We start from the raw sequence: 111714 nt of genomic DNA, 5'->3' as shown, positions 1-111714 counted from the left end.
GGCCGTCGCCGGGCTTACCTTTGCGGGTGCCGACAGCGCGTTTGCCGCGCCGCTGACGGCCAACCCCAGCGCCTATAAGGTGGACGAGAAGCTGACCCCCAAGGAGGCGGTCACCACCTACAACAATTTCTATGAGTTCGGTGTCAACAAGGAAGATCCAGCCGCCAATTCCGGCGACTTCAAGCCGACGCCGTGGTCCGTCAAGGTCGACGGCATGGTCGGCAAGCCGAAGGAATTCGGGCTTGAGGAACTCATGAAGATGAACCTCGAGGACCGCACCTACCGGATGCGCTGCGTCGAGGGCTGGTCGATGGTGATCCCGTGGATCGGTTTCCCGCTTTCGGCGCTTCTCGACCAGGTCGAGCCGCTCGGCAGCGCCAAATACGTCTCGTTCGAGACCGTAGTCCGGCCGGAGCAAATGCCGGGCCAGAAGGGCTTTTTCCAGGCGCTGCCCTGGCCCTATGTCGAAGGCCTGCGGCTCGACGAGGCGCGCCATCCCTTGGCGATCCTCGCAGTCGGCCTTTACGGCGAGACGCTGCCGAACCCCAACGGGGCGCCGATCCGGCTCGTCGTGCCGTGGAAATACGGTTTCAAGAGCATCAAGTCGATCGTCAAGATCTCACTCGTCGAGAAGCAGCCGGAAACCACCTGGAAGAACGCCAACGCCCGCGAATACGGCTTTTATTCCAACGTCAATCCGGCAGTCGATCACCCCCGATGGAGCCAGGCGACGGAACAGCGGATCGGCGAAGGCGGCTTCTTCGGTGCCAACCGCCGTCCGACCCTGCCCTTCAACGGTTATGCGGAGCAGGTAGCAAGCCTTTATGACGGCCTCGACCTGAAGGCGAATTATTGAATGGCGAGCCTCCCTGCCCTGCCCCGCCGGTACCACAAGGCCAGCATCTGGGCGCTCTACGTGATCGGGCTCAGTCCAGCCGTCTGGTATTTCTATCTCGGGCTGACCGGCGGGCTGGGTGTCAATCCGGTCAAGGAGTTCGAGCATCAGCTCGGCATCTGGGCGCTGCGGTTCATCATCGCGACGCTCGCGATCACGCCGCTACGTGATCTCGCCGGCATCAACTGGGTGCGCTACCGCCGAGCGGTCGGGCTGATCGCCTTCTATTACGTGCTAATGCATTTTTCGGTCTATGTGTCGCTCGACCTGCGCTTCGATCTAGGCGCGGTGGGCGGCGATATCGCCAAGCGGCCCTATATCACCATCGGCTTTGCCTGCCTGCTGATGCTGATCCCGCTTGCGGTCACCTCCAACAACTGGTCGATCCGAAAGCTCGCCCAGGGCTGGAACAAGTTGCACAAGCTGATCTACCTGATCGCCGCAGGCGGAGCGCTCCACTATTCGCTGGCGGTCAAATCGGTGACGCTGGTGCCGTTCATCCATATCGGATTGATTGCCCTGCTGCTGGCCTATCGATCCCTCAGACGGCCGATCCTGAATTGGAAAAGGGCCAATAACAAACCGGCAAAACCCGTGGCCTCGCAGAGGGCAAGGCAGAACGGCTGAGGCGAAGAGCGGATCGAGCGCCTCGGCCTTCAACGGGTGCCCCTCAACGCAAGGAGCTGGATCCATCGATCCGGCTCCTTTCATGTTCAAGGTCTTTGAGGCCCACTCAGAATTGCTTGCGGAACAGCAGCCGGTCGAGCGACAGGTAGCCTCCTCCAAAGGCTGCGTAGAGGAAGGCGCCTCCGGTCCAGAACAGCGATGCCAGTTCTGCCTTGCTCTGAACCTGCTCCAGGAAGACGTGACCGCCATCCTTCAGCCGCGCCAATGCCTGCGGCGTGAACAACTGCTGGCCGCCGGCCTTCAGCGCCTCGATGCCGGCCGGGGTCAGGAAAGCGTCGCCATAGGGATGGGTGACGTGGAACCAGAGGGTCATGGCCAGCATCACGCCGTTGGCGAGCGCAATGGGGCGGGTGAACAGGCCGGCCGCGATGAACACGCCGCCGAAGAATTGCAGAGCGGCCAGGAAGGGCGACCAAAACCAGCCCGGATACATGCCGATATTTTCGACGAAGCCTACCTGCGCGAACGGCGCGATGATCTTCGGCCATCCCTCGATTACCAGCATGCCGCCAACCGCCAGCCGGAATATGCTCCAGGCCATGGGCTGCGCCAGCTTTTCATAGACAGGGGCCAAAGCGGGAATGACGAGTTCGTCTTTCGCATTTTCAAAAACTACATGCTCAACCATTTTCGTACCTCACGATCTTGTCTCAATGCCGAGACCCTATCGCTTTGGCGGGGCAAGCTCTTGACGCAGGTCAAGCCATGCGATCGCTCGGTGAGGTCGCCACCATAGTTGGCCGGAAACGCGAAAAAGCCGGGCGTCTCCACCCGGCTTTTTCAATTCCGACGATGCGGAAAATTATGCGGCTTCGGCAGCTTCTGCTTCAGCGGCAACACGAGCCTTGTCGGCTGCGCCCTTGGCATCGACATCGCGTTCAACGAACTCGATGACGGCCATGGCAGCGTTGTCGCCCTGGCGGAAACCAGCCTTCATGATACGCAGGTAACCGCCGTTGCGGGTTGCGTAACGCGAAGCAATGGCGTCGAACAGCTTCTTGACAGCGTCCTGGTCCTGGATCTGCGAGATCGCCTGACGACGAGCGTGCAGGTCGCCGCGCTTGCCGAGGGTGACGAGCTTTTCGACGATCGGACGGATTTCCTTCGCCTTCGGAAGGGTCGTGACGATCTGCTCGTGAGTGATGAGCGAAGCCGCCATGTTGGCGAACATCGCCTTGCGGTGGCTGGCGGTACGGTTGAGCTTGCGGCCGGCTACTCCGTGGCGCATGGCTATTCTCCTTTAATGCAGGTACCCATCTGTTTTCGGGCCTGCCGTTTCCTGGCACATACGGGCACTCATCTCTTTCGATCAGAGGCCCGCTGTTTGACGGGGAAAGGCAGTCAAAACCTGCCTTTGTTGATTTCAGTACTGGTCTTCGTAACGCTTGGCGAGATCTTCGATGTTTTCCGGCGGCCAGGCAGGAACTTCCATACCCAGATGGAGGCCCATGGATGCCAGAACTTCCTTGATCTCGTTCAGCGACTTGCGACCGAAATTCGGAGTGCGCAGCATTTCCGCCTCGGTCTTCTGGATGAGGTCGCCGATATAAACGATGTTGTCGTTCTTCAGGCAGTTGGCCGAACGGACCGAAAGTTCCAGTTCGTCCACCTTCTTGAGAAGCGCCGGGTTGAACGCGAGTTCGGTAACCGACTCTTCTTCGACGTCCTTCTGCGGTTCGTCGAAGTTGACGAAGACCGAGAGCTGGTCCTGAAGGATGCGAGCAGCGAAGGCAACGGCGTCTTCACCCGTGACCGAGCCATCGGTGTCGATGGTCATGGTCAGCTTGTCGTAGTCGAGAACCTGACCTTCGCGGGTGTTTTCCACCTTGTAGGACACTTTCTTGACCGGCGAATAGAGGCTGTCGACCGGGATCAAGCCGATCGGAGCATCTTCGGCACGGTTGCGATCGGCAGGAACATAGCCCTTGCCGTTGTTGACCGTGAATTCCATGCGAATCTCGGCGCCCTCGTCGAGGGTGCAGATGACATGGTGCGGGTTGAGGATCTCGATATCGCCAACCGTCTGGATGTCGCCGGCGGTTACCGAGCCCGGGCCCTGCTTGCGCACGACCATGCGCTTTGCGTCGTCGCCATCCATCTTGATGGCGATTTCCTTGATGTTGAGCACGATGTCCGTCACATCTTCCCGGACGCCCGGGATCGAGGAGAACTCATGCAATACGCCGTCGATCTGCACGGCGGTCACAGCCGCACCGCGCAGAGACGACAAAAGCACGCGACGAAGCGCGTTGCCGAGCGTCAGGCCGAAGCCGCGCTCGAGAGGTTCGGCAACCAGGGTCACCTTGGTACGGCCGGAGGAGGAGAATTCCACCTTGTTCGGCTTGATCAGTTCCTGCCAGTTCTTCTGGATCATCACTAAATACCTTCCGTTCGTTGCCACCATCCAATCGTGGCAACCGAGCATGAGGAGCACCGATCGAAACGATGTCCATCGGCGATATGGGTAAAGCCGCCGAACCTCCGGGGAGGGTCAGGCGGCTATTCCCGAGTTCAGACAGAGGCCCACCCGCCGGTAGCCCCTTCGCTTTCCGACGATCAGACGCGGCGCTTCTTGCGCGGGCGGCAGCCGTTGTGCGGGATCGGGGTCACGTCGCGAATCGAGGTGATCATGAAGCCGGCAGCCTGCAGAGCGCGCAGAGCCGATTCACGGCCGGAACCCGGACCGCAGACTTCGACTTCGAGCGACTTCATGCCATGCTCCTGAGCCTTCTTGGCGCAGTCTTCGGCAGCGATCTGAGCGGCGAACGGAGTCGACTTGCGCGAACCCTTGAAGCCCTTCGCACCAGCGGACGACCAGGCAATTGCATTGCCCTGCGCGTCGGTGATGGTGATCATCGTGTTGTTGAAGGTAGAATTGACGTGGGCAACACCCGACGTGATATTTTTACGCTCGCGTCTACGGACGCGGGTGGCTTCCTTGGCCATTTTATCCCTTTCGTTGATCTCTGCACCGCCGTAATTCCAGCGGCTCCACCTTGGAGTGAGCAGTCGTTAGTCATTAGTGGGCAGGATCAGATCACTACCCACCAATCACCGCTCACCCAAAATTACTTCTTCTTACCAGCGATCGCCTTTGCCGGACCCTTGCGGGTGCGGGCATTGGTGTGCGTGCGCTGACCGCGGACCGGGAGGCCACGGCGATGACGCAGACCGCGGTAGCAGCCGAGGTCCATCAGACGCTTGATGTTCATCGAGGTTTCGCGACGAAGGTCACCTTCGACCTGGTAATCGCGGTCGATGGTTTCGCGGATCTGAAGGATTTCCGAGTCCGTCAACTGATGGACGCGCTTTTCAGCCGGAAGACCGACCTTCTCCATGATTTCCGATGCGAATTTCGGGCCGATCCCGTGAATGTAGGTCAGCGCGATGACAACGCGCTTCGCAGTCGGGATGTTGACGCCAGCGATACGTGCCACGCCTATTCTCCTTGTTCCAGTTGCCATCCGGCAAGTGGTACTTCTTCCATGAAAGCAGCCAGATTTATGGCTGCCAGTTCAAACACCATACGGAACAGGTCAAACGACCGGTCTCGGATGTCCTTGCGGGAAATCCGCGCCGATCGCTAAAGCTGTCGCGAGTTGGCGCGGTGTTTAACGGAATCAGTGCTGAAATGCAACCGCTCCGCCCAAGATTCTTTAACAGATCGATGACGGCTCAAAGAGCCGCCAGGATATTTTCGATATCGGACGTGACTTTGTCCATGTCCGCCATGCCGTCGACAGCCTTGAGTTTGCCCTTGGCATGGTAATAACCGATCAGCGGCGAGGTTTCCTTGTAGTAGACCTCGAGGCGCTTGGTCATGGTCTCGGCATTGTCGTCCGGACGGCGCTTGAAATGCGTCGAACCGCATTTGTCGCAGACGCCTTCCTGGGACGGCTTCTTGTCCGTGTCGTGATAGACCGTGCCACACTGGGCGCAGGAATAACGGCCGGAGACGCGACGCACGAGTTCCTTGTCGTCGACACGCAGTTCGATGACGACCGAAAGATCGAGACCCTTGGCCTTCAGCATCGCCTCGGTCGCGTCCGCCTGCACAAGCGTGCGGGGGAAGCCATCCAGGATGAAGCCATTGGCGCAGTCGGGCTGGTCTATACGCTCGGAAACTATCGCATTGACGATTTCGTCGGAGACAAGGTTGCCGGCGTCCATGACGGCCTTGGCGCGCTTGCCGACTTCCGTCTCGGCGGCCACCGCCGCACGCAGCATGTCGCCCGTGGAGAGCTGCGGGATACCGTGCTTCTCCACGATCCGCTGGGCCTGGGTCCCCTTCCCCGCACCCGGCGGCCCTAAAAGAATCAATCTCATCGTCCCCTCTTTCCTCCGCGCAGTTTCGACTTCTTGATCAGACCCTCATACTGCTGCGCAATGAGGTGCCCCTGAATCTGTGCTACCGTATCGAGGGTTACACTGACAACAATCAAAAGCGAAGTCCCACCAAGGGCTAATGGCACGCCGGTGCGGGCCACCAGGAATTCCGGCAGGATGCAGACGAAGACAAGGTAGACCGCGCCGATGACCGTGATCCGGGTCAGCACGTAATCGATGTATTCGGCGGTGCGCTCGCCAGGACGGATGCCCGGAATGAAGCCGCCATGCTTTTTCAGATTATCGGCGGTGTCCTTCGGATTGAAGACGATCGCCGTGTAGAAGAAGGCAAAGAAGGCGATCAGCAGGCCGTAGAACAGCATGAACAGCGGCTGGCCGTGGCCGAGCGCCGAGATGATCATCGTCGCCCAGCCCGGCAGACCGGAATTGCCGGCAAAGCCCGCGGCAGTCGCCGGCAGAAGCAGCAGCGACGAGGCGAAGATCGCCGGGATGACGCCAGAAGTATTGAGCTTCAGCGGCAGGTGCGACGTATCGCCCTGGAACATGCGGTTACCGACCTGGCGCTTCGGATACTGGATTAGCAGGCGGCGCTGGGCGCGTTCGACGAAGACGATTAGCGCGATAACGCCGATGGCGACGACCAGCACGGTGAGAATCAGTGCGGTCGGCAGCGCGCCGGTGCGGCCAAGCTCCAGCGTGCCGGCAAGCGCCGTCGGCAGGCCGGCGGCAATGCCGGAAAAGATGATCAGCGAAATGCCGTTACCGATGCCGCGCGAGGTGATCTGCTCACCGAGCCACATCAGAAACATGGTGCCGCCGAGCAGCGTCACGACCGTCGAAAGCTTGAAGAACCAGCCCGGATCGACCACCAGGCCCTGGCCGCTTTCGAGGCCGGCCGCGATGCCATAGGCCTGCAGCGTGCCGAGCAGCACCGTTCCGTAGCGTGTATACTGGTTGATGATCTTGCGGCCGGCTTCGCCTTCCTTCTTGAGGTTTTCAAGCGAAGGGACGACCGAGGTCATCAGCTGCACAATGATCGATGCGGAAATATAGGGCATGATGCCGAGCGCGAAGATCGCCATGCGCTCCACTGCACCGCCCGAAAACATGTTGAAAAGTCCGAGGATGCCGCCGGCCTGGCCGCGGAAGGCCTGCGCATAGGCTTCGGGGTTCAAGCCCGGAAGCGGGATATGGGTGCCGAGGCGATACACGAGAAGTGCCGCAAGGGTGAACCAAAGCCGCTTCTTGAGATCCTCCGCCTTGGCGAAGGTCGCAAAATTCAGATTGGAGGCAAGTTGTTCCGCTGCAGAAGCCATGCAATTCTCCGCCCGACCAATTCTCCGGCGGCGGGGGAAATGCCAGGTCCGGAAAGCAGTCTAAAAATTCAGGTTCACAAAAACCGGGCGCGCGAGATTGCCAATGCAATCGGATGCCTCACCCTGTTTTCCGTATGATCCCGGTCAGGCGACCAACAGGATCGCTTCGGGATCGTGAGGCTCACATATGGAGATAAAATCGCCCGGTGTGAAGCACAAACCGGGCGATTTCTAAACGATTTATTCGGCTGCGGCTTCGGCTACGACGAGCAGCTTGATCGAAGCGCCAGCCTTCTCGATCTTTTCGACGGCAGCCTTGGAGGCGCCGGCGACTTCGATCGAAACCTTGGTCGTCAGCTCGCCGTCGGCGAGGAGGCGAACGCCGTCCTTGGGGCGACGGATGACGCCGGCAGCCTTGAGGGCAGCCGCATCGATCGTTGCCTTCGGGTCGAGCTTCTTGGCATCAATCGCGGTCTGGATACGGCCGAGCGAAACGACGGCGTAGTCAGTCTTGAAGATGTTGGTGAAGCCGCGCTTCGGCAGGCGACGATAGATCGGCATCTGGCCGCCTTCGAAGCCCTTGATCGCCACGCCGGAACGGGCCTTCTGACCCTTCACGCCGCGACCGCCGGTCTTGCCCTTGCCCGAACCGATACCGCGACCTACGCGGATACGGTCCTTGGAAGAGCCTTCGTTGTCCTTGATCTCATTCAGTTTCATGGTCAATTCCTCCGTCTCACTTCTCGTCGACGACGCGAACGAGATGCTGGACAGCCCGGATCATGCCACGAACGGAAGGAGTATCTTCCAACGTACGGGTCCGGTGCATCTTGTTGAGGCCGAGACCGATCAGCGTCTGACGCTGTACGGCCGGGCGGCGGATGGGGCTACCGGTCTGCTCGACCGTAACCGTCTTGTTGGCTTCTGCCTGAGTGGCTTTCTTGGCCATTATCGCTCTCCTTATTCTTCCTGCGCATTGCCGGAAGCGGCGCGGCGAGTCTGCAGCGTTGCATACTTGATGCCGCGCTGAGCTGCTACGTCCTTCGGATGCACCTGATGCTTCAGGGCGTCGAACGTTGCGCGAACCATGTTGTACGGGTTCGACGAACCGGTCGACTTGGCGACGACGTCATGGACGCCGAGCGTTTCGAATACGGCGCGCATCGGACCGCCGGCGATGATGCCGGTACCAGCCTTGGCCGAGCGCAGCAGAACCTTGCCGGCGCCGTGACGGCCGTTGACATCGTGATGCAGCGTACGGCCATCACGCAGCGGAACGAAGATCAGATCGCGCTTTGCGCTTTCGGTCGCCTTGCGGATGGCTTCCGGCACTTCGCGTGCCTTGCCATGGCCGAAGCCGACGCGGCCCTTCTGGTCGCCGACGACGACGAGAGCTGCGAAACCAAAACGACGGCCGCCCTTGACGACCTTGGCGACGCGGTTGATCGCGACCAGCTTGTCGACGAATTCGCTATCGCGCTCTTCGCGGCTCTGGCGATCTTCGCGCTGGCCTCTTCTTTCTTGTGCCATTGTTCTTTTCCTTTTTCTTTTCCGGGTGCAATGGGCAATTTCCGGGAGCCAACCATCCCCTGCCCATGAAGGACTAGGATGGAACGACTATGAGTGCGGCGAACCGCATTTCGCCCGCCTCCCCTATTTCAGGGATGCGGGCAAAAATTCTTAGAAGCTCAGGCCGCCTTCGCGGGCAGCTTCGGCCAGGGCCTTGATGCGGCCGTGGTAGATGAAGGCGCCGCGGTCGAACACGACTTCCGTCACGCCGGCCTTGGTGGCGCGTTCTGCAACCAGCTTGCCGACAGCGGCAGCAGCCGCAACGTCAGCACCGGTCTTCAGCGACGTGCGCAGACCAGCATCGAGGGTGGAGGCGGCAGCAAGCGTGCGGCCGGCCACGTCATCGATGACCTGGACATAGATGTTCTTGGACGAACGGTGAACCGATAGACGCGGACGGCCATTTGCGACCTTCTTGATCTGGCGGCGAACACGGCTCGCACGCTTGGTGAGTGCTTCTTTTCTGGTAGCCATGATCCGTCGTCCTTACTTCTTCTTGCCTTCCTTGCGGACGATCCGTTCCTCAGCGTACTTGACGCCTTTGCCCTTGTAAGGCTCTGGACCGCGGTATTCACGGATCTCCGCGGCAACCTGACCGACCTGCTGCTTATTAATGCCGGTGACGATGATTTCCGTCGGCTTCGGCACGGCAATGGTGATGCCTTCCGGGGTCTGATAGACCACGTCGTGGGAAAAACCGAGAGCCAGCTGCAGGTTCTTGCCCTGCAGAGATGCGCGGTAACCAACGCCGTTGATTTCAAGCTTGCGCTCGAAACCGTCCTTCACACCCTTGAAGATGTTTTCGATCATCGTGCGGGACATGCCCCACTTCGAACGAGCATCCTTGCTGTCGTTGACCGGGGTCACCGAGACAGCATTGTTTTCGAGTTCCAGCTTGATTTCGTCGTTTGCGACGAAGAAAAGCTCACCCTTCGGGCCCTTGGCAGTCACTTTCTGGCCATCAACAGTGGCCGTGATCCCTGCAGGAACCTGAACGGGCTTCTTACCGATACGAGACATGTTTCAATCCTGTCTGTTCGCTATGGAGTTCCCCTACCCTGTCTTAGAAGACAGAGCAGAGAACCTCGCCACCAACGTTCTGTTCGCGAGCCTGGTGATCGGCCATCACGCCCTTCGGAGTCGAAAGGATGGTGATGCCGAGGCCGTTCGCGACCTGCGGAATGGACTTTACCGAGACATAGACCCGGCGGCCCGGCTTGGACACGCGGCCGATCTCACGGATCACCGACGCGCCTTCGTAGTACTTGAGTTCGATTTCGATCTCGGCCTTGCCGTTACCGAAGTCGATTTCCGAATAACCGCGGATATAGCCTTCAGCCTGCAGGACGTCGAGAACGCGTGCACGCAGCTTGGAAGCAGGCGTGGAAACGGTCGACTTGCGGCGGGCTGCGCCGTTGCGGATACGGGTGAGCATATCGCCCAAGGGATCAGTCATGGTCATCTAACGATCTCCTTACCAGCTCGACTTGACGATGCCCGGCACCTTGCCGAGATTGCCGAGCTCACGAAGCGCGATACGCGACATCCTGAGCTTGCGATAGAAAGCGCGCGGGCGACCGGTGACTTCGCAACGGTTGCGGATACGCGTCTTCGAGCCATCGCGCGGCAGAGAAGCGAGCTTCAGAGTTGCCTTGAACCGTTCTTCGATCGAAAGTTCCTGGTTCATGATGGTTGCCTTCAGGGTCGCACGCTTGGCGGCCTGGTTGGCAACTGTCTTGCGGCGGCGCTTGTTCTTTTCAACTGCGCTGGTTTTCGCCATATGGGAGTTCCTTCTAAACGCTCGTCGTTACGGTTACTGGCGGAACGGGAAGTTGAACTCTTTCAAGAGAGCCCGTGCTTCGTCGTCCTTGGTAGCCGTCGTGCAAACGATGATGTCCATGCCCCACATCTGATCAACCTTGTCGTAGTTGATCTCTGGGAACACAATGTGTTCCTTGATGCCCATGGCGAAGTTGCCACGGCCGTCAAAGCTTTTCGGGTTCAGGCCACGAAAGTCGCGAACGCGCGGGAGCGCGATGTTGATCAGACGGTCCAGGAATTCGTACATGCGGGCGCCGCGAAGCGTGACCTTGGCACCGATCGGCATGAATTCGCGAACCTTGAAGCCCGCGATGGAATTCCGTGCCTTGGTGATGATCGGCTTCTGGCCTGCGATAGCGGCCAGGTCGGCAGCAGCCACGGAAGGCTTCTTCGAGTCAGCCGTCGCTTCGCCAACACCCATGTTGATGACGATCTTGTCCAGCTTGGGGATCATCATGTCGTTTGCGAAGGAGAACTGCTCCTTCAGCGCGGCGCGGATACGGGAATTGTATTCCACCTTGAGCCGCGGCTCATATTTTGCCTCAGCCATCGATCACATCTCCCGTACGCTTGGCTACACGCACCTTCTTGCCGTCGACGACGGAGAAGCCAACGCGGGTCGGCTTGCCGTCTTTCGCGACGATCGCGATGTTCGACAGGTGAATGGACGCTTCCTTGTTGATGATGCCGGCTTCCTGCGTCTGAGACTGACGCTGGTGGCGCTTCACCATGTTGATGCCACGCACGACGGCGCGGTCTTCCTTCGGCATAACCTGAAGGACTTCGCCGGAGCGACCCTTGTCCTTGCCGGCGAGTACGACGACGCTGTCGCCCTTCTTGATCTTGTTCATCGCATGAGCTCCTTACAGTACTTCCGGAGCCAGCGAGATGATCTTCATATGGTTCTTGGCGCGAAGTTCGCGCGGAACCGGTCCGAAGATACGGGTGCCGATCGGCTCTTTCTTGTTGTCGATGAGGACCGCTGCGTTGTTGTCGAAGCGGATGACGCTGCCGTCCGGACGACGGATGTCCTTGGCGGTACGCACAACAACCGCCTTCATCACGTCACCCTTCTTGACGCGGCCGCGCGGGATGGCTTCCTTGATCGAAACGACAATGATGTCGCCGATGGAAGCGTACTTGCGCTTGGAGCCGCCCAGCACCTTGATGCACATGACACGACGTGCGCCGGAATTATCCGCCACGTCGAGGTTTGTTTGCATCTGAATCATGTCAGGTCGCCTTTTTCTAATGACCGAAACGACCGGGCGTCAAAGACGCCCCGTTTCGGCTTATGGACAGAATCTCATTGTGCGCGGGTGGGTCTTGCCAAGGTGGTTTCCTTAAAAGGACCTTCCCTGCGCTCAAAGCAAAAGAACGCTCGTTTCCGAGCGTCCTGCGCCAGTGGGGTGCTTCTTACAGGATTCTGCGCCGGGCGCAAGGCCCAGACGCGGATCCGAAGCAAATTAAGCCTGGGCGGAAATGACCGTCCAGGTCTTGTCCTTGGAGATCGGCGCGCATTCCTCGATGGAAACGACGTCACCTACCTTGTACTGGTTGTTCTCGTCATGCGCCTTGTACTTCTTGGAACGGCGGACCGTCTTCTGAAGCAGCGGATGCGCGAAGCGGCGCTCGACCCGGACAACAACGGTCTTCTCGTTCTTGTCGGAAACTACGACGCCCTGCAGAATGCGTTTCGGCATATTATTTTTCCTTAGGCCTTGGCTTCTGCCGCCTTCTGGCGGGCAATGGTTTTCACGCGGGCGATGTCCTTGCGAACTTCGGTGATGCGCGAGGACTTCTCGAGCTGACCGGTGGCCTTCTGGAAGCGCAGGTTGAACTGCTCCTTCTTCAGGTCGGCGAGCTTGTCCTTGAGCTGGTCGGCCGTGAGGCCGCGAACGTCTTCGGCTTTCATGTGCCTTGCTCCTTACTCTGCGATGCGCTGTACGAAGCGCGTCTTGACCGAGAGCTTGGCTGCACCGAGACGAAGCGCCTCGCGGGCGAGCTCCTCGGAAACACCGTCGATCTCGAACATCATGCGGCCGGGCTTGACCTTGCAGGCCCAGTATTCGACGCCGCCCTTACCCTTACCCATGCGGACTTCGGTCGGCTTTGCGGTGACCGGAACGTCCGGGAACACGCGGATCCAGACACGGCCGGCGCGCTTCATCGCGCGGGTGATCGCGCGGCGGGCCGCTTCGATCTCGCGGGCGTTGACGCGGTTGGGTTCCTGGGACTTCAGACCAAATTCACCGAAGGCCAGGTCGAAGCCGCCCTTGGCCACACCCTTGATGCGACCCTTGAACTGCTTGCGGTACTTGGTACGCTTTGGCTGCAACATTTTCTTACTTCTCCGAGCTTATCTTTCGCCAGCGTTGATCAAGCGTTTTCGCGGCGGCGATCACCACGGTCACCACGATCGCCGCGTTCGCGGCTTGCGGGACCCTGTGCATCGCCTTCCATGGCGCGACGTTCAGAAGCCATCGGATCGTGCTCAAGGATTTCGCCCTTGAAGATCCAGACCTTGATGCCGCAGATACCGAATGCGGTTTCGGCTTCAGCCGTACCGTAGTCGATGTCTGCACGCAGCGTATGAAGCGGAACACGACCTTCGCGGTACCATTCGGTACGGGCGATTTCAGCACCGCCGAGACGGCCGGCGCAGGTGATCTTGATGCCTTCTGCGCCGAGACGCATAGCCGACTGAACGGCACGCTTCATCGCACGGCGGAAAGCCACGCGGCGCTCGAGCTGCTGGGCGATCGACTGGGCGACGAGCGTCGAGTCGATTTCCGGCTTGCGCACTTCAACGATGTTGAGATGCGTTTCCGAATTGGTCATCGTCGCGATCTTCTTGCGAAGCTTCTCGATGTCAGCGCCCTTCTTGCCGATGATCAGACCCGGGCGAGCCGAGTGGATCGTGACGCGGCACTTCTTGTGCGGACGCTCGATGACCACCTTGGCGATACCGGCCTGCTTCAGCTCCGACATCAGATAGGCGCGGATCTTCAGGTCCTCATGGAGGAGCTGACCGTATTCCGCGTTGTCGGCGAACCAACGGCTGTCCCAGGTGCGGTTAATGCCGAGGCGGAAACCGATCGGATTAATTTTCTGGCCCATTATGCAGCCTCCCCTTTTTCCTCGACTTCGCGGACGACGATCGTCAGATGCGAGAAAGGCTTCTCGATCCGCGATGCACGGCCGCGGCCGCGAGCGTGGAAGCGCTTCATCACGATCGACTTGCCTACATAGGCTTCCGATACGATCAACGCGTCGACGTCGAGGTCATGGTTGTTTTCGGCATTGGCGATTGCAGACTCGAGGGTCTTCTTCACGGTGCCGGCGATGCGCTTGCGCGAGAATTCGAGTTCTGCAAGCGCGCGTTCTACCTTCTTGCCGCGGATCATGGCGGCAACGAGGTTCAGCTTCTGGGGGCTGACGCGGAGCGTACGCGCAACTGCCTGCGCCTCGTTATCCTTCAGCCGGCGTTCGGTCTTAGCCTTCGCCATGATTACTTCCTCTTCGCCTTCTTGTCCGCGCCGTGACCGTAATAGGTACGGGTGGGAGCGAATTCACCGAACTTGTGTCCGACCATGTCTTCGTTGACGCTGACCGGAATGTGCTTGCTGCCGTTGTAGACGCCGAACGTCAAGCCAACGAACTGCGGCAGGATGGTGGACCTGCGGGTCCACATCTTGATTACTTCACTCCGTCCGCCTTCGCGCACCTTCTCAGCCTTCTTGAGAAGATAGCCGTCAACAAACGGACCTTTCCATACTGAACGAGCCATTAGTGACTTCCTCTCTTACTTCTTGCGCTGGTGGCGCGAACGCATGATGAACTTGTCCGTGGACTTGTTCGAACGTGTGCGCTTGCCCTTGGTCGGCTTGCCCCAGGGGCTGACCGGATGACGGCCACCCGAGGTGCGGCCTTCACCACCGCCGTGCGGATGGTCGACCGGGTTCATGACGACGCCGCGGTTATGCGGACGCTTGCCGCGCCAGACGGTACGACCGGCCTTGCCGTCGTTGATGTTGCCGTGATCCGGATTGGAAACGGCACCGATCGAAGCCAGGCAGGAGCCCGGTACGAGGCGCTGTTCGCCGGAGTTCAGGCGCAGGATCGCCATGCCGGCATCGCGGCCGACGAGCTGAACGTAGGTGCCGGCGGAGCGAGCCATCTGGCCACCCTTGCCCGGCTTCATTTCGACGTTGTGAACGATCGAGCCGACCGGGATGTACTGCAGCGGCATGGTGTTGCCGGGCTTTACGTCGACGGCCTTTTCGGACGCGATCACCTTGTCGCCGGCAGCAAGACGCTGCGGAGCCAGGATGTAGGCCTGCTCACCGTCGGTATAGGTGACGAGAGCGATGAAGGCCGTACGGTTCGGGTCGTATTCCAGACGCTCGACCGTGCCTTCGACGTCGAACTTGCGACGCTTGAAGTCGATCAGGCGATAGGTACGCTTGTGACCGCCGCCGATAAAGCGGGCGGTGATGCGGCCGTAGTTGTTGCGACCGCCGCTCTTGGAGAGACCCTCGGTGAGCTTCTTGACGGGCTTACCCTTCCAGAGGCCGGACCGGTCGACGATGACCAGCTGACGCTGGCTCGGGGTCGTCGGGTTGTAGCTTTTCAATGCCATTATCTTATACCTCAGAGACCGGTGGAGACGTCGATCGTCTGACCTTCGGCCAGGGTGACGACAGCCTTCTTGACGTCCTTCTGCTTGCCGATGAAGCCGCGGAACCGCTTCACCTTGCCCTTACGGACAAGCGTGTTGACGGCCGTGACCTTCACACCGAAAAGCGCCTCTACGGCAGCCTTGATTTCCGGCTTGGAAGCAGTCTTGGCAACGTTGAAGACGACCTGGTTCTGTTCGGATACCAGCGTCGACTTTTCGGTGATCGAGGGAGATACGATCACATCATAGTGGCGGATGTCGGTCACTTGAAACGCTCCTCTAGAGCTTCCACCGCGGCCTTGGAAAGCACCAGCTTGCCGCGACGCAGGATGTCGTAAACATTGATGCCCTGAACCGGCAGAACATCGACGTTCGGGATGTTCTGGGCTGCGAGCTTGAAGTTGCTGTCGAGCTCAACGCCGCCGATGAACAACACGTTGGTGAGGCCGAGCGAAGCGAACGAACCGGCAAGCGCCTTGGTCTTTGCTTCGGCGGCAACCAGGTTGTCGACGATGATGATGTCTTCAGCCTTCATCTTTGCAGAGAGGGCGTGACGGAGAGCCAGCGCACGAACCTTCTTCGGAAGGTCATGCTCGTGGCTGCGAACGACCGGGCCGTGAGCCTTGCCGCCGCCGCGGAACTGCGGAGCGCGAGCCGAATGGTGACGAGCGCGGCCCGTACCCTTCTGCTTGTACATCTTGGCGCCGGTGCGGGAGACTTCAGCACGACCCTTGGTCTTGTGCGTGCCCTGCTGCTTCTTGGCGAGCTGCCAACGAACCATGCGGGCCAGAATGTCTTCGCGGGGGTCGAGGCCGAAAATCTCGTCCGACAGGGCTACCTTGCCGGCGTCTTTTCCCTCGAGGGTCTTGACGTTAAATTCCATGTGCTTGGCTCCCTTACTTCGCGGCCGACTTGACGGCATCGCGAACGACGATCCAAGCGCCCTTGGAGCCAGGAACGGCACCCTTGACGAGGATCAGGCCACGGTTCTCGTCGGTGGAAACGACTTCGAGGTTCTGGGTGGTGATACGCGTCTGGCCCATGTGACCAGCCATGCGCTTGCCCTTCCAGACCTTGCCTGGATCCTGGTTGTTACCAGTCGAACCATGCGAACGGTGCGAAACGGACACACCGTGCGTGGCGCGGAGACCACCGAAGTTATGGCGCTTCATGGCGCCGGCGAAACCCTTACCGATCGAGGTACCGGTGACGTCCACCAGCTGACCCGCCGTGAAGTGACCTGCCGTCAGCTCGGTGCCGACGTCGATCAGATTGTCTTCGGAAACGCGAAACTCGACGAGCTTCGCCTTTGGTTCGACTTCGGCAACGGCGAAATGGCCGCGCAGCGCCTTGGTCGTGTTCTTCACCTTGGCAGTGCCGGCACCCAGCTGAACGGCAGTGTAGCCATTCTTGTCTACGGTGCGCTGAGCCACGACCTGGCAGTTTTCCAACCGCAATACGGTTACAGGGACATGCTCGCCTGCGTCGTTGTAGACGCGCGTCATTCCCACCTTCTGTGCAATTACACCTGAACGCATCGGTTCAATCCTTCTCACTCAGCCCGAGACAGAAGTCTCAGAGCTTGATCTCAACATCGACACCAGCGGCGAGGTCGAGCTTCATCAGCGCGTCCACCGTCTGTGGCGTCGGGTCAACGATATCGAGAAGGCGCTTATGCGTGCGCATCTCGAACTGCTCGCGGCTCTTCTTGTCGATGTGGGGGGACCTGTTAACCGTAAACTTCTCGATGCGGGTCGGAAGCGGAACGGGGCCCCGGACGCTTGCGCCGGTGCGCTTCGCCGTCGACACGATCTCGCGCGTCGACGCGTCGAGAATGCGGTGATCGAACGCCTTCAGGCGAATGCGGATATTTTGGCCGTTCATTCGACGTTATCCTTGTTGTCTGTTTATCCACGTGCCAACCCAATAGGGCACGGGTTGTTCTCTCTTACCTCAAGGCGGACCACCGGTTTCAAAGATCGAAGGGGACACCGAGGATACGGCGTCCCTTTCCAGTCTTCGGGCCTTCGGCCCACCTTGTCTGTTCATTGCCTGCCTCGAACCCGAAGCAGAGGGCAAATCACGCTCGCGCGCCATTTGCTACATTTTTGTGTCATACGCAAGCGGCCAAGGCCGCCTGCGTTAAAACTTACTCGACGATCGAAGCGACGATGCCGGCGCCGACGGTGCGGCCGCCTTCGCGGATCGCGAAGCGCAGCTTTTCTTCCATCGCGATCGGGTTGATCAGCGTCACCTTAACGGTCACGTTGTCGCCAGGCATGACCATTTCCGTGCCTTCCGGAAGTTCGACGATGCCCGTCACGTCCGTCGTGCGGAAGTAGAACTGCGGACGGTAGTTGGTGAAGAACGGCGTATGACGACCGCCTTCTTCCTTCGTCAGGATATAGGCTTCTGCCATGAACACCGTGTGCGGCTTGACCGAACCCGGCTTGCACAGGATCTGGCCACGCTCGACGCCGTCACGCTGGACGCCACGGATCAGAGCGCCGATATTGTCGCCGGCCTGACCCTGGTCGAGCAGCTTGCGGAACATTTCAACGCCGGTCACCGTCGTCTTGGTGGTGGCGCGGATGCCGACGATCTCGACTTCTTCGCCAACCTTGACGATGCCACGCTCGACGCGGCCGGTCACGACCGTACCACGGCCCGAGATCGAGAACACGTCTTCGATCGGCAGCAGGAACGGCAGGTTGATCGGACGCTCAGGCGTCGGGATGTAGGCGTCGACAGCGGCCATCAGTTCGCGGATCGAATCTTCGCCGATCTTCTTGTCCGAATCTTCAAGAGCGGCCAGCGCCGAACCCTTGATGATCGGAATGTCGTCGCCCGGGAAGTCGTAGGACGACAGAAGTTCGCGCACTTCCAGTTCGACGAGCTCGAGAAGCTCGGCGTCGTCGACCTGGTCAACCTTGTTCAGGAACACCACGATTGCCGGAACGCCGACCTGACGGGCGAGCAGGATGTGCTCGCGGGTCTGCGGCATCGGGCCATCGGCAGCCGAGCAAACCAGGATCGCGCCGTCCATCTGCGCCGCACCGGTGATCATGTTCTTCACATAGTCGGCGTGGCCGGGGCAGTCGACGTGCGCATAGTGGCGGGCAGTCGTCTCATATTCGACGTGCGCCGTCGAAATGGTGATGCCGCGTGCCTTTTCTTCAGGAGCCGCGTCGATCTGGTCATAGGCCTTGTACTCGCCGAAGTACTTCGTGATCGCGGCCGTCAGCGACGTCTTGCCATGGTCAACGTGACCGATCGTGCCAATGTTGACGTGCGGCTTGTTGCGCTCAAACTTGCTCTTTGCCATTTCCGGCTTCTCCGTTCTTATCCCCGTCAGGGGTTATTCTCTAATTTGATTGGGCGGGGTTACCCCGGTCACTTCTGACCGGAGTACTTAGCCTGGATTTCGTTTGCGACGTTGGTCGGAACCGGTGCGTAGTGATCGAAGGTCATCGAATACTGCGCGCGGCCCTGGGACATGGAGCGCAGGTTGTCGACGTACTTGAACATGTTCGCGAGCGGCACATGGGCGTTGATCACGACGGCGATGCCGCGCGATTCCTGGCCCTGGATCTGGCCACGACGGGAGTTCAGGTCACCGATAACGTCACCGACGTAATCTTCCGGAGTGACGACTTCGACCTTCATCATCGGCTCGAGGAGCTGGGCACCGGCCTTCTTCGACGCTTCACGGAAGCAGGCGCGAGACGCGATTTCGAATGCCAGAACCGAGGAGTCGACGTCATGGTAGGCACCGTCGATGAGCGTCGCCTTAACGCCCAGCATCGGGAAGCCAGCCAACGGACCGGAAGACAGAACGCTTTCGATGCCCTTCTGGACGCCCGGGATGTATTCCTTCGGAACAGATCCGCCGACGATCTTGGACTCGAACTTGAAATCGTCGCCGTCCGGGTTCGGTTCGAAGACGATCTTGACGCGCGCGAACTGGCCGGTACCACCGGACTGCTTCTTGTGTGTGTAATCTTCTTCGTGCTTGCGCGTGATGGTTTCGCGATAAGCAACCTGCGGAGCACCGACGGTGGCTTCGACCTTGAACTCGCGACGCATGCGGTCGACGAGGATGTCGAGGTGAAGTTCACCCATGCCGGCGATGATCGTCTGGCCGGACTCTTCGTCGGTCTTCACGCGGAAGGACGGATCTTCGGCAGCCAGGCGGTTGAGCGCGAGGCCCATCTTTTCCTGGTCGCCCTTGGACTTCGGCTCGATGGCGATCTGGATGACCGGCTCGGGGAATTCCATGCGCTCGAGGATGACCGGCTTCAGCGGATCGCAGAGCGTGTCGCCCGTGGTGGTTTCCTTGAGACCTGCGAGAGCGACGATGTCGCCGGCGAAGGCTTCTTCGATATCTTCACGGGAGTTCGAGTGCATCTGCAGCATGCGGCCGACGCGCTCGCGCTTTTCCTTGACCGTGTTCAACAGAGCAGCGCCCTTTTCGAGCTTGCCCGAATAGATACGGCAGAAGGTCAGCGAACCGACGAAGGGGTCGTTCATGATCTTGAACGCCAGCATCGAAAGCGGCTCGGTGTCATCGGGATGACGGTCGATTTCGGCTTCGGTCTTGACGTCGATGCCCTTGATGGCCGGAATGTCTGCCGGCGACGGCAGGAATTCGACGACGGCGTCGAGGAGAGGCTGAACGCCCTTGTTCTTGAAGGCAGAGCCGCAGAACATCGGGAAGAACTTGACGTCGATCGTGCCGCGACGGATGAGCGCACGGATCTTATCGTTGTCCGGCATGACGCCGTTCAGATAGTTTTCCATGGCTTCTTCGTCGATGTCGACAACCGTCTCGATCATCTTTTCGCGGAATTCTTCGGCACGAGCCTTCAGGTCTTCCGGGATTTCGACGACGTCCCACTGGGCGCCGAGCGATTCATCGCGCCAGACGAGAGCGTTCATCTCGATCAGATCGACGATGCCCTTGAATTCGGTTTCAGCACCGATCGGCAACTGGCAGACAACCGCAGTCGCGCCGAGGCGCGTCTTGATCATCTCGACCGAGCGATAGAAATCGGCGCCGGTCTTGTCCATCTTGTTGCAGAAGATCAGGCGCGGAACCTTGTATTTGTCGGCCTGACGCCAGACAGTTTCCGTCTGCGGCTCAACGCCGGCATTGGCGTCGAGCAGAGCAACAGCACCGTCGAGCACGCGCAGCGAACGTTCGACTTCGATGGTGAAGTCGACGTGGCCGGGGGTGTCGATGATGTTGAAGCGGCGCATCTTGCCGTCGCGGCCCTTCCAGAAGGTCGTGGTCGCAGCAGAGGTGATCGTGATGCCACGCTCCTGCTCCTGCTCCATCCAGTCCATCGTGGCTGCGCCGTCGTGAACTTCGCCGATCTTGTGCGACTTGCCGGTGTAATAAAGGATACGCTCGGTGGTCGTGGTCTTGCCGGCGTCGATATGCGCCATGATACCGAAATTGCGGTAGTCTTCGATTTTATATTCGCGAGCCATAGGACTGCCTTTCGAAATTCGATCGAGTGAAGATTACCAACGGTAATGCGAGAATGCGCGGTTGGCGTCGGCCATCTTGTGCGTGTCTTCACGCTTCTTGACGGCGCTGCCACGATTGTTTGCGGCATCCATGAGTTCACCGGAAAGGCGATCGACCATCGTCGTTTCGTTGCGCTTGCGGGCGGCAGCGATCACCCAACGGATCGCGAGAGCCTGACGGCGCTCGGGACGAACGTCGACCGGAACCTGGTAGGTCGCACCACCAACGCGGCGCGAACGAACTTCGACATGCGGCGCGACATTGTCGAGCGCCGAATGGAAGATACCCAGCGGGTCAACCTTGGCCTTGCCCTGCACGACGTCGAACGCGCCGTAAACGATGTTTTCAGCTACGGACTTCTTGCCGTGGAGCATGATCGCATTCATGAACTTCGTGACGACCAGATCGCCGAACTTCGGGTCCGGATTGATCTCACGCTTCTCTGCACTATGGCGTCGGGACATACTTCTCGTCTCTCAATTGTTACGGGCGCTTTACCACGCGGAGAACCTCGCGCAGCGCCGGATAATCAGAATTCCGAATTACTTCGGACGCTTCGCACCGTACTTGGAACGGCGCTGCTTGCGGTTCTTGACGCCCTGGGTGTCGAGAACGCCGCGGATGATGTGGTAGCGAACGCCCGGCAAGTCCTTGACGCGGCCGCCGCGGATCATCACGACGGAGTGTTCCTGCAGGTTGTGGCCTTCACCCGGGATGTAGCCGATGACTTCGAAGCCGTTGGTCAGACGAATCTTGGCAACCTTACGCAGAGCCGAGTTCGGCTTCTTCGGGGTCGTCGTGTAAACGCGGGTGCAAACGCCGCGCTTCTGGGGGTTTTCCTGCAGAGCAGGAACCTTGTTACGCTTTACGTTCGCCTGGCGAGGCTTGCGGATCAGCTGGTTTACGGTAGGCATTCAACCATCCCTTACGTTTTTCTCAGTACCCTTTCGGGCCGATCTGATGCCGTTTCCGGCGGCGGCACACACATTTCCTCATGCGCAAAACGTGGCCCGATCCGCTTTTCGCGGATGGACCACAGAAAGCAGAGGACGCATTCCTCATGCGTCGTGCGTGCAGCATTCGTGTCTTCAACGTGCGTATGGAACCGTGTCTGAGGCGTACTCCGGAACGAGTCGTTCCGAACGGGCAAGCCTCACATCGCTTCCGATGCGGGGCGTTTACTGTTTTCCCCCCTGCCCGTCAAGACCGAATCCTAAATTATTGCCCCAAACCCTTGGTTTCGGGGCCAAATGGAGGGTTTCGAGACAAGTTTCGTGAAATATGACATGCCCTCGCGGATAATGTTTGGGAATCATCGCCGATCGCACTAAAGAGTGCGGGAACCTTCCGTTCCGCCTCGTCTTCGGACGATACTAGGGATTCGCTTGCGGAGATGACCATGATCGCCACACCCGACAATGACAACAACCTCGACGGGCCGATGGTCTTCATCATCATCGGCAAGGGCTACGAAAAGAAAGGCGCCGAGGGCATCGAGCTGCATATCATGCTGCGCGCGCCGGACGACGATTCCGCCGTCCGCGAAGCGCTCAACGCGCTCTCCGAAGAAGGCTTCATCGAGGCCGACCTCGACCAGATCGGCATCCTGACCGACGAACCGACCGAGGAGCCGCATGCCTCCGCCTACCAGGGCGCCCTCGAAGGCGAAGTGGCGATCATCCGGTTCGAGTAGCCCCGATCTCCAAAGAGGCCTGGCTGCCCTCGCCTCCTCAGGCCGGCGGAAGTTGTCTCTCCTTACCCTCACCAGTGGCGACGCGTCCACGTTTCGCCAAAGCATGCACCAAGCCGTCGGACAGTTCCGGCGGCTTTTTTGATGCCCTGTCCCGTGGCCCGAAACGAAAAAACCGCCCGGATCGCTCCGGGCGGTTTTGATTTCCAATCGGCCGTTACCGATCACTCCGCGGGCGTGTTCTCGGTGTTCAGGTCCTGAAGCATCGGGGTGGCGGACGAAGCGCCAGAACCCTTCTTGCGTTCTTCCAGGATGAGCTCGTCGCGCGACGTGGCGATACGGCGGATCTGGGTCATGGTGCCGCCCGTACCGGCCGGGATGAGACGGCCGACGATGACGTTTTCCTTGAGGCCCTGCAGCGTGTCGGTCTTGCCGGCGATCGCAGCTTCCGTCAGCACCTTGGTCGTTTCCTGGAAGGAAGCGGCCGAGATGAAGGACGGGGTCTGCAGCGACGCCTTGGTGATGCCGAGCAGAACCGGTTCGCCGTAAGCGGGCTTCTTGCCTTCTTCGGCAAGACGCTCGTTGGCTTCGTCCAGTTCGATCCGGTCGACATTGTCACCGACGATATACTGGCTGTCGCCGGCATCGGTGATCTCGACCTTCTGCAGCATCTGACGGACAATCACCTCGATGTGCTTGTCGTTGATGACAACGCCCTGCAGCCGGTAGACTTCCTGGATTTCGTTGACGAGGTAGGAAGCGAGTGCTTCCACGCCCTTGATCGCCAGGATGTCGTGCGGCGCAGGATTGCCGTCGAGGATGTAGTCGCCCTTTTCGATGTAGTCGCCTTCCTGAAGATGGAAGGGCTTGCCCTTCGGGATCAGGTACTCGACCGGCTCGACACCGTCTTCCGCCGGCTCGATCATGACGCGACGCTTGTTCTTGTAGTCGCGGCCGAGGCGGATCGTACCATCGATCTCAGCGATGATGGCATGATCCTTCGGACGACGGGCTTCAAAGAGCTCGGCGACGCGCGGCAGACCACCGGTGATGTCCTTGGTCTTGGCGCTTTCCAGCGGCACGCGGGCGAGAACGTCGCCCTGGCTGACCTTCTGACCCGGCTCGACCGACAGGATGGCGTCGACCGACAGGTTGAAGCGGGCTTCGCCGCCGCGGGCCAGTTTCATGATGCTGCCCGAAGCGTCCTTGATGATGATCGCCGGCTTCAGGTCGATGCCGCGTGGCGTCGAACGCCAGTCAATGACCTGACGCTTGGTGATGCCGGTGGATTCGTCGGTGGATTCCGAAACCGAGATCGAGTCGACCACGTCTTCGAACTGAACCGTACCTTCCACTTCCGTCATCATCGGGCGCGTATAGGGGTCCCACTCTGCCAGACGCTGACCGCGACGAACCTTGTCGCCGTCGTCCACGAACAGCTTCGAACCGTAAGCGACGCGCTGCGAGGAACGCTCGACGCCGCGCTCGTCAAGGATGGTGACCGCCATGTTGCGGCCCATCGCGACGAGAACGCCTTCGGAGTTCCGCAGCATGTTGCGGTTCTTGATCTGGATCGTGCCTTCGTACGACGCTTCCAGGAACGACTGGTCGACCACGTTTGCCGTACCGCCCAAGTGGAAGGTACGCATGGTGAGCTGGGTTCCCGGCTCGCCGATCGACTGAGCCGCGATGACGCCGACGGCTTCGCCCATGTTGACCGGAGTACCACGGGCCAGATCTCGGCCGTAGCAGACCGAGCAGACGCCCGTCTGAACTTCGCAGGTCAGTGCCGAACGGATGCGGATCGACTGGATACCAGCCTTTTCGATCTCGATGACATCCGGCTCGAGGATCATCTTGCCGGCATCGACGATGCGGGCACCCGTGACCGGGTGATCGATATCGTCGAGCGCGGTACGGCCAAGAACACGCACGCCGATGGAGGCCACGACCTGACCGGCGTCAACGATCGCCGTCATGGTGAGGCCGCTTTCGGTGCCGCAATCGACCAGGTTGACGATGCAGTCCTGCGCCACGTCGACGAGACGACGGGTCAGGTAACCGGAGTTCGCGGTCTTCAGGGCGGTGTCTGCGAGACCCTTACGGGCACCGTGGGTCGAGTTGAAGTACTCGTTAACGGTCAGGCCTTCCTTGAAGTTCGAGATGATCGGCGTTTCGATGATTTCGCCCGAGGGCTTGGCCATCAGGCCGCGCATGCCGCCCAGCTGGCGCATCTGGTTCGGAGAACCACGGGCACCCGAGTGGGACATCATGTAGATGGCGTTCATCTGCTTCTGGCGACCGGTTTCCGGATCGAACTCGACAGCCTTAATGCGGGCCATCATGTCTTCCGCAACCTTTTCGGTAGCCTTGCCCCAGGCGTCGACGACCTTGTTGTACTTTTCGCCCTGAGTGATCAGGCCGTCGTTGTACTGCTGCTCGTATTCCTTCACCAGGGTCTCGGTATCACCGACGATCTTCGCCTTGGTTTCCGGGATGATCATGTCATCCTTGCCGAAGGAGATGCCGGCCTTGCAGGCGTGCGTGAAGCCGAGCTGCATGATGCGGTCGCAGAAGATCACCGTGTCCTTCTGGCCGCAGTGACGGTAGACCGTGTCGATCATCTTGGAGATGTTCTTCTTGGTCATTTCCTGGTTGCAGGTCTCGAACGGCACATTGACGTTCTTCGGCAGAAGTTCGCCGATGATCATGCGGCCGGGGGTCGTTTCATAGATCTTCGAGACCAGCTTGCCGTCGGCATCCAGGGTCTTGAAGCGACCGCGGATCTTGGCATGCAGGGTGACGACCTTGTTTTCCAGAGCGTGGTGCAGTTCGCCCATGTCGGAGAAGGCCATGCCTTCGCCCGGCTCGTTCTGGTTCATGATCGCCAGATAGTAGAGGCCGAGAACCATGTCCTGCGACGGAACGATGATCGGTGCGCCATTTGCAGGGTGCAGGATGTTGTTCGTCGACATCATCAGCACGCGGGCTTCGAGCTGAGCTTCGAGCGACAGCGGCACGTGAACGGCCATCTGGTCACCGTCGAAGTCGGCGTTGAAGGCCGTGCAGACGAGCGGATGCAGCTGGATCGCCTTGCCTTCGACCAGGATCGGTTCGAAGGCCTGGATGCCCAGGCGGTGCAGCGTCGGTGCGCGGTTCAGGAGGACCGGATGCTCGCGGATGACCTCGTCGAGGATATCCCAGACTTCCGGCTTTTCCTTTTCAACCAGCTTCTTGGCCTGCTTGACGGTCGAGGAGTAACCCTTGGCGTCGAGACGTGCGTAGATGAACGGCTTGAACAGTTCGAGCGCCATCTTCTTCGGCAGGCCGCACTGGTGCAGTTTTAGTTCCGGACCGGTCACGATGACCGAACGGCCGGAATAGTCGACGCGCTTGCCGAGAAGGTTCTGGCGGAAGCGGCCCTGCTTGCCCTTGAGCATATCGGACAGCGACTTCAGCGGACGCTTGTTGGCGCCGGTGATGACGCGGCCACGACGGCCGTTGTCGAACAGCGCGTCCACAGATTCCTGCAGCATGCGCTTTTCGTTGCGGATGATGATGCCCGGAGCGCGCAGTTCGATCAGGCGCTTCAGACGGTTGTTACGGTTGATGACGCGACGATAGAGATCGTTGAGGTCCGAGGTCGCAAAGCGGCCGCCATCGAGCGGAACCAGCGGGCGCAGGTCCGGCGGGATGACCGGGACGACCTTCATGATCATCCATTCCGGACGGTTGCCCGATTCCATGAAGTTCTCGACGATCTTCAGGCGCTTCATCAGCTTCTTCTGCTTCAGATCCGACGTGGTGTCGGCAAGTTCCGAACGCAGGTCGCCGGCGATCTTTTCGAGATTCATCGAGGCCAGCATCTCGTAGATGGCCTCGGCGCCGATCATCGCCGTGAACTGATCTTCGCCGAACTCGTCGACGGCGATCATGTATTCTTCTTCGGAAAGAAGCTGGTTTTCCTTGAGCGAGGTGAGGCCTGGCTCAGTGACGATGTAGTTCTCGAAATACAGAACGCGCTCGACATCCTTCAGCGTCATGTCGAGAAGGGTCGAGATGCGCGACGGAAGCGACTTCAGGAACCAGATATGGGCGACGGGAGCGGCGAGCTCGATATGGCCCATGCGCTCCCGGCGAACGCGCGACAGCGTGACTTCGACGCCGCACTTTTCGCAGATGATGCCCTTGTACTTCATGCGCTTGTACTTGCCGCACAGGCACTCATAGTCCTTGATCGGCCCGAAGATGCGCGCGCAGAAAAGGCCGTCGCGTTCCGGCTTGAAGGTACGGTAGTTGATGGTCTCCGGCTTTTTGATCTCGCCGTAGGACCAGGAGAGAATCTTCTCCGGAGACGCGATCGAGATACGGATCGAATCGAAGTGCTGTGCAGGCACCTGCGGATTGAAAAGATTCATGACCTCTTGGTTCATGCCTATCTCCTTTAGGGGCGGAAGCCCTCGGCTGGCGATCGAAACGGCCCGAATTCCCGGGAAGGACCGCCCGATGCTCTAAAACAGTATTAGCCGCGAAATGCGGCAAAAATCCCCTGCCCTTCCGGCGGATACCGGAGGTGGAGTGGCGCGCGCCCATTCCTGGCGCGCGCCCGCTTGTAGTTTTATTCGGCTGCGTCGGGCAGCTGACCGGCGTTCGCCTCGTCGATCTTCGAGTTCTCGAGCTCGACGGACAGGCCGAGAGAGCGCATTTCCTTGACGAGAACGTTGAAGCTCTCCGGAATGCCTGCCTCGAACGTGTCGTCGCCGCGAACGATCGCTTCGTAGACCTTGGTACGGCCGGCCACGTCGTCCGACTTCACGGTCAGCATTTCCTGCAGCGTGTAGGCGGCGCCGTAGGCTTCGAGCGCCCAGACTTCCATTTCGCCGAAGCGCTGGCCGCCGAACTGCGCCTTGCCACCGAGCGGCTGCTGGGTGACCAGCGAGTACGGACCGATCGAACGCGCGTGGATCTTGTCGTCCACGAGGTGGTTCAGCTTGATCATGTACATATAGCCGACAGTCACCTTGCGGTCGAACTGCTCACCGGTACGGCCGTCATAGAGGACCGACTGACCGGACGGATCGAGGCCCGCCTTGGTCAGCATCGCTGCGACGTCCGGCTCATGCGCACCGTCGAAGACCGGCGTTGCGATCGACAGACCACGCTTGGACTGCTCGGCAAGACGAACGAGCGAGTCGTCGTCGAAGCTGGCAACTTCAGCGTTTGCCTCACTCTGATAGGCTTCCGTCAGCTCTTTCTTCAAGTCGGTGATATCGTTCGACTTGCGGTACTCTTCAAGCATCGCACCGATACGCTTGCCCATGCCGGCGCAAGCCCAGGCCAGGTGCGTCTCGAGGATCTGACCGACGTTCATGCGCGAAGGCACGCCGAGCGGGTTCAGAACGATGTCGACATGCGTGCCGTCTTCGAGGAACGGCATGTCCTCGACCGGCACGATGCGCGACACGACGCCCTTGTTGCCGTGACGGCCGGCCATCTTGTCGCCTGGCTGGATCTTGCGCTTCACAGCGACGAAGACCTTGACCATCTTCATGACGCCCGGAGGCATTTCGTCGCCGCGCTGGACCTTTTCGACCTTGTCCATGAAGCGCTGTTCAAGGCGCGACTTGGATTCGTCGTACTGGCCGCGAAGCGCTTCGACTTCGCCCTGCACCTTTTCGTCCTCGACTGCGAACATCCACCACTGCGAGCGGGGATATTCGGAGATGATGGCGTTGGTGAGCTCGATGCCCTTCTTGAAGCCCTTCGGACCGGCAACCGACATCTGGCCGCGCAGCATGTCCGTCAGACGGCTATAGACGTTGCGGTCAAGAATCGACTGCTCGTCGTCGCGGTCCTTGGCGAGGCGTTCGATTTCCTCACGCTCGATCGCCATGGCGCGTTCGTCCTTCTCCACACCGTGACGGTTGAAGACGCGGACTTCGACGACCGTGCCGAACGTGCCCGGAGGCATGCGCATGGAGGTGTCGCGAACGTCGGAGGCCTTTTCACCGAAGATGGCGCGCAGAAGCTTTTCTTCCGGCGTCATCGGGCTTTCGCCCTTCGGAGTGATCTTGCCGACGAGAATGTCGCCCGGCTGGACTTCGGCGCCGATGTAGACGATGCCGGCTTCGTCGAGGTTCTTCAGCGCTTCTTCCGAAACGTTCGGAATGTCGCGCGTGATTTCTTCCGGACCAAGCTTGGTGTCACGCGCCATCACTTCGAATTCTTCGATGTGGATGGAGGTGAACACGTCGTCCGATACGATGCGCTCGGAGAGCAGGATCGAGTCTTCGTAGTTGTAGCCGTTCCAGGGCATGAACGCGACGAGCGCGTTGCGGCCGAGCGCCAAGTCACCAAGGTCCGTCGACGGACCGTCGGCAATGATGTCGCCCTTGTTCAGGATGTCGCCGACGGCGACCAGCGGACGCTGGTTGACGCAGGTGTTCTGGTTCGAACGCTGGAACTTCTGCAGACGATAGATATCGACGCCCGACTTCGACGGATCGAGGTCTTCGGTGGCGCGGATAACGATACGCGTCGCGTCGACCTGGTCGACCACGCCGCTACGGCGGGCAGCAATCGCTGCACCGGAGTCGCGGGCGACGACCGGTTCCATGCCGGTGCCGACGAACGGAGCTTCAGCACGTACCAGCGGCACGGCCTGACGCTGCATGTTCGAGCCCATGAGAGCGCGGTTGGCGTCGTCGTTTTCAAGGAACGGGATCAGAGCGGCCGCGACCGAAACGAGCTGCTTCGGCGAGACGTCCATCAGGTTGATGGTGTCGCGCGGGGACAGCATGACTTCGCCGGCATGACGGCAGACCACGAACTCTTCCACGAAAGAGCCGTTCTTATCCAGTTCGGCGTTCGCCTGTGCAACGTAATACTTCGCCTCTTCCATAGCGGAGAGGTAAAGCACTTCCTTGGTCACGATGCCGTCGATGATCTTGCGGTACGGGCTCTCGATGAAGCCGTACTTGTTGACGCGGGCAAAGGTTGCAAGCGAGTTGATCAGACCGATGTTCGGGCCTTCCGGCGTTTCGATCGGGCAAATACGGCCGTAATGGGTGGGGTGAACGTCGCGGACTTCGAAGCCGGCGCGCTCGCGGGTCAGACCACCCGGGCCAAGTGCCGAAAGACGGCGCTTGTGGGTGATTTCCGAAAGCGGGTTCACCTGGTCCATGAACTGCGACAGCTGCGAGGAACCGAAGAATTCGCGAACCGCGGCAGCGGCAGGCTTCGCGTTGATCAGGTCCTGCGGCATGACTGTGTCGATCTCGATCGACGACATGCGTTCCTTGATGGCGCGCTCCATGCGGAGCAGGCCGAGGCGATACTGATTTTCCATCAGTTCGCCGACAGAACGGACGCGGCGGTTGCCGAGGTTGTCGATGTCGTCGATTTCGCCCTTGCCGTCGCGCAGTTCGACCAGCATCCGGACTACGGCCAGGATGTCGTCCTTGCGGAGCGTGCGGACGGTGTCGGCGACTTCGAGGTCGAGGCGCATGTTCATCTTGACGCGGCCGACGGCGGAGAGGTCGTAACGCTCCGAATCGAAGAACAGCGAGTTGAACATGGCTTCGGCCGATTCCATGGTCGGCGGTTCACCCGGACGCATGACGCGGTAGATGTCGAACAGAGCGTCCTGACGGTTCTCGTTCTTGTCGGCCGACAGCGTGTTGCGGATGTAGGCGCCGACATTGATATGGTCGATGCCGAGAACCGGAACTTCGTCGAAACCGGCATTGAGGATGACCGGCAGGGTCTTTTCGTCGATCTCGTCGCCGGCTTCGAGGTAGATCTCGCCGGTTGCCGCGTTGACGATGTCTTCGGCAAGATAGTTGCCGTAGATGTCGTCATTGGTTGCCTTCAACGCCTTCAGGCCCTTGTCCGTCAGCTGACGGAGAAGGCGCGGCGTGAGCTTTTTGCCGGATTCGACAACCACTTCGCCGGTATCGGCGTCAATCATGTCGGAAAGGGTCTTGGCACCCTTCAGAGTTTCCGGCTGGAACGGAATCCGCCAGCCATCGCCGTCGCGCTGATAGGACGACTTCGTATAGAAGGTCGACAGGATTTCTTCGCCGTCCATGCCAAGCGCCATCAGCAGCGAGGTCACGGGGATCTTACGGCGGCGGTCGATGCGGGCGTAGACGATATCCTTGGCATCGAATTCGATATCGAGCCAGGAACCGCGATACGGAATGACGCGGGCTGCGAAGAGCAGCTTGCCGGAAGAATGGCTCTTGCCCTTGTCGTGGTCGAAGAAGACGCCCGGCGAACGGTGCATCTGGGACACGATCACGCGCTCGGTGCCGTTCACGATGAACGTACCGTTATCGGTCATGAGCGGCATGTCGCCCATGTAGACCGACTGCTCCTTGATGTCCTTGATCGACTTTGCGCCCGTATCCTCGTCGATATCGAACACGATCAGGCGCAGAGTCACCTTCAGCGGCGCCGCATAGGTCAGATCGCGCTGACGGCATTCTTCCACGTCGAACTTCGGCAGCTCGAATTCGTAGGATACGAATTCGAGCATGGAGGCGCCGGAAAAATCGGTGATCGGAAAGACCGACCGGAAGACGGCGTTCAGACCTTCGTCCGGACGACCGCCCTTCGGTTCATCGACCATCAGGAATTGGTCATAGGATGCCTTCTGAACCTCGATGAGGTTCGGCATCTCCGTGACTTCGGGGATTTTTCCAAAAAACTTGCGTACGCGCCTGCGACCATTAAAGGAAAGGGTCTGAGCCATCGTCGCTCCTTCAAACTTGCATCCGGGCCTGCAACGGACGGGGTTCGCTGGCCAGTCGATCCCGTCGATCAATGGGTATTCCCAATCTCGTCCCACCTCTCGAACACGCCAGGCCGGATTGCCTTTTCTGTTCGATTCGGGACCATCCTCTTGAGAACCCATTACCCAGGAACCGTTTTGACGGTTCCTGGGTAATATGTTCGGAGGAAACCAGCGGGAGAGGAGACCTCTCCCGCTGCATTCCGATATTACTTAACGTCGACCTTGGCGCCGGCGTCCTCAAGCTTCTTCTTGAGGTCAGCAGCTTCAGCCTTGTTGACGCCTTCCTTGACAGCCTTCGGAGCGCCTTCGACGAGGTCCTTGGCTTCCTTGAGGCCGAGACCGGTGATGGCGCGGACTTCCTTGATGACGTTGATCTTGTTGGCGCCAGCTTCGACGAGGATGACGTCGAACTCGGTCTTTTCTTCTTCAACGACAGCAGCAGCAGCACCGCCGCCAGCAGCAGCAACAGCTACCGGAGCAGCTGCGGATACGCCCCACTTCTCTTCGAGCAGCTTGGAAAGCTCAGCAGCTTCCAGAACGGTCAGAGCAGAGAGGTCTTCAACGATCTTTGCGAGATCAGCCATTTTGATAGTTCCTTATATTCGGTTCGAACTTGATTGGGTATGAACAGCGAAAAACCGCCTTAAGCGGCTTCCTCGTCCTTCTTGGCGTAGGCCGCGAACACGCGGGCAAGCTGGCTTGCCGGTGCTGCAACAACCGTCGCGATACGCGATGCCGGGGCATTCAAGAGGCCCAGCAGCTTGCCGCGAAGCTCGTCCAGCGAAGGCAGGGTCGCAAGCGACTTGACCGCATCCGCAGTGAGCGTGGTTGCACCCATGGAACCGCCCAGAACAATGATCTTGTCATTGGTCTTGGCGAAATCCATGACGACCTTCGGAGCCGTTACCGGGTCTTCGCTGAATGCGATCAGCGTCTGCCCCTTGAAGAGATTTGACATCCCTTCCGACTCCGTACCCTGAAGAGCGATCTTGGCCAGACGGTTCTTCGCGACTTTGACGGTGCCGCCAGCAGCGCGCATCTTCGAACGAAAATCGTTCATCTGCGCAACTGTGACACCAGCATAGTGGGCCACGACAACCGAACCAGAAGCCTTAAAGACTTCGTTCAGCTCCGTGACAAATTCGCGCTTTTCCGCTCTTTCCACTGTCTGTCTCCAGTTGACGGGACCGCAATCCTGCAGGCCCCATCGGGTTGCCTTTGCCTCAAGGGATCCCTTGATTAGGACCCCAAGCGACGCTTGAGGATCCTGTCCCCTCGCACTGTCGCCACTGGGGCTCCAGGCACAAGGCACACTAGGCTCGAACCGAATTCGTAAAGCGCGCTAGCGCCTCAAAAATCTCGGGTCTTACCCGTCTCATGCAGGCATCAAGTGATTAAGGTCGAAACCACCCGCAATCTCGGACAGGAATTCCCAGGTTTCCCTGGGAAATTCCCGGCCCCGAAGGACCAGGAATTCATGCAGTCCGGAACCCGAAGGCTCCGGACAGAACTTTAGATCGTCACGGTCGACGGATCGATCTTGACGCCCGGGCCCATCGTCGAAGAAATCGCTACGCGCTTGACGTAGTTGCCCTTCGCGCCAGCCGGCTTGGCCTTGATGACCGCATCGGCGAAAGCCTTGATGTTCTCTTCGAGAGCCTTGGCTTCGAAGGAAGCCTTGCCGATGCCGGCGTGGATGATGCCAGCCTTCTCGACGCGGAACTCGACAGCGCCGCCCTTGGAAGCCTTGACGGCGCCCGTGACGTCCATGGTGACGGTTCCGACCTTCGGGTTCGGCATCATGCCGCGCGGGCCGAGAACCTTACCGAGACGACCGACGAGCGGCATCATGTCCGGAGTGGCGATGCAGCGATCGAAGTCGATCTTGCCGCCCTGGACGATTTCGACCAGATCTTCGGCGCCGACGATGTCTGCACCGGCTGCCTTGGCTTCGTCAGCCTTGGCGCCACGTGCGAAAACGGCGACGCGAACGTCACGGCCTGTACCGTTCGGCAGGTTGACCACGCCGCGGACCATCTGGTCTGCGTGACGCGGATCGACGCCGAGGTTCATGGAGATTTCGACAGTTTCGTCGAACTTCGCCGTGGCGCGAACCTTGACCATCGAAATGGCTTCCGTCAGGGCGACCAGCTTGGTCGGATCGACGCCTTCGCGGATCTTCTGAATACGCTTTGCAAGCTTTACCATGTTAAGCCACCACTTCCAGGCCCATGGCGCGGGCGGAGCCCTCGATCATGGCCATTGCGCCTTCGAGATCGGCCGCGTTCAGATCCTTCATCTTCGCCTGGGCGATAGTCTGGATTTGAGCCTTGGTCAGGGTGCCAGCCTTGGCGCCCTTGCCCGGGGTCTTCGAACCCGAGGTGATCTTCGCTTCCTTCTTCAGCCAGTAGCTGACCGGAGGCTGCTTCATCGCGAAGGTGAAGGACTTGTCCTGGAAATAGGTGATGACGACCGGGATCGGCATGCCCTTTTCCATTTCCTGCGTGGCGGCGTTGAACGCCTTGCAGAATTCCATGATGTTGATGCCGCGCTGACCAAGTGCAGGACCGATCGGCGGGGACGGATTGGCCGACCCTGCCTTTACCTGCAGCTTGAGGTGGCCCATAACTTTCTTAGCCATAACTCTCTGCCTTTCGAGAGACCGGTTACCCGGCTCATTAGAGACCGGTTTCCCGGCCCGACATGCCGGCTTTCGCCGGCGGCTGCGGTTGCGTGGTTCGGCCAAAATGCCCGGCTAAGGCACCGTTCCTCCCACGCGCTTGCGGCAAACGCCGCACGAGACCCGCTGCACAAACAGCAGGCCCCATTTCGAAATTCATCAGACCTTTTCGACCTGGGCGTATTCCAGCTCGACCGGGGTCGCACGACCGAAGATCGAGACCTCGACCTTGAGGCGCGAACGCTCTTCGTCGACATCCTGTACGGTGCCGTTGAAGGACGCGAACGGACCATCGGAAACGCGGACCTGCTCGCCGATCTCGAAGGTGATCGAGGACTTCGGCCGCTCGACACCTTCCTGAACCTGGCCGAGAATGCGGTCGGCTTCGAAGTCCGGGATCGGCACCGGCTTGTTGTCGGAACCGAGGAAGCCGGTAACCTTCGGCGTGTTCTTGATCAAGTGATAGGCTTCGTCAGTCAGATTGGCCCGAACCATGACGTAACCCGGAAAAAACTTGCGCTCGGAATCGACCTTGCGGCCGCGGCGCACCTCGACGACCTTTTCGGTCGGCACGAGGATCTTTTCGAACAGATGCTCAAGCCCCTTCTGGCGAGCTTTGTTCTCGATGTCCTCTGCCACCTTCTTCTCAAAATTAGAATATGCGTGGACGATGTACCAACGCGCCGCCATCTTTATTCTCCAGAATCAAACGCTGACGTTCAGTACGAGACGGAGCAACCATCCCATGAGCTGGTCTGCAGCGAAGAAAAACAGCGCAGCGAACACAACCATAACCAGAACCATGGCCGTGGAAATCATGGTCTCACGACGAGACGGCCAATGGATTTTCGTCGTCTCGGAGCGCACTTGGCGCAGAAACGTAACGGGATTGGTTTTGGATGCCATAGATTGCCCACGCAATTACGGCACGTAAAGCTGAACTCTCTCAGCCCCACGCACCGCGTGTCTGTTTTGACCTACATAAACACCCCTTCCCCTTTACACAAGAGGGAAAACAGTGTTCGATGAAATTTCGCCGTTTTGCACGACGGCCATTTCCCGACAATTCCGCTGCGGATATTCTCGCGCCAATCATCTGAAAATGGCAGGGGCGGCCGGGCTTGAACCGACGACCTGCGGTTTTGGAGACCGCCGCTCTACCAACTGAGCTACACCCCTTCAACCTTGGCGGAACGTAAACCGGAAACTCCGGCTCGCCGCCAACTGGCTAGGCGCTCCCTTTAAGGGGATGCGTTGCGCTTTGCAAGCGCATTTTTAATATCCGGGCCGTTCACCTGAGCTTTCGGCCCAACCCGTCGGATGCGTCTGCAGACCGGACCACCGAAAGCGCCGGTTCCACCCGCCGCTCCGGCATTTCCTTGCCCGGCAGATCAAGCTGGCGGGCCCAGGCCGGGAGGATTGGGCTTCGTCCGGGGACATACCGGGTGTCGTCAGGAAAGACACAAAGGCCGCTCCAGATAGGCTTCCGGATGATTGATCAAGCGGTCTCGGCGAAAAAACCGGCAGCAGAAGCGAATCGACTTCGCATAGGCGCAACACTTACGTCGGTAGACCTGATGTCGGCTGGGACGCACTTCTTCCGCAGTCCGTCACCGGATGGGGACTTGTCGCGCCTGATGATCCCACCCACGTCCCTTACCCGGTATGCGCGCCAGAATGTTGGCCCCTCTTCAAGGGTGCTGCGGTCGATAGCGGCCCATCGAACTCGACGGTGGGAGCTTGACCAGCCCCCTGAACGGCCACGGCGCCGCGGATCGCGTGTCCGGTGAGCCGCCATCCCACGAGCTCGGCAATCTGGACTATGTCGGACTGACGGTAGGTCGTTTCCCTTACGAGAACGACCTGTTTTCGACACGCTGACCGAAAGCAAAAGGCCCCGCCGTTGCCGGCAGGGCCTTCTCTATTCCAATGTCGCTATCGATTACTCGACGATCGAAGCGACGATGCCGGCGCCGACGGTACGGCCGCCTTCGCGGATCGCGAAGCGCAGCTTTTCTTCCATCGCGATCGGGTTGATCAGCGTCACCTTAACGGTCACGTTGTCGCCAGGCATGACCATTTCCGTGCCTTCCGGAAGTTCGACGATGCCCGTCACGTCCGTCGTGCGGAAGTAGAACTGCGGACGGTAGTTGGTGAAGAACGGCGTATGACGACCGCCTTCTTCCTTCGTCAGGATATAGGCTTCTGCCATGAACACCGTGTGCGGCTTGACCGAACCCGGCTTGCACAGGATCTGGCCACGCTCGACGCCGTCACGCTGGACGCCACGGATCAGAGCGCCGATATTGTCGCCGGCCTGACCCTGGTCGAGCAGCTTGCGGAACATTTCAACGCCGGTCACCGTCGTCTTGGTGGTGGCGCGGATGCCGACGATCTCGACTTCTTCGCCAACCTTGACGATGCCACGCTCGACGCGGCCGGTCACGACCGTACCACGGCCCGAGATCGAGAACACGTCTTCGATCGGCAGCAGGAACGGCAGGTTGATCGGACGCTCAGGCGTCGGGATGTAGGCGTCGACAGCGGCCATCAGTTCGCGGATCGAATCTTCGCCGATCTTCTTGTCCGAATCTTCAAGAGCGGCCAGCGCCGAACCCTTGATGATCGGAATGTCGTCGCCCGGGAAGTCGTAGGACGACAGAAGTTCGCGCACTTCCAGTTCGACGAGCTCGAGAAGCTCGGCGTCGTCGACCTGGTCAACCTTGTTCAGGAACACCACGATTGCCGGAACGCCGACCTGACGGGCGAGCAGGATGTGCTCGCGGGTCTGCGGCATCGGGCCATCGGCAGCCGAGCAAACCAGGATCGCGCCGTCCATCTGCGCCGCACCGGTGATCATGTTCTTCACATAGTCGGCGTGGCCGGGGCAGTCGACGTGCGCATAGTGGCGGGCAGTCGTCTCATATTCGACGTGCGCCGTCGAAATGGTGATGCCGCGTGCCTTTTCTTCAGGAGCCGCGTCGATCTGGTCATAGGCCTTGTACTCGCCGAAGTACTTCGTGATCGCGGCCGTCAGCGACGTCTTGCCATGGTCAACGTGACCGATCGTGCCAATGTTGACGTGCGGCTTGTTGCGCTCAAACTTGCTCTTTGCCATTGAATGCTTCCTGTGAACATAAGTGTGGACCCGGCGACCGGGTTTGGTGTCGCCGTTTAAGGCTTTCCACCAGAATGCGCAAGACATAATTACGACGCGCGCCCGCACAAGGGGAGCCGGGTAAATCGAACGGAAACCCCCTATGGATGGAGCGGTTCCGCGTTGTTCTCTCCACTGGGCAATGCAGCTTAGATGACAGCCGGAAAACAAGGGGCCGACCGTCATCCCTCAAAGCGGGAGACGGCCGGCCCTCTATTCAGTGAGCGCCAGATTGGACTCTTACTTCGCCGGCTTCAGCGAGTTGATGAGCGCGACGAGTTCTGGGCCGTGCTTTTCCTGTTCGCCCTTGGTGCCCCAATAGGTGATGACGAGAAGCTTGTCCGGCTTCGGCGCGACGAGCGAGACGCCGATCGAAACGGCGCCGTCCTTGTCCTTGCCGCTCCAGTCCAGATTGATCATCTTCATGCCGTTGAACGTGTCTTCGGACTGTTTCTGAGTGGCCGGGTCGACCGTGACGCCATTTTCACCGAGGAAAGAGAACACATCTTCGATGACCTTATCGGTGGTCTCGGCGCTCGCGACGTCGATCGACAGATAGATCGCGCCGTCGTCGGAACTGGCCTGGATGCCGCTGTCGGTTTCTTCCGGGTTCCAGGCATCCGGAATGGTGATCTGCGCGACGGGGGCGGCGCTCGGGAAAAGCACGGTCGCAGCAAACGACGCGGACGGCAGGAGCATCGTCGCAAGGGCTGCGGCGGCAAGTATTTTCTTCATGGACAAGTTTCCATAGCTGGTGGTGGGGCGGCCTCTGTGCCGGCGAAAAAGCTTCTACCCGGGATGCTTTAAAAAGTTACGAGCATCATCGCGACAATACCAGGCGATCACGGAAAAACGAGGCTCCAGCAGGAACGTGCGTCGCCGCAGTCACGGCGCAGATGACAAGGCAGCCGCGGCAAAAAAGAAAGGCGGACTCGGACAGAGACCGTCGACGCGCTTTCAAGCGTGTGACATGCCGGTCTTCATCATGATCAGGTAAAATGGAGCGGGTAGCGGGAATCGAACCCGCGTATTCAGCTTGGAAGGCTGCTGCTCTACCATTGAGCTATACCCGCGGTATGTGGTGTCCGATCAGAGACGAATGGTGGAGAGAGTTGGATTTGAACCAACGTAGGCTGAGCCAACGGATTTACAGTCCGTCCCCTTTAACCACTCGGGCATCTCTCCAGTTTTTCGTCCGGATCGTGAGACCAAGTTCGTCAGATCTTGGAAGCTTGCCGCCCCTCAATCTGCGCCGCGTATATGACCGCCTCGTTCTCGTCTGTCAACACGAGGAAGAAGCAAAAATGACGAAAATAAATCAGTCGCACTTTCGACCCGCCTCCCCGTCGAGGGCTTTGCCCGGAGAGTGAGGATGGCTATAAGGCCTGATGAGCAAGGACGACAAAGAAGACAAATCCACCCGTGACACCCATTATGCGACGCTTCGGCGCGCGGTGCGCGACTCCAAGCGCGAGCGCGGAGAAATTCCGACGCCGCCCTTGAAGCGGCCGAAATCCAACAAGGACTGGAAGCCGCCGCAGCTTCAGCCGGAACAGGTCTTCCTCTATGGCCTGCACACGGTACGCGCCGCCCTCGACAATCCCGAGCGCAAGCTCATCAAGCTGTCGGTGACCCAGAACGCCTTCGCGCGGCTCGATATCGGCGAGCCGGAGACATTGTCCTTTCCGATCGAATTCGTTTCGCCCCAGGATATCGACAGGGTGCTCGGCCCCGAGGCCATTCATCAGGGCGTGATGCTGGAAACGCGGCCCCTCCCCATGCGCCGGCTGGAAGCGCTAAAGGCAAGTCCGCTTCTGCTGGTTCTCGACCAGGTCACCGACCCGCATAATGTCGGCGCGATCATGCGTTCGGCGGTCGCGTTCGGCGCCGGCGCGGTCATCACCACCCAGAGACATAGCCCGACCGAATCCGGCGTACTTGCCAAATCGGCCTCCGGCGCGCTGGAACTGATACCTTATATACAGGTCACCAATCTCGCCGACGCGATCGAAGAACTGCACCGGCTCGGCTTCCAGACGATCGGGCTCGATTCGGAAGGCCCCGCCCCGCTCGAAGGCACGTTTGCCGGCGGCCGGATCGCCCTGGTGCTTGGTTCCGAGGGCAAGGGCCTGCGTCAGAAGACCCGCGAGACGGTCAACGCGCTTGCCCGTCTCGACATGCCGGGCGCTATCAAATCGCTCAATGTCTCGAACGCCGCCGCGATCGCGCTCTACGCGACACAGCAGCATCTCGCCAAGGCCGATTGAGCCGAGCCGTTTTAGACTCCCATGCACGGGGCAAACGTGTCATTGGAAGTCTACCCAACCGACGTGACCAGCCGCCATGGAATTCATGCTCGCCACATTCGAAAAAGCCGCGCTGCTTGCCGGCAAAGCCATCCTGGACGTCTACAGGGCCGGACCCAGCACCAGCTACAAGGCTGATAAATCCCCGGTCACGGAGGCGGACGAACGGGCCGAAGAGATCATTCTCGCCGAGCTTGCCTACGCCTTTCCCGACATCCCCGTCATCGCGGAAGAATCGGTTGCGATGGGACGTATCCCGTCGATCGAAGGACGCTCCTTCATTCTTGTCGATCCGCTCGACGGTACCAAGGAGTTCATCAACGATCGCGAGGATTTCACGGTCAACATCGCCCTGATCGAGAACGGCGCGCCGATCCTCGGTGTCGTTTATGCGCCCGCCCTCAAGGTCGCCTATCTCGGTGGCGGCGGACGGGCGGAAAAACTTGTGATCGACGACGAATTCGCGGTGACGAACCGGGTGCCGGTCGTCGCGAGGCCGGTCGAGGCCCGTCCGATCTGCGTTGCGAGCCGCTCGCATAATTCCGCCGAGACCGAGGCCTTCCTCGAAAAATCAGGCGCCGCCGATATCCGCAGCATTGGTTCCTCGCTGAAATTCTGCCTGCTGGCGGAGGGTGTGGCCGATCTCTATCCCCGCTTCGGCCGAACCATGGAATGGGACACGGCCGCCGGAGACTCCGTGCTCCGTGCCGCCGGCGGCAGCACGGTCACGCTCGGCGGGGCACCGCTTACCTATGGCAAGACCGGCCGCGCAGACATGCTGGATTTCGCCAACCCCGATTTCATCGCCTGGGGATCGCGCCCTGGAAAGCCGTAGCAGCAATCCTATTGTCATCACCCCGTAACGTTGGCCAGTCAGGCCGGCTAGGGTAACGCCTGACCACAGCTGCCACAGGCAGCCAATCCGACGCGTTGCATTCCCTTTCGGATGCGCTTAGGAAACCGCTGCGCGTGAGATTGCCGGATAAAGATGAGGATTATTGATGCGTATTGTGATGGTTGGATCGGGTTATGTCGGCCTCGTGTCGGGAGCCTGCTTTGCGGATTTCGGACATGACGTGATCTGCGTCGACAAGGCTGCCGAAAAGATCGAGGCGCTGAAACAGGGCGTCATCCCGATCTTCGAGCCGGGACTCGAGGCGCTGGTCGAATCGAACGTCAAATCCCGTCGCCTTTCCTTCACCACAGAGCTTGGCCCCGCCGTGGCCGACGCGGATGTCGTGTTCATCGCGGTCGGCACGCCGTCGCGCCGCGGCGACGGCCATGCCGACCTCGGCTATGTCCATGCCGCAGCACGCGAAATCGCCGAAGCGCTGACCGGCTTCACCGTCATCGTCACCAAGTCGACCGTCCCGGTCGGCACCGGCGACGAGGTGGAGCGGATCATCCGCGAAACCAATCCGGATGCGGATTTCGCCGTCGTCTCCAACCCCGAGTTCCTGCGCGAAGGTGCCGCGATCGAGGACTTCAAGCGCCCTGACCGCATCGTCGTCGGCCTTTCCGACGAGCGCGCCCGCGGAGTGATGACCGAAGTCTATCGTCCGCTCTATCTCAACCAGTCGCCGCTTCTCTTCACCAGCCGCCGGACCTCCGAGCTGATCAAATATGCCGCCAATGCCTTCCTTGCCATGAAGATCACCTTCATCAACGAGATGGCCGATCTCTGCGAGCGCGTCGGAGCCGACGTCCAGGACGTTTCGCGCGGCATCGGCCTCGACGGCCGCATCGGCTCGAAATTCCTGCATGCTGGCCCCGGCTACGGTGGTTCCTGCTTCCCGAAGGACACGCTGGCACTCGCCAAGACCGCCCAGGATTATGAAAGCCCGGTGCGCCTGATCGAAACCACCATCGCCGTCAACGACACCCGCAAGCGGGCGATGGGCCGCAAGGTGATCGCGGCTGCCGGCGGCGACGTGCGCGGCAAGAAGGTTGCCGTCTTCGGGCTGACCTTCAAGCCGAATACGGACGACATGCGCGACAGCCCGGCGATCGCCGTCGTCCAGACGCTGCAGGATGCCGGCGCGATCGTTTCCGGCTACGATCCGGAAGGCATGGAAAACGCCAGGCAGCTGATGGATATCGAATTCGCCGACGGCCCCTATCAGGCCGCCGAAGGCGCCGATGTCGCGGTTCTCGTCACCGAATGGAACGAATTTCGTGCACTCGATCTCGAACGCCTGAAGTCCGTCATGAAGAGCCCGGTTCTCGTCGACCTGCGCAATGTCTATCGCGCGCGGGAGGTGGAAGCCCATGGCTTTGCCTATACCGGCGTCGGCAAAATGCACTAGGCAGTCCTGAGGGCGGCGGACCTTGAGTTTGTGGGCTCTCTGCAGGAGTTGCCCCGCAGATCGAGCAAGCGAAAGTCACCTGGGCCGTGACCCGGTGCTGGATCATCCGTGCCAGTCGCTTTTGGAGCAATCCCGCCGTCGAAGGCTTTAAAGCTGCGCCCCGGTTGGGCATATTGCATGTCGATGATGTTTCGCCCTCTCATGCAGATAGGCTTGGGCTTGTCCTTGGCCCTCCCGCCCTCTGGCGGGAGCGTCGGTGCTGCCGAAGACCCCGCCGCTCCCGAATGCCGATACGAGCGTGCGGCATCGGACGAGATGGGCCGATTGTGCATCCGCGCCGAAACCTACAATCAGGATCTCTGCCAGGTGATGCAACGGCTGGCCGAGAGGAACGGGCTGCCGCCGGAATTTTTCGCGCGGCTGGTCTGGCGGGAAAGCCTGTTCCGCGCCAATGCGGTGAGCCCGAAAGGGGCCGAGGGCATCGCCCAGTTCATGCCGGAAACTGCAAGGATCCGCGGCCTGAGGAACAGCTTCGATGTCATCGAGGCGCTTGCGGCATCCGCTCTCTATCTCAGGGATCTGCGCGACCGTTTCGGCAATCTCGGCCTTGCCGCCGCGGCCTATAATGCGGGCGAAGCAGGCCTCGAAACGTTCCTGGCGACCGGACGGCTGCCGATCGAGACACGCGACTACGTGTTTGCGATTACCGGCCATTCCGCAGAAATGTGGAAGGACGATCCGCCGAAGATGGCGGCCCAGGCCCTCGATCCCGGAAAACCCTTCCTCGACGGCTGCCTACGGCTCGCCAATACGAGGCGGCTCAACGAGAGTGTCTTGATAGCATCGGCGGATTGGGCGCCTTGGGGCGTGCAGCTTTCCGCGCACTATAATCCGAATATCGCCAGCCAGCTGTTTGCCAACACGATCGGCCGTCTGCCGACGCCGCTCAATTCCGAACGGGCGCTCGTCGTGCGCCAGAAACGCGGCAATTTCGGTTATCGCCCGCGCTATGCAGCGCGCATCGGCCGCGCCACCAGAGCTGAGGCTATCGATTTGTGTGCCAGGATCAGGGCCCACGCCGTGCCCTGCACGGTTTTCAGAAACTGAAGCGGCAAGCAGAAGAAGGCCTTCCGCTTGCCGCACATAGGTCTCGATCAGCAGTTTTGTGCCTGCCCAGGCGCGAGAGTTCCGTCCGCATTGGGCGTTGCGGAGCCGGAACCTTGCGGCAGATTGTTGGTCGTAGCGGAACCGGAACCCTGTGGCAGGTTGTTGGGCGCGCATTTGGAGCCGCCGGAATTGCCGATCGTGCTGCCTGTCGTATTGGAATCAAGCGCGCCTGACCCGGCGCCATTCAGCGGAGCCGTGGTAGTGCCGTTGAGCGTGCCGGAGCCGGAGCCACTGGCGCCCGAACCGGAAACGGATCCGCCGGTTCCTGCAGAACCTGAGCCAGAAGCGCCGGATCCTGATCCGGTTCCTGAGCCCGACTGGGCGACCGCGGCAGTGGCGAGACCAAGCGACAGTGCGCCAACGGTGAGTATCTTTACAAACATTGGGTTTCCTCTCGTGGGACTTTCCAAACATGCCCTACAGCCGCCTAACCCTGCCGATCGCATAAGGTTTCCGACGTTCTACGCAGACCTCTCAGGTTTGCGGACGGTGGCGGGGCAAAAAAACCGGCGCTGCCGCAGGCGTCGGCCAGGTCCGCCGCAGACGCCACGGCGACCTCGATGAAGAGAAATTGACCTCGAATTGCCAGGAAAGGAATGGTGCCCCCGCCAGGGTTCGAACCCGGGACCCCCTGATTACAAATCAGGTGCTCTACCAACTGAGCTACAAGGGCACTTTCGAGTGGGGAGTTACCAGATTTTCTCCTCCTGTAAAGAGAAAATCGCTGCAACATCACACACCGTGCATTCGAGTTGCGTTGTTTCACGCACGGGCGATGGCGCAAGGCGCTTGTTCAAAAGCCTGTTTTTACTGTACTGAGTGCCGTCCCGCCGGCATGGTCCTGTCACAGGATCGTGTTAGCTCACCTGTTTACAGCGTCCCTTGCGCGCCCCGTCGGGCGGCGGCACCCTCAAAGGCCCGTTCATGTCGTCTGAGACGAACAAGCTCTCCATCATCGCCTCGACAGCCCCGGAAGCACAATCCGCGCTGGAAGAACTCGTACGGCTCTATGGCAATGTGCCGACCGAGGAAGCCGACGTGATCATCGCGCTCGGAGGCGACGGTTTCATGCTGCAGACGCTGCACGACACGATCAATACGGGCAAAAGCGTCTATGGAATGAACTGTGGCTCGGTCGGCTTCCTGATGAACGATTATCGCGCCCAGAAACTCCACGAGCGGGTGGCCGAATCGGTGGAGAACGAGTTTCACCCGCTGAAGATGACGACGGAAAACGAGGACGGTTCGACATCCGTGGCACTCGCCATCAACGAGGTCTATCTTTTCCGGCAATCCTATCAGGCGGCCAAGCTCAGGGTGGAGATCGACGGCCATGTGCGGCTGGAGGAACTGATCTGCGACGGGCTGATGATCGCGACGCCCGCCGGTTCAACCGCTTACAATCTCTCGGCACATGGGCCGATCCTGCCGCTGGAAGCGCCGTTGCTCGCCATGACGCCGGTCTCGGCCTTCCGACCGCGGCGCTGGCGCGGGGCGCTGCTGCCGAACCACGTCTGCGTCGACATCCACATCCTCGAGCCGGACAAGCGGCCGGTCAACGCGGTTGCCGACAATACCGAGGTGAAGTCGGTGCTGAAGGTGCGGGTGGCGCAATCGACGGAAATCACCGCGCGTATCCTCTCCGATCCGAACCATTCCTGGTCCGACCGGATTCTCGCCGAACAGTTCAACAACTGACTCAGCGTCAGCTCACGCGGATGGAACCTATTGCCCTCGCGTGAAGCTCAGCGTTTCGGGGAAAAGGCACGCAAAAAAGTGCGGGTGGCGTTTGCCGCCATCTGGTCGATTTCCGATTCAGGCGTCTGGCGGCCGATCTGCTGGTCGTAGCGAAGGTCGGTCGCGAGAAGCGCCATATACTGGCGAGCGGCGAGCGCCGGATCGTCGAGGTCGAGATAACCGCCATGGGCGAGCTGCGCCAGGCGGGCTGCGATGGCCGGATATTTCTTGCCCGGCCCGTATTCCTTCCAGGTCTCGAAAAGCTCGGGAAAGCGGGCGCCTTCGGTCTCGACCACCTTGCGTAGCCAGCGACCGTTCGGGTCGCAGATCGCCTTGCGCAGGAGCTGGGCCGAAAATTGCGTCAGCTCCGTCTCGATGTCCTGCGGCGCCACGGGGAAAGTATCGAGCACGCGAAAGAAACCGGCGCTGGAGCGGTCGGTGATTTCAGCGACGACGACCTTGAAAAGGTTATCCTTGTCGCCCAGTTGATTGTAGATCGTCTGGCGCGATACCCCCGCCCTGGCCGCGATCGCATCAATGCTGGCGCCGCCAAAGCCTTCCTGGGCGAAAACATCGGCTGCCGCATTGAGGATCGCCTGGCGCTTGTTCTGCGCCGGAGGCCAGGTGTCGTAATCGCGCGGAAGTTCGGCAGACGAATTTTTCATGACATCACTATAGCGGGGCTTGACGGATTGGACAATTGTGTCCAAAATAATTTACATGATTGTTCAGACCCATTCTCCCGTATCTGGCCGGCTCTCATATTCATCTCCCATAATCGTCCTCGCCTGCCGTTACCACGGCAGATGTGGTGACGGGAAAGGTTTTTTCCAAATGCAAAGCAGAGCTCCTTCGCATGCCCTGTCGCTAGGGCTGCTCTCGGCTATCGGGCTTTTCGCCCTCGACATGTATCTCCCGGCGTTGCCGACCATCCGCGCCAGCCTCAATGCCAACAGCCATGAGGTACAGGCGAGCCTGATCTCCTTCTTCGCCGCCATGGCGGTGTCGCAGATCGCCTACGGCCCGCTCTCCGACATGTTCGGCCGCAAGCGGCCGCTCTATGTCGGCCTCGCGCTTTATGCCATCGGCGCGATCGGCTGCGCGCTGTCACCGTCGATCGAGTGGCTGATCGCCTTCCGGTTCCTGCAGGGCATGGGCGCCTGCGCCGGCGTGGTCATCTCCCGCGCCATCGTCCGCGACCTCCATACCGGTCCGGCCGCAGCCGAGCTGATGTCGCGGCTGATGCTGGTGTTCAGCGTCTCGCCGATCCTCGCCCCGCTTGCCGGCAGCATCGTCACCGTGTTCGGCGACTGGCGGCTGATCTTCTGGGTCATGGTCGGCGCCGGTGCGGTCGGCGCCGTCGTTGCGGTGTTCTTCCTTGAGGAAACCCGCCTGCCGGCTGCGCGCAGCGAAAGCAGCCTCGCCGGCGCGCTCAACTCCTATGGCACGCTGCTGCGGGATCCCTACTATCTCGGGCTGGTGCTGATCGCCTCCTTCGGCATGTCGAGCTACATGATCTATGTGGCAAACTCGTCCTTCGTGCTGATCGAGCACTACGGCCTGTCGCCGACCTTCTATAGCATCGTCTTCTCGTGCAATGCGGTCGCCTTCATCGGCATGTCGCAGCTGAACGGCTGGCTCTCCCGCAAGATCGGGCTCCGCAAAGTGATCCGCAGCGCGGTATTCGGCTATTCGACGATGATGGTTCTTCTGGCACTCATCACCTCGCTCGGCATCGACCGTCTCGATGTGATGGCGGCCTTCCTGTTCGGCGGCTATGGCTTCCTCGGCCTGATCATCCCGACGGCGGCGGTGCTGGCGCTCGAACATCACGGCCGGATCGCCGGCACGGCGTCGGCGATGATGGGCACGATCCAGTTCGTGACCTCGGCGGTCGTGATCGGCCTCGGCGGCATGTTCGTCGACGGAACTTCGCTGCCGATGGTCACGGTCATCGCGCTGTGCTCGGTCGTCGTCTTCCTGCTGTCGCTTGTCGTGCTGCGCAGCCGCCAAGGCGCCATGACGGCCGCGGCGGAATAAACCTCACTTTCGCCCAACAAAAAAGCGGCCGGACCTTGCAAGGTTCGGCCGCTTTCGTTCGTGATTCTTGCATGGATCGTCAGTCGACGTCGGCGACATCCACATCCGGCTTGCCGCTGATGCGGTGCGCCAAGGCAGCTTCCATGAACGGATTGATATCTCCGTCCAGCACGTCGTCCGGAGCGGTGCTGGTCACGCCTGTGCGCAGGTCCTTGACCATCTGGTAGGGCTGCAGAACATAGGAGCGGATCTGGTGGCCCCAGCCGATATCGGACTTGGAAGCAGCCTCGGCGTTCGCCGCGTCCTCGCGCTTCTTCAATTCCGCTTCGTAGAGCCGCGCACGCAGCATGTCCCAGGCCTTGGCCTTGTTCTTGTGCTGCGAGCGTTCCTGCTGGCACTGCACCACGATGCCCGACGGGATGTGGGTGATGCGCACCGCCGAGTCGGTGGTGTTGACGTGCTGGCCGCCGGCGCCCGACGAACGATAGGTGTCGATGCGGCAATCGCTCTCGTTGATCTCGATGTTGATCGAGTCGTCGATGACCGGATAGACCCAGATGGACGAGAACGAGGTGTGGCGGCGGGCGTTGCTGTCATAAGGCGAAATGCGGACCAGGCGATGGACGCCCGATTCGGTCTTCAGCCAGCCATAGGCATTGTGGCCCTTGACGAGAATGGTCGCCGACTTGATACCGGCTTCTTCGCCGTCATGCACTTCCAGAAGCTCGACCTTGAAACGCTGGCGTTCGGCCCAGCGGGTGTACATGCGCAGAAGCATGTTCGCCCAATCCTGGCTTTCCGTGCCGCCGGCGCCGGAATGGACTTCGACATAGGTGTCGTTGCCATCCGCTTCGCCCGACAACATGGCCTCGACCTGGCGCCGGCCGGATTCCGCCATCAGCGCCTTCAACGCCTCCTCGGCTTCCTTGACGATCGCTTCGTCGCCCTCTTCCTCGCCGAGTTCGATGAGCTCGATATTGTCGTTGAGTTGGCTCTCCATGGCCTTGACGCCATTGATGCCGTCATCGAGCTGCTGGCGTTCGCGCATCAGCTTCTGCGCTTCCGCAGCATCGTTCCAGAGGTTGGGATCCTCTGACTTGTTATTCAACCAGTCCAGTCGTCTTACCGCCTGATCCCAGTCAAAGATGCCTCCTCAGCAGGCTTATGGCCTGCTTGATTTCGTCGACTACATTGATGATTTCCGCACGCATGGCGCTTGTTCTTCGCTCTTTGTGTTGGGGTTTTAAGTGCCGTGGACATAGTTGCAGCCAGCCCGGATGTAAAGCCCGGGCCTGCCGACAAGGCTGCCGCTTCGGATAGCGATCAGAACAGACCCGGCATGCCCGAGGTGACAGCCTGCTGCGCCTGGGGCGAATTGGTGAAGATCTGATCCTGGGTCATGTATTCGCCGTCGCCGATGACCTGGAAGACGTCGGCAGGGCCGGTGCCGGGCTTGAAGGCTTCGACGATCGTGTCAGGTTGGCCTTCCATGGCCGCCATACCGGTCTTGCGATTGACGGCGACGAGCTGCATGCCGTCCGGCACGTGGAATTTTTCGGCAGGCGTCAGCTTGGCGGCCTGGGCGAGGAACTCGCCAAAAATAGGCGCGGCGAGACCACCGCCGGTGCCGGCACGGCCGAGCGGCGTTGGCGTATCGAAGCCGATATAAAGGCCGGCGACCAGGTTCGGCGTGAAGCCGACGAACCAGGCATCCTTTTCATCATTGGTGGTGCCGGTCTTGCCGGCGACGTCGCGGTCCTTGACCGGAATCTTGCCGGCGGCCGTGCCGCGCAGCACCACGCCCTGCATCATCGAGGTGATCTGATAAGCAGTCATCGGGTCGAGAACCTGCTCGCGGTTATCGACGATACTCGGTTCTTCCTGATGGGCCCAGTCGTTGGAGTTGCAGCCGTCGCAGGCGCGCTCCTCGTGCCGGAAGATCGTCTTGCCGTAGCGGTCCTGGATGCGGTCGATGACGGTCGGCTTGATCTGCTTGCCACCGTTGGCGATAACGGCGTAGGCCGAGACCATGCGCATCACCGTCGTCTCGCCGGAACCGAGCGACATGGCAAGCACCGGCAGCATCTTGTCGTAGATGCCGAAACGCTCGGCATATTCGGCAACAAGTTCCATGCCCATGTCCTGTGCCAGGCGCACGGTCATCTGGTTGCGGGATTTTTCGATGCCGGTGCGCAGCGTCGACGGGCCGCCGGCCTCGCCGCCGTAGTTCTCCGGCTTCCAGACCTGGCCGCCGGAGACGATCTCGATCGGGGCGTCGAGGATGACCGAGGCCGGCGTATAACCGTTATCGAGGGCTGCCGAATAGACGAACGGCTTGAACGACGAACCCGGCTGGCGCATCGCCTGGGTGGCGCGGTTGAATTCGGACTGCGAATAGGAGAAGCCGCCCGCCATGGCGAGAACGCGTCCCGTATTCGGGTCCATGGCGACGAAACCGCCCTGGACTTTTGGTGGCTGGCGCAGCCGATAGGTCTTGGCCTGCGGATTGATCGGTTCCACGTAGACGACATCGCCGGGCTTCAGAACGCCGTCCGGCGATTTCGCCGGCTTGCGGGTATTGGTCGAATCCCGGTAGGCCCACTTCATGTCGTCGCCGTTGATCGTGCCCGTCTCGCGAGCCGCATCGACCTTGCCGGCCGCGTCAGCCGACGGCTGCAGGCCGATCGTGGCTGACTTTGCCGATACTTCGGTCACGACCGCCAGCTTCCATTCCGGCACGTCCGCAAGCGACTTCTGCTTGGCGAGTTCCGGGCCCCAATCCCAGGTTCCAGGGGCGCCGGTCGTGGCGATCTGCGCTACCGGGCCATGAAAGCCGCGGCGCTCGTCATATTCCACGAGGCCGTTCTGAAGGGCGCGGCGGGCGATGACCTGAAGATCGGGGTCGAGCGAGGTGCGGACCGAAAGCCCACCCTCGTAAAGCGCCTTGTCACCGTAGCGGTCGATGATCTGACGGCGGACTTCCTCGGAGAAATAATCCGATGCGAAGACATGGGCGCCGGTGCGGCGCTGCTTGACGCCGAGCGGCTGCTTCTTGGCGTCGTCGGCATCGCCTTGCGTGATGTAGCCGTTCTCGGCCATGCGGTCGATGACCCAGTTGCGGCGCTCGAGTGCCGCCTTTTCGCGGCGGAAGGGATGATAATTGGCCGGGCCCTTGGGAAGGGCCGCAAGATAGGCGGCCTCGGCCGTCGTCAGTTCGGTCACCGACTTGTCGAAATAGGTGAGCGCGGCACCTGCGATGCCGTAGGAGTTGAGGCCGAAGAAGATCTCGTTCAGGTAGAGTTCGAGGATCTTGTCCTTGGAATAGGTCTGCTCGATACGGAAGGAGAGGATCGCTTCCTTGACCTTGCGGTCGATCGTCTGGTCGCCGGTGAGAAGGAAGTTCTTCGCCACCTGCTGGGTGATGGTCGAGGCGCCTTCCGGGCGACGGCCGGAACCAAGGTTCTGAAGGTTCGAAAGGACGGCGCGCCCAAGCCCCGTGATGTCGATGCCGGGATGGCTGTAGAAATTCTTGTCTTCAGCTGACAGGAAAGCGGCCTTGACGCGGTCGGGCACCGCCTGGATCGGCAGGAACAGGCGCCGTTCGCGGGCATATTCAGCCATCAGCGCGCCGTTGCCGGCATGAACGCGGGTGGCGACCGGCGGCTCGTAGGAGGCAAGAACTTCATAGTTCGGCAGGTCCTTGGTCATCCCGGTGAGGTAGATACCCACGCCGGCAGCCACGACCAGAAACAGGACGCAGGCCAATCCAAAGAGATAACCAATCAATCTTACCATATTGGAGCTACCGTTCAGCTTTCATTCGGCGCGTGAAACACACCATCGCATGGTTAGAGGCGTTTTGCACGGTGATCGAACCAGCGCAAGCCGGAAGAGGATCAATCGTCCGTCATCCATTGCGTCCGGGAACCACCGAGTAATCGCCCGAATGTGAGTAAAATAGGGCTCTTAGCTGCAATTTCCGGTGACTGGCCTCCCCCTGCATCATATTCGCCGGCGCCTGTGGCACCCGCGCCACGCGCATCGGGGAAAATCAGCCGCCATTTGCCATCGCCCGGTCACGATAGCGCCTGATCGCGTCGACCATGCGATCGATCACCTTCGAGCGCCACGACTCATCCAGAAGCAGCTTTTCATCTTCGGCATTGGACAGAAAGCCGAGCTCGAGGAGCACGGACGGAATGTCCGGTGCGCGCAGCACCTGGAAACCGGCATAACGGTGGGGATTGTTGATGAGCCCGATCTGCCCCTCGAAGGATTCGACGACATTGCTGGCGAGCGCGATCGAAAACGCCTGGGTCTCGCGGCGGGTGAGGTCGAGCAGGATATCGGCGACTTCAGGCGGCCCGCTCTGGAGGGTATAGCCCGCAAGCTCGTCGGACAGGTTTTCGCGGGTGGCGAGGTTTTCGGCCATGCGGTCGGAGGCCTTGTCCGATAGCGTATAGACGGTCGCGCCGCGGATATCCTTCTGGCCGAGCGTATCGGCGTGCAACGAAACGAAGAGATCGGCATGACCCTGGCGGGCAAGCGTCACGCGCTCGGAGAGCGACAGGAACGTATCGTCGTCGCGGGTGAGGAAAGCCTTGATACCCTCGACCTTGTTCAATCGTTCGGCAAGAGTCTTGGCGAACGCCAGCGTGATGGTCTTCTCAGGGGTCTTGGTGCCCGCCCCGGTGGCGCCGGCATCGATCCCGCCATGCCCGGCATCGACGGCAACGGTGAAGACATTGTCCTTCTCGGCCATCGCCAGCGGGTCCGGAGTGGCGGCGGCCGACGTCGCCCAGTTCTGGGTTTTCACCAGATCGGCGAAAACCTCCTTGGAGGCCATTTCCGCATCCAGGACCAGACGGTAGCTGCCGTTGTCGTTCGACTGAACCTCGGCGATCGACAGTTTTACCGGCCGCTTGGCAGTCAGCACGATACGAGCGCTCGACTCACCCATCGTGCCGTAGCGGATATCCTTGAAGAGGCCGCGCGCGGACAGATCCTCAGCAGGGAAGCCGAAGGCCGTGGCCGGCAGGTCGACGATCACCCGTTCAGGCGCGGCGACGTAATGGACGGAGAATTCCGGTTTCTTCTCGAAATCGATGACGATCCGGGTGCGCGCCTCGTCACCGGCGACCCGCGCGCTGAAGGCGAGAAGCGGCGGCTGCGGCGCGGCACCGGCGGAGCTCAAGGGGAGGGTCGCGCCGAAGCCTACCAAAAGGAAAAGCGCGCAACCGATTCGCGTGAAAAACCGTCGACGGCCCCCGCCGTCGGCCGTCGCCGCGCCTGCCTTCACATCCACCCTCAAAACGCCACTCGCATTCAAAGCCCCGCCGCCTATCAGGCAACCCGCATCAAAGTGCCCAATTTAGAAGGCATTTGCCCGTCAAAAGATGCGAATCATCCGCCCGTTCCTTGCCATTCATAAGAGGTCTAATTCCATCGAGAATATGGCAAACCTGGCTTTTCCCTTGCTATTGTGACAGATAAACCATACAACGCCCACGAGGGTTAAAGTGTTGACGGGATAGTCTGCCGATAGGCTGGCCAGCCTCTTCAGGACCTGGCGCCGAAGACCGACAGTCATCCGCCGTCGCTACACTTTTTCCTGATACACGATCCAACCGGCGGTGGCCGGAATAATACCGGGTGGCATGCCACCCACCGCTCATACGGAGCACATTCATCGGGCCCCTGCGGGCCTATGGTATCGTCATTCTCGTTTGGTTTTTGATGTCGCGGCACAATTTTCAGAACCTGGAGGGACCGAGGGAGCAACGCTCCCCGTCATCTTTCCGGTTGCCGTCACAACCGCGCCCGACGGGAACATCTTTATCCGGCGCAACGACCGCATTGCATGACGGGCCTGTCCTTGTGGCAGCCTTTTCTGCATTCCCCCGGCGGCGCCGAGGAGCAGAATTTCAATGGCAGACAAAATGCTTATCGACGCGTCTCACGAAGAGGAGACGCGCGTAGTTGTCGTTCGCGGTAACCGGATCGAGGAATTCGATTTCGAATCGCAGCATAAGAAACAGATACGCGGCAATATCTATCTGGCGAAAGTGACGAGGGTCGAACCCTCACTACAAGCCGCTTTCGTCGACTACGGCGGGAACCGTCACGGCTTCCTCGCCTTCGCCGAAATCCATCCCGACTATTATCAGATCCCGCTTGCCGACCGTCAGGCGCTGATGCAGCAGGAAGCCGAGGATCAGCGCAAGATCGCCGAGGCCGAAGCCGCCGATCCGATGGTCGATCTTGCCAATCAGGATCAGCCGGATATCGGCATTTCCACCCCGGCACCCGCTGCCGAGCCCGCAAGCGAAGCCGGTGCGGAAGCAACGGAAGCGAACCCGGTCGAGGCTGTCGCCGCTGAAGAGGCAGAAAAGCCGAAGGCCAAGCCGCGCCGCAGCCGCGCCCGCAAGAAGCCGGCAGACGAAGTGCCCGCCGCAGAAGCCGCAGCATCCGAGGGCGAAACCGCCCCCTCCTCCGACACCAATGACGACGACGGCTCGACGCCCGGCGAAATGGCGGCGATGGTCGAGACCGATTCGATTTCGGAAGATGTCGACGCCCGCCGCGGTGGTGGCCGCAACGACGATTTCGATGACGACGACGACGATGACAACCACGAGAAGGAAGTCATCGAATCGGTCGGTGCCGAAGACGCGATGGAAGAAGTTCCGGACCGTGTCGTGCGCAAGCCGCGCAAGCAGTATCGCATCCAGGAAGTCATCAAGCGCCGCCAGATCCTGCTCGTGCAGGTCGCCAAGGAAGAGCGCGGCAACAAGGGCGCTGCTCTCACCACCTACCTTTCGCTCGCCGGCCGTTATTCGGTACTGATGCCAAACACGGCGCGTGGCGGTGGTATCTCCCGCAAGATCACCCAGCCGCAGGACCGCAAGCGTCTCAAGGAAATCGCCCGCGAGCTCGACGTGCCACAGGGCATGGGCGTCATCCTGCGCACCGCCGGTGCCAACCGCACCCGCGTCGAGGTCAAGCGTGACTTCGAATACCTGATGCGCCTGTGGGAGAACGTCCGCACGCTGACACTGAGCTCGACCGCCCCTACCCTCGTCTATGAAGAAGGCTCGTTGATCAAGCGCTCGATCCGCGACCTCTACAACAAGGACATTTCCGAGATCATCGTGTCTGGCGAAGAAGGCTATCGTGAAGCGAAAGACTTCATGAAGATGCTGATGCCGAGCCATGCCAAGGTGGTCCAGCCCTATCGCGACCTGCACCCGATCTTTGCCCGTTCCGGCATCGAGGCGCAGCTCGACCGCATGCTGCAGCCGCAGGTGACGCTGAAGTCCGGCGGCTACCTGATCATGAACCAGACGGAAGCGCTCGTCGCCATCGACGTCAATTCCGGCCGTTCGACCCGCGAACATTCGATCGAGGAAACGGCTCTCCAGACCAACCTGGAAGCGGCGGAAGAAGTTGCCCGCCAGCTTCGCCTGCGCGACCTTGCCGGCCTGATCGTCATCGACTTCATCGACATGGAAGAAAAGCGCAACAACCGCGCCGTCGAGAAGCGGCTGAAGGATTGCCTGAAGAACGACCGCGCCCGCATCCAGGTCGGCCGCATCTCGCATTTCGGCCTGCTCGAAATGTCGCGCCAGCGTATCCGCGCCTCGGTGCTCGAATCCACGACGCAGGTCTGCACCCATTGCGGCGGCACCGGCCATGTGCGCTCGCAGTCGTCGGTCGCCCTGCACGTGCTGCGCGGTGTCGAGGAACACCTCCTCAAGAACACCACGCATGACATTACCGTGCGTACCACGCCTGACATCGCGCTCTACCTGCTCAACCACAAGCGCGCGTCGATCATCGACTACGAGAACCGCTTCGGCGTCTCGATCCTCATCGAATCGGATGTCAGCATCGGCTCCAGCCACTTCGCGATCGATCGCGGCGAGCCGGTCGAAAACCCGGTCAAGATCGAAAGCCTGATGCAGTTCGCAGCGATCCCCGTCGAAGAGGACGATGACGACATCATCGTCGAGGCCGACGAGGAGGACGAGGAAGAGATTGTCGCTTCGTCGCAGCCCGCAGCTGTTGCTGTTGCCGAGCGCGCCCAACCTCAGGGCGACGACCCGAACGGCCGCAAGCGCAAGCGCCGCCGGCGTCGGCGCAACCGTGGCGGCGAAAAGGGCGGAGACGCCCAGACTGCCCAGGGCGGCAGCGACGACATGGCCGATGGCGACGAGGACGGCGACGAAGGCGAGGACGATGTTTCCGAAGCCGGCGAAGCATCCGACGCAACGGTTGCCGCCGATTCGGACTCGGAAGAAAATCGCCGCAAGCGCCGCCGCCGCGGCAAGCGCGGTGGTCGTCGCAATCGCAACGGCGAGGACGGACAGGAACTGAACGCTTCGGATGACGGCGAAGCGGCCGACGAAGACGCATCCAGCGATGACGTCGAGGCAGCGCCGGCAGCAGCAGCAGCCGAGGCCGCTGAAGAGGTCGCCGTCGAGGCAGTCGCTGCTCCCGCTGAGGCGGAAGCAGCATCTGGCGGCAAGGCAGAGGCCAAGCCCCGCCGTTCGCGTCGTGGCAAGGCAACGACCGTCGCCGACGTCCCAGCTGCCGAAGAGGTCCCTGTGACTGTCGCAGCTCCGGTTCCGGTGGAAACCGTCGTCGAACAGGTCGAAGCCGCACTCGGCGAAGAGCCGCAGGCTGCCGAGATTGCTCCGGCTGCCGAAGCTCCCGTCGAAGAAGCGCAGACGACCGAGCAGGTCGATGCCGGCGACGCGAAACCGGCTCGTGCCAATCGCGCCTCGAACATCTCCTCCTCCGCCGAGGCAGTGGTGAAGAGCTCCGATCCAGCGGCAGCGCCCGAGACCGAAGCCGATCCGTCGAAGCCCAAGAAGGCCGGCTGGTGGCAGCGCCGCGGCTTCTTCTGAGCCTAACGAGAACAGATGAAATGGCCGCGCAAAACGCGGCCGTTTTTGTTTTTGCTCTGCCTTTAACCTCAGAAACCGGATCAACTGCCTGCCGAAGCGATTCCGGAAAGGCAGCCAACGTGTTGGAATCCGACTCCATTTCATCATCCGGCCAGGCGTCATACGCAGTTGTGAACCGGTGAAAACGGCCTGGACATGATTTTGAGGTTTTTTGGAAAGCCCGACTGGCTTACTTTGGGCACAAACCACAACAATGGTGCGCGGGATTCGTGTGCCCGATCCAAGAGGATATGGATGACTCGCCTGTTCAAGACGCCCGTTTTCAAGACATTGGCCGCCAGCTCGATGCTGGCCTTGGCACTTTCCGCGGCCGCTCCGGCTGCCGCCCTGGACGACCAGCAGAAGAAGGAGATGGGCGAGTTCATCCGCCAATATCTGATCCAGAACCCGGAAGTGCTGGTCGAGGTTCAAAACGCATTGGAAACCAAGCAGCAGACCCAGCGCGTCGAGCAGTCGACCAAGGCGATCGCGGACAACAAGCAGGCGATCTTCTCCTCGCCGACCGACATCACGCTCGGCAATCCGAAGGGCGACGTCACGGTCGTCGAGTTCTTCGATTACAATTGCGGCTACTGCAAGCGGGCGCTCTCCGACATGGACGACATCCTTTCCAAGGACAAGAACGTCCGTTTCATCCTGAAGGAATTCCCGATCCTCGGGCCGGACTCGCTTGCAGCCCATCGGGTGGCCAACGCCGTGCGTCTGCTGGCGCCTGAGAAATATGCAAAATTCCACCGCGAACTGCTTGGCGGCAAGCCGCATGCCTCGGAAGCGACGGCCATTGCGGTCGCGGGTGCGCTCGGCGTCAAGGAAGCGGCGATCCGCAAGTCCATGGCCGATGAGCCGAACGACGATCTGGTGCGCGACGCCTACCGGCTCGCCAACGCGATCGGCATCACCGGCACGCCGACCTATGTGGTCGCCGACGAAGCCGTCTTCGGCGCCGTCGGCCTCGATACGATCGAGCAGAAGGTCGCCAATGTGCGCGCATGCGGCAAGGCGACCTGCTGACACGGCGGGTGCCAACCAATAGATGTTCCATCACAGTGGACTCACGGGCTTTCGGCGCGGCGGGGGCTTTCCCTTGCCGCCTCGCCGGTCTATAGGTGGCCCCTGAATTTCTGCAGGGAACCAATAGATCAGTGATGAGCAAGACGGTCTTCGTCCTCAACGGCCCCAATCTCAATATGCTGGGTAAGCGCGAGCCGGGCATCTATGGCGCTGCCACGCTGAAGGACGTCGAGAACGACTGTATTGCAGCCGGTAGGGAACTTGGCTTCGATGTCGATTTCCGCCAGAGCAATCACGAGGGCGTGCTGATCGACTGGATGCACGAGGCCAACGAAAAGGCCGTCGGCGTCGCCATCAACGCGGGCGCCTATACCCATACCTCGATTGCATTGCACGACGCCATCAAGGCGATCTCCGTGCCGGTGATCGAGCTTCATATCTCGAATGTCCACGCGCGGGAGGAATTCCGCCATCATTCGATGATCGCACCGGCGGTAAAGGGCGTGATCTGCGGTTTTGGCACCGCGAGCTACATTCTGGCGCTGCACGCCTTAAAATCCATTACCGCTTGACAAGATAACCAGAACAATAGGGTTTGCCATGTCTGACAAGAAGAACGGTATCGACAAGGGACTGATCCGCGACCTCGCGAACATTCTCAACGAGACCGACCTCACCGAGATCGAAGTCGAACAGGACGATCTGCGTATCCGCGTATCCCGCGCCGGCACGATGCAGTATGTCCAGGCCCCGATCGCAGCGCCCGGCTACGCCCCGGCCGCCGCAGCCGCTCCCGTTGCTGCAGCGCCCGCCGTGCAGGACAACAAGAACGCCGTGACCGCGCCGATGGTCGGCACTATCTACCTCTCCCCGGCCCCTGGCTCGCGCGCCTTCGTCGAAGTCGGCGCCACCGTCAAGGAAGGCCAGACGCTGCTGATCATCGAAGCCATGAAGACGATGAACCAGATCCCGGCGCCGCGCTCCGGCAAGGTCACGGAAATCCTGGTCAACGACGCTCAGCCCGTCGAGTACGGCCAGCCGCTCGTCGTCATCGAGTAGGCGCATCCATGATTTCCAAGATCCTCATAGCCAACCGCGGTGAAATCGCGCTTCGCGTGCTTCGTGCCTGCAAGGAACTCGGCATCGCAACCGTCGCGGTCCATTCCACCGCCGACGCCGACGCCATGCATGTGCGGCTTGCCGACGAAAGCGTGTGCATCGGCCCGCCGCCGTCGCGCGACAGCTACCTGAACATTCACCAGATCGTCGCCGCCTGCGAAATCACCGGCGCCGACGCCGTGCATCCGGGCTACGGCTTCCTGTCGGAAAACGCCAAGTTCGCGGATATCCTCGACGCGCACGGCATCACCTTCATCGGCCCGACCGCCGACCATATCCGCATCATGGGCGACAAGATCACCGCCAAGCAGACCGCGCAGGAACTCGGCATCCCCGTCGTTCCCGGTTCCGAAGGCGAAGTGAAGCCCGAGAATGCGATGGAAATCGCCCGCCAGATCGGCTTCCCTGTGCTGATCAAGGCAACCGCCGGCGGTGGCGGACGCGGCATGAAGGTCGCCAAGACCGAGGCCGATCTCGACGAAGCCGTGTCGACTGCCCGTTCCGAAGCGCTCGCCGCTTTCGGCAACGACGCCGTCTACATGGAAAAATATCTCGAAAAGCCGCGCCACATCGAAATCCAGGTTGTCGGTGACGGCGAAGGCAACGCCATCCATCTCGGTGAACGCGACTGCTCGCTGCAGCGCCGCCACCAGAAGGTCTGGGAAGAGGCCAACTCCCCGGCCCTCAATGTCGAGCAGCGGATGAAGATCGGCGAGATCTGCGCCGATGCCATGCGAAAGCTGAAATATCGCGGCGCCGGCACGGTCGAGTTCCTCTACGAGAACGGCGAGTTCTATTTCATCGAAATGAACACCCGCCTTCAGGTCGAGCATCCGGTCACCGAAGCGATCACCGGCATCGACCTCGTGCACGAACAGATCCGCGTCGCCTCCGGTGGCGGCTTGTCCGTCCGCCAGGAAGATATCGTGTTCTCCGGCCATGCCATCGAATGCCGCATCAATGCCGAGGATCCGCGCACTTTCGTGCCGTCGCCCGGCACGATCACGCATTTCCATGCGCCGGGTGGCCTTGGTGTGCGTGTCGATTCCGGCGCCTATGCGGGCTACAAGATCCCGCCCTATTACGACAGCCTGATCGGCAAGCTGATCGTGCACGGACGCACCCGCGTCGAATGCATGATGCGCCTGCGCCGTGTGCTGGACGAGTTCGTCGTGGACGGCATCAAGACGACGCTGCCGCTGTTTCAGGACCTCGTTGACAATCCGGATATCGCCAATGGCGATTATGACATTCACTGGCTGGAACACTATCTCGCCGGCGACAAGACGCATTAGGGAGATCGATGGCAGGGCGGCGTGGCAGATATTACCCGGCGATAACCCCGGAAATCCTGTTGCGCGCCTATTCCATCGGCCTTTTCCCGATGGCCGAATCCGCCGACGACCCGGAAATCTTCTGGGTCGAGCCGGAAATGCGCGGCATCCTGCCGCTCGACGGCTTCCACATTTCGAAAAGCCTCGCCAAGGCGGTCCGCAAGAGCCCGCTCGACATCCGCTTCGACACGGCATTCGAACGGGTGATCGCCTTCTGCGCCGAGCCCGCCGGCGACCGGCCGAGCACCTGGATCAACTCCACCATCCGCAAGCTCTATATCGAGTTGCACCGCATGGGCCATGCGCATAGCGTCGAGGCCTTCGAGGGCGATGAACTGGTCGGCGGCCTTTATGGCGTTTCGCTCGGCTCGGCCTTCTTCGGGGAAAGCATGTTTTCGAGGCGCACCAACGCCTCCAAGATCTGCCTGACGCATCTGGTGGAACGGCTGAAGGTGAACGGCTTCACGCTTCTCGACACGCAATTCACCACCGAGCATCTGAAGACGTTCGGCGCGATCGACATCCCGAAGGACGACTATCTCAAGCTGTTGAGAAAAGCTGTCGATCTGCCGCATCTGAAATTCTGAAGGGGAATCAGTTGGTCGCCTTCGGCGGCGGCACGTCGGACTTCTGCTTGCAGCCGGTCAGCCAGACGTCATAGATCGGATGTTCCACGGCGTTGAGGCCGGGGCTGTCGGCGAACATCCAGCCGGTGAATATCCGACGGATCTTGCGGTCGAGAGTGATCTCGTCCACTTCCACGAAACCATCGATCTTCTGGGCTTCCGTCTCGTCGCGGGAATAACAGACTTTTGGCGTCACCTGCAGCGCGCCGTATTGAACGGTCTCGTTGACATAGACATCGAATGTCGTGATGCGGCCGGTGATCTTGTCGATGCCGGCAAAGACCGCGACCGGATTGTTCAACCGCGCTGCAGACACACCATCCGCCGCAAGCACGGATGCAAGCGCGATCAATGCGCCGACCATTGGCTTGCGTGGAAAAACCGTCATCAATCCCATTGTGCTTCCCGTCCCGGCGATCCCGTCGGCGTCGAGACCTAGAGTGCGATTGTGGCCAAAACAGGTGTCAGTTGCCGGGTGTCCAAGCGTCGTAATCGCCGGTGACGCGGGGGCGTTCGCCGGTGGCGGCAAGCGAGCCCTGCGGGTGATACGCAAGCGGCGTGCCTGTGGCATTGGGCTTGTGCGCCTTTTCCCATTCGCGGGCCTTGTAGTCTTCCTGCGACGGAGCAACGTCGGTGCGGTAGTGCATCCAGCCGTGCCAGCCGGGGCCGATCGCGGAGGCTTCGGCGTAATCCTTGTAGATCACCCAGCGCTTCGGCTTGCCCCAGGAGGTCATCGGACCTTCGTAATAGATATTGCCCAGCTCGTCTTCGCCGACCTTCTTGCCGAAACGCCAGGTGAAGAACCGGGTGCCCATGGTCTGTCCGTTCCACCAGGTGAAGATCTGCAGCAGGAGGTTTTTCATGGATGTTCCGTCGGCTTGGCAAACAGGATGACGATCGAAGTAGTTGATCCGCTTATGCCGCTTGACGCCTTCGATGTCCAGTGATTCCAAATGTCGCGCACGGTCATTTGAGCTTCATCTTGAAGCCGAAATGGCTTTTGGCGAAGCCGAGCCGTTCATAGAAGCGATGCGCGTCCGTGCGGGCCATGTTGGAGGTGAGCGCGACCTGGCGGCAACCGCGGCGCCTGGCTTCCTCGATCGCATGATGGATCATCTGACCGCCGATGCCCTTGCCGCGCATATCGCCGCGCGTCTGCACCGCTTCCAGGATCATCGCCAGCGATCCCCGGCCCGTCAGCGTGCGGTTGAAGAGGATCTGGAACGTGCCGACCACTTCGCCTTCCAGTTCGGCGACGAAAAGCTGTTCGTTCTGCGAGGCATCGATGACATTGAAGGCGCGCAGGTAGTCGTCGAAGGCGCCCTCGTCCGTCGTGTCGCCATGGCCGCCGATATCATCGGCTGCAAACAGGGTGACGAGTTCGGGAAGGTCGGCTTCCCGCGCTCGGCGGATCACGATATCGGCCATGCAAGCTCCTCTTCGGTGTCGAGATCTAACGCAACTCCAGCCGCTTCTCCATGATGATCGCCGGCAGGCCAGAATTGGGAGCGCCCCATTCCTCCATCCGGTCGACCTCGGAAAACCCGAGCCTCTCGTAGAAGGACATCGCGCGCACGTTCGGCAGTGCCACCTCGACCCGCATGATCTCGGCATCTGGAAAACAGGTTTCGAGCTCGGCGAAGATGTCGCGGCCAATGCCCTCGTTCTGGCAGGACGGTTTGACGTAGAGCTGGTGCAGCATCGCCGTCTTCACCATTTTCGGATACATGGCGGCATAACCGATGCCGCCGATATCCTTGCCGTTGTCGGCTACGAGGAACTCGCCGCCGCGCTTCTGGATACGCGCCTTGACGGCGCCCGGAGAATGCCAGCCGTCGACCATCCTCCTGACCTTGTCGGCCCCGTAGAACGGATCATAGGTATCGTGAAAAGTCGCCGCCAGCAGGGCGCGGATCTGCTCGACGTCAGCTTCACCGGCGGTGCGGACGAAGTAGACCATCGGGCCTACTCCTCCTCGATCCCGAGCTTCGCCTTGACCAGTGCCTGGACGGCCTGCGGATTGGCCTTGCCGCCGGTCGACTTCATGACCTGGCCGACGAACCAGCCGGCGAGCGTGGGCTTTGCCTTGACCTTGGCGACCTGGTCCGGATTGGCAGCGATGATCTCGTCGACGGCGGCCTCGATTGCGCCGGTATCGGTGACCTGCTTCATGCCGCGGCTCTCGACGAGTTCGGCCGGGTCACCGCCTTCGTTGAGCACGATCTCGAACAGGTCCTTGGCGATCTTGCCGGAGATCGTCTCGGCCTTGATGAGGTCGATGATGCTGCCGAGCTGGGCGGGCGAAACCGGAGTCTCTTCAATGTCTTTGCCGGTTCTGTTCAAGGCACCGAGCAAGTCGTTGATCACCCAGTTGGCGGCCGTCTTGCCGTCGCGGCCTTCGGCAACCGCCTCGAAATAATCGGCGATCGCCTTTTCGGAGACCAGCACCGAGGCGTCGTAGATCGACAGGCCGAGCTCGCGCACGAAACGCGCCTTCTTGTCGTCCGGCAGTTCCGGCAGATACTTTTCCAGCTCGGCGATGAAGGCATCGTCGAATTCGAGCGGCAGCAGGTCCGGATCCGGGAAGTAGCGGTAGTCGTGCGCGTCTTCCTTGGAACGCATCGAGCGCGTCTCGCCCTTGTTCGGGTCGAACAGGCGAGTTTCCTGATCGATCGAACCGCCGTCTTCGAGAATGCCGATCTGGCGACGCGCTTCGTATTCGATCGCCTGGCCGATGAAGCGGATCGAATTGACGTTCTTGATCTCGCAACGGGTGCCGAATTCACCGCCGGGCTTGCGCACCGAGACGTTGACGTCGGCGCGCATCGAGCCTTCGTCCATGTTGCCGTCGCAGGTGCCGAGATAGCGCACGATCGAGCGCAGCTTGGTCATGTAGGCCTTGGCTTCGTCGGAAGAGCGCATGTCGGGCTTGGAGACGATCTCCATCAGAGCCACGCCCGAGCGGTTCAGGTCCACATAGGACATGGTCGGATGCTGGTCGTGCATCGACTTGCCGGCATCCTGTTCGAGATGCAGTCGCTCGATACCGATCTCGATATCCTCGAACTGGCCCTGGCGGTCCGGGCCGAGCGAGATGACGATCTTGCCTTCGCCGACGATCGGATCCTTGAACTGGGAGATCTGATAGCCCTGCGGCAGGTCCGGGTAGAAATAGTTCTTGCGGTCGAACAGCGAGCGCTTGTTGATCGCGGCCTTCAAGCCAAGCCCGGTGCGCACCGCCTGCTTGATGCATTCCTCGTTGATCACGGGAAGCATGCCGGGCATGGCCGCATCGACGAGCGAGACGTTGGAATTGGCCGGCTTGCCGAACTCGGTCGAAGCGCCGGAGAAGAGCTTGGAATTGGAGAGAACCTGGGCGTGCACCTCCAGACCGATGATGACCTCCCAATCGCCGGTGGCGCCGGGAATGAAGCGTTTCGGATCGGGCGTGCGGACGTCGACAAGGGTCATCTGATGCTCGTGAAATGGTCTCGATTGCGTTTTCTGGAGGTAGAGCAAATGGCGCAGACGTGCAAGGCTTGCTGCGCGCAGGGGTCGCTGTGGAGTGTTGTAGTTCAGCCGGTTTTAACCAGATTCTGGTGAAATTGCGGAATGGAGCTATCAACCCCACTCGCGCTATTTATCCTATATCTACTCCTGAACGTCATCGCATTCTGCGTTTATTGGTGGGACAAGCAGGCGGCGATCGATGGTACATGGCGGATCAGCGAGCGTACGCTTCTGGGTGTAGCCTTCATTGGCGGCAGCCTGGGCGCCTTGGCCGCACAGCAGATGCTTCGGCACAAGACCCGCAAGGAACCTTTCCGCACGCTGCTGATGATTATAATCATCCTTCATGCGCTCGGCGCGGCATCGTGGCTACTTGCGCCAGAATTAGCGAAGTCGGTGATCGTGGCGATCGCTGGGGCGATCTAGAAGCTCGGCCCGTAGGTATCCGGCGCTTCGAGGACGAGGCGTTTCGATAGGCCGACCGATTGCACGTCGCGATCGATCTTCGGGGAATAGCTGGTGGAGAGCCAGTTGATGGAATAGCCCTGCTTTTCGAAAAAACCGATGGCTTCGGTATTGCGGGCATGGGTCTCGACGCGGGCGACTTCAAAACCCTGGTGGACGATTTCGGCCTCGATCTCGACGAGTAGCGCGCGGCCGAGCCCCTGCCCCTTGAAGGACGGATCGATCCAGAAATCGGAGATCAGTTCGTCGAGTTTTTCACGCGCCGCCCAGCCGGCGACATTACCGCCCTGTTCGATGACGGTGATGGTCAGCCAGGAGGAGCGCGTGAAGTTCTGGAAGGCGGTGCGGGCGCCGGAGCGCATGTCGGTCATCTCGCCGATCGACATCATGGCCTTTTCCCAGGAGCGGAAGCCGATTTCCGCCAGGATATCCACCTCGTCCTCACGCGCATTGCGAATATGGGCCATAGCTTCCCCTGTTGCAGCCTCAGTAGACCACTGAGTCTGCGCTTTGACCAGTGCAACATATAGGGCGTTTCCGTCAGGCGCTTGACGACCGCGGAAAACCCGCCTAGTGCGGATTTCGTATCGATGGAGTTTTGATGTTCTCTTCCGTAGAGACCCGGTAAGGGGCCGGCCCCGCTCTTAAAGCCGCGCCGGCCCAGACAAAAACGAGAACCCCGACGTCACGCGACGCCGGCAACGTTTTTGTGCGCCCGTTCACGAGCGCTTTTCCGGACATCAAGACAATGGATATTTCCCGCGCCGAACAGCGCATCCTCCACCTGCTCGCCCAGGGCGGCAGGATCGAGATCACCCGCGACGACAACAGGAAGATTGAGAAACTGCAGCTCGTCACCCGCGAAGGCTGGGCCTTCTCGGGCCTCGACCTTACCACCTTCCGCAAGCTCAAGCAGAAGAAGGCGATCAAATCCCAGGGCGGCAGGCCTTACCGCATCACCGAAAGGGGATTGGTGCTGGTGAGGGCCGAGCAGGACAATCGGTAATAAAAAACGAAGGCCGGTCTTCTCGATGGAGACCGGTTTTCCATCGCTGGGCGAATGCAATTGGACTTTGGCATTATTCGCGTTATTTTATCGGCATGAGCGATCTAAAGGACAAAATCAGCTTCAAGGAATTGACCGAGTCCCAGGTGGCTGCGGCAGGCGACGAGCACTATGATTCCTGGAAGGATGACAAGGTCCGGAATGCGCTCAAGCAGTCAGAAGACCGCTCCAAGATGACCCCGGCGAAGAAGGTCTGGGAGAAGTTCGGCTTTGAACGTTAATTTCACCCCGCAGGCCATCGCGGATCTCGGTGAAATTCACATCCGTATCTCTCAATTCGATCGCAATGCCGCCGATCGCGTTCTGTCCCGCATCCGGCAAGTCATAGAGATATTCGAGAGTTTTCCGTTGCTTGGACGAGAAGGCGGCGTGGAAGACACGCGCGAGTTCGCTATTTCCGGTCTGCCTTATACGATTGTGTACCGGATACTATCGCCAAGCGATCTGGATATTTTGACGATCGTCCACCAGCGCAAGCTCTATCCGCCTCAGGAAGACTGAAGGCTGCTCAGGCCTAAGCGGAAAGCTCGGCGCGCATCGCCGCCCATTCGTCGCCGACCGAGCCCGTGCGTCGCTTGCCGGCGCGGCGGTACCAGTAGTCGGCGTTCGAGTCGTCGCCTTCGATGCGGTGGCAGAGCGCGTGGCCCCAGTCGAACGGCTGTTCGCCCTCATGGGCCTGGCAGATTTCGTGCACTGCCTGCCAGTCCGCACCCATGGTGAAACCATTGGCCGCGAGGCGATCAAAAGCCTCGATCAATCCTGCCAGATCCGTCTTAGCCATGAGCCATCTCCTCGGCGACCGCCCGATGATCGGCGGCCGTCATTTTCCGGATGATCAGTCCGCTTACCACCACTTCGTCGGCGTGAACCGGCCGGCGGCCTGTTCGATGACATGAGCGGTGCGGAACAGGGTTTCTTCCTCGAACGGCTTGCCGATCAGCTGCAGGCCAAGCGGCAGGCCCTTGGCGTCGAGGCCCGCAGGAACGGCGATGCCCGGCAGGCCGGCCATGTTGACCGTCACCGTAAAGATGTCGTTGAGGTACATCTTGACCGGATCCGACGCCAGGTCCTCGTCGGCAATGCCGAAGGCCGACGACGGGGTGGCGGGCGTCAGGATTGCATCGACACCGGCGTCGAAGACAATCTCGAAGTCGCGCTTGATCAGCGTGCGGACTTTTTGCGCCTGCAGGTAATAGGCGTCGTAATAACCGGCCGACAGAACGTAGGTGCCGATCATGATGCGGCGCTTGACCTCGGTGCCGAAGCCGGCGGCGCGGGTCTTTTCGTACATGTCGACGATGTCCTTGCCGTCGACCCGCAGGCCGTAGCGAACGCCGTCGTAACGGGCGAGGTTCGACGAGGCTTCGGCGGGTGCAACGATGTAATAGGCCGGCAGCGCGTATTTGGTGTGCGGCAGGGTGATGTCGACGATCTCGGCACCGGCATCCTTCAGCCAGGCAATGCCCTGTTGCCAGAGTTTCTCGATCTCTTCCGGCATGCCCTCGACGCGGTATTCCTTCGGAATGCCGATCTTCATGCCCTTCAGCGACTGGCCGAGCGAGGCTTCGTAATCCGGCACCGGCAGGTCGACCGAGGTGGTGTCCTTGGCATCGACCGACGCCATCGACCGCAGCATGATCGCTGCATCACGCACATCGCGGGCGATTGGGCCGGCCTGGTCGAGCGAGGATGCGAAGGCGACCGTGCCCCAGCGCGAGCAGCGTCCATAGGTCGGCTTGATGCCGACGGTGCCGGTAAAGGCGGCCGGCTGGCGGATCGAACCGCCGGTATCAGTGGCGGTCGCGCCGGCGCAGAGGAATGCGGATACGGCAGCGGCCGAGCCGCCGGAAGAGCCGCCCGGAACCAGCTGCTGGTTCGAGCCCTTCGCTTTCCACGGATTGACGACGGCGCCGTAATGGGAGGTCTCGTTGGAGGAGCCCATCGCGAACTCGTCCATGTTCAGCTTGCCGAGCATGACCGCGCCGTCATCCCAGAGGTTCTGGGTAACTGTCGATTCGTATTTCGGCAGGAAGCCGTCGAGGATATGGCTGCAGGCCTGGGTATGCACGTCGCGGGTGGCGAACAGGTCCTTGATGCCAAGCGGAATGCCTTCGAGCGCGCCGACCTGGCCGCTCGCACGACGTTCGTCAGAAGCCTTCGCCATATCGAGCGCCTTTTCCGGCGTCACCGCCACATAGGCGTTGAACACCGAGTTGGCGGCGTCGATCGCGGAAAGATAGGCCTCAGTCAGCTCGACCGAGGTAAATTCCTTGGCTTTGAGCTTTTCGCGGGCTTCGGCAATGGTGAGGCTGGTGAGTTCGGTCATGGGCTCTTCAAACGGTTCGAATACGAGGAGGAGGTTCGGCGGGGCGCTATTCAGCGCTCACTCGACGACCTTCGGCACCAGGAAAAAATTGTGGTCGGTAGAAGGCGCATTGGCGACGATATCGTCGGCCTTGTCGCCGTCGGTGACGGCGTCGGTGCGCTTGCGCATGTTCATTGGGGTCACCGACGTCATCGGCTCGACGCCCGTGACATCGACTTCGGAGAGCTGCTCGACGAAATTGATGATGCCGTTCAGCTCGCCGACCATGCGATTGGCATCTTCCTCGGTGACCGCAATGCGGGCAAGGCGCGCGACGCGCTTGACGGTGGCGAGATCGACGGACATGGCATAACTCCGATGGGAAATTTCCCCTTCGCTATAATGGCCATGCCCGACCTTCGCAACAGGGAGCGCGCCTCAATTTGCGAAGGCGCGCCGCCTGAAAGGATGCGAATCAGAAGGTCAGGCTGCCGCCCGGAGCCGGCGTCTCGACCCGGGTGCGCGAACCTTCCATGCCCTTGACGAACTTTTCCGGCGTCTGGTCGACGCCCGGCAGGCCATAGTGGCAGGGCAGCGCGTGTTTGAAATCGAAGAAACGCTGACAGGCGAGCGCAGCGACGGCACCGCCCATGGTGAAACGGTCGCCGATCGGCACGATGCCGATATCCGGCTGGTGCAACTCGTTGATCAGGGCCATGTCCGAGAAGATGTCGGTATCGCCCATATGGAGGACGGAGAGTTCATCGTCGAAATGCAGCATCAGGCCGTTGGCATTGCCGAGGCAGTGCGAAACGCCGTCTTCGGTCAGCGAGGCAGACGAGTGCAGCGCGTTGGTGAAGGTGGCGGTGAACCCTTCGAAACCGACCGTACCGCCGGTATTGCCCATTTCGAGCTTCTCGACGCCCTTCTTTGCCAGCCAGACGCCGAGGTCATAGTTGGCGAGAACGACGGCACCGGTTTCCTTAGCGATCTGGACCGTATCGCCGACATGGTCGCCATGGCCGTGAGTCAGCAGGATATGGGTCAGCCCTTCGGCGGCGTCCTTGATGTCCTGGCCGGCAAACGCGGGGTTATAGGTCAGGAACGGGTCGACCAGGATCTTGGCCTTGGCGGTCTCGATGCGGAAGGCGGCATGGCCGAGCCAGGTGATCTTCATGGAAAACTCTCCTTCAATATAGTGTGGGATAGTAACGACACATAGCCGATATGAGGCTAAAGGGAAGTGGGACAGAGGGTGGGACAAAACCCGCTTTTGAGACCCTGTTTGGATCCCGAGGATGAAGAACGCATGACAGTGATGACGATCGAGGAACTGGCCGAAGCCCTGCGGCCCGCACAGGCGATTGCCGGCCTCGACCTCGGCACCAAGACGATCGGGCTTGCCATGTCTGATCTCGGCCGGCGCTTTGCCACGCCACGTCCCGTCATCAAACGGGTGAAGTTCACCAAGGATGCGGAAGTTCTGCTCGCCTTTGCGGAAAAGGAGAAGGTGGCAGGCTTCGTCATCGGCCTGCCGACCAACATGGACGGCTCGGCCGGTCCAAGGGTTCAGGCGACACGCGCCTTCGTACGCTCGATGTCAGAAAAGACCGCCCTGCCCTTCGTCTACTGGGACGAACGACTGTCGACGGTCGCTGCCGAACGAGCGCTTCTGGAAATGGACGTGTCGCGGGCCAAGCGGGCCGAGCGGATCGATTCCGCCGCGGCGAGCTTCATTCTTCAGGGCGCTCTCGACAGGCTCTCTTCGCTCGGCAGGGAGACCGATTTCGCAAGCTGACGTTTCCGCCACCAGGCAGCAATCTCGCGGCGCTTGCGGAAGGCGATAATGGCAAACACGACCAGGCTATCGAAAACCATGGCGCGTGCCACCAAAGGTGGAATGGTCTCCGGCGGGATGCCGAGGATATTGCCGTAGATCTGGAAGACCAGGTCATGGGTCTGGCGGGTCAGCATGAAGAAGCCGAAGCTCATGTCGTAGTAGGAAAGCCCGTACCAGCCGGACAGCAGCAGGACCGGGCCGGCCCACAAAATCAGGAACCACTTCATGCGGTCCTCCCCCTTAGTTCGACGGGATAAACATCCAGGGACACCAGCCATCTCGATAGAGCCATAAGGCTCAGGACCAGTGCGGGAACGGCAATATCAAGTGCCAGCGCCGCGAAGATCGTCGTCATGACAAGCAGCAATGCCCTGTCCCTGATTGTGGTTCCCATACGCGGATACTCGGCAAACGTTGTAGTTAACAGTGCGTTAACGTGGAACTTAAGCCCGCAGGGATTTGCCGCAACGGAAACCGGGGGAAATGGTTAATTTCGCAAGTGCGCCTGTGGATAGAGCAGGTCAGGCTGCCGGCGATTTGGGCTTTTTCGGAATATACGGACCACCGGTTTCGCCCCACCCCCATTCGGGCATCGGCGCATGCTCGTAAACCTTGGCTCCAGGCTGCGAATTGACGACCGCAAGCCGCGTTCCCCATTCGAGATAGCCGACCAGTGCGGATGTAAACTCCGGGTCTGCTGGAAGTTCGAGATCCGTATAGGTGTCGAGCAGAATATTGATCCATCGCCGGCGCATCGGCTCGGTCAGGTGCCTTTCAAGATGATGGCGTACCATCGCCGGGTGACCGCCGCGTTGTTCCGAATAGAGTTTCGGTCCCCCGATGACTTCGGCAATGAACATTGCAACATGCTCGGGATGGTTCTTGTCCATGCCGGCAAAGACCGGGCCGAGCAGGTCATCTGCCGGGACGCGACGATAGAACTCCGTCGTTAGCCGCAGCAGCGCATCAAAGCCGCCGATCCATTCGTATAGCGTCGGTACGGTCATGGTCGCTCCCTCCGTCTTCCGAAGAGATATGAGGCGGACGTCATGGCTTCAAGACTTGGCCGCGGATCAGCCGTAGATCGCACGAACCAGGCGGCGGAGCGCGTTGCCGACCTTGTCCCAGTCCTTCTCGGTTTTCAGCGCCAGACCGGCGAACTGGCCGCTGACGGCGGCCGATATCACCAGGTGCTGGATCGCCGCAAACAGCAGCGCATTGGTGGTCGCGGCATCGACGCCCTTCGGCGGCGTCAGCGAGCCCCGCATCTTGTCGAGCCATTTGCCGAGCGCCTTGGTGCGCGCCTCCGAGAGCCGGCGGACCTGCGGCGTATCCTGCGAGACCTCCCAGGCGACGATCTTGCAGACCAGCGGATCGTCGCGCAGCGCTTCCATGAAATAGATGGAGAGCTTCTCCATCAGGTCACCGTAGGTCAGAAGGAACATGCCGCCGGTATCTTCCGGGATGCGGTCCTTGACCCAGGTGCCGAGATCGGCGCCGATCGCTTCGATCAGCCCGTCGAGACCGCCATAATATCGATAGATGAGCTGTTTGTCACAGCCGGCGCGGCGCGCCACGGCGTTGATGCCGAATCCCTGAAAACCCTGTTCGGCGAGCAGCGCGCGGGCGGCCAGGAAGATTGCCCGCTCGGTGCCGGCGCGGCTGCGCACTTTCGCGACCGAACCTTCTTGCGCTGTGACTTCAGGGATCTGGAGCATTTTTCGCCTGTTTCGGTTTCGTCTTAACCAACCGCGATAGTCCCGGCGATCAACCGCCGCAAGCGGTCTTGGTGGCCATGCACAGGATTGCGCGCGCCGCACTTGAATTCGCGGGCTCTTACATTGCACTATCGGCATGGGAGGACTAACGAGATCGTAGTCTCCCACCGACGTGCCCTCCTCCATGCTCATCGTCTTCCAAAGCGTTCTGCCGATTTTCCTGCTGGTTCTCCTCGGCATAGGATTAAAACGCGCGCCAATCATCAATCCCGATTTCTGGGACGGGCTCGAACAGTGCAGCTATTGGGTGCTGTTTCCGGCCCTGTTGTTTTCGACCATGGCCAAGGCGGATTTTTCGAATACCGAAAACCTGACGGTCAGTTTCGCGGCGATCGTTTCTGTTCTGGTGATGTCGGGCGGCTTGCTGTTGGCGTGGCCGCTGCTGCGGAACCTGCGCGTCGGCGGACCGGCCTATACCTCGCTGTTCCAGACCGCGACGCGCTGGAACGCCTTCATGGCGCTGGCGATCGCCGCAAAGACCTACGGCCAGCAGGGCCTGACTACGGTCGGCCTGGTGATGGCGGCGATCATCATCCCGCTCAACTTCATCAACGTGACGGTGCTGTTGTGGTTCTCCGGCCACGACCGGAACTACAGGGCTATTCTCTACAGGATCTGTACCAATCCGCTGATCCTCTCGACGGCGCTCGGCATTGTCGTCAACCTCATCGGCATTCCGATCTATGAGCCGGTGATGGTGACGGTCGACCTGCTGTCACAGGCGTCGCTGAGCCTCGGTCTGATCACGGTTGGCGCCGGCCTCCGGATCATGGACGCGCTCAGGCCGCGGCCGATCACGCTCCTCGCCGTCTTTTTGAAACTGATCGCCTTCCCGATCGTCGCCGTCGGTGTCGGGGCGCTGTGCGGGATCCAGGGCAACGGCCTCGTCCTTCTGGCGCTGAGTGCCGCGGTGCCGACCGCGATGAACGGTTATCTGCTTGCAAAGCAGTTGAACGGCGACGCGGACATGTACGCGGCGGCGGCAACCCTGCAGGTCGTCGCCTCGTTCCTCACCATTCCGGTCGTGATGACGGTCGTCGCCTACGTGGCGGCTGGATAAAGCAGGTCGACGATATAACGGGCGTCGAACCGGGCATCGAGCATGCCGTAGGTCGAGCGCCAGCCGCCGGCGAGCCGGGTTTCCAGGAAAGCATCGGCGATCTTGCCGGCGCCGAGCCGCACCAATTCGGCTGCCGCAGCCGCAAGTGCCAGCTGCTCTACCAGAAGCCGGGCAGCGCCCTCGTCGGTTTCGCAAAGCGCCATGGCGGCGCGCAGCACTTCGACCGTCTTTTTGCCCGCAGGACCGAGATCCCGCTCGAAACCGGCGAGCACCGTGTTGAACAGGTCCCGCCCCCGCGACAGGACCCGGAGCACGTCGAGCGCCATCACGTTGCCGGAACCTTCCCAGATCGCGTTGACCGGAGCCTCGCGATAATGCCGGGCGATCGGCCGTTCCTCGATATAGCCGTTGCCGCCGATGCACTCCATCGCTTCATAGATCAGCGACGGCGCAATCTTGCAGTTCCAGTATTTGATGACCGGCGTCATGACCCGGGCAAAAGCCGCGTCGGCCGGGTTGCTGGCGGCGCGATCGAAGGAATCGGCGAGCCTGAAAGCGAGCGCCGTCGCGGCAGCCACGTCGAGCGCCATGTCGGCGAGGACGCGCGTCATCAGCGGCTGATCGACGAGCTTCTTGCCGAAGACGCTGCGGCCGCGGGTGTGGTGGACCGCTTCGGCGAGCGAGGCGCGCATGATACCGGCAGATGCCAGCGCGCAATCGAGCCGCGTCAGCGTCACCATGTCGAGAATGGTGCGGATGCCGCCGCCCGGCTCGCCCAACAGATAACCGAAGGCATCGGTGAATTCGACTTCGGAGGACGCGTTCGAGCGATTGCCGAGCTTGTCCTTCAGGCGCTGGAACTGCAGGCCGTTCGCCGACCCGTCCTCGAGCAACCGCGGCACCAAAAAGCAGCCGATCCCGTCGCCGGTCTTTGCCAGCATGACGAAACCGTCGCTCATCGGCGCCGACATGAACCACTTGTGACCGGAGAGCCGGTAGATGCCCTCGCCGACGCGTTCGGCGGTCGAGCGGTTGGCGCGCACGTCCGTGCCGCCCTGCTTCTCGGTCATGCCCATACCAAGGGTGACCGCGCTCTTCTGCAAGGCAGGGCGATTCGTCGAATCGTATTTGCGCGACAGGATTTTTGGCGCCCATTCCTTCTGGACGCGAGGCGACGCCATCAGCGCGGCGATCGAGGCGCTGGTCATGGTCAGCGGGCACAAATGGCCGCATTCGAGCTGCGCCGACAGATAGAAACGCGTCGCCCGCGCCTTATGCTCGTGGCCCTTGGCTTCCGGAATGTTTTCCCAGACGGAGGAATGCAGGCCGGTCTGCATCGAACGGCGCATCAGCGCGTGCCAGGCCGGGTGGAACTCGACGACGTCGAGCCGCTCGCCGCGCGGACCGTGGGTCTTCAGCTTCGGAGGGTTCTCGTTCGCCATGCGCGCCAGTTCCTGCGCCTCCGGCGAGGTGACGTAACGGCCGAGCTGGTCGTATTCCTCGCGGATGGTGCGGTTCAGCGTGCTCGTCAGGTCGACGACCAGCGGATCGGATCGGTAGGCATTGATGCCGGACCAGGGTTTTGGCTGGTTCAGTTCGGCAAATTTTTCTTCGGCGCGCGACATCTGGTTCATGAAACGGGTTCTAGCGGAAGTTACCGGGCCTGGGAACGGCGCCCGTTCAGGATTTCTGGCGTTCTCAACAAAAGGCCGCACCCGCGTCGAGAAACCGCTGCGAGCGACAATGGACAAACAAGCAGTGAGATAAGTCCCTCGCCCGCTTGCAGCGCTTGTCGGCAGTCATTATAGACCGCCGAACGCAAGCGGAGACGTGTCCATGGTCTTCTTCCCTCATCGCCATCTGATTGGCATCAAGGGCCTTACCGAACAAGACATCACCTTTCTTCTCGACAAGGCCGACGAGGCTGTGAAGATTTCCAGGCAGCGGGAGAAAAAGACCTCCACGCTGCGCGGACTCACCCAGATCAACCTGTTCTTCGAAGCTTCCACCCGCACCCAATCGTCCTTCGAGCTCGCCGGCAAACGCCTCGGCGCCGATGTGATGAACATGTCGGTCGGCAATTCCTCGGTCAAAAAGGGCGAGACGCTGATCGACACGGCGATGACGCTCAACGCCATGCGCCCCGACGTGCTGGTGTTGCGCCATTCCTCGGCCGGTGCCGCCGCACTTCTGGCGCAAAAGGTCGCCTGCTCTGTCATCAATGCCGGCGACGGCCAGCACGAGCATCCGACCCAGGCGCTGCTCGACGCGCTGACCATCCGCCGCGCCAAGGGCAAGCTGTCGCGCATCATCGTCGCCATCTGCGGCGATGTTCTGCATTCGCGGGTCGCTCGCTCCAATATCCTCCTGCTCAACGCCATGGGCGCGCGGGTTCGCGTGGTGGCGCCTTCGACGCTACTTCCCACCGGCATCAGGGACATGGGCGTCGAGGTCTTCCACTCCATGGAAGAGGGTCTCAAGGATGCCGACGTGGTGATGATGCTGCGCCTGCAGCGCGAGCGCATGGCCGGCGCCTTCGTGCCGTCGGTGCGCGAATATTTCCGCTTCTACGGGCTCGACGCCGAAAAGCTGAAGGCCGCCAGGCCAGATGCGCTCGTCATGCATCCCGGCCCGATGAACCGCGGCGTCGAGATCGCCTCCGAGGTGGCCGATGGTCCGCAAAGCGTCATCGAGCAACAGGTGGAAATGGGGGTCGCGGTGCGCATGGCCGTGATGGAGGCCCTGCTCATCTCCCAGAACCAGGGAGAACGCGCATGACCCCGACCGTCCTCAAGAACCTCCGCATCATCGACCCGTCGCGCAATCTCGACGAGACCGGCACGATCATCATCGGCGCTGACGGCCGCATCCTTGCATCCGGCAAGGATGCCCAGAACCAGGGCGCACCAGAAGGTGCGACGATCCGGGACTGTCAGGGCCTCGTCGCGACACCTGGCCTGGTCGATGCCCGCGTCTATGTCGGCGAACCGGGCGCCGAGCACACTGAGACGATCGAATCGGCAAGCCGGGCTGCGGCAGCCGGCGGCATCACCTCCTTCATCATGATGCCTGACACCGACCCTGTGATCGACGATATCGCGCTCGTCGAATTCGTGCAGAAGACGGCCCGCGACAAGGCGGTCGTCAACGTCCATCCCGCCGCCGCCCTCACCAAGGGGCTTGCCGGCAAGGAGATGACCGAGATCGGCCTGCTGCAGCAGTCGGGCGCCGTCGCCTTCACCAACGGCCGGCATGGGCTTTCCGATACGCTGCTCCTGCGCCGCATAATGACCTATGCGCGCGAATTTGATGCGGTCGTCTCGCTGGAACTGCGCGAAAAATACCTCGGCAACGGTGTGATGAACGAAGGTCTGTTCGCCAGCTGGCTCGGCCTGTCCGGCGTGCCGAAGGAAGCGGAGATCATCCCGCTCGAACGGGACTTGAGGATCGCCGGCCTGACGCGGGCGAAATATCATGCGGCGAAGATTTCCGTGGCGGAATCGGCCGAAGCGATGCGCGTCGCCCGCACCCGCGGCGCCAACGCCACCTGCGGCGTCTCGATCAACCATCTGGCGCTTAACGAGAACGACATCGGCGAGTACCGCACCTTCTTCAAGCTGTCGCCGCCGCTGCGCTCCGAGGACGATCGCGTCGCGATGGCCGACGCTCTTGCCGACGGCACGATCGATATCATCGTCTCTTCGCATGATCCGCAGGACGTCGATACCAAGCGCCTGCCGTTTGCCGATGCCGAGGACGGCGCGATCGGGCTGGAGACGCTGCTCGCCGCAGCGCTGCGCCTGCACCATGACGGTCGCGTGCCGCTGATGCGTCTGATCGATGCGATGTCGACCCGGCCGGCGCAGATCTTTGGGCTCGATGCCGGCACGCTGAAGCCCGGCGCCAAGGCCGATATCACGCTGATCGACCTCGACGAGCCTTGGATCGTTTCAAAGGATATGATCTTGTCGCGGTCGAAGAATACGCCGTTCGAGGACGCGCGTTTCTCGGGCCGCGCCGTCGCCACCTATGTGGCCGGCAAGTGCGTCTATACGCTTTAAGGGGAGCACGGGCGTGAGTGAACTCTTCAACTGGCAGATCACCCTGCCGATCGCGCTGGCCGCACTGGTGTTCGGCTATCTGCTCGGTTCCATTCCCTTCGGCCTGATCCTCACCCGTGCGGCGGGCCTCGGCGATATCCGCTCGATCGGATCGGGCAATATCGGCGCCACCAACGTGCTGCGCACCGGCAACAAGAAGCTCGCGGCCGCCACCCTGCTGCTCGACGCACTGAAGGCGACCGTCGCTGCGCTGGTCGCCTGGTATCTGTTCGGGAAAGAAGCCGGGCTGCTTGCCGGTTTTGCAGCCTTTATGGGCCATCTCTTCCCGGTCTGGCTCGGCTTCAAGGGCGGCAAGGGCGTCGCCACCTATATCGGCACGCTGCTTGGCGTCGCGCCGTGGATGGTGCTGGTGTTTGCGGCGATCTGGCTCGGCGTCGCCAGGATCAGCAAATATTCGTCGCTCGCCGCTCTGGTTGCAACCCTTGTCATTCCGGTTGTGCTGTGGTTCTTAAACGAGCCGAAGATCGCGCTGGTCATGGCCGTCATGACGGTGATTTCCTGGTGGAAGCATGAAGCCAACATCAAGCGGTTGATCGCCGGCACAGAAAGCAGGATCGGCCAAAAGGGATAGACCGGGGGAAACAATGCCGGACGGCAGCGCGAAACGAACAGGAATTGCGCTGACGGAGAGGCAGAGGATCGCCTGGCTGAGGCTGATCCGCTCCGACAATGTCGGCCCCGCCACATTCAGAGACCTCATCAATCATTGCGGCTCGGCGGAAAACGCGCTTGCCATGCTGCCGGAACTTTCCGCCCGCGGCGGAGCGACCAGGGCGATTCGGATTGCCGGCGTGCAGGAGGCCGAACGCGAGCTTGAGGCGGCGCATCGCTTTGGCGCTCGCTTCGTCGGCATCGGCGAACCCGACTATCCGCCGGCGCTTCGTCAGATCGAAGGCGCCCCACCGCTTCTGGCCATGAAGGGCGACCTTTCAGCCGCAACGCGCCCGTCCGTCGGCGTCGTCGGATCGCGCAATGCCTCTATATCGGGCGCCAAGTTCGCGGCGATGATCGCAAGGGATTGCGGCCGCGCCGGTTATACGGTGACGTCAGGCCTTGCCCGCGGCATCGATACCGCCGCCCATCGCGCCAGCCTGGAAACCGGAACAATCGCAGTGCTCGCCGGCGGGCTCGACCAGCCCTATCCGCCGGAAAACATCCCTTTGCTCGAGGAAATCACCGAGGGCGCCGGCCTTGCGGTCAGCGAAATGCCATTCGGCTGGGAACCCCGTGCGCGGGATTTCCCTCGCCGAAACCGGCTGATATCCGGCATTTCGCTGGGGGTGGTGGTGATCGAGGCGGCGGAGCGCTCGGGCTCGCTGATCACCGCAAGAATTGCGACTGATTTCGGACGTCTGGTCTTTGCCGTGCCCGGTTCGCCGCTCGATCCGCGCTGCCACGGCACCAACGGGCTCCTGAAACAGGGCGCGATCGTCACCACAGGATCGGCCGATGTGATCGAGGCGCTTGCGCCGCTGTCACAACTCGATCTCTTCAACCAGCCGATGGTCGAAGAACCGAAGGAGGGCGGCGAGATGCTGCCGCCCAATGACGACGACCGGGCGGTCATCGTCTCGGCGCTCGGGCCGACACCAGTCGATGTCGACGATATCATCCGCCACACCGGCCTGCCCGCCTCGTCCGTCTATCTCGTGCTGCTGGAACTCGATCTCGCCGCCCGGCTGCATCGCCACGCCGGCGGAATGGTCTCACTCGCGATGGAAGACTGAACGGGGGCGCCTGCCCGCCTGGACGTCTCCCGCCTCCACATAGGCCATTTCGATGAGGTAGCAGAGCATGTCCGCGCCCTCACCCAAGGCGACCTGCCGGAGTTCCCCCAGCATCTGCCTTATATAGGCGATATTTTCCCTGGTATCGTCGTCACGCCGGCCATTCGCCTCACCCCGAGAAACCATATTCTGTCCTCTCAAAAAAAGCCGACCGTCAGTCCAAATAAATTCACCTTGAGGTATGCTGCGGACCATATCGCATTTATTTAAGATTGCAATCAATTGTATATCCTCCCCAGGTTGCGTCTCGTTGTACCCTATAATTTGGCCCTCGCCCCTTGACCGCGAGGCAAACGCCCTCCATGTCGGGAGGTCAGATTTCCGCCTGGACCGCAACGGTGCCGGGCCAAGCCTCTATTGCAGAGAAGCAAAATGAATGTTGTCGTCGTAGAATCTCCTGCCAAAGCCAAGACAATCAACAAGTATCTCGGCTCCGGCTACAAGGTTCTCGCCTCTTTCGGCCACGTGCGCGATCTTCCAGCCAAGGACGGTTCCGTGCTCCCCGATCAGGACTTCGAAATGCTGTGGGAGGTCGATCCCGCGTCCCAGAAGCGGATGAAGGACATTTCCGACGCCGTAAAAGGCTCGGACGCCTTGTTCCTCGCAACCGACCCGGATCGCGAGGGTGAAGCCATTTCCTGGCACGTGCTCGATCTTCTCAGGAAGAAGAAGGTGATCGGCGACAAGCCGGTCAAGCGCGTCGTCTTCAACGCCATCACCAAGAAGGCCGTGCTCGATGCGATGGCCAATCCGCGCGATATCGACGTGCCGCTGGTCGACGCCTATCTCGCTCGCCGCGCGCTCGACTATCTGGTCGGCTTCAACCTTTCGCCGGTCCTGTGGCGCAAACTGCCGGGCGCCCGTTCGGCCGGCCGCGTGCAGTCGGTTGCGCTGCGGCTCGTCTGCGACCGCGAATCGGAGATCGAGCGTTTCATCTCTGAAGAATACTGGAACCTGTCGGCTCTGCTGCGCACGCCGCGCGGCGACGAGTTCGAAGCGCGCCTCGTGTCTGCCGACGGCAAGCGGCTGCAGGGCCGCTCGATCAAGAACGGCGAGGACGCCAACCGCCTGAAGGCGCTGCTCGATGGCGCCGCCTATGTGGTCGATACGGTCGAAGCCAAGCCCGTCAAGCGCAATCCCGGCCCGCCCTTCACCACCTCGACGCTGCAGCAGGCCGCCTCCTCCAATATCGGCTTCAACGCCTCGCGCACCATGCAGGTGGCACAGAAGCTCTATGAAGGCGTCGATATCGGCGGCGAGACGGTCGGTCTCATTACCTATATGCGTACCGACGGCGTGCAGATGGCGCCGGAGGCGATCGACGCTGCCCGCAGCGCCATCGTCGACCAGTTCGGACAGCGTTACCTGCCGGAAAAGCCGCGCTTCTATTCCACCAAGGCGAAGAACGCCCAGGAAGCCCACGAAGCGATCCGCCCGACCGATTTCAACCGCACGCCGGACCAGGTGCGCCGCTACCTCGATGCCGACCAGGCTCGTCTTTATGAGCTGGTCTGGAAGCGCGGCATCGCCAGCCAGATGGCATCCGCCGAGATCGAGCGCACCACGGTCGAGATCCTCGCCGACAACAAGGGCGAGAAGGCTGGCCTGCGCGCCGTCGGCTCGGTCATCCGTTTCGACGGCTTCCTCGGCGCCTATGTGGACAGCCGCGAGGACGCCGAAAAGGGCGAGGACGACGATGAAGATGGTCGCCTGCCCGAGATCAATGCGCGCGAAAAACTCGACAAGAACAAGGTGAACGCCAGCCAGCACTTCACCGAGCCGCCGCCGCGTTATTCGGAAGCCTCGCTGATCAAGAAGATGGAAGAGCTCGGCATCGGCCGCCCCTCCACCTATGCCGCGACGCTGAAAACGTTGAGCGACCGCGAATACGTGACGATGGACAAGCGCAAGCTGATCCCGCATTCCAAGGGCCGGCTGGTGACGGCCTTCCTCGAAAGCTTCTTCACGAAATACGTGGAATACGATTTCACCGCCGATCTCGAAGAAAAGCTCGACAAGATCTCTGCCGGCGAGCTCGACTGGAAGCAGGTGCTTCGCGAATTCTGGCAGGATTTCTTCGCCCAGATCGAGGACACCAAGGAACTACGCGTCACCAACGTGCTCGACGCGCTCAACGAGACGCTGGCGCCGCTGGTCTTCCCGAAGCGGGAGGACGGCAGCGATCCGCGTATCTGCCAAGTCTGCGGCACCGGTAACCTGTCGCTGAAGCTCGGCAAATACGGCGCCTTCGTCGGCTGCTCGAACTATCCGGACTGCAATTTCACCCGCCAGCTTTCTTCCGAAGGCGGTGCGGATGCGGAGGCTAACGCCCTCAGCGAACCGAAGGCGCTCGGCGCCGATCCGCATACGGGCGAGGAATTGACGCTGCGCTCGGGCCGGTTCGGGCCCTATATCCAGCGCGGCGACGGCAAGGAAGCCAAGCGTTCGTCGCTGCCGAAGGGCTGGAAGCCCGAGGATATCGACCACGAAAAGGCGCTCGCCCTGATCAACCTGCCGCGCGACGTCGGCAAACATCCGGAATCAGCCAAGATGATTTCGGCAGGGCTTGGCCGCTACGGTCCGTTCCTACTGCATGACGGCAGCTATGCCAACCTGGAGAGCATCGAGGACGTGTTCTCGATCGGCCTCAACCGCGCCGTGACCGTGCTTGCCGAAAAGCAGAGCAAGGTGGCGGCCGGCGGCGGCCGCGGCCGTGGCACGCCTGCGGCACTGAAGGAACTCGGCGACCATCCGGATGGTGGCACGATCACCGTGCGCGACGGCAAATACGGGCCTTACGTCAACTGGGGCAAGGTCAACGCGACGCTGCCGAAGGGGCTGGACCCGCAATCGGTAACGATGGAACAGGCGATGGCCTTCATCATCGAAAAGGGCGGCAAGGCACCCTCGACCAAGGCAAAGCCGAAGAAGGCCGCCGCCAAGGCAACCACCGTGACCAAGAAGGCGGCGCCGAAAGCCAAGGCGGCCGCGAAGGCTAAAGCTCCGGCGAAAAAGACTGCAGCTGCACCGAAGGCGAAGAAGACGGGCACGTGAGAGAACCGCGCGACAGATCGAGACACCAGGGAAAACGCCCCGACAAAGCCATCCGAGGCCACACCGCTTCCACAACGGAAAAGCCGGTGATCATCCACGGCGCGGTGCCGCCGCGCGATGTCCTGCTCGAGTTCATCGCCGAAAATCCGGACAAGGGGTCGAAGCGGGAGATCGCCAAGGCCTTCGGACTGAAGGGCGACACCCGCGTCGAGCTGAAGGACCTGCTTCGGACGCTGGAGGAGGAAGGCCTTCTCAAGAAGAGCCGCAAGTCGCTCACCCGTCCCGACGCGCTGCCGCCGGTCACCGTGCTCGACATCACCACCCGCGACAAGGACGGCGAGCTGATCGGCCGGCCGGCCGAATGGCCCGAGGAACTGGGGGCAGCGCCGGCGGTGCTCATCCGCCAGTCGTCGGATAATCGCGGCAAGGGCAAGGTGCCCGCAGCCGGGCTCAACGACCGGGTGCTAGCCAAAATCTTCCCCAACAAGGACCGGGCTGGCCCCGCCTATACCGCCCGCGTCATCAAGATCATCGACAAGCGCCGCGGCGCCTCGCTCGGCATCGTCCACAAGCTTGCCGACGGCGAGCTGCGCCTGCTGCCGATCGACCGGCGCGGCGAGGAAATGGTGATCGAGCCCACCGATATTGGCGAGGCCAAGGACGGCGACCTGGTCGAGAGCGAGGTCGTCCGTTCCGGCCGTTTCGGCCTTCCGCGCGCGCGGGTTCTGTCGATCGTCGGTACGATCGGCTCGGAAAAGGCGATCTCGATGATCGCCGTCTATTCGCATGGCATCCCGCATATCTTCCCGAAACAGGTGATGGACGAGGCCGAAGCGGCGAAGCCCGCCACCATGGCGCAGCGCGAGGACTGGCGTTCGCTGCCGCTGATCACCATCGACCCGGCCGACGCCAAGGACCATGACGACGCGGTCTATGCCGAGCTCGACCCCTCGCCCGACAATCCGGACGGTGTGATTGTCACCGTCGCGATCGCCGATGTCTCCTGGTATATCCGCACCGGCTCTCCGCTCGACCGCGAGGCCTTGAAGCGCGGCAATTCGGTCTATTTCCCGGATCGGGTCGTGCCAATGCTGCCGGAGCGCATTTCGAACGACCTCTGCTCGTTGCGCGAAGGCGAGGACCGGCCCGCACTTGCCGTGCGCATGGTGTTTTCGAAGGAGGGCCGCAAGGCCGGCCACACCTTCCACCGAATCATGATGAAGAGCGCCGCCAAGCTTTCCTATCAACAGGCCCAGGCGGCGATCGACGGCAAGCCGGACGACAAGAGCGGACCGCTGCTCGAACCGATCCTGAAGCCGCTGTGGCACGCCTATGGGGTGATGAAGCGCGGCCGCGACCGCCGGCAGCCGCTGGAACTCGACATGCCGGAGCGCAAGATCCTGCTGAAGCCCGACGGCACTGTGGATCGCGTGCACGTTCCCGAGCGGCTCGATGCCCACAAGCTCATCGAAGAGATGATGATCCAGGCAAACGTCGCCGCCGCCGAGACGCTGGAAAAGAAGCGGCAGGCGCTGATCTACCGCATCCACGACACGCCCTCGCTTGCCAAGCAGGAGACGCTGCGCGAGTTTCTCGCGACATTGGGCATTCCGATGGCCAAGGGCGGCCAGATGCGGGCCAACTCGTTCAACGGCATTCTCGCCAAGGCCGAGGGCACGGCCCACCAGGTGATGGTCAACGAGATGGTGCTGCGCTCCCAGAGCCAGGCGATCTACAGCCCCGAAAATATCGGCCATTTCGGCCTCAACCTGATGAAATACGCACATTTCACCTCGCCGATCCGCCGCTACGCCGACCTGATCGTGCATCGCGCGCTGGTCGGGTCGCTGGGGCTCGGCGAAGGCGGCATTAAGCCGGAGGAAGAGGCTCAGCTCGACGATATCGCCGCCGAGATCTCGACCTTCGAGCGCCGCGCCATGGCCGCTGAGCGCGACACGATCAACCGGCTGATCGCCCACCATCTGAGCGAACGCATTGGCGAAGAATTCGTCGGCCGCGTCTCCGGCGTCACCAAGGCGGGACTATTTGTCTCGCTTCCGACCTATGGCGCGGACGGATTCATACCTATATCCACGCTCGGCAACGACTACTTCATCTACGACGAGGCGCATCAGGCGCTGTCGGGAGAGAAGACGGGTCTCGGCTACCAGATCGGCGATACGGTCGATGTGCGGCTGAAGCAGGCGATCCCGCTTGCCGGCGCGCTGCAGTTCGAGATGCTGAGCGAGGGCAAGAAATTGCCGACCGCGACCCGCTCCTTCCACAAATCGGGGCGGCGCGGCCGGACCCAACCCGGCACGCGGCCTCCGCGGAGCGGCCGAAGGAGATAGGAATGCAGAAACAGGGCGAACAGACGGTCCGATATGGTGGAGCTCAGGAGGCCGAAAGGCCGCTCGGCCGCTCCATCAAGCGGGGCTTGCTCTGCACCTGTCCTGCCTGCGGCACCGGCCGCCTGTTCCGGGCGTTCCTGAAGCCGGTCGATACCTGCGCCGTCTGCGGCGAGGAAATCCATCATCACCGCGCCGACGACCTGCCGGCCTATCTCGTGATCGTCGTCGTCGGTCACGTGCTGATGACCGGGTACCTGCTGACCGACATGACTTTCAGGGCTTCCCCCTGGGTCCAGCTCGCCATCTGGGTGCCGCTGGCGATCCTCACGGCACTTGTGACCATCCAACCGATCAAGGGTGGCGTCATCGGTTTCCAATGGTCGCTGAAGATGCACGGCTTCGGGGGAACGGACGACGAGGCGGTCGATCCCGGCCGGGGCGGACCGATTGCATGATATCGTCTGCCGAGGAACAGGCTCCGTTCGCGATGGACGCGCCGAAGCATGCACGCGTGGCCGGCGTGACGCCCAAGGACGCCGCGTCGCTGATCCTGATAGATCGTTCCCGCGGCACCCTGCGAGTCCTCATGGGCCGGCGCGGCAGTGGCCATGTGTTCATGCCTGACGTCTACGTGTTTCCCGGCGGCAGGCGCGATGCCCGCGACCACGCCCTTCCCTTCAGCGCCGATCTCGATCCGCTGGTTGTCGAAAAACTGGTTGCCGGCACCACGGCTCGAATGACCTCGGCCCGCGCCCGGGCCCTGGCGCTCGCAGCCCTCAGAGAACTTCAGGAGGAGACCGGACTTGCCGGCGGCAGCGCTGCCGACCTCTCCCGCCTGCGTTATGTCGCCCGCGCCATCACGCCGCCCGGCAATGTCCGGCGCTACGATACGCGCTTCTTTCTCGCCTTTGCCGACGAAACTCGCTTCGACATGGCGCTTCTTGGCGACTCAAACGAACTTCAGGACGTGCGCTGGCTTGACATTGCCGAGCTTTCGGGTCTGAAACTCCCGCGCATCACGCAGGCGGTTATGGAGGACGTGAAAAACCTGATGGCATTCGATCCGTCTTTACCGTTTGGAAGCCCGGTTTCCTTCTACTTCATGCGTCATGGACGATTCGTCCGCAGCCGACTGTAAGGAACATTGAATGGCTCAGCCGACGACAGACGCCAACGGCCATGTCGAGAAGATTCACTGGCCGTCGCTGATCGCCGCCATATCCGCCATCAGTGCCGTGGGCATTGCCATCGGCCTCGGCCTGCCGCTCCTCAGTATCATTCTTGAAAAGCGCGGAATCTCCTCCACTCTGATCGGCCTCAACGCCGCCATGGCCGGCGTCGCCTCGATGGTCGCGGCGCCGATCACCACTAAAATCGCCCATACCTGCGGCGTGGCGCGGACCATGATGTTCGCGGTGCTCATTGCTGCCATCAGCGCCATCGGCTTCTATTACGCGGATGCCTTCTGGATGTGGTTCCCGCTGCGCTTCACCTTCCACGGCGCAACGACGACGCTTTTCATCCTGTCGGAATTCTGGATCAACGAGGCGGCCCCCCCAAGGCGCCGTGGGCTCGTTCTCGGCATTTACGCCACCGTGCTCGCCATCGGCTTCGCGATAGGCCCCCTGCTCTTCTCTGCGCTCGGCAGCGACGGCGTTCTGCCCTTCCTGGTCGGTGCGGCGATCATCATGCTGGCGATCATTCCGATCTTCATCGCCCGCCATGAAAGTCCCGTGCTGGATACCAAGCCGGACCGGCACTTCTTCCACTACATCTTCCTCGTTCCGACAGCGACGGCGGCGGTATTCGCCTTCGGTGCGGTGTCGGCGGGCGGGCTGTCGCTGTTCCCGATCTATGCGATCCGTTCGGCGCTGACCGAAGCGCAGGCCGCGCTGCTGCTGACGGTGATGGGCATCGGCAACATGGCCTTCCAGATCCCGCTCGGCCTCTATTCCGATAAGCTGAGGGACCGCCGGCCACTCCTCACCGCCATGGCGGTGCTCGGCGTCGCGGGATCGCTTGCGCTGCCCTTCCTGATCCAGAACTGGATCATGATGGCCGTGGTCCTGTTCTTCTGGGGCGGTTGCGTCTCCGGCCTCTATACGGTGGGCCTGGCGCATCTCGGGTCGCGGCTCAGCGGCGCCGACCTTGCTGCCGCAAATGCGGCCTTCATCTTCTGTTATGCGGTCGGTACGGTTGCCGGTCCGCAGGGCATCGGCGCTGCCATCGATATCGCCGGCAATGACGGTTTTGCCTGGGCCTTGGCGGGATTCTTCGGCTTCTATGTGCTGGTTTCCATCTGCCGAATGCTTTTCCGGTCAAAACGGAGTTGACTTTTCGGGCGCGATTTGTAATTTCGCGCCAGATTTCGCCGTGGACCCAACCCGCGTCCGCGGCTTCATTTTTTCTTAGAGGCAGAACACCATGGCGAAAGCTACGACCATCAAGATCAAGCTGCTGTCGACGGCTGACACCGGTTTCTTCTACGTCACCACGAAGAACAGCCGCACGATGACCGACAAGATGACCAAGACCAAGTACGACCCGGTCGCCAAGAAGCACGTCGAGTTCAAGGAAACCAAGATCAAGTAAGCCTTGATCCGAGGGTTCTCGAAGGGCGCCAGCCGAGAGGCTTGGCGCCTTTTCTTTTGGGCGTCACCTAGCGCCGTCCGTCCATTCGGACCCATTAAGGCGCTCCAGATCCTTAAATTGCCACATCATGCTCTCCGACAATCGGCACCGGTTTTCGGGCCGATGCGGTTTCGGTATGATCCAGAGCGGCACAGGCTGCGTAGAAATGAAAAAGCGCCGCTCCAGAAGCCTGGAAGCGGCGCTTTCAAATGGGGGTCGACCAGCCTGCAATCACGGCACGAGGAACCGCTTTGGTATGCCTGCCAGTCGACCGACCCCACGACCCAGGAGATGCGGCGGACCTGAGCATCATGGGGTATCGGCGTCCCTTTCGGGAACGTTATCTTCGTTGAGCGTCAAAATTGCGCAAAACCAAAAGAAAATCAACAGATTCTTAATCTGATACCGGTTCTGCCACTGTTGTTGGTTAAAATTCGCGTCCGCTATTCATATTCCGCCTGTTTTTCTTGTAAAAAATTAAAGATCATCCTCGAAGCTTTATATGCTTAAGGCAATCAAACTCTTGGAACCTTGACCTGAATTCAAGAACATCCTTGAGGAACACTGGTTATCTCCTCAGCCATGCAATTTCCGACAAACCAATTCGCGCAGCTATTCTCGATTGGCGGGCCTGGAGCGCCCTATGGATACATTCGAAATTTCTTGAATGCACTGCAGCAGCAGAATTAACCGATCACTGTTCATGAAATTGGTCCATCAATTCGTACCTGTAAAAAATCAGGTTCCCGCTTGAAATAACTGGGGACACCTTCGGCTTTTCCACAGCACTCCCGCCTTGTAGGCGATCAACATGCAATTTAGGGTTTGCTGATTCTCTAAGCGGCAGCGGCAACCACGCGATTGCGCCCGCCATTCTTGGCTTCGTAGAGCGCGCGGTCGGCCTGTTTCATGAGCTGCTCCGGCGTCTCGGCCCCATGCGCATTGCATGCAATCCCGAGCGATGCCGTGATATTGAGCATGATGCCCGCTGTCTTCAAATGAAACGGCTGACTTTCGATGATGCTGCGAAGCCGTTCGGCAATCACAGCGGCCGACATAGAATCGGTATCGGGCATGACGACCACGAATTCCTCGCCGCCGTAACGGCAGGCAAGATCGGCTCCCCTTACCGTCGAGCGGACGCGGGCTGCGAATTCCTTCAGCACCTCGTCGCCGGCATCGTGGCCGTAGGCGTCGTTGACCGACTTGAAGCGATCGATATCGGTAATGCAGACGGACAGCGGCCGTGAGCGTGCGGCAGCGCGATTGAACAGCACCTTGAGGTGATTATCGAGATAACGCCGGTTATTGAGGCCGGTCAGTCCGTCGGTGACGGCAAGCTCGATGGTCTGGCGCATACTCATGCGCAGGCGGTCGTTGTAGCGCTTGCGCTTGATCTGGGTGAGCACGCGGGCCACGAGCTCATTCGGGTCGATCGGCCGGACGATATAGTCGTTGACGCCGAGGTCGAGCGCCCGGACGATCAGGTCGTCAGCACCCATTTCTGTCACCAGGAGCAGCGGCAGGAACCGGGTGCGCTCCAGCGAGCGAAGCTGCGAGCATAGTCTCAGCGGATCGTATTCGTCGAAATTGGCGTTGACGATCACCAGATCGACCGGGTTCTCCGCCGCTTCGAAAAGGGCAGCCTGCGGATCGGACATGGCGATGACGCCGGCGACCGGCTTCAGCGCCTTGATGATGCGTTCCTGCGAGCTTGCGCGGCCATCGACGAGAAGGACCTGGGCCATCTCGTCGCGCCCGTCAGCGCCCTTCAGCATGTCTTCCAGCCCGATATTGCTGGCGGTGTCGGCGCGGATGCGCAGCTCGTCGCTGAGCGTCTTCAACCGCACTAGGCTCTTTACCCGAGAAATGAGCTGCAGGTCGTTGACCGGTTTGGTCAGGAAATCGTCGGCTCCGGCTTTGAGGCCACGCACGCGGTCGGACGGTTGGTCAAGCGCCGTGACCATGACGACGGGAATATGGGCGGTGCGCGGATTGGCCTTCAGCCGTTCGCAGACCTCGAAACCGTCGATACCGGGCATCATGATGTCGAGCAGGATCAGGTCCACATGGGTGCTGTCGCAGATCGCCAGCGCCTTGTAACCGTCGTCGGCGGTCAGGACGTCGAAATATTCGGCCAGAAGCCTGGCTTCGAGCAGCTTCACATTCGCCGGAATATCGTCGACTACCAATATGCGCGCCGTCATGAGGTCCGTCCCGTTTTCATGCGTCGCCGAGATATGTCTTTATTGTCTCAATAAATTTTGGCACCGAAATGGGTTTCGAGACATAGGCTTCGCATCCACCCTGGCGGATGCGCTCCTCGTCGCCCTTCATCGCAAAGGCGGTCACCGCGATCACCGGAATGACATGCAGTTCGTCGTCTTCCTTCAGCCATTTGGTGACTTCGAGGCCAGAAACCTCGGGCAGCTGGATGTCCATCAAAATCAGGTCTGGGCGATATTTGCGTGCCAGATCAAGCGCTTCCATACCGTTGCGGGTCTGGATGGTATCGTATCCCGATGCTTCGATCAGGTCGCGGAAGAGCTTCATGTTCAGCTCGTTGTCCTCGACGATCATGACCCGTTTGGGCATAGCGATCCGTTCCTTAAATCCCGGCTTGCATGAGTGCCTTCAGTATATAAGCTCCCGGAACGGCCGATTCCACAGAGCGCCTATCAGGCACGGTAAAGCCATTTAGTTGAAAAAGAGGTAACTCGGCAGACAATGCGGCGCGACCCCGGTAATACTCGAAACAGCAGACCCCAGGCGGAAGAGACCGCGGCCGCCATTCTCGGATGGCTCGCCAACGAGCCCGATATGCTCGGCCGTTTCCTCGCCCTTTCCGGCGTCCAGCCCAACCAGATGCGCAATGCGGTAAACGATCCGGGCTTTCTCGCCGGCATGATCGATTTCCTGATGGGGCATGAGCCGACTCTGCTGGCCTTCTGCGAGGCGACGGATACAAAGCCTGAAACCGTGGCGGCCGCCTCGCACCACTATTCCGGACCCGGGCTCGATTCCGGCGACTATTGAGATGAGCGAGATCCTCGACCTTTCCCATGTGCGCCTCGGCGACCGGCCGCTCGTCGTCTGCGACATCGACGATGTGGTGCTGCACTTCGTGGCTCCCTTCCAGGACTTTCTGCGCGGCGAAGGCCATGAACTGCTGCCGCGTTCCTTTCGTCTCACCGGCAATATCGTTTCCATAGAGACCCAGATCGCGCTCGAACATCCGGACGTGCGTCGGTTGATCGAGACCTTTTTCGAAGCCCAGGAAAACTGGCAGATCCCCTTCGACTTCGTCGTCCAGACACTCGACGCGCTGTCTAAGGATGCCGACGTCGTGTTCCTGACTGCGATGCCGCCGCGCTACTGGGAGCACCGCCGCCGACTTCTCGACCGGATCGGCCTCACCTTCCCGCTGATCGCCAGCGAGGAACCCAAGGGACCGATCATGCAGCGCCTGCACGACGGTCGCCCCCTGCCCTGCGTCTTCATCGACGACATAGCGCATAACCTGCACTCGGTACGGGATCACGTCTCGGAATGCCTCGTCATCCATATGATGCCCGACTCTCCGCTCCACCTTCTGGCGCCGAAACCGGACGACGGCATCGTCCGGGCGACGGACTGGGGTCATGCTGCCGAACTGATCTATACCCATATCCAGTCCAAAGCCGCCTGACATCTAAAGTTCCAGCCGCATCAGCGGTCGTCCGTCCTTGCGGCGCTCCACCACTTCGAAGCCGGCCGCGTCGAAGATCGCCGTCGAGCCGATGCACAGCGTCACCGATTTCGACTGCTTGACATGATCGATCGGACAGGCATCGACGAACCGCGCTCCCATATGCCGCGCATAGTCGACGGCGCCAGACAGCAGGCGGTGGCTCAGTCCTTTGCCCCTGAGCTTCGGCGTCAGGAAAAAACAGCTGACCGCCCAGACGGAGGGGTCGGTCGCATCCGTCTCCTCCAGCGGGCGCGAAACGGTGCGCGACGAATTGAACTGCGGCACGTCGTGCCGCGGTCCGACCTGCACCCAGGCGACCGGCCCGCCATCCGCGTAGGCCAGAATGCCGGGCGGCGGACCAGCATTTATACGGTCGTGGATATGATCCTTCCGCTCCTGCGGCTGCATCCTGGTGCGCACCGCATGCGGCAGGCGCAGAGCGACGCACCAACAGTGGTAGAAGGCACCCTGCGGGCCGAAGAGCATTTCGAAATCCCCCCAGCGTTCCGCCGTCACGGGCTCGAAACGAAGATCGATATCCACGCCAAACCTCCACACCGTCCCTTGTGACTCACGAGCTTAGGCCTTAACGTCGCGGTGTTCAACCTTTGTTCTCTGCCATGACGCCTACGCCTGACAAGACACCCGGCTTCTGTCGCGACTGCCTTGCGGAGCAGAAGGCGGAGGTGCGCCGGTGCCGCGCCTGCGGCAGCCCGCGTCTCGTCTATCACAACGAACTCTACGCATTGACGCTGGCGCATATCGATTGCGACGCCTTCTACGCGACGATCGAAAAACGCGATAACCCGCAACTCGCCGACAAGCCCGTGATCATCGGCGGCGGCAAACGCGGCGTCGTCTCGACGGCCTGCTATATCGCCCGCATCAATGGCGTGCGCTCGGCGATGCCGATGTTCAAGGCGCTGGAACTCTGCCCGGACGCCGTCGTGATCCCGCCCAACATGGAAAAATACGTCACCATCGGACGGCAGGTGCGCGCCATGATGCACGATCTGACGCCGCTGGTTCAGCCGCTGTCGATCGACGAGGCCTTTCTCGAACTCGCCGGCACCGAACGGCTGCACCATGCCCCGCCGGCCCGCATCCTCGCGAAATTCACCAAGCGGGTGCAGGACGAGATCGGCATCAGCATTTCAGTTGGCCTCTCCTATTGCAAATTCCTCGCCAAGGTCGCCTCGGATCTTCAGAAGCCGCGCGGCTTTTCGGTGATCGGCAGGCAAGAGGCGCTGGAATTCCTCGCGGCCCGCCCCGTCACCACCATCTGGGGCGTCGGCAAGGCGTTCAACGCGACACTGGAGGCAGACGGGATCCGCACCATCGGCCAGCTCCAGGCCATGCAGGAGGCCGACCTGATGCGCCGCTACGGCACGATGGGCCAGCGGCTTTATCGCCTCTCGCGCGGCATCGACGACCGCGAGGTGCATGTCAACGACGCGGCGAAGAGCGTTTCTGCCGAGACCACCTTCTTCGACGACATCGCGGGTTATGACGACCTCGTGCCGATCCTGCGCCGGCTTTCCGAAAAGGTTTCAACGCGGCTGAAGAAACACGGCATTGCCGGGCAGACCGTGGTTCTCAAGCTGAAGACCTCCGACTTCAAGAGCCGCACCCGCAACAAGCGGCTGGAAGACCCGACCCAGCTCGCCGACCGTATTTTCAGGACCGGCCTGTCGCTGATGGAAAAGGAGACCGACGGCACAAAATTCCGCCTGCTCGGCATCGGCGTCACAGATCTCGGCGACCCGACGCTTGCCGATCCGCCCGATCTCGTCGACCGCCAGGCAGGCCGCCGTGCGGCCGCGGAAGCGGCGATGGACAAGCTGCGCGACAAGTTCGGCAAGGCCGCGGTCGAGACCGGATATACTTTTGGAAACCGCCGCCGGGATCAATGAAATGTGATCCGTTATTAACCATAACGTTAAAACTACTCGCGGCGCGGATAACCTTCCTTAAACCTCATGCGCTAATGTGCGGGTCTTGTATTGCGTATGGGGTCGGTCATGTTGCGTCGCCTGGTGTTCGGGTTAGGTCTTTTGTCTGCGACCATGCTGTCGCATGCAGCTTTTGCGGAAGGTGCCCGCACGCTGCAGATCATCGTTTCCAAGGACAAGCAGTCGCTGGTCGTCTATGACGGCGAAACGGTCGTCACCACCTCGAAAGTGTCGACCGGCAAGGAAGGCCACTCGACGCCGAGCGGCATCTTTTCGATCCTCGAAAAGCAGAAATATCACGAATCCAATCTCTATTCGAACGCGCCCATGCCGTGGATGCAGCGCCTGACCTGGTCGGGCGTCGCGCTTCACGAATCAAACAGTGTCCCGAACTATCCCGCCTCGCATGGCTGCGTGCGCATGCCGGGCGCCTTCGCGAAATCGCTCTACCAGATCACCGAGCGCGGTGCGCATGTGATCATCACCGACGCACCGGTCGTGCCGCAGCTGATCGAGAACGCCAACCTGTTCCTGCCGCGCAAGCCGCTGCCGACCGGGCCGCTGCTTTCCGACGTCGAGCTCCGGACCTCGTCGATCGGCAACAGCTCCAAACCCGTCGAAGTGGCGATGAACGTCGCCCCGAACAATCCCTCGATCATCCATCCGGCGACCGATGCGTCGCCGCCTGCGACAAAACCGGCGGCAAGTTCTGCGGAAGACGCTGCGCCGCTTCGCATCCTGATCACCCGCCGCGGCGACCGCGAGACGCTGATGGATGCCCAGATCCTGCTGCAGCAGCTCGGGTTCGACACCGGCGGCGGCGACGGCTCCGCCGGTCCGATGACCCGCAGCGCGATTGCCGGCTTCAAGCGCTGGAAGAACCTGTCGCCCAAGGGCGCGCTGGTGACGCCGGAATTCCTGGCCTCGCTCTACGAGACCGCGGGCAAGCCGCGTCCGCCGATGGGCCAGATCATGGTGCGCCAGAATTTCCAGCCGCAGTTCGAGGCGCCGATCGTCATCAAGGATCCGGAAATCGCGCTCGGCACGCATTTCTTCAGCGTCGACAAGGTCGAGCGCCAGGAAGAGACGGCCGAATGGCACAGCATCACCGTGCCGAATGGCCTCAGCGCCGCGGTGAAGCAGCGGCTCGGGATCACGGTGGCCGACAACCCTTATGCGCCCGGTGCTGCCGCACAGGCCCTCAGCCGCATCGAATCCCGGCCGACATTCGAGACCGGATTGAAACGCTGATCAGCAACGGTTCGTCCCTGACGATCAACGACCAGGGCATCGGCCCGGACACCGGCGACGGCACCGATTTCATCACCATCACCCAGCCGGCGCAGCGGGTCGCCGAAGCGCAGATGCAGTCGTCGATCACCAAGCAGCAGCCGGTCAGCCAGCGGCGGACGGACGCCAAGCCCCGCGCCTACGGCCTCTATTAAAGTCTCCTAGACCAGCTCGACATCGAGAACGCCCGGCGCCGTCCTCAGCGCCGCGGCGATTTCCGGCGAGATGCGGTATTTTTCCGTCAGCTCCACCTCGATTTCCCGCTTCCCGTCATCCTTGATGATCACAAAGGACACCAGCCCGTCGCCCCGGGCATTGAGGTGCCGGGCAACCGCGCGCATCGGGCCTGAGTCGCGGACGAAGACGCGCAGCGCCTTCTGCATCTGCACCGACTTTTCCTCGAGCGACTGCGCGGTCTGGATGCGCAGGCCGATACCTTCCGGCCGCTCTTCCGCCTGCACGGTGATGACCAGCGACTTGCCGGGCTCGAGCAGGTCTCGATATTGCGCCAGCCCCTCCGAGAACAGCACGGCCTCGAACTGGCCGGTCGCATCCGAGAAAGTGACGATGCCCATCTTGTTGCCGGTGCGGGTCTTGCGCTCCTGCTTGCTGGTCACCGTTCCGGCCAGCCGGCCGGCGGTAGCGCCCTGTTTCACGGCGGCGGAAAAGTCCGCGAAATTCTGGACGCGCATCTTGGCGAGCACGCTGGCATAGGCATCGAGCGGGTGGGCGGAGAGATAGAAGCCGAGCACCTGGTATTCGCGCATCAGCTTTTCTGACGGCATCCACGGCGTAAACGACGGGAAAATCAGCGTCTCCGGCCCGGAGGCGGAGGATGAGCCGAACATGTCATGCTGGCCGCTGACCTTTTCCCCTTGCGCACGCTGCGCATAACCGATGATGCGGTCGAGGCCGCCGCTCAACTCGGCGCGGTCGCGGCCGAAACAATCGAAGGCACCCGCCGAGATCAGGCTTTCCATGACGCGGCGGTTGACCTGTTTCGGGTCGATCCGCAGGCAGAAGTCCTCGATGCTGGCAAACGGCACATCGCCGCGCACTTCGGTGATGTGATCGACCGCCGACTCGCCGACGCCCTTGATGGCGGCCAGCGCGTAATAGATCCTGTTGTCGCCGGTCTCGAAATGCCGGAACGAGGTCTGCACCGACGGCGGAATGACCGCAATGCCGAGACGGCCGGCATCCTGACGGAAGTCGTTCAGCTTCTCGCTGTTCGACATATCGTAGGTCATCGAGGCGGCGAGGAACTCGACCGGATAATGCGCCTTCATGAAGGCCGTCTGGTAGGAGACGATGGCGTAGGCCGCGGCGTGTGACTTGTTGAAGCCGTAGTTGGCGAATTTTGCCAGCAGTTCAAAGATGTTGTTGGCTTGCGGCTTGGAGACGCCGTTCTTGATGGCGCCATCAACAAAGCGTTCGCTCTGCTGATCCATCTCCGCCTTGATCTTCTTGCCCATGGCGCGGCGCAGCAGGTCGGCCTCGCCGAGCGAATAGCCCGAGAGCACCTGGGCGATCTGCATCACCTGTTCCTGATAGACGATAACCCCTTGGGTCTCCTTCAGGAGGTGGTCGATCGTCGGGTGGATCGACTCGATCTCCTCCTCGCCGTGCTTGCGGGCATTGTAGGTCGGAATGTTCTCCATCGGGCCTGGACGATAAAGCGCCACGAGCGCGATAATGTCCTCGATGCAGTCCGGCCGCATGCCGATCAGCGCCTTGCGCATGCCGGCACTTTCCACCTGGAACACGCCGACCGTCTCGCCGCGCGAGAGCATCTCGTAGGTCTTGGTGTCGTCGAGCGGGATCTTGGCGAGATCGATCTCGATGCCGCGCTTGCGACAGAAATCGACCGCGGTCTTCAGCACCGTCAGTGTCTTCAGGCCGAGGAAGTCGAACTTCACGAGCCCTGCCTGCTCCACCCATTTCATGTTGAACTGGGTGACCGGCATGTCCGAGCGCGGGTCCCGATACATCGGCACCAGTTTCGACAGCGGACGGTCGCCGATGACGATGCCGGCGGCGTGGGTCGAGGCGTGGCGGTAGAGGCCTTCGATCTTCTGCGCGATATCGAGAAGGCGGGCGACGACCGGTTCCTTGTCGGCCTCCTCCTGGAATTTCGGATCCTCCTCGATCGCCTTCGACAGCGGGGTCGGATTGGCCGGGTTGTTCGGCACCAGCTTGCAGATCTTGTCGACCTGTCCATAGGGCATTTCGAGCACGCGGCCGACGTCGCGCAAGGCGGCGCGTGCCTGCAGCGAACCGAAGGTGATGATCTGCGCCACCTGCTCGCGGCCGTATTTCTGCTGCACGTAGCGGATCACCTCTTCGCGGCGATCCTGGCAGAAGTCGATGTCGAAGTCCGGCATCGAGACGCGATCGGGATTGAGGAAGCGCTCGAACAGCAGCGAGAAACGCAGCGGATCGACGTCGGTAATGGTCAGCGCATAGGCAACCAGCGAACCCGCACCCGAACCACGGCCGGGACCAACCGGGATGCCCTGCTGCTTCGCCCATTTGATGAAGTCGGCGACGATCAGGAAGTAGCCCGGGAACTTCATCTTCTCGATGACGCTGAGCTCGAAATCCAGCCGGTCCCGATAATCCTGCTCGGTATAACCGCGCGTCATGCCGAGCGTCGCGATGCGCTCTTCGAGGCCTTCGACGGACTGGCGGCGCAGCTCTTCGGCCTCGGCGCGTTCGGCTTCCGCCGGATCGTCGGTGGCGCCGGTGAAGCGCGGCAGGATCGGATTACGGGTCTTCAGCACGAAGGAGCAGCGCTGCGCGATCTCGACGGTGTTTTCGAGCGCCTCCGGCAGGTCGGCAAACAACTTTGCCATCTCCGCGCGGCTCTTCAGATAATGGTCCGGCGTCAGGCGGAAGCGGGTGTCGTCCGAGACGATCGCGTTGTGGGCAACCGCCATCAGCGCGTCATGGGCATCGTAATCGGCCTTGGTGGGAAAGAAGGCCTCGTTGGTCGCGACCAGCGGCAGGTCGTGGTCGTAGGCGAGCGTGACGATCTTGTGCTCGTGGCGCCGGTCGTAGGCGCCGTGGCGCTGCAGTTCGACATAGAGCCGATCGCCGAATATCTCCTTGAGCTTCAGGAGTCTTGCTTCGGCAAGCGTAGCATTGCCTTCCTTCAGAGTCACGTCGACCGGCCCGCTTCCGGCCCCGGTCAGCGCGATCAGGCCTTCGGTGCCGCCGTCCTCCAGCCAGGAGCGGCTGATATGGATGGACTGATGCCCCTCGTCGCCGAGATAGGCGCGGCTGATCAGATCGACGAGCCGTTCGTAACCGACGGCATTGGCCGCGAGCACGACGATCGCCGGCAGCTTGGCGAGCTGCTGGTGGCTGTTGCGACGCTCGTCGGACTGGTCTTCCATATCGATGGACAGCTGGCAGCCGATGATCGGCTGCAGGCCGTCGCCGATCGCCTTCTGGGCGAATTCCAGCGCGACGAAAAGATTGTTGGTGTCGGTGATCGCGATCGCCGGCTGATTGTCCGCGATCGCCTTCGAGAGGATCTTCTTGAGCGGCAAGGCGCCTTCAAGAAGCGAGTAGGCGGAATGGACGCGCAGATGAACGAATTGAGGGGTGTTTCCCAGCTCTTCCGATCCCGATTTCACGTCCATCTTGTCTGCCATGCCTGCGCCTTACCCGTTTGATGAAGCGGGAACCATCTCATGAATCAGGCTATTGTCCGGCGCAGGGGCTTGAGAGTCCAGTTCGGAATTCCCTCCTCAACGCCTTTCGGCCGAGGCGGGCGCCCACATCCCGGATTACATGGCCATCATGATCATCGAGAGGCTGGCCACGAATGTGGCGATGGAAGCGAATGAGGCAATGTCACGAAGCAGGTCAGTCATCGTCGTCTCCCGTGTTCTCTTATGTTTTTATTTTGTTCTCATTTTGTTTGGGAGTCAATAAAAGAACAGACCAGAAACAACCATATCGCGATATCCTCCCTCACCTGGTAAACAAGGGATTAACGGTGAGGGTTCGGCCGGATCGGCGCATGCGGATACGTCCGGACTGGATGACCATCCGGGCATGAGCAATTTCGGACGGGGCGCTGAAAGCTGCCTCGTAAGTTTTTAGTTTAGGTGACACCTCTCAGCGCCCCGTTCGGCGGTTAATATCCGCGACTTCGGTCCCTCTGCCGTGGCTCTTCCGGACGGTGTTCGTATGACCCGGGACGCCCCATCCGATTTGATCGGAAAGGCTTCCACGGATCTCCGCCGGTTGCTCCGATAGTATCGGTCGGACTTTGAAAATCCGGCGACACCATCCGGTCAGCCACCATGTGTGCCGCACAGGCACGTCCGGCGCGCGCTTTCGGGCATCAAGAGACGAAGGCTCGGTCCGTTTGCCTTCACCTCTCCCCGTTGTCGCCGGAGGCGAGACCATTTTCCGCGAACCCCGAATGCAAGGACTTACGTCGTTTCCTCCCACCCGGCGCCGGTCCCGCCTCGCCAGCACGCCTGCCGGTGTATCCGCGACGGAACGGGGGGATTGTAGGCACAGGTTGGGAAGGCGGGGGATGAGCGGGAGGCTAAGTGCTTGATAGGGCTGGAGGGCAGGTGTCAGATATGCCCGGATAGGTCGGCGTTTGGAGGGTGGATCCTCGGGTCAAGCCCGAGGATGACGACCTTGGATGCCGAGGATGACGACCTTGGATGCCGAGGGTGGCGACCTTGGATGACGGGCGCCTCTCCTCCCTCATCCGCCGCCCTCTCCGTCATCCTTGGGCTTGACCCAAGGATCCAGACGCACGCATATCCGCCTCTTCACATCTCGACGACTTTGCCGCCCTCGATTGTCACGCGGCGGTCCATGCGGCTGGCGAGGTCGTGGTTGTGGGTGGCGATCAGGGCCGCGAGGCCGGACTGGCGCACCAGCGCCTCCAGCGCGTCGAAGACGTAAGAGGCCGTCTTCGGGTCGAGATTGCCGGTCGGCTCGTCGGCGAGAAGCACGCGCGGGGCGTTGGCGACGGCGCGGGCAATCGCCACGCGCTGCTGCTCGCCGCCGGAAAGCTCGGAGGGGCGGTGCTCGGCACGGTGGCCGATGCGCATATAGTCCAGAAGCTGAGCCGCCCGCTCCTTCGCCTCGGCCTTGGAAAGGCCGGCGATCAACTGCGGCATCATGATGTTCTCTACCGCGGAAAACTCCGGCAGGAGATGGTGGAACTGATAGACGAAACCGATCTGGTTGCGGCGCATCGCGGTGCGCTCCGCATCGGGAAGCCCGTTGCAGGCATGCCCGGCGAGAAAGACCTCGCCGGCGTCGGGATGTTCGAGCAGGCCGGCGAGATGCAGAAGCGTCGACTTGCCTGTGCCGGACGGAGCGACCAGCGCGACGATCTCGCCGGTCTTCAGGTCGAAATCAGCCCCCTTCAGGATCGAAAGCGTGGTCTCGCCCTGGCCATAGTGACGTTCGACGCCCGAGAGCTGCAAGACGGTTTTGGGTGCCATGAAGGATGTGGGTCCTATTCGTATCGGAGGGCCTGGACAGGATCGAGCCGGGAGGCTCGCCAAGCCGGAAGGATGGTCGCGATGAAGGAAAGAACGAGCGCCATCATGACCACCGAGAAGGTCTCGCCAAAGCTCATCTCCGCCGGCAACTGGCTGAGGAAATAGAGTTGCGGATCGAAGAGGATGGTGCCCGAGACCCAGGAGAAGAACTGGCGGATGGATTCGACGTTGAGACAGACGACCACGCCGAGCAGGACGCCGGCAAACGTTCCGACGATGCCGATCGCCGCCCCGGTCATGAAGAAGATACGCATGATCGCCCCCGCACCCGCGCCCATGGTGCGCAGGATGGCGATATCGCTGCCCTTGTCCTTCACCAGCATGATCAGGCCGGAGATGATGTTGAGCGCCGCCACCAGTACGATCAGGGTCAGGATCATGAACATGACGTTGCGCTCCACCTGAAGCGCGGAGAAGAAGGTCTGGTTGCGCTGGCGCCAGTCGGTGATGAAGATCTGGCGGCCCGCCGCCGCCTCGATCTTCGGGCGCAGGTCGTCGACATTGTCTGGATTGTCGACGAACAGCTCGATCGACTGAACGATGCCTTCGGCATTAAAATAGAGCTGCGATTCCTCGAGCGGCATATAGATGATCGTCGCGTCGTATTCCGACATGCCGATCTCGAAAATGCCGGAGACCGGGTAGGATTTGACGCGTGGATTGACGCCCATCGGCGTCACGTCGCCTTCCGGCGAGATCAGCGTGATTTGGTCGCCGGCAGAAAGGCCGAGCTGGGCGGCGAGCCTGGAGCCGACCAGCACGCCCTGCCCCGAGGCAAAACCGACCATATCGCCGGACTTGACGTTTCCGGCGACTTCGGACAGCTTTTCGAGATCTTCCGGACGGACGCCGCGCACCAGCGCGCCGGAACCTGCACCACCGCGGCCCGACGCCAGCGTCTGGCCCTCGACCAGCGGCAACGCCATGCGGACGCCCGGCACGGACGCAAATTTCTGGGTGAGCTCGGCGTAATCGGTGAGCGGGCCGTCGATCGGCTGGACGATCATGTGGCCGTTGATGCCGAGGATGCGCGAGATGAGTTCGGTGCGGAACCCGTTCATCACGGCCATGACGATGATCAGCGTCGCAACGCCGAGCATGATGCCGATGAAGGAGAAGCCGGCGATCACCGAGATGAAAGCTTCGCGGCGGCGCGAGCGCAGGTAACGCCAGGCGACCATCCGCTCGAAGGCCGAGAAAGGACCGGCCGCGGGCGAACCACCCGCCTTTACCGCTTCACCATTCGCCGCGACGCTCGCCATGCCGTTTCCTCAACCTGCCGTCGGCGGTAGATCCGCCCTATAGCCCGACCGGCTTATCGGCCGGCGAGCCTGTTCATGGCCGCTTCGACGGTCAGCGTTTCGCGCTCGCCGGTCTTGCGGTCCTTGACCTCCACTTCGCCTGACGCGGCGGAGCGGGGTCCGACAATCACCTGGATCGGCACGCCGATCAGGTCGGCGGTCGCGAACTTGGTGCCGGCGCGCTCGTCCGTATCGTCGTAGAGCACGTCCTTGCCGACCGTTGCGAGACCGCCATAGAGCGTTTCGCAGATCCGGTCGCAGGCCTCGTCGCCGGGCTTCATGTTGATGACCACGACGTCGAACGGCGCGACCGATGCCGGCCAGATGATTCCGTTGTCGTCATGCGATGCTTCGATGATGGCGGGAACAAGGCGTGTCGGGCCGATGCCGTAGGAACCCATGTGGACAGGGTGTTCCTTGCCGTCCGGTCCCTGCACCTTGGCGCCCATAGGCTCGGAATATTTGGTGCCGAAATAGAAGATATGGCCGACCTCGATGCCGCGGGCGGACAGCCGATCGGTCTCGGGAATGGCGTTGAAGGCCTCCTCGTCGTGCATTTCCGAGGTCGCGGCGTAGATCGACGTCCACTTGTCGAAGACCGCCTGCATGGCCTCGACATTGTCGAAATTGGTGTCCGTGCCGGGGATATCGAAGTTCACAAAATCCTTGTGGGAAAACACTTCCGACTCGCCGGTCTCGGCAAGGATGATGAATTCGTGGGACAGGTTGCCGCCGATCGGGCCGGTATCGGCGCGCATCGGGATCGCCCGTAGGCCGAGCCTCGCAAAGGTGCGCAGATAGGCGGTGAACATCTTGCGATAGGAATGCTCGGCGTCTTCCTTGGTCAGGTCGAAGGAATAGGCGTCCTTCATCAGGAATTCGCGCGAGCGCATGGTGCCGAAGCGCGGACGGATCTCGTCACGGAACTTCAGCTGGATGTGATAAAGGTTGAGCGGCAGGTTCTTGTAGGATTTGACGTAGGACCGGAAGATATCCGTGATCATTTCCTCGTTGGTGGGGCCGTAAAGCATCGGCCGCTCCTGGCGGTCCTTGATGCGCAGCATTTCCTTGCCGTAGGCGTCGTAACGGCCGCTTTCCTGCCAGAGTTCGGCGGACTGCAGCGTCGGCATCAGCACCTCGATGGCGCCGGCGCGGTTCTGCTCCTCGCGGATGATGGCATTGACCTTGTCGAGCACCCGCTTGCCGAGCGGCAGCCAGGAATAGATGCCCTGGCTCTGCTGGCGGATCATGCCGGCACGCAGCATCAGCCGGTGGGACACGATTTCCGCTTCCTTGGGGTTTTCCTTCAGGATGGGCATAAAATAGCGGGACAGGCGCATCGCGATTTCCGAGGTTGCCGGCCTATCCCCACCACGCGAGGAATCGGCCATTTTCTTCAACAATATTGGGAGGGTACATAGCCGTTCCGGGGCTCCAAGGGAACCCGCCCCAGCATGAATCGCACGTTGTTCACGAATCTGCGCCAGCACTTCAGACCCGCAAAAAGCGGAAAATTCATGGCAAGCGTGCGACATTTTTGTCAACTGAAAAATTTTAAAGAAGTGTAGCAAAAATACAAAAAACCAGATGACAAAGCACATCCTTTGAGCTAGGTTCAGCTCACAAAAGAGGCAAGGAGTTCAAATTCTTGTCATTTCGCGGTCAAGTCTTGGGAGGATCAGATCTTAGGCGCGCTTGTCGCTGCCCCGGTAACGGTTAAGGATCACGCGAAACTAGAAACAAGGCTTAACCGCCTTGTTTTTTTTTGCTTTCTCGTCACCCGGAACGATAAAGCGCGAGCGCCTTCGTCGCCGCTTCCTATGCCTGCAAATCATGACAGGGAAATGACAGGCTCCCGACGATCCTGCCTTATTCGGTCGCCCTATTCGCCCACCTATTCGAAGGTCGGGACGATCACCGGAATATCGCCAATGCCGACGCCGAAATAGGCGGATGCGACGTAGTAGCCCACATAGAGCAGTGTCGAGATCACCGTCGTCAAAAGCACGACGCGACCGCCGCGAAACCGGGCCGGAGCGCTTTCCACAGTCCCTATGGTCACCTCACCGTCTTCCTGCTGGCTGCGATAGCCGAGCGGAAGGACGATGAAGAGCACGGTCCACCAGATGATGAAATAGATGGCGGCGACCGTCAAAAGAGGCATGGTTTCGACTCGATTCCGGTTCGAAGAATTGGCGCCCTTATAGGCTGAAAGGCGGGCAAGCTCAAACCAAGAGACCCCGGCGTGATGTCACAGCTGTGGGAATCATACCTGTTCGAGCTCGATCAGGGTGCCGTTGAAGTCCTTCGGATGCAGGAAAAGCACAGGTTTTCCATGGGCTCCGGTCTTCGGATTGCCGTCTCCGAGCACCCGCGCGCCGGCCGCTTTCAGCGTGTCACGCGCAGCGACGATATCGTCCACCTCGTAGCAGATATGGTGCATGCCGCCGGAGGGATTTTTCTCCAGGAAAGCCGCAATCGGCGAATCGGGCCCGAGCGGTTCGAGCAGTTCCACCTTGGTGTTGGGGAGCTCGACGAAGACCACGGTGACACCATGCTCCGGCAAGGCCTGGGCCTGGGAGACGCGGGCGCCGAGCGTATCGCGATACATCGTGGTCGCGATGCCAAGATCCGGCACGGCGATGGCGATGTGATTGACGCGTCCGAGCATGTCTGTCCTCCCGAGTGCAGGTTAGGCGGTTTTGGAGCGGCTGCCTATAGAGATGCGGACGGTGCCGCGGGCTCCCTATGATCTCCCCCCTTGAGGGGGAGATGTCACCGAAGGTGACAGAGGGGGGTGGCGACGGTGCGGCAAATACGGTGGTAGAAGAATATGCCGCAATACCCCTCTCTGCCCTGCCGGGCATCTCCCCCTCAAGAGGGGAGATCGACTCGGGGCATCGTCTCACTCCAAAACGGACGTCCGAACCGCCCGCCCCTCAGAGACGAGTAACAAACACCGTCACGATCGGTTTCTTGCCCCAGGCCTCGTTGGCGGTAGAGCGGACGGCGCGGCGGATCGCCTCGCGGACCATGTCGAGATCCTTGCGGCGGGCGCGCGGAATGCTTTCGACGGCGCCGAGCACGGCGTCATAAAGCGTATCCTCCATGTCCTCGCCCTCGTCGTCGAATTCCGGCAGGCCGAAGGCGATGAGATCGGGATCGGTCACGAAGTCATAACGGGTGTCGAGAAGGACGTTGACGGAGACATGACCGACAAAGGAGAGCTTGCGGCGGTCGCCGATGCCCATTTCCTCGAAATCGCCGATCAGCTTGCCGTCCTTGAAGATGCGGCCATGCGGCGCATCGCCGATCACCTCGGCCGGGCCGGGCGCAAGGCGCAGGATGTTGCCGTTACGAACCCGCGGAATGGTCTTGATGCCGACGGATGCGCCGAGCTCGGCCTGGGCCGTCAGATGCGCGGCCTCGCCATGGACGGGCACGAGGATCTGCGGGCGGGTCCATTCGTACATCTGGACCAGTTCGCTGCGGCGCGGGTGGCCGGAGACATGGACGAGCGCGTCGCTGTCGGTGACGATCTTGATCCCCTGCTCGATCAGGCCGTTCTTGATCTCGATGATCGCCTTTTCGTTGCCGGGAATGGTGCGCGAGGAAAAGACCACCGTATCGCCTGACGTCAGCGCCACGTGGCGCATCTCGTCGCGGGCGATCTTGGCGAGTGCCGCGCGCGGCTCGCCCTGGCTGCCGGTCAGGATCACCACGATCTTGTCGCGCGGGATGTAACCGTATTCGTCCTCGGCGATGAAGGGCTTCAGGCCTTCCATGATGCCGATGTCGCGGGCGACGCCGACGACGCGTTTCAGCGAGGAGCCGAGCAAAAGGACTTCGCGGCCGGCGGCGTCTGCGGCCTGGGCGATCGAGCGGATGCGGCCGACATTCGACGAGAAGGTGGTGATCGCCACCCGGCCCTCGGCCGCCTCGATGATCTGGCGCAGGCCTTCGGAGACTTCCTCTTCCGATGGCGAAACGCCTTCGCGCATGGAGTTAGTGCTGTCGCACATCAGCGCCAGCACGCCCTCGTCGCCGATCTTGCGGAAGCGCGCCTCGTCGGTGAACGGTCCGAGCGACGGCGCGTGATCGATCTTCCAGTCGCCGGTATGAACGACATTGCCGAGCGGGGTGCGGATCACCAGCGACATCGGCTCGGGGATCGAATGGTTGACGCCAATGGCCTCGATCTCGAACGGGCCGATATTGATACGGTCACCGGCCTTGAAGATCGTCACCGGGATTTCAGCGCGCGAACCTTCGTAGTTGCGTTTCGCCTCCAGCATGCCGGCGGTAAACGGCGAGGCATAGACGGGCACGTTGAGGCCCGGCCACAGATCGTTCATGGCGCCGTAGTGGTCCTCATGCGCATGAGTGATGATCATCGCCTTGAGATGGCTGCGCTGGCTGGCGAGGAAGCGGATATCCGGCAGCACGAGGTCGACGCCCGGCAGATCCGGTCCCGGAAATGTCACGCCGCAATCGACCATGATCCACTGGCGCTTCTCCGGCGTTCCATAGCCGTAGAGGGCGAGGTTCATGCCGATCTCGCCGACGCCACCTAGCGGCAGAAACACCAGTTCTTCTTGGTTTGCCATTTTCTTTGTCTATTCCATTCCTTGAAAAAATACATCACCGGCGGCGATCGACGTCAGCGCGCCCAATCCGGTGTCGAGCAGCAAAAATCCTTTGTCATCGATACCTGCGAATGTGCCAACAAGCGAGCGATCCGGCAGGTTCACGGTGATTTTTTCGCCGATGCCGCAGGCGACCTCGCGCCAGCGCCGGCTGATTTCGGGCGTGCCCCGGCCCTCATCCCAGGATTCCAGAACCTGCGCCATCTCCCTGAAAAGATGCGCGAAAAGTTCCTCTGGCGAGATGTTGGCGCCATGGTCGGCAAGCCGGGTCACCGCGTAAGCAGCACTGTCGGGCATATGGCGGATGTTGATGCCGATGCCGATGACGAGCGCGCGGCGGCCATCCGGCAGCCCCTCACCCTCCAGCAGAATACCACAGGTCTTCTTGCGGCCGATGAGGATATCGTTCGGCCATTTGACGTCGAGTGGCTCGCCGCCCGGCGGCAGAACCGACCTGACGGCGGCATGGACCGCGACGGCGACCGCGAGCGGCAAAGAGCCCACCCTCTCCGGCGGTGCAGGATCGATCAGCAGCAGCGAGGCATAGAGATTGCCGGGTTCCGATGTCCAGGCCCGGCCACGGCGACCACGGCCGGCGAGCTGGCGCGTCGCGGTCAGCCACAACAAACCGGAATCGCCCGCGCGAGCGCGGGCGAGACATTCGCTATTGGTGGATCCGACTTCATCGAGCGCCTCGTGGCGGAACGCATCGAGCGAGAAGCGGTCCCTTGCTCCCGGCATTCTCAGAAGAAGGACTTCGCGGCGGCACTTGCCGCCGTGCCGATCGGTCCGCCGATCAGCACATAGGCCGTGACGAAGAGACCGGAAAGGCCGAAGACCAGGCGCAGTTCGCCGGAGATGCGGGCAAACTCGCCCTTGGCTTCATCGAACCACATCAGCTTGACGATGCGCAGGTAATAATAGGCGCCGACGACCGAGGAGAGCACGCCGATGACCGCCAGCGCATAAAGCTTGGCTTCGATCGCCGCGACGAACACGAAATACTTGGCGAAGAAGCCTGCGAGCGGCGGAATGCCGGCCATCGAGAACATCAGCGCGGTCAGCACCACCGCCATGAACGGCTTGGTGGAGGACAGGCCGGCGAGATCGTCGACATTCTCGACATTGCCGCCTTCCTTGCGACGCATCGCCATGATGCAGGCGAAGGTGCCCAAGGTCATGACCATGTAGATGGTCATGTAAAGGACGACGCCGGAGACACCCGTTTCGGAGCCGGCGGCAAGGCCGACAAGGGCGTAGCCCATGTGGCCGATCGAGGAATAGGCCATCAGCCGCTTGATGTTGCGCTGGCCGATCGCAGCAAACGAGCCGAGCAGCATCGAAGCGATCGAGACGAAAACGATGATCTGGCGCCAGTCGGCGATGATCGGCAGGAAGGCATCCGAAGCGATGCGGACGAGGATCGCCATGGCGGCAACCTTCGGACCAGCGGCGAAGAAGGCGGTGACCGGGGTCGGTGCGCCTTCGTAAACGTCCGGCGTCCACATGTGGAACGGCACGGCAGAGATCTTGAAGCAGGCGCCGGCGAGCACGAAGACCATGCCGAAGATCAAGCCGAGGCCGCGGGTCTCGGCGGAGAGAACCTTGGCGATGCCTTCGAAGCCGGTATTGCCGGTGAAGCCGTAAACCAGCGACATGCCGTAAAGCATCATGCCGGAGGAGAGCGCGCCGAGGACGAAATATTTCAGGCCGGCTTCGGTCGAGCGCAGGCTGTCCCGGTTGAAGGCGGCGATGACGTAGAGCGCCAGCGACATCAGTTCGAGGGCGAGATAGAACGCGATCAGGTCATTCGCCGAGATCAGCAGCAGCATGCCGAGCGTCGACAGAACCAGAAGCACCGGGAACTCGAAGCGGTTGAGCTGATCCGACTTCGCATGGCCGACGGACATGACCATGGCGGTGATCGAGCCGATGAGCGCCAGGACCTTCATGAAGCGGCCGAAGGAATCGAGCTTGAAGGCGCCGCCATAGGCAACGCCCTCGCCCGGCATGAAGATCAGCCAGAGGCCGGCGACTGCCAGCAGCGCCACCGCCAGCCCCGTCACCGTCGGCGCGGACTTGTCGCCGGAGAAGACGCCGATCATCAGAAGAGCGAGCGCGCCCACGGCCAGGATGATCTCCGGCATCGAGAGCTGCAGGCTTAGGGAAAGAATTTCAGCGGTCATGTCCAGTCGTGTCCCGTCTCAGTGCACGTTGAGTGCAAGGTCTTTCGCCGCTGCCAGGGCCGCGGAATAATTGTTCACCAGCATGTCTACCGATGCTGCCGTCGCATCGAAGATCGGCGCCGGATAGAAGCCGTAGAAGATGGTGACCGCGATCAGCGGATAGAGGATGAGCTTTTCGCGGCCGGAAAGGTCGAGCAGGCCTTTGAGGCTTTCCTTCTCGAGTGCCCCGAAGATCACCCGGCGATAGAGCCAGAGCGCGTAGGAGGCCGAGAGGATGACGCCGGTCGCCGCAAACAGGGCCACCCAAGTGTTGACCCGGAAGACGCCGATGATCGTCAGGAATTCGCCGATGAAGCCGGACGTGCCCGGCAGGCCGACGTTTGCCATCGTGAAGATCATGAAGGCGACGGCATATTTCGGCATGTTGTTGACGAGGCCGCCATAGGCGGAAATCTCGCGGGTGTGGAGCCGGTCATAGACAACGCCGACGCAGAGGAAGAGCGCGCCCGAGACGACGCCGTGCGACAGCATCTGGAAGAGCGCGCCTTGCACGCCCTGAACGTTCGCCGCAAAGATGCCCATGGTCACGTAGCCCATGTGGGCGACCGAGGAATAGGCGATCAGCTTCTTGATGTCGTCCTGCATCATCGCCACCAGCGAGGTGTAGATGATGGCGATCACCGACAACGAGAAGACCAGCGGCGCGAAATGTTCCGACGCGATCGGCAACATGGCGAGCGAGAAACGGATCATCCCGTAACCGCCGAGCTTCAGCATGACGCCGGCAAGGATCACCGAGCCTGCAGTGGGGGCCTGGACGTGCGCATCCGGAAGCCAGGTATGCACCGGCCACATCGGCATCTTGACCGAGAAGGCCGCAAAACAGGCGAGCCAGAGCCAGGTCTGCATGCCTGCCGGGAAGCCGTATTTCAAGAGTTCGGTAATGTCGGTGGTGCCGGCCTGCCAGTACATCGCCATGATGGCGAGCATCATCAGCACCGAGCCGAGCAGTGTATAGAGGAAGAACTTGTAGGACGCGTAGACGCGGTCCTTGCCGCCCCAGACACCGATGATGACGAACATCGGAATGAGGGTCGCTTCGAAGAAGACGTAGAAGAGCACGACGTCGAGCGAGACGAAGACCCCGGTCATGACCACTTCCAGAAGCAGGAAGGCGATCATGTACTCCTTGAGGCGCTTCTCGATCGTATTCCAGCTGGCGAGCACACAGAACGGCATCAGGAAGGTCGTCAGGATGACGAACAGCATGGAGATGCCGTCGACGCCGAGATGATAGGAGATGCCGGTGCCGAGCCAGTTGTGCTTCTCGACCATCTGGAAGCCGGCATTCGAGTTATCGAAGCCGATCCAGATGAACAGCGAGACGATGAAGGTGAAGACCGTCGTGAACAGCGAGACGTTCAGGATGTTGCGGCGCCCGAAGGGGCCGTCTTCCCGTGTCAGAAGCAGCAACAGTACGCCGACCAGCGGCAGGAAGGTGACCGTCGAGAGAATTGGCCAGTCGGTCATTAGATCGAGCTCCCGAGCATCATCCAGGTGACGAGGGCGGCGATGCCGATCAGCATCGCGAACGCGTAGTGATAGAGGTAACCGGACTGCAGCTTGACCACCCGGTTGGTGACGTCGACCACGCGGGCGGCAACGCCGTTCGGGCCGTAGGTATCGATGACGCCGATGTCACCCTTCTTCCACAGGAACCGGCCGAGCGCCTTGGCTGAACGGACGAAGAGGAAGTCGTAGAGTTCGTCGAAATACCACTTGTTGAGCAGGAACTCGTAGAGAACCTTCTGCGAAGCGGCGAGACGACGGGGCGTCGACGGCGACTTGATGTAGAAATACCAGGCAGTGACGAAACCGACCGCCATGGCGATGAAGGGGCTCCAGGCGACCAGAACCGGCACGTGATGGAACTCTTCGAGGATCTTGTTTTCCGGAAGCGTGAACAGCGCACCCTTCCAGAATTCCGGATATTCGTGGCCGAAGAAATAACCTTCGAACAGGACGCCGGCGAGAACCGCACCGGCGGCGAGGATATAGAGCGGCGCCAGCATGACCATCGGCGATTCATGCACATGGTGCATGACGTCGGCGGAGGCGCGCGGCTTGCCGAAGAAGGTCATGAACGCGAGGCGCCAGGAATAGAAGCTGGTGAACAGCGCGGCGATGACCAGAAGCGTGAAGGCGAAGCCCGCGGCCGGCGAATGCGACGAATAGGCGCTTTCGATGATCACGTCCTTGGAGAAGAAGCCGGCGAAACCGAACATCGTTCCGGGGATGCCGACGCCGGTCAGCGCCAGGGTGCCGATCGTCATCATCCAGAAGGTGACCGGGATGTGCTTACGAAGGCCGCCCATGTAGCGCATGTCCTGCTCGCCATCGACGGCATGGATGACCGAGCCGGCGCCAAGGAACAGCAGCGCCTTGAAGAAGGCGTGGGTGAAGAGGTGGAAGATCGCCGCGCCATAGGCGCCGAGGCCAAGCGCCACGAACATGTAGCCGAGCTGCGAGCAGGTCGAATAAGCGATGACGCGCTTGATGTCATTCTGGACGAGACCGACGGTCGCCGCGAAGAAGGCGGTGATCGCGCCGATGATGGTGACGACGAGAAGAGCGTTGGGCGACAGTTCGAAGATCGGCGACATGCGGGCGACCAGGAAGACGCCGGCGGTGACCATGGTCGCGGCATGGATGAGCGCAGACACCGGCGTCGGGCCTTCCATGGCGTCCGGCAGCCAGGTGTGCAGCAGGAACTGCGCCGACTTGCCCATCGCGCCCATGAACAGCAGCAGGCAGACGATGGTGATCGCACCGCTCTTGGTCAGTTCCATGCCGAAGATGTTGGCGATGACCTGAGACGCCTCCGGAGCGCCTGCGGCCGGCAGATAGGTGGCGGCAGCCGCAAAGATCGTCTCGAAGCTGATCGAGCCGAACAGCACGAAGACGCCGGCAATGCCGAGCACAAAACCGAAGTCGCCGACCCGGTTGACGATGAAGGCCTTCATTGCGGCGGCGGATGCCGACGGCTTCTTGAACCAGAAACCGATGAGCAGGTAGGAGGCGAGACCGACGCCTTCCCAGCCGAAGAACATCTGTGCGAGGTTGTCGGCCGTAACCAGCATCAGCATCGCGAAGGTGAACAGCGACAGGTAGGCGAAGAAGCGCGGGCGATGCGGATCGTGGTGCATGTAGCCGATCGAATAGACATGCACGAGCGTCGAGACGGTGTTGACGACGACGAACATCACCGCCGTCAGCGTATCGACGCGAAATGCCCATTCGACGTCGATGCCGCCGGACTGGATCCAGCGCATGACCGGAACCTTGATCACTTCGCCTGCTTCGCCATGGGCGAGCGCGACGTTGAAGAAGACGATCCAGGAGAGCACGGCCGCTATGATCATCAGGCCGCTGGTGACGTATTCGGACGCCTTTGCACCGATCGAGCGGCCGAACAGGCCGGCGATCAGGAAGCCGATCAAGGGGAGAAAGACGATTGCCTTGTAGATCATGACCCGATCAGCCCTTCATCATATTGACGTCTTCGACGGCGATCGAACCGCGGTTGCGGTAGAAGACGACGAGAATTGCAAGACCGATGGCCGCTTCGGCGGCCGCCACGGTCAGAATGAACAATGCGAAGACCTGGCCGACGATGTCGTTCAGGAAGGAGGAGAAGGCCACCATGTTCAGGTTGACCGAGAGCAGGATAAGCTCCACCGACATCAGGATGATGATGACGTTCTTGCGGTTCAGGAAGATGCCGAAAACGCCGAGCGTGAAGAGGATGGCGCTGACCGTGAGGTAATGGGAAAGTCCGATTTCCATTTTTCTTGTTCCTTGTTCCCGCCTCAGACGCCCTGGCCCGGCTTGACCTTGACCACTTCGACAGCGGTCGCGGGCGTGCGGGCCACCTGCTGGGATATGTCCTGACGCTTGATGTTGGTGCGGTGACGCAAGGTCAGCACGATCGCGCCGATCATGGCCACCAGAAGCACCAGGCCGGCGATCTGGAAGAAGTAGACGTAATTCGTATAGAGCACGTCGCCGAGGGCGGCCGTGTTGGTGCGGGTTGCCGGGTTCGGGATCGGCATGGTGATCGATTTCGCCGCTTCCGGCGTCAGCACGCTGCCGCCGATGACGACGACCAGCTCGGCTGCGACGACCAGACCGACCAGCATGCCGATCGGCGCATATTGCAGCACGCCGGAGCGCAGTTCCGCAAAATCGATGTCGAGCATCATGACGACGAAGAGGAAGAGGACCGCGACCGCGCCGATATAGACGACCAGCAGGATCATCGCCAGGAATTCGGCGCCCGTCAGCAGGAAGAGGCCGGCTGCGTTGAAGAAGACCAGGATGAGGAACAGCACCGAGTGCACCGGGTTCTTGGCCGAAATGACCATGAACGCCGACGCCACCGCGATGAACGCGAAGAGATAGAAGAAGATTGCCTGCAGACCCATCGTGGTGCCTTTTCGTCCCTCACCGGGCGTGGGGCAAATACCCCATCCCGTCGAAACCCGGGCTTGTGATAGGCGCCGGGTATTTCATCCAGATGTCACCGGCGCACCGCCCGCTGAATGGGGAGCGCCGGACAAATCACCCCGCCTTAGCGGTAGGGCGCATCGATTGCCATGTTGCGAGCGATTTCGCGCTCCCAGCGGTCGCCGTTTTCCAGCAGCCGCGCCTTGTCGAAATAGAGTTCTTCGCGAGTCTCGGTGGCGAATTCGAAGTTCGGGCCTTCGACGATCGCATCAACCGGGCAGGCTTCCTGGCAGAAGCCGCAATAGATGCACTTCACCATGTCGATGTCGTAACGCACCGTGCGGCGGGTGCCGTCGTTGCGGCGCGGGCCGGCCTCGATGGTGATCGCCTGGGCTGGACAGATCGCCTCGCAAAGCTTGCAGGCGATGCAGCGTTCCTCGCCGTTCGGGTAGCGTCGCAGCGCATGTTCGCCGCGGAAACGTGGGGAGACCGGGCCCTTCTCGAACGGATAGTTGATCGTCGCCTTCTGCTTGAAGAAGTAGCGCATCGACAGGAAGAACGCCCCGACGAACTCCTTCAGGAACAGCGAATTCACGGCTTGGCCGAGACTTGCCATCTTTATTCTCCAATGATGCCGGAAGCTTGGACGGACATGTTCACGATCATGATCATGCCCATCCCGCCAGCTTCAGCACAAATGCGGTAATGACGACCATGGCGAGCGACAGCGGCAGGAAGATCTTCCAGCCAAGGCGCATGAGCTGGTCGTAACGGTAGCGCGGAACGAAGGCCTTCACCATG

At 61.1% G+C, this 111714-nt stretch carries 114 protein-coding genes, 4 tRNA genes and 2 pseudogenes (2 of these 120 only partly in view); 36 read left to right on the top strand and 84 right to left on the bottom strand.

Going from position 1 to position 111714, the window contains the following annotated elements:
* Together msrP and msrQ are read left to right on the top strand one after the other, a co-directional pair.
* A protein-coding gene (gene msrP, locus RG540_RS06580; protein ID WP_038585869.1) for a protein-methionine-sulfoxide reductase catalytic subunit MsrP crosses the window boundary here: on the top strand, window positions 1-856 show its 3' portion. The gene continues 89 nt to the left of window position 1, outside the view; 856 of the gene's 945 nt are visible here — the last part of the coding sequence; its start codon lies beyond the left edge, outside the window; the stop codon is at window positions 854-856.
* Entirely contained in the window at window positions 857-1522 is a 666-nt protein-coding gene (msrQ, locus tag RG540_RS06575) for a protein-methionine-sulfoxide reductase heme-binding subunit MsrQ (protein WP_038585866.1), read from the top strand.
* A 106-nt stretch (window positions 1523-1628) separates the two neighbouring features.
* On the opposite strand, the gene RG540_RS06570 is transcribed toward msrQ, so the two are convergent.
* The 32 genes from RG540_RS06570 to rpsL all read right to left on the bottom strand — a co-directional run bounded on the left by RG540_RS06570 (window position 1629) and on the right by rpsL (window position 21763).
* Window positions 1629-2210, bottom strand: coding sequence for a DoxX family protein (locus RG540_RS06570; RefSeq protein ID WP_038585863.1), 582 nt, complete (start codon window positions 2208-2210; stop codon window positions 1629-1631).
* A gap of 174 nt (window positions 2211-2384) precedes the next feature.
* On the bottom strand, window positions 2385-2810 hold the full coding sequence (gene rplQ / locus RG540_RS06565; RefSeq protein WP_038585860.1) for a 50S ribosomal protein L17: 426 nt from the start codon (window positions 2808-2810) through the stop codon (window positions 2385-2387).
* A 135-nt stretch (window positions 2811-2945) separates the two neighbouring features.
* Window positions 2946-3956, bottom strand: coding sequence for a DNA-directed RNA polymerase subunit alpha (locus RG540_RS06560; RefSeq protein ID WP_038542179.1), 1011 nt, complete (start codon window positions 3954-3956; stop codon window positions 2946-2948).
* A 182-nt stretch (window positions 3957-4138) separates the two neighbouring features.
* Window positions 4139-4528 carry a 30S ribosomal protein S11 gene (gene rpsK, locus RG540_RS06555; protein ID WP_007766864.1) on the bottom strand — a complete coding sequence of 130 codons (390 nt, stop codon included), beginning with the start codon at window positions 4526-4528 and terminating at the stop codon, window positions 4139-4141.
* A 122-nt stretch (window positions 4529-4650) separates the two neighbouring features.
* Window positions 4651-5019 carry a 30S ribosomal protein S13 gene (gene rpsM / locus RG540_RS06550; protein ID WP_038585857.1) on the bottom strand — a complete coding sequence of 123 codons (369 nt, stop codon included), beginning with the start codon at window positions 5017-5019 and terminating at the stop codon, window positions 4651-4653.
* Between the two features lie 238 nt (window positions 5020-5257).
* A complete protein-coding gene (locus tag RG540_RS06545; protein WP_038542174.1) occupies window positions 5258-5908 on the bottom strand; it encodes an adenylate kinase in 651 nt (216 codons plus the stop codon).
* Window positions 5905-7245, bottom strand: coding sequence for a preprotein translocase subunit SecY (gene secY / locus RG540_RS06540; RefSeq protein ID WP_038542171.1), 1341 nt, complete (start codon window positions 7243-7245; stop codon window positions 5905-5907). Before secY ends, RG540_RS06545 begins: the two co-directional genes overlap by 4 nt.
* A gap of 240 nt (window positions 7246-7485) precedes the next feature.
* Window positions 7486-7965, bottom strand: coding sequence for a 50S ribosomal protein L15 (rplO, locus tag RG540_RS06535; protein ID WP_038542167.1), 480 nt, complete (start codon window positions 7963-7965; stop codon window positions 7486-7488).
* Between the two features lie 16 nt (window positions 7966-7981).
* The gene (gene rpmD, locus RG540_RS06530; RefSeq protein ID WP_038585854.1) at window positions 7982-8194 is read right to left on the bottom strand and encodes a 50S ribosomal protein L30; all 213 of its coding nucleotides are present in this window, start codon (window positions 8192-8194) and stop codon (window positions 7982-7984) included.
* A gap of 11 nt (window positions 8195-8205) precedes the next feature.
* Window positions 8206-8775, bottom strand: coding sequence for a 30S ribosomal protein S5 (gene rpsE / locus RG540_RS06525; RefSeq protein ID WP_038542164.1), 570 nt, complete (start codon window positions 8773-8775; stop codon window positions 8206-8208).
* Window positions 8776-8925: 150 nt separating this feature from the next.
* Window positions 8926-9288 carry a 50S ribosomal protein L18 gene (rplR, locus tag RG540_RS06520; RefSeq protein ID WP_024164298.1) on the bottom strand — a complete coding sequence of 121 codons (363 nt, stop codon included), beginning with the start codon at window positions 9286-9288 and terminating at the stop codon, window positions 8926-8928.
* A 12-nt stretch (window positions 9289-9300) separates the two neighbouring features.
* Complete coding sequence (gene rplF / locus RG540_RS06515; RefSeq protein WP_038585850.1) at window positions 9301-9834, bottom strand: 50S ribosomal protein L6; 534 nt, start codon at window positions 9832-9834, stop codon at window positions 9301-9303.
* 43 nt (window positions 9835-9877) lie between these two features.
* Window positions 9878-10276 carry a 30S ribosomal protein S8 gene (gene rpsH / locus RG540_RS06510; protein WP_038542158.1) on the bottom strand — a complete coding sequence of 133 codons (399 nt, stop codon included), beginning with the start codon at window positions 10274-10276 and terminating at the stop codon, window positions 9878-9880.
* A gap of 12 nt (window positions 10277-10288) precedes the next feature.
* Complete coding sequence (gene rpsN, locus RG540_RS06505) at window positions 10289-10594, bottom strand: 30S ribosomal protein S14 (protein ID WP_007770129.1); 306 nt, start codon at window positions 10592-10594, stop codon at window positions 10289-10291.
* Window positions 10595-10627: 33 nt separating this feature from the next.
* Window positions 10628-11185, bottom strand: a complete 558-nt coding sequence (gene rplE, locus RG540_RS06500) for a 50S ribosomal protein L5 (RefSeq protein ID WP_038585847.1) — start codon at window positions 11183-11185, stop codon at window positions 10628-10630.
* The gene (gene rplX / locus RG540_RS06495; RefSeq protein ID WP_038585844.1) at window positions 11178-11486 is read right to left on the bottom strand and encodes a 50S ribosomal protein L24; all 309 of its coding nucleotides are present in this window, start codon (window positions 11484-11486) and stop codon (window positions 11178-11180) included. The genes rplE and rplX overlap by 8 nt, the downstream gene beginning before the upstream one ends.
* A gap of 12 nt (window positions 11487-11498) precedes the next feature.
* Window positions 11499-11867 (bottom strand): 50S ribosomal protein L14, encoded by a 369-nt coding sequence (gene rplN, locus RG540_RS06490; protein ID WP_007770138.1) that lies wholly within the window; start codon window positions 11865-11867, stop codon window positions 11499-11501.
* 234 nt (window positions 11868-12101) lie between these two features.
* A complete protein-coding gene (gene rpsQ, locus RG540_RS06485) occupies window positions 12102-12338 on the bottom strand; it encodes a 30S ribosomal protein S17 (RefSeq protein ID WP_038585841.1) in 237 nt (78 codons plus the stop codon).
* A gap of 11 nt (window positions 12339-12349) precedes the next feature.
* The gene (rpmC, locus tag RG540_RS06480) at window positions 12350-12550 is read right to left on the bottom strand and encodes a 50S ribosomal protein L29 (protein ID WP_007770142.1); all 201 of its coding nucleotides are present in this window, start codon (window positions 12548-12550) and stop codon (window positions 12350-12352) included.
* Window positions 12551-12562: 12 nt separating this feature from the next.
* Window positions 12563-12976 (bottom strand): 50S ribosomal protein L16, encoded by a 414-nt coding sequence (gene rplP / locus RG540_RS06475; RefSeq protein WP_007770145.1) that lies wholly within the window; start codon window positions 12974-12976, stop codon window positions 12563-12565.
* A 38-nt stretch (window positions 12977-13014) separates the two neighbouring features.
* The gene (rpsC, locus tag RG540_RS06470; protein WP_007770147.1) at window positions 13015-13755 is read right to left on the bottom strand and encodes a 30S ribosomal protein S3; all 741 of its coding nucleotides are present in this window, start codon (window positions 13753-13755) and stop codon (window positions 13015-13017) included.
* A complete protein-coding gene (rplV, locus tag RG540_RS06465; protein WP_007770149.1) occupies window positions 13755-14144 on the bottom strand; it encodes a 50S ribosomal protein L22 in 390 nt (129 codons plus the stop codon). Before rplV ends, rpsC begins: the two co-directional genes overlap by 1 nt.
* Before the next feature lie 2 nt (window positions 14145-14146).
* Entirely contained in the window at window positions 14147-14425 is a 279-nt protein-coding gene (gene rpsS, locus RG540_RS06460) for a 30S ribosomal protein S19 (protein ID WP_007770151.1), read from the bottom strand.
* 15 nt (window positions 14426-14440) lie between these two features.
* Window positions 14441-15277 (bottom strand): 50S ribosomal protein L2, encoded by an 837-nt coding sequence (rplB, locus tag RG540_RS06455; protein ID WP_037084730.1) that lies wholly within the window; start codon window positions 15275-15277, stop codon window positions 14441-14443.
* 11 nt (window positions 15278-15288) lie between these two features.
* Window positions 15289-15582: a 50S ribosomal protein L23 gene (locus tag RG540_RS06450; protein ID WP_007761057.1), complete on the bottom strand. Its 294-nt coding sequence runs from the start codon at window positions 15580-15582 to the stop codon at window positions 15289-15291.
* Window positions 15579-16199 carry a 50S ribosomal protein L4 gene (gene rplD, locus RG540_RS06445; RefSeq protein ID WP_037084733.1) on the bottom strand — a complete coding sequence of 207 codons (621 nt, stop codon included), beginning with the start codon at window positions 16197-16199 and terminating at the stop codon, window positions 15579-15581. The genes RG540_RS06450 and rplD overlap by 4 nt, the downstream gene beginning before the upstream one ends.
* Before the next feature lie 13 nt (window positions 16200-16212).
* Window positions 16213-16854 carry a 50S ribosomal protein L3 gene (rplC, locus tag RG540_RS06440; protein ID WP_037084734.1) on the bottom strand — a complete coding sequence of 214 codons (642 nt, stop codon included), beginning with the start codon at window positions 16852-16854 and terminating at the stop codon, window positions 16213-16215.
* 37 nt (window positions 16855-16891) lie between these two features.
* On the bottom strand, window positions 16892-17200 hold the full coding sequence (gene rpsJ, locus RG540_RS06435) for a 30S ribosomal protein S10 (protein ID WP_003547547.1): 309 nt from the start codon (window positions 17198-17200) through the stop codon (window positions 16892-16894).
* Between the two features lie 265 nt (window positions 17201-17465).
* Window positions 17466-18641, bottom strand: coding sequence for an elongation factor Tu (tuf, locus tag RG540_RS06430; protein WP_038585819.1), 1176 nt, complete (start codon window positions 18639-18641; stop codon window positions 17466-17468).
* Between the two features lie 68 nt (window positions 18642-18709).
* Window positions 18710-20809: an elongation factor G gene (gene fusA, locus RG540_RS06425; RefSeq protein WP_038585838.1), complete on the bottom strand. Its 2100-nt coding sequence runs from the start codon at window positions 20807-20809 to the stop codon at window positions 18710-18712.
* A gap of 33 nt (window positions 20810-20842) precedes the next feature.
* Entirely contained in the window at window positions 20843-21313 is a 471-nt protein-coding gene (rpsG, locus tag RG540_RS06420) for a 30S ribosomal protein S7 (protein WP_038585836.1), read from the bottom strand.
* A 78-nt stretch (window positions 21314-21391) separates the two neighbouring features.
* The gene (gene rpsL / locus RG540_RS06415) at window positions 21392-21763 is read right to left on the bottom strand and encodes a 30S ribosomal protein S12 (RefSeq protein ID WP_003547537.1); all 372 of its coding nucleotides are present in this window, start codon (window positions 21761-21763) and stop codon (window positions 21392-21394) included.
* 485 nt (window positions 21764-22248) lie between these two features.
* Between rpsL and RG540_RS06410 the strand changes: the two genes are divergently transcribed.
* The gene (locus tag RG540_RS06410; RefSeq protein ID WP_038549049.1) at window positions 22249-22542 is read left to right on the top strand and encodes a hypothetical protein; all 294 of its coding nucleotides are present in this window, start codon (window positions 22249-22251) and stop codon (window positions 22540-22542) included.
* Between the two features lie 221 nt (window positions 22543-22763).
* Here RG540_RS06410 and rpoC read toward each other — a convergent pair whose 3' ends face one another.
* From rpoC to RG540_RS06365, 9 genes are all read right to left on the bottom strand, one after another.
* A complete protein-coding gene (gene rpoC, locus RG540_RS06405) occupies window positions 22764-26972 on the bottom strand; it encodes a DNA-directed RNA polymerase subunit beta' (protein WP_038585833.1) in 4209 nt (1402 codons plus the stop codon).
* 185 nt (window positions 26973-27157) lie between these two features.
* Complete coding sequence (rpoB, locus tag RG540_RS06400; RefSeq protein ID WP_038585830.1) at window positions 27158-31294, bottom strand: DNA-directed RNA polymerase subunit beta; 4137 nt, start codon at window positions 31292-31294, stop codon at window positions 27158-27160.
* Window positions 31295-31542: 248 nt separating this feature from the next.
* Window positions 31543-31920 (bottom strand): 50S ribosomal protein L7/L12, encoded by a 378-nt coding sequence (rplL, locus tag RG540_RS06395; protein WP_038585827.1) that lies wholly within the window; start codon window positions 31918-31920, stop codon window positions 31543-31545.
* A gap of 59 nt (window positions 31921-31979) precedes the next feature.
* Window positions 31980-32537 carry a 50S ribosomal protein L10 gene (rplJ, locus tag RG540_RS06390; RefSeq protein ID WP_258718953.1) on the bottom strand — a complete coding sequence of 186 codons (558 nt, stop codon included), beginning with the start codon at window positions 32535-32537 and terminating at the stop codon, window positions 31980-31982.
* Between the two features lie 311 nt (window positions 32538-32848).
* Window positions 32849-33544 (bottom strand): 50S ribosomal protein L1, encoded by a 696-nt coding sequence (gene rplA / locus RG540_RS06385; protein WP_038542117.1) that lies wholly within the window; start codon window positions 33542-33544, stop codon window positions 32849-32851.
* A gap of 1 nt (window position 33545) precedes the next feature.
* A complete protein-coding gene (gene rplK / locus RG540_RS06380; protein WP_037088457.1) occupies window positions 33546-33977 on the bottom strand; it encodes a 50S ribosomal protein L11 in 432 nt (143 codons plus the stop codon).
* A gap of 198 nt (window positions 33978-34175) precedes the next feature.
* On the bottom strand, window positions 34176-34706 hold the full coding sequence (gene nusG, locus RG540_RS06375; RefSeq protein ID WP_038585823.1) for a transcription termination/antitermination protein NusG: 531 nt from the start codon (window positions 34704-34706) through the stop codon (window positions 34176-34178).
* Window positions 34707-34721: 15 nt separating this feature from the next.
* Window positions 34722-34922, bottom strand: a complete 201-nt coding sequence (secE, locus tag RG540_RS06370) for a preprotein translocase subunit SecE (RefSeq protein ID WP_038542111.1) — start codon at window positions 34920-34922, stop codon at window positions 34722-34724.
* 197 nt (window positions 34923-35119) lie between these two features.
* Window positions 35120-35195 (bottom strand) — tRNA-Trp (locus RG540_RS06365).
* 561 nt (window positions 35196-35756) lie between these two features.
* Here RG540_RS06365 and RG540_RS32300 point away from each other — a divergent pair.
* Complete coding sequence (locus RG540_RS32300) at window positions 35757-35897, top strand: hypothetical protein (protein ID WP_157884589.1); 141 nt, start codon at window positions 35757-35759, stop codon at window positions 35895-35897.
* Between the two features lie 61 nt (window positions 35898-35958).
* Here the strand turns inward: RG540_RS32300 and tuf (RG540_RS06360) are convergent, their stop codons facing one another.
* The 4 genes from tuf (RG540_RS06360) to RG540_RS06345 form a co-directional block, all read right to left on the bottom strand.
* On the bottom strand, window positions 35959-37134 hold the full coding sequence (tuf, locus tag RG540_RS06360) for an elongation factor Tu (protein WP_038585819.1): 1176 nt from the start codon (window positions 37132-37134) through the stop codon (window positions 35959-35961).
* A gap of 279 nt (window positions 37135-37413) precedes the next feature.
* A complete protein-coding gene (locus tag RG540_RS06355; RefSeq protein WP_038585817.1) occupies window positions 37414-37908 on the bottom strand; it encodes a hypothetical protein in 495 nt (164 codons plus the stop codon).
* 264 nt (window positions 37909-38172) lie between these two features.
* Window positions 38173-38246, bottom strand: a tRNA-Gly gene (locus tag RG540_RS06350).
* A gap of 27 nt (window positions 38247-38273) precedes the next feature.
* Window positions 38274-38358, bottom strand: a tRNA-Tyr gene (locus RG540_RS06345).
* 203 nt (window positions 38359-38561) lie between these two features.
* Between RG540_RS06345 and rlmB the strand changes: the two genes are divergently transcribed.
* The 4 genes from rlmB (at window position 38562) to RG540_RS06325 (ending at window position 42892) form a co-directional block, all read left to right on the top strand.
* Complete coding sequence (gene rlmB, locus RG540_RS06340; RefSeq protein ID WP_038585816.1) at window positions 38562-39440, top strand: 23S rRNA (guanosine(2251)-2'-O)-methyltransferase RlmB; 879 nt, start codon at window positions 38562-38564, stop codon at window positions 39438-39440.
* 85 nt (window positions 39441-39525) lie between these two features.
* Window positions 39526-40314 (top strand): 3'(2'),5'-bisphosphate nucleotidase CysQ, encoded by a 789-nt coding sequence (gene cysQ / locus RG540_RS06335; RefSeq protein ID WP_038593169.1) that lies wholly within the window; start codon window positions 39526-39528, stop codon window positions 40312-40314.
* A 166-nt stretch (window positions 40315-40480) separates the two neighbouring features.
* Window positions 40481-41785, top strand: a complete 1305-nt coding sequence (locus RG540_RS06330) for a UDP-glucose dehydrogenase family protein (RefSeq protein ID WP_038585813.1) — start codon at window positions 40481-40483, stop codon at window positions 41783-41785.
* A 213-nt stretch (window positions 41786-41998) separates the two neighbouring features.
* The gene (locus RG540_RS06325) at window positions 41999-42892 is read left to right on the top strand and encodes a transglycosylase SLT domain-containing protein (protein ID WP_407668869.1); all 894 of its coding nucleotides are present in this window, start codon (window positions 41999-42001) and stop codon (window positions 42890-42892) included.
* Window positions 42893-42939: 47 nt separating this feature from the next.
* Here RG540_RS06325 and RG540_RS31070 read toward each other — a convergent pair whose 3' ends face one another.
* Both RG540_RS31070 and RG540_RS06315 read right to left on the bottom strand, forming a co-directional pair.
* Complete coding sequence (locus tag RG540_RS31070; protein WP_046600120.1) at window positions 42940-43335, bottom strand: hypothetical protein; 396 nt, start codon at window positions 43333-43335, stop codon at window positions 42940-42942.
* A 214-nt stretch (window positions 43336-43549) separates the two neighbouring features.
* Window positions 43550-43625: transfer RNA gene (locus RG540_RS06315), tRNA-Thr, on the bottom strand.
* Between the two features lie 251 nt (window positions 43626-43876).
* On the opposite strand from RG540_RS06315, the gene RG540_RS06310 reads away from it, so the two are divergent.
* On the top strand, window positions 43877-44650 hold the full coding sequence (locus RG540_RS06310) for an NAD kinase (RefSeq protein ID WP_038593162.1): 774 nt from the start codon (window positions 43877-43879) through the stop codon (window positions 44648-44650).
* Between the two features lie 47 nt (window positions 44651-44697).
* On the opposite strand, the gene RG540_RS06305 is transcribed toward RG540_RS06310, so the two are convergent.
* Complete coding sequence (locus tag RG540_RS06305; RefSeq protein WP_038593159.1) at window positions 44698-45354, bottom strand: TetR/AcrR family transcriptional regulator; 657 nt, start codon at window positions 45352-45354, stop codon at window positions 44698-44700.
* A gap of 169 nt (window positions 45355-45523) precedes the next feature.
* On the opposite strand from RG540_RS06305, the gene RG540_RS06300 reads away from it, so the two are divergent.
* A complete protein-coding gene (locus RG540_RS06300) occupies window positions 45524-46729 on the top strand; it encodes a multidrug effflux MFS transporter (protein WP_038585807.1) in 1206 nt (401 codons plus the stop codon).
* 79 nt (window positions 46730-46808) lie between these two features.
* Here the strand turns inward: RG540_RS06300 and prfB are convergent.
* From prfB to RG540_RS06285, 3 genes are all read right to left on the bottom strand, one after another.
* Window positions 46809-47940 (bottom strand): peptide chain release factor 2 gene (prfB, locus tag RG540_RS06295; protein ID WP_151041673.1). Its coding sequence is split into 2 segments (ribosomal slippage): window positions 46809-47870 and window positions 47872-47940, totalling 1131 coding nucleotides; the frame shifts between segments, so codons are not numbered across the junction.
* Between the two features lie 112 nt (window positions 47941-48052).
* Window positions 48053-50524, bottom strand: coding sequence for a penicillin-binding protein 1A (locus RG540_RS06290; protein ID WP_038585800.1), 2472 nt, complete (start codon window positions 50522-50524; stop codon window positions 48053-48055).
* Between the two features lie 256 nt (window positions 50525-50780).
* Window positions 50781-52028 carry an N-acetylmuramoyl-L-alanine amidase gene (locus RG540_RS06285; RefSeq protein WP_155414679.1) on the bottom strand — a complete coding sequence of 416 codons (1248 nt, stop codon included), beginning with the start codon at window positions 52026-52028 and terminating at the stop codon, window positions 50781-50783.
* Between the two features lie 628 nt (window positions 52029-52656).
* Between RG540_RS06285 and RG540_RS06280 the strand changes: the two genes are divergently transcribed.
* The 6 genes from RG540_RS06280 to aat all read left to right on the top strand — a co-directional run bounded on the left by RG540_RS06280 (window position 52657) and on the right by aat (window position 59749).
* On the top strand, window positions 52657-55638 hold the full coding sequence (locus RG540_RS06280; protein WP_038585797.1) for an Rne/Rng family ribonuclease: 2982 nt from the start codon (window positions 52657-52659) through the stop codon (window positions 55636-55638).
* Window positions 55639-55932: 294 nt separating this feature from the next.
* Window positions 55933-56709: a DsbA family protein gene (locus tag RG540_RS06275; RefSeq protein ID WP_038585795.1), complete on the top strand. Its 777-nt coding sequence runs from the start codon at window positions 55933-55935 to the stop codon at window positions 56707-56709.
* Window positions 56710-56843: 134 nt separating this feature from the next.
* Entirely contained in the window at window positions 56844-57281 is a 438-nt protein-coding gene (gene aroQ / locus RG540_RS06270) for a type II 3-dehydroquinate dehydratase (protein ID WP_038585793.1), read from the top strand.
* 28 nt (window positions 57282-57309) lie between these two features.
* A complete protein-coding gene (gene accB / locus RG540_RS06265) occupies window positions 57310-57768 on the top strand; it encodes an acetyl-CoA carboxylase biotin carboxyl carrier protein (protein ID WP_038542081.1) in 459 nt (152 codons plus the stop codon).
* Window positions 57769-57776: 8 nt separating this feature from the next.
* On the top strand, window positions 57777-59123 hold the full coding sequence (accC, locus tag RG540_RS06260; protein WP_038585790.1) for an acetyl-CoA carboxylase biotin carboxylase subunit: 1347 nt from the start codon (window positions 57777-57779) through the stop codon (window positions 59121-59123).
* Between the two features lie 8 nt (window positions 59124-59131).
* Window positions 59132-59749: a leucyl/phenylalanyl-tRNA--protein transferase gene (gene aat / locus RG540_RS06255; RefSeq protein WP_038585787.1), complete on the top strand. Its 618-nt coding sequence runs from the start codon at window positions 59132-59134 to the stop codon at window positions 59747-59749.
* Between the two features lie 7 nt (window positions 59750-59756).
* On the opposite strand, the gene RG540_RS06250 is transcribed toward aat, so the two are convergent.
* The 5 genes from RG540_RS06250 to gatB form a co-directional block, all read right to left on the bottom strand.
* Window positions 59757-60176: a DUF2155 domain-containing protein gene (locus RG540_RS06250; RefSeq protein ID WP_037081092.1), complete on the bottom strand. Its 420-nt coding sequence runs from the start codon at window positions 60174-60176 to the stop codon at window positions 59757-59759.
* A 76-nt stretch (window positions 60177-60252) separates the two neighbouring features.
* Window positions 60253-60651: an NADH:ubiquinone oxidoreductase subunit NDUFA12 gene (locus RG540_RS06245; RefSeq protein ID WP_038593153.1), complete on the bottom strand. Its 399-nt coding sequence runs from the start codon at window positions 60649-60651 to the stop codon at window positions 60253-60255.
* 103 nt (window positions 60652-60754) lie between these two features.
* Window positions 60755-61216 (bottom strand): GNAT family N-acetyltransferase, encoded by a 462-nt coding sequence (locus RG540_RS06240; protein ID WP_038585785.1) that lies wholly within the window; start codon window positions 61214-61216, stop codon window positions 60755-60757.
* A gap of 25 nt (window positions 61217-61241) precedes the next feature.
* The gene (locus RG540_RS06235; protein WP_038542070.1) at window positions 61242-61748 is read right to left on the bottom strand and encodes a GNAT family N-acetyltransferase; all 507 of its coding nucleotides are present in this window, start codon (window positions 61746-61748) and stop codon (window positions 61242-61244) included.
* 5 nt (window positions 61749-61753) lie between these two features.
* Entirely contained in the window at window positions 61754-63259 is a 1506-nt protein-coding gene (gene gatB, locus RG540_RS06230; protein WP_038585783.1) for an Asp-tRNA(Asn)/Glu-tRNA(Gln) amidotransferase subunit GatB, read from the bottom strand.
* A 141-nt stretch (window positions 63260-63400) separates the two neighbouring features.
* Between gatB and RG540_RS06225 the strand changes: the two genes are divergently transcribed.
* Window positions 63401-63724, top strand: a complete 324-nt coding sequence (locus tag RG540_RS06225; RefSeq protein ID WP_038585781.1) for a DUF1294 domain-containing protein — start codon at window positions 63401-63403, stop codon at window positions 63722-63724.
* On the opposite strand, the gene RG540_RS06220 is transcribed toward RG540_RS06225, so the two are convergent.
* Window positions 63721-64230 carry a GNAT family N-acetyltransferase gene (locus RG540_RS06220; RefSeq protein WP_038542067.1) on the bottom strand — a complete coding sequence of 170 codons (510 nt, stop codon included), beginning with the start codon at window positions 64228-64230 and terminating at the stop codon, window positions 63721-63723. The genes RG540_RS06225 and RG540_RS06220 overlap by 4 nt on opposite strands.
* 281 nt (window positions 64231-64511) lie before the next feature.
* Here RG540_RS06220 and RG540_RS06215 point away from each other — a divergent pair, with 281 nt between their 5' ends.
* From RG540_RS06215 to RG540_RS06205, 3 genes are all read left to right on the top strand, one after another.
* On the top strand, window positions 64512-64769 hold the full coding sequence (locus RG540_RS06215) for a YjhX family toxin (RefSeq protein ID WP_038593150.1): 258 nt from the start codon (window positions 64512-64514) through the stop codon (window positions 64767-64769).
* 95 nt (window positions 64770-64864) lie between these two features.
* Entirely contained in the window at window positions 64865-65050 is a 186-nt protein-coding gene (locus tag RG540_RS06210; RefSeq protein ID WP_038585779.1) for a hypothetical protein, read from the top strand.
* Entirely contained in the window at window positions 65040-65330 is a 291-nt protein-coding gene (locus RG540_RS06205) for a type II toxin-antitoxin system RelE/ParE family toxin (RefSeq protein WP_038585777.1), read from the top strand. Before RG540_RS06210 ends, RG540_RS06205 begins: the two co-directional genes overlap by 11 nt.
* A 13-nt stretch (window positions 65331-65343) precedes the next feature.
* Here the strand turns inward: RG540_RS06205 and RG540_RS06200 are convergent, their stop codons facing one another.
* From RG540_RS06200 to RG540_RS06185, 4 genes are all read right to left on the bottom strand, one after another.
* Entirely contained in the window at window positions 65344-65610 is a 267-nt protein-coding gene (locus tag RG540_RS06200; protein ID WP_038585775.1) for a hypothetical protein, read from the bottom strand.
* Window positions 65611-65673: 63 nt separating this feature from the next.
* Window positions 65674-67155: an Asp-tRNA(Asn)/Glu-tRNA(Gln) amidotransferase subunit GatA gene (gene gatA, locus RG540_RS06195; RefSeq protein WP_038585772.1), complete on the bottom strand. Its 1482-nt coding sequence runs from the start codon at window positions 67153-67155 to the stop codon at window positions 65674-65676.
* A 57-nt stretch (window positions 67156-67212) separates the two neighbouring features.
* Window positions 67213-67500 carry an Asp-tRNA(Asn)/Glu-tRNA(Gln) amidotransferase subunit GatC gene (gene gatC / locus RG540_RS06190; RefSeq protein ID WP_038542059.1) on the bottom strand — a complete coding sequence of 96 codons (288 nt, stop codon included), beginning with the start codon at window positions 67498-67500 and terminating at the stop codon, window positions 67213-67215.
* Between the two features lie 109 nt (window positions 67501-67609).
* On the bottom strand, window positions 67610-68311 hold the full coding sequence (locus RG540_RS06185) for a metal-dependent hydrolase (RefSeq protein WP_038585769.1): 702 nt from the start codon (window positions 68309-68311) through the stop codon (window positions 67610-67612).
* 132 nt (window positions 68312-68443) lie between these two features.
* On the opposite strand from RG540_RS06185, the gene ruvX reads away from it, so the two are divergent.
* Window positions 68444-68932, top strand: coding sequence for a Holliday junction resolvase RuvX (gene ruvX, locus RG540_RS06180; protein ID WP_038593147.1), 489 nt, complete (start codon window positions 68444-68446; stop codon window positions 68930-68932).
* Here ruvX and RG540_RS06175 read toward each other — a convergent pair.
* The 3 genes from RG540_RS06175 to RG540_RS06160 all read right to left on the bottom strand — a co-directional run bounded on the left by RG540_RS06175 (window position 68875) and on the right by RG540_RS06160 (window position 70692).
* Entirely contained in the window at window positions 68875-69201 is a 327-nt protein-coding gene (locus tag RG540_RS06175; protein WP_038585766.1) for a DUF6105 family protein, read from the bottom strand. The genes ruvX and RG540_RS06175 overlap by 58 nt on opposite strands.
* Window positions 69202-69495: 294 nt before the next feature.
* On the bottom strand, window positions 69496-69981 hold the full coding sequence (locus tag RG540_RS06165; RefSeq protein ID WP_038542051.1) for a group II truncated hemoglobin: 486 nt from the start codon (window positions 69979-69981) through the stop codon (window positions 69496-69498).
* Window positions 69982-70047: 66 nt separating this feature from the next.
* Window positions 70048-70692, bottom strand: coding sequence for a TetR/AcrR family transcriptional regulator (locus tag RG540_RS06160; protein ID WP_038585760.1), 645 nt, complete (start codon window positions 70690-70692; stop codon window positions 70048-70050).
* 184 nt (window positions 70693-70876) lie between these two features.
* Here RG540_RS06160 and RG540_RS06155 point away from each other — a divergent pair, with 184 nt between their 5' ends.
* Window positions 70877-71812 (top strand): AEC family transporter, encoded by a 936-nt coding sequence (locus RG540_RS06155; protein ID WP_038585757.1) that lies wholly within the window; start codon window positions 70877-70879, stop codon window positions 71810-71812.
* On the opposite strand, the gene RG540_RS06150 is transcribed toward RG540_RS06155, so the two are convergent.
* Complete coding sequence (locus RG540_RS06150; protein ID WP_038585754.1) at window positions 71794-73446, bottom strand: acyl-CoA dehydrogenase family protein; 1653 nt, start codon at window positions 73444-73446, stop codon at window positions 71794-71796. The two genes, RG540_RS06155 and RG540_RS06150, sit on opposite strands and share 19 nt — an antisense overlap.
* A 202-nt stretch (window positions 73447-73648) precedes the next feature.
* Here RG540_RS06150 and RG540_RS06145 point away from each other — a divergent pair, with 202 nt between their 5' ends.
* From RG540_RS06145 to dprA, 4 genes are read left to right on the top strand one after another with little or no spacing between them, the layout of a single operon-like run.
* The gene (locus tag RG540_RS06145) at window positions 73649-74590 is read left to right on the top strand and encodes an aspartate carbamoyltransferase catalytic subunit (protein WP_038585751.1); all 942 of its coding nucleotides are present in this window, start codon (window positions 73649-73651) and stop codon (window positions 74588-74590) included.
* Complete coding sequence (locus RG540_RS06140; RefSeq protein ID WP_038585748.1) at window positions 74587-75873, top strand: dihydroorotase; 1287 nt, start codon at window positions 74587-74589, stop codon at window positions 75871-75873. The genes RG540_RS06145 and RG540_RS06140 overlap by 4 nt, the downstream gene beginning before the upstream one ends.
* A 13-nt stretch (window positions 75874-75886) precedes the next feature.
* The gene (gene plsY, locus RG540_RS06135) at window positions 75887-76504 is read left to right on the top strand and encodes a glycerol-3-phosphate 1-O-acyltransferase PlsY (RefSeq protein WP_038542039.1); all 618 of its coding nucleotides are present in this window, start codon (window positions 75887-75889) and stop codon (window positions 76502-76504) included.
* Window positions 76505-76517: 13 nt separating this feature from the next.
* Window positions 76518-77660 (top strand): DNA-processing protein DprA, encoded by a 1143-nt coding sequence (dprA, locus tag RG540_RS06130; RefSeq protein ID WP_038585746.1) that lies wholly within the window; start codon window positions 76518-76520, stop codon window positions 77658-77660.
* Here dprA and RG540_RS06125 read toward each other — a convergent pair.
* A complete protein-coding gene (locus RG540_RS06125; RefSeq protein ID WP_038593145.1) occupies window positions 77640-77846 on the bottom strand; it encodes a hypothetical protein in 207 nt (68 codons plus the stop codon). The genes dprA and RG540_RS06125 overlap by 21 nt on opposite strands.
* 246 nt (window positions 77847-78092) lie before the next feature.
* Here RG540_RS06125 and topA point away from each other — a divergent pair, with 246 nt between their 5' ends.
* From topA to rpmG, 6 genes are all read left to right on the top strand, one after another.
* Window positions 78093-80774: a type I DNA topoisomerase gene (gene topA / locus RG540_RS06120; protein ID WP_038585743.1), complete on the top strand. Its 2682-nt coding sequence runs from the start codon at window positions 78093-78095 to the stop codon at window positions 80772-80774.
* Complete coding sequence (rnr, locus tag RG540_RS06115; protein ID WP_038585740.1) at window positions 80771-83125, top strand: ribonuclease R; 2355 nt, start codon at window positions 80771-80773, stop codon at window positions 83123-83125. Before topA ends, rnr begins: the two co-directional genes overlap by 4 nt.
* Window positions 83126-83127: 2 nt before the next feature.
* A complete protein-coding gene (locus tag RG540_RS06110; protein WP_038585737.1) occupies window positions 83128-83580 on the top strand; it encodes a DUF983 domain-containing protein in 453 nt (150 codons plus the stop codon).
* Window positions 83577-84263 carry an NUDIX hydrolase gene (locus RG540_RS06105; RefSeq protein ID WP_151041657.1) on the top strand — a complete coding sequence of 229 codons (687 nt, stop codon included), beginning with the start codon at window positions 83577-83579 and terminating at the stop codon, window positions 84261-84263. The genes RG540_RS06110 and RG540_RS06105 overlap by 4 nt, the downstream gene beginning before the upstream one ends.
* Window positions 84264-84273: 10 nt before the next feature.
* On the top strand, window positions 84274-85458 hold the full coding sequence (locus RG540_RS06100) for an MFS transporter (RefSeq protein WP_038585734.1): 1185 nt from the start codon (window positions 84274-84276) through the stop codon (window positions 85456-85458).
* Window positions 85459-85549: 91 nt separating this feature from the next.
* Window positions 85550-85717, top strand: coding sequence for a 50S ribosomal protein L33 (gene rpmG, locus RG540_RS06095; RefSeq protein ID WP_003547442.1), 168 nt, complete (start codon window positions 85550-85552; stop codon window positions 85715-85717).
* Between the two features lie 875 nt (window positions 85718-86592).
* Here the strand turns inward: rpmG and RG540_RS06090 are convergent.
* Together RG540_RS06090 and RG540_RS06085 are read right to left on the bottom strand one after the other, a co-directional pair.
* Window positions 86593-87963 carry a PleD family two-component system response regulator gene (locus RG540_RS06090; protein ID WP_038542026.1) on the bottom strand — a complete coding sequence of 457 codons (1371 nt, stop codon included), beginning with the start codon at window positions 87961-87963 and terminating at the stop codon, window positions 86593-86595.
* Window positions 87964-87979: 16 nt separating this feature from the next.
* Window positions 87980-88351 (bottom strand): response regulator, encoded by a 372-nt coding sequence (locus tag RG540_RS06085; protein ID WP_038542024.1) that lies wholly within the window; start codon window positions 88349-88351, stop codon window positions 87980-87982.
* A 132-nt stretch (window positions 88352-88483) separates the two neighbouring features.
* Here RG540_RS06085 and RG540_RS06080 point away from each other — a divergent pair, with 132 nt between their 5' ends.
* Complete coding sequence (locus RG540_RS06080) at window positions 88484-88792, top strand: DUF3572 domain-containing protein (RefSeq protein WP_038585731.1); 309 nt, start codon at window positions 88484-88486, stop codon at window positions 88790-88792.
* 1 nt (window position 88793) lies between these two features.
* Window positions 88794-89464: pseudogene (locus RG540_RS06075) on the top strand (hypothetical protein); the annotation flags it as partial.
* Here RG540_RS06075 and RG540_RS06070 read toward each other — a convergent pair.
* Complete coding sequence (locus tag RG540_RS06070; RefSeq protein ID WP_038585728.1) at window positions 89448-90029, bottom strand: GNAT family N-acetyltransferase; 582 nt, start codon at window positions 90027-90029, stop codon at window positions 89448-89450. The pseudogene RG540_RS06075 and the gene RG540_RS06070 overlap by 17 nt on opposite strands.
* Before the next feature lie 77 nt (window positions 90030-90106).
* On the opposite strand from RG540_RS06070, the gene RG540_RS06065 reads away from it, so the two are divergent.
* Both RG540_RS06065 and RG540_RS06060 read left to right on the top strand, forming a co-directional pair.
* Window positions 90107-91399, top strand: coding sequence for a DNA polymerase IV (locus RG540_RS06065; protein ID WP_038585725.1), 1293 nt, complete (start codon window positions 90107-90109; stop codon window positions 91397-91399).
* A 108-nt stretch (window positions 91400-91507) separates the two neighbouring features.
* Window positions 91508-92778 (top strand): annotated as a pseudogene (locus tag RG540_RS06060) (L,D-transpeptidase); the annotation flags it as partial.
* 111 nt (window positions 92779-92889) lie between these two features.
* Here RG540_RS06060 and dnaE read toward each other — a convergent pair.
* The 15 genes from dnaE to nuoH all read right to left on the bottom strand — a co-directional run.
* On the bottom strand, window positions 92890-96387 hold the full coding sequence (gene dnaE, locus RG540_RS06055; RefSeq protein WP_038585722.1) for a DNA polymerase III subunit alpha: 3498 nt from the start codon (window positions 96385-96387) through the stop codon (window positions 92890-92892).
* A gap of 1143 nt (window positions 96388-97530) precedes the next feature.
* Complete coding sequence (locus RG540_RS06050) at window positions 97531-98214, bottom strand: ABC transporter ATP-binding protein (protein WP_038542014.1); 684 nt, start codon at window positions 98212-98214, stop codon at window positions 97531-97533.
* 14 nt (window positions 98215-98228) lie between these two features.
* On the bottom strand, window positions 98229-99536 hold the full coding sequence (locus tag RG540_RS06045; protein ID WP_038585719.1) for a lipoprotein-releasing ABC transporter permease subunit: 1308 nt from the start codon (window positions 99534-99536) through the stop codon (window positions 98229-98231).
* A 53-nt stretch (window positions 99537-99589) separates the two neighbouring features.
* Window positions 99590-100915 (bottom strand): proline--tRNA ligase, encoded by a 1326-nt coding sequence (gene proS / locus RG540_RS06040; RefSeq protein WP_038585716.1) that lies wholly within the window; start codon window positions 100913-100915, stop codon window positions 99590-99592.
* A 554-nt stretch (window positions 100916-101469) separates the two neighbouring features.
* Window positions 101470-101739 carry a DUF1467 family protein gene (locus RG540_RS06035; RefSeq protein ID WP_038585713.1) on the bottom strand — a complete coding sequence of 90 codons (270 nt, stop codon included), beginning with the start codon at window positions 101737-101739 and terminating at the stop codon, window positions 101470-101472.
* Window positions 101740-101841: 102 nt separating this feature from the next.
* Window positions 101842-102246, bottom strand: a complete 405-nt coding sequence (gene mce, locus RG540_RS06030; RefSeq protein WP_038585710.1) for a methylmalonyl-CoA epimerase — start codon at window positions 102244-102246, stop codon at window positions 101842-101844.
* Between the two features lie 268 nt (window positions 102247-102514).
* A complete protein-coding gene (locus tag RG540_RS06025; RefSeq protein ID WP_038585708.1) occupies window positions 102515-104182 on the bottom strand; it encodes a ribonuclease J in 1668 nt (555 codons plus the stop codon).
* A 9-nt stretch (window positions 104183-104191) separates the two neighbouring features.
* Entirely contained in the window at window positions 104192-104962 is a 771-nt protein-coding gene (locus RG540_RS06020) for a biotin--[acetyl-CoA-carboxylase] ligase (protein WP_038585706.1), read from the bottom strand.
* Between the two features lie 2 nt (window positions 104963-104964).
* The gene (gene nuoN / locus RG540_RS06015) at window positions 104965-106407 is read right to left on the bottom strand and encodes an NADH-quinone oxidoreductase subunit NuoN (protein ID WP_038585704.1); all 1443 of its coding nucleotides are present in this window, start codon (window positions 106405-106407) and stop codon (window positions 104965-104967) included.
* An 18-nt stretch (window positions 106408-106425) separates the two neighbouring features.
* The gene (locus RG540_RS06010; protein ID WP_038585702.1) at window positions 106426-107937 is read right to left on the bottom strand and encodes an NADH-quinone oxidoreductase subunit M; all 1512 of its coding nucleotides are present in this window, start codon (window positions 107935-107937) and stop codon (window positions 106426-106428) included.
* Window positions 107937-109937 carry an NADH-quinone oxidoreductase subunit L gene (nuoL, locus tag RG540_RS06005; protein WP_038585700.1) on the bottom strand — a complete coding sequence of 667 codons (2001 nt, stop codon included), beginning with the start codon at window positions 109935-109937 and terminating at the stop codon, window positions 107937-107939. The genes RG540_RS06010 and nuoL overlap by 1 nt, the downstream gene beginning before the upstream one ends.
* A 7-nt stretch (window positions 109938-109944) precedes the next feature.
* Window positions 109945-110253, bottom strand: coding sequence for an NADH-quinone oxidoreductase subunit NuoK (nuoK, locus tag RG540_RS06000; RefSeq protein WP_007772674.1), 309 nt, complete (start codon window positions 110251-110253; stop codon window positions 109945-109947).
* A gap of 23 nt (window positions 110254-110276) precedes the next feature.
* The gene (locus RG540_RS05995) at window positions 110277-110891 is read right to left on the bottom strand and encodes an NADH-quinone oxidoreductase subunit J (RefSeq protein ID WP_038585698.1); all 615 of its coding nucleotides are present in this window, start codon (window positions 110889-110891) and stop codon (window positions 110277-110279) included.
* A 146-nt stretch (window positions 110892-111037) separates the two neighbouring features.
* Window positions 111038-111529 (bottom strand): NADH-quinone oxidoreductase subunit NuoI, encoded by a 492-nt coding sequence (gene nuoI / locus RG540_RS05990; RefSeq protein WP_038585696.1) that lies wholly within the window; start codon window positions 111527-111529, stop codon window positions 111038-111040.
* A 52-nt stretch (window positions 111530-111581) separates the two neighbouring features.
* Window positions 111582-111714: the end of an NADH-quinone oxidoreductase subunit NuoH gene (nuoH, locus tag RG540_RS05985; protein ID WP_038593139.1), read on the bottom strand. Its footprint extends 911 nt past the window's final position; only the last 133 of its 1044 coding nucleotides appear in the window; its start codon lies off the right edge, out of view; its stop codon occupies window positions 111582-111584.

The sequence above is a fragment of the Neorhizobium galegae bv. orientalis str. HAMBI 540 genome (assembly GCF_000731315.1).
Lineage (GTDB): Bacteria > Pseudomonadota > Alphaproteobacteria > Rhizobiales > Rhizobiaceae > Neorhizobium > Neorhizobium galegae.
Note: the sequence above shows the minus strand (reverse complement) of the source record. Positions and strands in the feature narration are given on the sequence as shown.

What these genes read in the sequence shown, in the direction of transcription:
- msrQ (WP_038585866.1), top strand. Translation starts at nt 857, where the DNA reads ATGGCGAGCCTCCCTGCCCTGCCCCGCCGGTACCACAAGGCCAGCATC.
- RG540_RS06570 (WP_038585863.1), bottom strand. Translation starts at nt 2,210, where the DNA reads ATGGTTGAGCATGTAGTTTTTGAAAATGCGAAAGACGAACTCGTCATT.
- rplQ (WP_038585860.1), bottom strand. Translation starts at nt 2,810, where the DNA reads ATGCGCCACGGAGTAGCCGGCCGCAAGCTCAACCGTACCGCCAGCCAC.
- RG540_RS06560 (WP_038542179.1), bottom strand. Translation starts at nt 3,956, where the DNA reads ATGATCCAGAAGAACTGGCAGGAACTGATCAAGCCGAACAAGGTGGAA.
- rpsK (WP_007766864.1), bottom strand. Translation starts at nt 4,528, where the DNA reads ATGGCCAAGGAAGCCACCCGCGTCCGTAGACGCGAGCGTAAAAATATC.
- RG540_RS06545 (WP_038542174.1), bottom strand. Translation starts at nt 5,908, where the DNA reads ATGAGATTGATTCTTTTAGGGCCGCCGGGTGCGGGGAAGGGGACCCAG.
- secY (WP_038542171.1), bottom strand. Translation starts at nt 7,245, where the DNA reads ATGGCTTCTGCAGCGGAACAACTTGCCTCCAATCTGAATTTTGCGACC.
- rplO (WP_038542167.1), bottom strand. Translation starts at nt 7,965, where the DNA reads ATGAAACTGAATGAGATCAAGGACAACGAAGGCTCTTCCAAGGACCGT.
- rpmD (WP_038585854.1), bottom strand. Translation starts at nt 8,194, where the DNA reads ATGGCCAAGAAAGCCACTCAGGCAGAAGCCAACAAGACGGTTACGGTC.
- rpsE (WP_038542164.1), bottom strand. Translation starts at nt 8,775, where the DNA reads ATGGCACAAGAAAGAAGAGGCCAGCGCGAAGATCGCCAGAGCCGCGAA.
- rplR (WP_024164298.1), bottom strand. Translation starts at nt 9,288, where the DNA reads ATGGCTACCAGAAAAGAAGCACTCACCAAGCGTGCGAGCCGTGTTCGC.
- rplF (WP_038585850.1), bottom strand. Translation starts at nt 9,834, where the DNA reads ATGTCTCGTATCGGTAAGAAGCCCGTTCAGGTTCCTGCAGGGATCACG.
- rpsH (WP_038542158.1), bottom strand. Translation starts at nt 10,276, where the DNA reads ATGACCATGACTGATCCCTTGGGCGATATGCTCACCCGTATCCGCAAC.
- rpsN (WP_007770129.1), bottom strand. Translation starts at nt 10,594, where the DNA reads ATGGCGAAAACCAGCGCAGTTGAAAAGAACAAGCGCCGCCGCAAGACA.
- rplE (WP_038585847.1), bottom strand. Translation starts at nt 11,185, where the DNA reads ATGGCTGAGGCAAAATATGAGCCGCGGCTCAAGGTGGAATACAATTCC.
- rplX (WP_038585844.1), bottom strand. Translation starts at nt 11,486, where the DNA reads ATGAACAAGATCAAGAAGGGCGACAGCGTCGTCGTACTCGCCGGCAAG.
- rplN (WP_007770138.1), bottom strand. Translation starts at nt 11,867, where the DNA reads ATGATTCAGATGCAAACAAACCTCGACGTGGCGGATAATTCCGGCGCA.
- rpsQ (WP_038585841.1), bottom strand. Translation starts at nt 12,338, where the DNA reads ATGCCGAAACGCATTCTGCAGGGCGTCGTAGTTTCCGACAAGAACGAG.
- rpmC (WP_007770142.1), bottom strand. Translation starts at nt 12,550, where the DNA reads ATGAAAGCCGAAGACGTTCGCGGCCTCACGGCCGACCAGCTCAAGGAC.
- rplP (WP_007770145.1), bottom strand. Translation starts at nt 12,976, where the DNA reads ATGTTGCAGCCAAAGCGTACCAAGTACCGCAAGCAGTTCAAGGGTCGC.
- rpsC (WP_007770147.1), bottom strand. Translation starts at nt 13,755, where the DNA reads ATGGGCCAGAAAATTAATCCGATCGGTTTCCGCCTCGGCATTAACCGC.
- rplV (WP_007770149.1), bottom strand. Translation starts at nt 14,144, where the DNA reads ATGGCGAAGGCTAAGACCGAACGCCGGCTGAAGGATAACGAGGCGCAG.
- rpsS (WP_007770151.1), bottom strand. Translation starts at nt 14,425, where the DNA reads ATGGCTCGTTCAGTATGGAAAGGTCCGTTTGTTGACGGCTATCTTCTC.
- rplB (WP_037084730.1), bottom strand. Translation starts at nt 15,277, where the DNA reads ATGGCATTGAAAAGCTACAACCCGACGACCCCGAGCCAGCGTCAGCTG.
- rplD (WP_037084733.1), bottom strand. Translation starts at nt 16,199, where the DNA reads ATGGAATTTAACGTCAAGACCCTCGAGGGAAAAGACGCCGGCAAGGTA.
- rplC (WP_037084734.1), bottom strand. Translation starts at nt 16,854, where the DNA reads ATGCGTTCAGGTGTAATTGCACAGAAGGTGGGAATGACGCGCGTCTAC.
- rpsJ (WP_003547547.1), bottom strand. Translation starts at nt 17,200, where the DNA reads ATGAACGGCCAAAATATCCGCATTCGCCTGAAGGCGTTCGATCACCGC.
- tuf (WP_038585819.1), bottom strand. Translation starts at nt 18,641, where the DNA reads ATGGCAAAGAGCAAGTTTGAGCGCAACAAGCCGCACGTCAACATTGGC.
- fusA (WP_038585838.1), bottom strand. Translation starts at nt 20,809, where the DNA reads ATGGCTCGCGAATATAAAATCGAAGACTACCGCAATTTCGGTATCATG.
- rpsG (WP_038585836.1), bottom strand. Translation starts at nt 21,313, where the DNA reads ATGTCCCGACGCCATAGTGCAGAGAAGCGTGAGATCAATCCGGACCCG.
- rpsL (WP_003547537.1), bottom strand. Translation starts at nt 21,763, where the DNA reads ATGCCTACCGTAAACCAGCTGATCCGCAAGCCTCGCCAGGCGAACGTA.
- RG540_RS06410 (WP_038549049.1), top strand. Translation starts at nt 22,249, where the DNA reads ATGATCGCCACACCCGACAATGACAACAACCTCGACGGGCCGATGGTC.
- rpoC (WP_038585833.1), bottom strand. Translation starts at nt 26,972, where the DNA reads ATGAACCAAGAGGTCATGAATCTTTTCAATCCGCAGGTGCCTGCACAG.
- rpoB (WP_038585830.1), bottom strand. Translation starts at nt 31,294, where the DNA reads ATGGCTCAGACCCTTTCCTTTAATGGTCGCAGGCGCGTACGCAAGTTT.
- rplL (WP_038585827.1), bottom strand. Translation starts at nt 31,920, where the DNA reads ATGGCTGATCTCGCAAAGATCGTTGAAGACCTCTCTGCTCTGACCGTT.
- rplA (WP_038542117.1), bottom strand. Translation starts at nt 33,544, where the DNA reads ATGGTAAAGCTTGCAAAGCGTATTCAGAAGATCCGCGAAGGCGTCGAT.
- rplK (WP_037088457.1), bottom strand. Translation starts at nt 33,977, where the DNA reads ATGGCTAAGAAAGTTATGGGCCACCTCAAGCTGCAGGTAAAGGCAGGG.
- nusG (WP_038585823.1), bottom strand. Translation starts at nt 34,706, where the DNA reads ATGGCGGCGCGTTGGTACATCGTCCACGCATATTCTAATTTTGAGAAG.
- secE (WP_038542111.1), bottom strand. Translation starts at nt 34,922, where the DNA reads ATGGCATCCAAAACCAATCCCGTTACGTTTCTGCGCCAAGTGCGCTCC.
- tuf (WP_038585819.1), bottom strand. Translation starts at nt 37,134, where the DNA reads ATGGCAAAGAGCAAGTTTGAGCGCAACAAGCCGCACGTCAACATTGGC.
- RG540_RS06355 (WP_038585817.1), bottom strand. Translation starts at nt 37,908, where the DNA reads ATGAAGAAAATACTTGCCGCCGCAGCCCTTGCGACGATGCTCCTGCCG.
- rlmB (WP_038585816.1), top strand. Translation starts at nt 38,562, where the DNA reads ATGAGCAAGGACGACAAAGAAGACAAATCCACCCGTGACACCCATTAT.
- cysQ (WP_038593169.1), top strand. Translation starts at nt 39,526, where the DNA reads ATGCTCGCCACATTCGAAAAAGCCGCGCTGCTTGCCGGCAAAGCCATC.
- RG540_RS06330 (WP_038585813.1), top strand. Translation starts at nt 40,481, where the DNA reads ATGCGTATTGTGATGGTTGGATCGGGTTATGTCGGCCTCGTGTCGGGA.
- RG540_RS31070 (WP_046600120.1), bottom strand. Translation starts at nt 43,335, where the DNA reads ATGTTTGTAAAGATACTCACCGTTGGCGCACTGTCGCTTGGTCTCGCC.
- RG540_RS06310 (WP_038593162.1), top strand. Translation starts at nt 43,877, where the DNA reads ATGTCGTCTGAGACGAACAAGCTCTCCATCATCGCCTCGACAGCCCCG.
- RG540_RS06305 (WP_038593159.1), bottom strand. Translation starts at nt 45,354, where the DNA reads ATGAAAAATTCGTCTGCCGAACTTCCGCGCGATTACGACACCTGGCCT.
- RG540_RS06300 (WP_038585807.1), top strand. Translation starts at nt 45,524, where the DNA reads ATGCAAAGCAGAGCTCCTTCGCATGCCCTGTCGCTAGGGCTGCTCTCG.
- RG540_RS06290 (WP_038585800.1), bottom strand. Translation starts at nt 50,524, where the DNA reads ATGGTAAGATTGATTGGTTATCTCTTTGGATTGGCCTGCGTCCTGTTT.
- RG540_RS06280 (WP_038585797.1), top strand. Translation starts at nt 52,657, where the DNA reads ATGGCAGACAAAATGCTTATCGACGCGTCTCACGAAGAGGAGACGCGC.
- RG540_RS06275 (WP_038585795.1), top strand. Translation starts at nt 55,933, where the DNA reads ATGACTCGCCTGTTCAAGACGCCCGTTTTCAAGACATTGGCCGCCAGC.
- aroQ (WP_038585793.1), top strand. Translation starts at nt 56,844, where the DNA reads ATGAGCAAGACGGTCTTCGTCCTCAACGGCCCCAATCTCAATATGCTG.
- accB (WP_038542081.1), top strand. Translation starts at nt 57,310, where the DNA reads ATGTCTGACAAGAAGAACGGTATCGACAAGGGACTGATCCGCGACCTC.
- accC (WP_038585790.1), top strand. Translation starts at nt 57,777, where the DNA reads ATGATTTCCAAGATCCTCATAGCCAACCGCGGTGAAATCGCGCTTCGC.
- aat (WP_038585787.1), top strand. Translation starts at nt 59,132, where the DNA reads ATGGCAGGGCGGCGTGGCAGATATTACCCGGCGATAACCCCGGAAATC.
- RG540_RS06250 (WP_037081092.1), bottom strand. Translation starts at nt 60,176, where the DNA reads ATGACGGTTTTTCCACGCAAGCCAATGGTCGGCGCATTGATCGCGCTT.
- RG540_RS06245 (WP_038593153.1), bottom strand. Translation starts at nt 60,651, where the DNA reads ATGAAAAACCTCCTGCTGCAGATCTTCACCTGGTGGAACGGACAGACC.
- RG540_RS06240 (WP_038585785.1), bottom strand. Translation starts at nt 61,216, where the DNA reads ATGGCCGATATCGTGATCCGCCGAGCGCGGGAAGCCGACCTTCCCGAA.
- RG540_RS06235 (WP_038542070.1), bottom strand. Translation starts at nt 61,748, where the DNA reads ATGGTCTACTTCGTCCGCACCGCCGGTGAAGCTGACGTCGAGCAGATC.
- gatB (WP_038585783.1), bottom strand. Translation starts at nt 63,259, where the DNA reads ATGACCCTTGTCGACGTCCGCACGCCCGATCCGAAACGCTTCATTCCC.
- RG540_RS06225 (WP_038585781.1), top strand. Translation starts at nt 63,401, where the DNA reads ATGGAGCTATCAACCCCACTCGCGCTATTTATCCTATATCTACTCCTG.
- RG540_RS06220 (WP_038542067.1), bottom strand. Translation starts at nt 64,230, where the DNA reads ATGGCCCATATTCGCAATGCGCGTGAGGACGAGGTGGATATCCTGGCG.
- RG540_RS06215 (WP_038593150.1), top strand. Translation starts at nt 64,512, where the DNA reads ATGGATATTTCCCGCGCCGAACAGCGCATCCTCCACCTGCTCGCCCAG.
- RG540_RS06210 (WP_038585779.1), top strand. Translation starts at nt 64,865, where the DNA reads ATGAGCGATCTAAAGGACAAAATCAGCTTCAAGGAATTGACCGAGTCC.
- RG540_RS06200 (WP_038585775.1), bottom strand. Translation starts at nt 65,610, where the DNA reads ATGGCTAAGACGGATCTGGCAGGATTGATCGAGGCTTTTGATCGCCTC.
- gatA (WP_038585772.1), bottom strand. Translation starts at nt 67,155, where the DNA reads ATGACCGAACTCACCAGCCTCACCATTGCCGAAGCCCGCGAAAAGCTC.
- gatC (WP_038542059.1), bottom strand. Translation starts at nt 67,500, where the DNA reads ATGTCCGTCGATCTCGCCACCGTCAAGCGCGTCGCGCGCCTTGCCCGC.
- RG540_RS06185 (WP_038585769.1), bottom strand. Translation starts at nt 68,311, where the DNA reads ATGAAGATCACCTGGCTCGGCCATGCCGCCTTCCGCATCGAGACCGCC.
- ruvX (WP_038593147.1), top strand. Translation starts at nt 68,444, where the DNA reads ATGACAGTGATGACGATCGAGGAACTGGCCGAAGCCCTGCGGCCCGCA.
- RG540_RS06175 (WP_038585766.1), bottom strand. Translation starts at nt 69,201, where the DNA reads ATGAAGTGGTTCCTGATTTTGTGGGCCGGCCCGGTCCTGCTGCTGTCC.
- RG540_RS06165 (WP_038542051.1), bottom strand. Translation starts at nt 69,981, where the DNA reads ATGACCGTACCGACGCTATACGAATGGATCGGCGGCTTTGATGCGCTG.
- RG540_RS06160 (WP_038585760.1), bottom strand. Translation starts at nt 70,692, where the DNA reads ATGCTCCAGATCCCTGAAGTCACAGCGCAAGAAGGTTCGGTCGCGAAA.
- RG540_RS06155 (WP_038585757.1), top strand. Translation starts at nt 70,877, where the DNA reads ATGCTCATCGTCTTCCAAAGCGTTCTGCCGATTTTCCTGCTGGTTCTC.
- RG540_RS06150 (WP_038585754.1), bottom strand. Translation starts at nt 73,446, where the DNA reads ATGAACCAGATGTCGCGCGCCGAAGAAAAATTTGCCGAACTGAACCAG.
- RG540_RS06145 (WP_038585751.1), top strand. Translation starts at nt 73,649, where the DNA reads ATGGTCTTCTTCCCTCATCGCCATCTGATTGGCATCAAGGGCCTTACC.
- RG540_RS06140 (WP_038585748.1), top strand. Translation starts at nt 74,587, where the DNA reads ATGACCCCGACCGTCCTCAAGAACCTCCGCATCATCGACCCGTCGCGC.
- dprA (WP_038585746.1), top strand. Translation starts at nt 76,518, where the DNA reads ATGCCGGACGGCAGCGCGAAACGAACAGGAATTGCGCTGACGGAGAGG.
- RG540_RS06125 (WP_038593145.1), bottom strand. Translation starts at nt 77,846, where the DNA reads ATGGTTTCTCGGGGTGAGGCGAATGGCCGGCGTGACGACGATACCAGG.
- topA (WP_038585743.1), top strand. Translation starts at nt 78,093, where the DNA reads ATGAATGTTGTCGTCGTAGAATCTCCTGCCAAAGCCAAGACAATCAAC.
- RG540_RS06110 (WP_038585737.1), top strand. Translation starts at nt 83,128, where the DNA reads ATGCAGAAACAGGGCGAACAGACGGTCCGATATGGTGGAGCTCAGGAG.
- RG540_RS06105 (WP_151041657.1), top strand. Translation starts at nt 83,577, where the DNA reads ATGATATCGTCTGCCGAGGAACAGGCTCCGTTCGCGATGGACGCGCCG.
- RG540_RS06100 (WP_038585734.1), top strand. Translation starts at nt 84,274, where the DNA reads ATGGCTCAGCCGACGACAGACGCCAACGGCCATGTCGAGAAGATTCAC.
- rpmG (WP_003547442.1), top strand. Translation starts at nt 85,550, where the DNA reads ATGGCGAAAGCTACGACCATCAAGATCAAGCTGCTGTCGACGGCTGAC.
- RG540_RS06090 (WP_038542026.1), bottom strand. Translation starts at nt 87,963, where the DNA reads ATGACGGCGCGCATATTGGTAGTCGACGATATTCCGGCGAATGTGAAG.
- RG540_RS06085 (WP_038542024.1), bottom strand. Translation starts at nt 88,351, where the DNA reads ATGCCCAAACGGGTCATGATCGTCGAGGACAACGAGCTGAACATGAAG.
- RG540_RS06080 (WP_038585731.1), top strand. Translation starts at nt 88,484, where the DNA reads ATGCGGCGCGACCCCGGTAATACTCGAAACAGCAGACCCCAGGCGGAA.
- RG540_RS06065 (WP_038585725.1), top strand. Translation starts at nt 90,107, where the DNA reads ATGACGCCTACGCCTGACAAGACACCCGGCTTCTGTCGCGACTGCCTT.
- dnaE (WP_038585722.1), bottom strand. Translation starts at nt 96,387, where the DNA reads ATGGCAGACAAGATGGACGTGAAATCGGGATCGGAAGAGCTGGGAAAC.
- RG540_RS06050 (WP_038542014.1), bottom strand. Translation starts at nt 98,214, where the DNA reads ATGGCACCCAAAACCGTCTTGCAGCTCTCGGGCGTCGAACGTCACTAT.
- RG540_RS06045 (WP_038585719.1), bottom strand. Translation starts at nt 99,536, where the DNA reads ATGGCGAGCGTCGCGGCGAATGGTGAAGCGGTAAAGGCGGGTGGTTCG.
- proS (WP_038585716.1), bottom strand. Translation starts at nt 100,915, where the DNA reads ATGCGCCTGTCCCGCTATTTTATGCCCATCCTGAAGGAAAACCCCAAG.
- RG540_RS06035 (WP_038585713.1), bottom strand. Translation starts at nt 101,739, where the DNA reads ATGCCTCTTTTGACGGTCGCCGCCATCTATTTCATCATCTGGTGGACC.
- mce (WP_038585710.1), bottom strand. Translation starts at nt 102,246, where the DNA reads ATGCTCGGACGCGTCAATCACATCGCCATCGCCGTGCCGGATCTTGGC.
- RG540_RS06025 (WP_038585708.1), bottom strand. Translation starts at nt 104,182, where the DNA reads ATGGCAAACCAAGAAGAACTGGTGTTTCTGCCGCTAGGTGGCGTCGGC.
- RG540_RS06020 (WP_038585706.1), bottom strand. Translation starts at nt 104,962, where the DNA reads ATGCCGGGAGCAAGGGACCGCTTCTCGCTCGATGCGTTCCGCCACGAG.
- nuoN (WP_038585704.1), bottom strand. Translation starts at nt 106,407, where the DNA reads ATGACCGCTGAAATTCTTTCCCTAAGCCTGCAGCTCTCGATGCCGGAG.
- RG540_RS06010 (WP_038585702.1), bottom strand. Translation starts at nt 107,937, where the DNA reads ATGACCGACTGGCCAATTCTCTCGACGGTCACCTTCCTGCCGCTGGTC.
- nuoL (WP_038585700.1), bottom strand. Translation starts at nt 109,937, where the DNA reads ATGATCTACAAGGCAATCGTCTTTCTCCCCTTGATCGGCTTCCTGATC.
- nuoK (WP_007772674.1), bottom strand. Translation starts at nt 110,253, where the DNA reads ATGGAAATCGGACTTTCCCATTACCTCACGGTCAGCGCCATCCTCTTC.
- RG540_RS05995 (WP_038585698.1), bottom strand. Translation starts at nt 110,891, where the DNA reads ATGGGTCTGCAGGCAATCTTCTTCTATCTCTTCGCGTTCATCGCGGTG.
- nuoI (WP_038585696.1), bottom strand. Translation starts at nt 111,529, where the DNA reads ATGGCAAGTCTCGGCCAAGCCGTGAATTCGCTGTTCCTGAAGGAGTTC.